Here is a 113633-nt window from a genome sequence, read left to right on the forward strand (position 1 = left end):
GCGCACCGGCGTGAACGGTATCGCCGACAGCCACTTGGGGTAGTACTCGATGTTGTGCCGGGCATAGGCATCGGCCCAGGCCCAGTCGAACACATACTCGCCGTATGAATGCGCCTTGGCATAGAGAGGCATCGCCGCAGCCAGGCGGTCGCCTGCCCACAACGTCAGGAAGCGCGGATGCCAGCCGGTCTCGGCGCATGCGCTGCCACTTGCATGCAAGGCTTGCAGGAAGGCATGGCGCAGGAAAGGCGTCGGTTCGGGCTGCCGCGCCAGCAGCGCATCCCAGGCGGCCGGGTCGATCTCGGCCAGGTCGGAGACGATGCGCGTCTGGTAGTCCGGATTGTCCGCTTGGCTGGCTTTCTGGTCGTCTGTGCGGCTGCCTGCGGCGGCCGTGTCGCCGGAATCCGACTGCATGGGCTGTAGCTGAAGGGGGTGGGGAAAGAAGGAGCGCCGCGCGCGGCGGCGCATGGCGCTTGAGTCTACCGGAAACGGCCTGCCGGCGGTGCGGCACGGCATCTGGCGGCAGGGCCCGGAGTGGCGACGTAGAATGGCGGATAAGCGTCACCCCCCCAGGTTCAGGCGCGGATGACCCGCCCCATGCCTGCCATACCCCAGGGCCCGATATGAAGACTCCGTTTTTCAACCTCTATTCCCACGGCTTCGCCCGCGTGGCGGTCGGCGTGCCGGTCTGCCGCGTGGCCGACCCCGCCTTCAATGCGCGCGAGACGCTGGCGCTGGCCACACAGGCCGCGCAGCGCGGCGCGGTGCTGGCCGCGTTCCCCGAGCTGGGCCTGTCGGCCTATACCTGCGACGACCTGTTCCACCAGCGCACATTGCTCGATGCGTGCGAGGCCGCGCTCGGCACCATCGTCGAAGCTTCGCGCAAGTTGCCGCTGGCGATGGTGGTGGGCATGCCACTGCGCGTGCAGCACCAGCTGTTCAACTGCGCCGTGGTGGTGGCCGCTGGCCGTGTGCAGGGCGTGGTGCCCAAGTCGTTCCTGCCCAACTACTGGGAATTCTATGAAGGGCGCCAGTTCAGCGCGGCCGACTGCGCCACGGTGGACAGCGTGCGGCTGCTGGGCCAGGACGTGCCGTTCGGCGCCGGGCTGCTGTTCGATATCGAAGGGCTGCCCTTCTTCCGCTTCCATGCCGAGATCTGCGAAGACGTCTGGGTGCCGGTGCCGCCGTCGTCGTTTGCCGCGATGGCTGGCGCGACCGTGCTGGTGAACCTGTCGGCATCGAATATCGTGATCGGCAAATCGGGCTACCGGCACCAGCTGGTGTCGCAGCAGTCGGCGCGCTGCCTGGCGGCGTACCTGTACACCTCGGCAGGGAAGGGTGAGTCGTCGACCGACCTGGCCTGGGATGGCCAGGCGCTGATCTACGAGAACGGCGAGATGCTGGCCGAGTCCGAACGCTTCTCCGACGACTCGCACCTGCTGTTTGCCGATGTCGATGTCGAACGCCTGTCGCGCGAGCGTATGCACCAGGTCACCTTCGGCCATTCGGTGCGGCGGCACAAGGCCGAGGTGGGAGCTTTCCGCGTGGTTACCTTCGCGCTGGGCCTGCCGCGCGACAAGTCGCTGCCGCTGGCGCGCGACGTGGCGCGCTTCCCGTACGTGCCGGCCGATCCGCGCCAGCGCGACGAGCGCTGCATGGAGGTCTACAACATCCAGGTGCAGGCGCTGGTGCAGCGGCTGTCGGCCAGCAAGATCAGCAAGGTGGTGATCGGCGTCTCCGGCGGGCTCGATTCCACGCACGCGCTGCTGGTCTGCGCCAAGGCGATGGACCGCCTGGGGCTGCCGCGCGCCAATATCCTGGCGTACACCATGCCCGGCTTCGCCACCAGCGACCGCACGCTGGACCAGGCGCGCAAGCTGATGCAGGTGGTGGGCTGCAGCGCCACCGAGATCGATATCCGCCCCAGCTGCCTGGCCATGCTGAAGGACCTGGGCCATCCGTACGCCGCCGGCGAGAAGGTCTATGACGTGACCTTCGAGAACGTGCAGGCCGGCGAGCGCACCAACCACCTGTTCCGCCTGGCCAATTTCCAGGGCGCCATCGTGATCGGCACCGGCGACCTGAGCGAGCTGGCGCTGGGCTGGTGCACCTATGGCGTGGGCGACCACATGTCGCACTACAACGTCAACGCCAGCGTGCCCAAGACGCTGATCTCGCACCTGGTGCGCTGGGTCGCCGAGACCGGGCAGATCGGCGAGGGCGGTGCCGATGTGCTGCTGGCGGTGCTGGACACCGACATCAGCCCGGAGCTGGTGCCCGGCGACAGCAACCATGGCCCGGAGCAGAAGACCGAAAGCACCATCGGGCCGTACGAACTGCAGGACTTCAATCTCTACTACACGCTGCGCTTTGGCTTCACGCCGTCCAAGATCGCCTTCCTGGCCCAGCACGCCTGGGGCGACCGCGAGCGCGGCGTGTGGCCGTACGGGCCGGAAGTGGCGCGCAACCAGTACGGGCTGCCGGAGATCAAGCGCAACCTTGCGATCTTCCTCGACCGCTTTTTCCGTACCAGCCAGTTCAAGCGCTCCTGCATCCCGAACGCGCCCAAGGTGGGGTCGGGCGGTTCGCTGTCGCCGCGTGGCGACTGGCGTGCGCCGAGCGACTCGGAGTCGGCGGTGTGGCTGGCGGACCTTGAGAAGGTGCCGGACTAATACCGCTGTGTCACTGAGCCAGTGAAATGGCCCGCATTGTGCGGGCCGTTTTCTTGCCGGGGTGCTGTCAGGCAGCCGGCCCCGAGACCAGCTTCAGCCCCATCACGCCGCACAGGATCAGCGCGATGCAGCCCGCGCGTGCCAGCGAGGCCGGCTCGCCCAGCCACAGCATGCCGAGCATTGCGGTGCCGGCCGCGCCGATGCCGGTCCATACCGCGTAGGCTGTTCCCACCGGCAGCACTCGCAACGACAGCGTCAGCAGGACGATGCTGGCCAGCCCGGTTGCCACCGCATAGACGCTGGGCCAGAACCGGCTGAAACCGGCCGACCATTTCATGCCGAAGGCGAAGGCAATCTCGAGCAGGCCGGCCACGACCAACAGGGTCCACGGCATCGCTCAGCCGGCCAGCAGGCGACGCGTGAACAGGCTGTGCAGCGTACGCACGGACAGCACCGCGATCGCCACCGTCAGGACCAGCAGGATCAGCCCGGCCAGCCAGTGGAGCACGCCGGCCTGCGCGTGGCCCGCATACTTCAGCGCCGCGTTCGACAGCGCCGCCATCGGAAAGCTGATCGCCCACCACGACGGCGCGAACTGCACCGGGCGGCGGAACACGCGCCACGCCAGCAGCACCAACAGGAACAGGCCGAAGTAGAACAGCATGCCGGCAAACAGGTCGACGTGGCCGGTCACGTTGACGTAGGCGAGGAAGCCCACCTCGAACGGCGCGATCAGGATGATCAGCGACGGGACCATGCCGGCGGGCAGCGGATCATGATGGACCAGGCGCGAGAAGATCATCACGAAGAACACCAGCGCGATCACGGTGCCGACGGCGGCGGCGAACAGGTTGACCTCGTGCGCCCACGCCATCGGCATGGTGCCGCCGGCCACGGCGATGTCGAGCGTCGCCACGCCGGGAATCAGCCAGGCCGGCACGACATTGGCCGGCTCGGTGCGGCCGTTGAGCAGTCGGCCCGCGATGACGACGGTCAGCGCCACGGTGATCACCGTGCCGACCACCCAGATTGCCTGCCCCAGCGCCGCGTGGTGCACGCCGACCACCGACGACAGCAGCAGGATGGCAATGGCGATGGTGCCGAAGAAATTGCCGGCGACGGGATGCCTGAATTCCGCGCGGACTGCGTCGGGATAGCGCTTCCACTTGGCCAGATAGCCGGCCGCCAATGCCACGAAGGCGAGCACGGCGACCACGCCGACGGCGTCGCCGATGGCGGGGCTGGCACCGAAAGGAGTGACTGCGCCGCGCCATGCCAGTGACAGGCCGGACAGGCCCATGACGGCGGCGAACAGGTTGACGGGGAGGTGCTTCACGGAACTGCGGGGCGCCGGCAGGGCGGCCGCGAGATGGGCTGCAACAGTCATATTCGTGGTTCTGCTTCAGGAAATTGCCCGCATTGACGGGTGATAAGGAGCGAGGAGCTTGCCGCGGCCTGCGGGGATTGGGGCAGGGGGTGAAGGGAATTATGGTTTGCGGATGCATTGGCCGATAGGCGCCAGATGCGTCAAATCCTGCCAATCACGGGTCGCTCGCTGCCAGTGGCGACGCAGCGCCGCTTTTCCTGCCTAGACTGCGCGCCGTTTGCGATGCGAAGGAAAGGAAAACTGATGAAGCCATCCCTGATAAAGCGGGCCGCTGGTCCCGCGCTGCTGTTGTTGTGCTGCGTGGGCCTCGCCGCCTGCATCCAGGCGCCGATCCGGCGCCACGAAGGCGAACCGCTGCTTCGGTTCGGCCAGGGCGGCGCGCGCGAACACGTCGACGGCGTCGACATCTGGATGCGAGGCGAGCCGCCGCGACCCTACGAGGTGCTGGCCTACACCACCGTGGAAACCGCGGAAGGCTGGATCGGCGAGCGCTTCCTGCTGAAGCGGGTCGCCAGCCGCGTGCGCGAGGCCGGCGGCGACGGCGCGTTGATCGGCGACCAGCGCAGCCGGCTGGTGGCACTGCAGCGCGCGGGCAGCCATACCGCGCTGGCGGATTCGCGGCGCATCGTCGAGATTTCCATCGTGCGCTACCGCTGAGGCGCGGCTGGGTGAATCTGCCTAGACTCGTGGTATCGAGCCACGCCGGGCCATCGGTCCGGCTCTTGCCTTGCAGCCCATGAAAATCGCCGTCGTTGCCTTTCCTGGCTTCCAGATGCTGGACATCGCGGGTCCCATTGACGTGTTCCACGAAGGTGCGCGCCAGGCCGGACAGCCGGATGCCTACCAGTTCGAGATCATTGCGCCGCAGCCCGGGATGCTCACTGCCTCCAGCGGCATGCGCATCGAGCCGGACGCGACGCTGGAGACCGCCAGTGACGATATCGACACGCTGCTGGTCGCGGGCGGCCCCGCGCTCTGGCAGCAGACGCAGGACGAAACCGTCCGCGCATGGCTGGCCCGGCAGGCACGCACCGTGCGGAGGATCGGGTCGGTCTGCTCCGGCGCGATGGTGCTGGCGCACGCGGGCTTGCTCGACGGGCGCAGCGTTACCACGCACTGGAATACCACCGACCGGCTCGCGCGCATGTTTCCGGGCGTCCAGGTGGAGCCGGACCGGATCTATGTCAAGGACGGCAACCTGTACACCTCCGCCGGCGTGACCGCCGGGCTGGACCTGGCACTGGCGCTGGTCGAGGAGGATTTCGGGCGCGTGGTGGCGCTGCGGGTGGCGCGGGAACTGGTGATGTTCCTCAAGCGGCCGGGCGGGCAGTCGCAGTTCAGCGCTCACCTCGCGGCGCAGACGGCCGAGCGCAATGCCCTCCGCGAGGTGCAGGGCTGGGTGGTCGAGAACCTTGCCGGCGACCTGTCGGTCGAGGCGCTGGCGGCGCGTGCCGGCATGAGCACGCGCAACTTTGCGCGCGTCTTCCGGCAGGAGTGCCAGGTGACGCCAGCCGATTTCGTCGAGGCCGCGCGCATCGACGCCGCGCGCCGGCTGCTGGAGGGCTCGCGCCATCCGCTCAAGCGCGTCGCCGCGCTGGCCGGTTTTGGCGATCCCAATACCCTGCGGCGCGCCTTCCTGCGCCGGATCGGGGTGGCGCCTTCGGATTACCGGCGCCGCTTTCTCAGCACGGCCTGACCGGATGCTGTGCACAGGGTTTGCACAGGCTGTGCACAGGATTCCGCGGCGGCTATCCACAGGGTTGTCCACAGGCGCGGGCGGCATTCCGCCACCCCGCGATGCGTGACGCCGAACGTTCCGGCCGCGCCGGGGGCGGGATTGCGGGGAATGCATGGCGCCAATGGCTGGTAAAATGCCAGCCGGAGAGCGCCGCGCCCGCGGCGGTGCGCCACCAGGCGCGTGAACAAACGATAACCAGGGGCCAGTCATGAAGCAGATTACCGCCATCATCAAACCGTTCAAGCTCGACGAGGTGCGTGAAGCCCTGGCTGACGTCGGCGTGACCGGGCTGACGGTGACCGAGGTGAAGGGATTTGGCCGCCAGAAAGGGCATACCGAGCTTTATCGTGGTGCCGAGTACGTGGTCGACTTCCTCCCCAAGATCAAGATCGAGGTGGTGGTGGCTGAGAACCAGCTGGACACCGTGCTGGACGCGATCGTCAAGGCCGCGCACACCGGCAAGATCGGCGACGGCAAGATCTTCGTGACCGAAATCGAACGCGTGATCCGCATTCGTACCGGCGAACAGGACGAAGCCGCGGTCTGAACCGCCGGCTGCAAAAGCAAGAACGCCGCCCAACCGGGCGGCGTTTTTTATTTTGGGGTTTGCCCTGCGGAGGGCGAGGCTCAGCTTGGCAGCTTCCAGCCGTAGCGTACCGACACCAGCCGCATCGCGATGATCGCCAGCGCGCCGGTCAGCAGCGCCGCCTCCTGCTGTACCTCCAGCCACGTCAGGCCGACGTAGATCCAGCAGCCGACAAAGGAGCAGGTCGCGTACGGCGAGCGGTCGCGCAGGATCATCGGCACTTCATTGCACAGCACGTCGCGCACCACGCCGCCGAACACGGACGAGATGATGCCCATCATCACCGCCACGGTCGGCGTCATCTGCGCCACCAGCGCCAGCGAGGCGCCGGTGACCGAGAACAGCCCCAGGCCGATCGCATCGGCAACGATCATGGCCCGGTCCGACGCCACGCGGCTGACGACTCGCAGCACGAATGACGCGCCGAACGACATCGCGAAGATCAGCAGCACATAGCCTTCATGTTCGACCCAGTAGAACGGTCGCCGGTCCAGCAGCACGTCGCGCAGCGTGCCGCCGCCGAAGGCCGTGGCGAACGCGACCACGAAGGTGCCGACCACGTCGAGCCGCTGCTTGCGCGCGTCGACCACGCCCGACACCGCGAAGGCGAGCACGCCGATGACCTCCATGATATGGAGGATCAGGGGCAGCCGCCCCATCAGCAATTCGAGCGGGAGATGCATCCGGCGCGGGCTGGGGGCTCAGGTCCGGCGCATCAGGGCTTTGGCTGGCGCAGCAGCACCATCAGCGCGCCGGCGCCGCCTTCGGCCTCGCGTGCCTGCACGAAGGCGAGCACTTCTTCCTTCTGCACCAGCCAGCTGCGCACCTTGCCCTTGAGCACTGGCAGCTTGTCGGGCGAGCCCAGGCCCTTGCCGTGGATCACACGCACGCAGCGCACGCCGTTGCGCACCGAGCGGCGCAGGAACTCGGCCAGCGCCTCGCGCGCCTCGTCGCTGCGCAGTCCGTGCAGGTCGACCTTGTCCTGCGGCACCCATTCGCCGCGGCGCAGCTTGCGGATCACGTCCATGCCGATGCCGGGCCGGCGGAACGACAGCGTCTCGTCGGTTTCCAGCAGGCTTTCGACATCGAACTCATCGGACAGGGAGGCCTGCAGCACCGCCTGGTCGTTGCGCTGCGACTGCACCGGCACAGGCGCGGGCTTGCTGGCGGGATGGTGGGCGCGGTTGCGGTCGCGCAGCTGGCTGACCTGGCCCACGCTGGCACGGAACACGTCGGCTTCCTCGCGGGCACGCTGCGCCGCCTGTTCGGCAGCCAGGCGCTCGGCTTCGCGCCGCTCGGCATCGGCCTTGAGGTTGTCGCGCAGGCTGGACAGGTCGTTCAGGCCAAAGCGTTGGGTCGGTCGGTCGGGTTTGCGGGCGCCTTGCGTCATGAAAAAATCTCCGGGGGCACGCCGGGATTATATCGACTGGGGCTGGACAGCCGGGCAGGCTGCGGGGAGGCGGGTGAACCGGCCGCGGCGGGCCGGTTCAGGAGGGCTTGCGCTTACTTCAGGGCTTCGACAAAACGCTGCGCGTCCAGCGCGGCCATGCAGCCGGTGCCGGCGCTGGTGATTGCCTGGCGGTAGACGTGGTCCTGCACGTCGCCGGCGGCGAACACGCCCGGCACGCTGGTAGCGGTGGCGTCGCCCTGCAGGCCCGACTTGGTCACCAGGTAGCCGTTCTGCATGTCCAGCTGGCCGGTGAACAGGTCGGTGTTGGGCTTGTGGCCGATGGCGATGAACACGCCCGCCAGCTTCAGGTCTTCGGTCTGGCTGGTCTTGGCGTTGCGGATGCGGATGCCAGTCACGCCGGAATCGTCGCCCAGCACTTCATCCAGCACGTTGTCGTAGCGGATTTCAATGCGGCCTTCCTTCTCGCGCTGGAGCAGGCGGTCGACCAGGATCGGCTCGGCGCGGAAGCTGTCGCGGCGGTGGATCACGGTCACCTTGCTGGCGATGTGCGACAGGTACAGCGCTTCTTCGACGGCGGTGTTGCCGCCGCCGACCACGGCGACTTCCTGGTTTTTGTAGAAGAAACCGTCGCAGGTGGCGCAGGCCGACACGCCGCGGCCCATGAAGGACTCTTCCGACGGCAGGCCCAGGTACTGGGCCGAGGCGCCGGTGGCGATGACGAGCGCGTCGCAGGTGTATTCGCCGGCGTCGCCGATCAGGGTGAAGGGGCGGGCCGGCTTGCCGTTCTCGTCCACGAGCTTGGCGGTGTGAATGTGATCGAAGATGATTTCGGTCTTGAACTCTTCGGCATGCGCCAGCAGGCGCTGCATCAGTTCCGGACCCTGGACGCCCTTGGCATCGCCCGGCCAGTTCTCGACGTCCGTGGTGGTCATCAGCTGTCCGCCCTGGGCCAGGCCGGTGATCAGCACCGGCTGCAGGTTGGCGCGGGCCGCGTAGACCGCGGCGGTGTAGCCGGCGGGACCAGAACCGAGAATCAGCACTTTTGCGTGTTTTGCCATGATGCGTTCCTGTGGCCGGTGCGGCATGATGCCCACCGGCATTGCTCGAAACCGACATTATAAGAGGTGCCGCATTTGCCCACTGTTGCAAATTCCAATGGGTGCGATAGCCGCCGGCCACGTTAAAATGGCCGCCACGATGCCCGTCAGTCACCTGGCCAGTCAACGCTGACACAGGCCGACGGCGGTGCCAAACGTATTCGGAATCACCCTAAAAGAGTCCTATCCAGGCATGGCCCGAGCTACCACGACCACCCGCACCGATCCGTCAGCCTTGCCTTCCCGCATCGGCAAACTGCTGGGCGAGGTACGCTGGTTCCTGCTGCTGGCCGTCACGCTGGGCTTCCTGTGCGTGCTGGCCAGCTACAGCAAGACCGACCCCGGCTGGTCGCATGCCAACCAGGTCGCCGATATCCATAACCTGGGCGGCCGCGTCGGCGCCTGGGTGGCCGACGTGCTGTTCTTTATCTTCGGCTTCTCGGCCTACTGGTGGGCGGTGTTGCTGGTGCGGCGCTGCTGGCGCGGCTGGCGCACGCTGACCGCCGAGCTGCCCGAGCGCGAGGACCATCGCCAGGGCGTGGCGGTGAGCTGGATCGGCTTCGTGCTGACGCTGCTGTCCAGCATGGGGCTGGAGGCGATCCGCATGTACCCGCTGCGCGCCGCGCTGCCGCGCGCGCCGGGCGGGGTGCTGGGCGACACGCTGGGCGGCTGGATGCAGGTGGCGCTGGGCTTCACCGGTGCGACGCTGCTGCTGCTGTTGCTGTTCGCGATCGGGCTGTCGCTGTTCTTCCACTTCTCGTGGCTGTCGGTGGCCGAGCATATCGGCGGTTTTGTCGAGAAGCTGTTCCTGGGCTTCAAGGCCCGCCGCGAAAGCAAGCAGGACCGCATCATCGGCGAGGCCGCCAAGGTCGAGCGCAAGGAGACCGTTGAGGTCCAGCGCGTGCGCATTGAAGAAGCGCCGCCGGTGCAGATCGTGCGGCCGCAGGCGGTGCCCAAGCATGAACGCGTGGAACGCGAGAAGCAGCAGCCGCTGTTTGCCGATATCCAGGACTCGGACCTGCCACCGCTGTCGCTGCTGGACCCGATCCCGCCGCACCAGGAAACCGTCAGCGCCGAGACGCTGGAGTACACCTCGCGCCTGATCGAAAAGAAGCTCAAGGACTTCGGCGTCGAGGTCAAGGTGGTGGCCGCCTACCCGGGCCCGGTCATCACGCGCTATGAGATCGAGCCGGCCACCGGCGTCAAGGGCAGCCAGGTGGTCAACCTGGCGCGCGACCTGGCACGTTCGCTGTCGCTGGTGTCGATCCGCGTGGTCGAGACCATCCCGGGCAAGAACTACATGGGGCTGGAACTACCCAACCCGAAGCGCCAGACCGTGCGGCTGTCGGAAATCCTTGGCTCGCAGGTCTACAACGAGAGTGCTTCCAGCCTGACCATGGCGCTGGGCAAGGACATCGCCGGCAAGCCGATGGTGGCGGACCTGGCCAAGATGCCGCATTGCATGGTCGCGGGTACCACCGGCTCGGGCAAGTCGGTGGGCATCAACGCGATGATCCTGTCGCTGCTGTACAAGGCCAAGGCCGAAAGCGTGCGGCTGATCCTGATCGACCCCAAGATGCTTGAAATGAGCGTCTACGAGGGCATCCCGCACCTGCTGTGCCCGGTGGTGACCGATATGCGCCAGGCCGGCAACGCGCTGAACTGGGCGGTCGGCGAGATGGAGCGCCGCTACAAGCTGATGAGCAAGCTGGGCGTGCGCAACCTGGCGGGCTACAACAAGAAGATCGACGAGGCGGCGGCCAGGGAAGAAAAGATCCCGAACCCGTTCAGCCTGACGCCGGACGCGCCGGAGCCGCTGGATAGGCTGCCTACCATCGTCATCGTCATCGACGAGCTGGCCGACCTGATGATGGTGGTCGGCAAGAAGGTGGAAGAGCTGATCGCGCGCATCGCGCAGAAGGCGCGCGCCGCCGGCCTGCACCTGGTGCTGGCCACGCAGAGGCCGTCGGTGGACGTGATCACCGGCCTGATCAAGGCCAACGTGCCGACCCGCATCGCCTTCCAGGTCAGCAGCAAGATCGACTCGCGCACCATCCTCGACCAGCAGGGCGCCGAAGCGCTGCTGGGCATGGGCGACATGCTCTACCTGGCGCCGGGCACCGGCCTGCCGGTGCGCGTGCATGGCGCCTTTGTCTCGGACGATGAAGTCCACCGCGTGGTGGAAAAGCTGAAGGAAGGCGGCGAGGCCAACTACATCGAAGGCATCCTTGAAGGCGGCCTGGCCGACGATGGCGGCGGCGATGGACTTGGCGGCGGTGCCGGCATCGGCGGCGGCGGCGGCGAGGCCGATCCGCTGTATGACCAGGCCGTGGAAGTGGTGCTGAAGAACCGTCGCGCGTCGATCTCGCTGGTGCAGCGCCACCTGCGCATCGGCTACAACCGCGCCGCGCGGCTGCTGGAGGACATGGAGAAAGCCGGGTTGGTGTCGGCGATGTCGGGGAATGGCAACCGCGACATCCTGGTGCAGGGCGGTGGCGCGGCTGCGCGGGATGAGGAGTAAGCAGAGGCGGCATTCCGGCTTGGCCGGGGATTGCCCAGCCGTGTGTGCTAGCGGCGCTTCAGTACCAGGTCGAGCTTCGCGTTGATGTTCTCGACCTTCGCGCTGACGTTTTCGACCTTTGCGTTGATGTTTTCAAACTCCCTTTCGACCCGCACCTCAAGACGCTCAATGCGCGAATCAACCGCATCTAGTCGTCCCGTAAGGCGGCGGTCCATCTCGGTGATCCGCGAGGCGAGCGGACCGGTGGTCTTGTCGATCTTGTCCTGGGTGCTTTCATTCAGCCAGGACATCACGGAAAACACGAACGCTACACCGGCCAGGATGCCCGTGACTACCATGGCGGGATGAAAGGGCTTGGCTGCAGTCATTTCCCTGCGGGCTTCGAGTTCAATCCTGACCTGGCGTGTCACGATCCTCTTCATCTCGTCGCGGTCGAGACGCCTGGCGTCGTGCCGCAATGGCTGACGCCCGGCTGCAGGTTTGGCGGTGGTCATATTGCTGGCCCAGAGTGTTTGGCCGCCTGCCGGCGAAGCAGCGAGCAAGAGGCGGCGTGGCGAGTGCTCTACGTACATGCACTGCATTGTCTTCCACGCCAGGTAAGGAAGTGTTTCGTCCTGATACGAGATTCGCATTGCCGGACCCTTTGCCGCAAATTGAGAGTTTTCGTGCCGGAACCGGCGCAGTTCGCACAGCATCTGCCGTAATATCCCGTTACCCGTGAAGCGCGGATAGCGCGGAATCCTTCCCCGGCAGCCGGCTCTAACCAGACACGTTGACCGTGCAGCAGACTGCCCCGGCAGGTGCCGCACCAGTGCAACGCTTTCGATAACAACCAGGAACCAAACCATGCGCAACCGCATCCTCGTGTCGGCCTGCGCCGCGCTGGCGATGTTTGCCATCCAGGCGCCGGCCCATGCCGCAGCCACCGACCAGTTGCAGAGCTTCGTCACCGGCGTAAAAAGCGCACGCGGCGAGTTCACGCAGCGCCAGGTCAAGGGGCAGGGCGCGAACGTCAAGGTGACCGGCACCTCCAGCGGCACCTTCGTGTTCTCGAGGCCGGGCAAGTTCACCTGGCGCTATACCAAGCCCTACGAGCAACTGCTGCAGGCCGATGGCCAGACCCTGTACATCTATGACAAGGACCTGAACCAGGTCACCGAGCGCAAGCTCGATGCCGCGCTGGGTTCCAGTCCCGCGGCGATCCTGTTCGGCAGCAATGACCTGGAAAAGAACTTCGCCATCAAGAACGGCCCGAGCCGCGATGGCGTGGAATGGCTGGAGCTGACACCCAAGGCCAAGGACACCCAGTTCGAGCGCATCGGTATCGGCTTCAAGGGCGGCAACCTCGAAGCGATGGAGTTGCGCGACGCCTTCGGCAACACCACCATGCTGACCTTCACGAACATGCAGAAGAATCCGCCGCTGGCGGCCGATGCCTTCCGGTTCACGGTGCCCAAGGGCGCCGACGTGATGAAGCAATGAGGTCCGCCATGATCGACAACTCAGCAAAAGCCGGTCGCCTCGTCACTGCCCGCGGACGTTCCGGCGCAGCGATCGTCGCCGGTGCCGGCGCACTGGCGCTGGCGGCTTGCGCCAGCACCGGCGGCGGTGCCAGCAAGTTCGATGTCGATTCCTTCCTGCGCGCGTCGGACACCGCGTTGCCCGAAGTGCTCGGCAACCCGGCGTTCTTGAAAGCGACCCGCGTGCCCGCATCCGACTGCGCGGTCATGCTGCAGTCCGCCAGCACTGGTGTGCTGGAAGACCTGCCGCCCAGCAGCAACGCGCGCGGTCCCGCCTGGCTGCTGCATCCGAAGGGCAAGCCTGAGCAGGTCTGGCTGGTCGTCAGCGAGGCTGGTGGCGAGCGGACGTGTCACGGCCCGTTGCCGGCCGACGCGATGAAGACGCTGGCTGACCGCGCAAAAGGCTGATCGCGCAAAAAGCCGATCGCGCCTGCTTCAGCGTTGCTTTATTGCGATCGGAACGCCACCGGCGGTCATGTGTCCAAGCATCCTCATCCATGCACAAAACGGGAGAATGACATGACCGCGATCCGAACCACTTCCCGCGCGCGCCGGCTGCTCTGGCTGGCCGCGGGCGCAGCCTTGCTGGCAGGTTGCGCGGCGCAACCCGGCGAGCCGGCACCGATGCCCGGCCCGCAAGGTGCGCGCGGCACGCCGGCCGGCTGTGCCGCCGACAAGGTGGCCGACGATGCGCTGGTGGGCAAGGGCGAGGCCGAGGCCGTCGGCTTGCTGCAAGGCTGCGCGTGGCGGCTGGGCGAGCGCGACGGACAGCAGTTCCCGGGCACGATGGACTACAACCCGCAGCGCCGGACCCTTGGTATCAAGGCTGGCAAGGTGGCGTGGGTGCGCCGTGGCTAATGCGTCGCGCCAGCCGCGAGGCATTGGGTTGAGCGCACAATAATTGATCAATCAACGGGCGCTCAACATGACAGAAATGTAATTTGACCGCCTGAACAAGAATCAATATTGTTTTTGGCTGTCCGGAATCCAATAACCGGGCAGTCCCGGGTGCCCCGGATGCTGGCGACTGCCCACCCATGCTGGGGAGCCATCCGCGTGAAGACCACTATCCGAAACTTGCTGCCGCGTGCCGCGGCGCTGGCCCTGCTGACGCTGCCGCTGGCGGCCGCGGCACAGGAAAAGGTGCTGAACCTCTATACCGCGCGGCACTACCAGACGGACGAGGCGCTGTACGCCAATTTCACCAAGCAGACCGGCATCAAGGTCAACCGCATCGAAGGCCAGGAGGATCCGCTGCTGGAGCGCATCCGCAATGAAGGTGCCAACAGTCCGGCGGATGTGTTCATCACCGTCGATATCGGGCGGCTGTGGCGGGCCCAGCAAGCGGGCGTATTCGCACCGGTCAAGTCGAAGGTGCTGGAATCGCGCATCCCCGCCAACTACCGCGACCCGAACGGCGAGTGGTTCGGCTTCTCGGCGCGCGGCCGCGTAATCGCGTACAACAAGACCGCGGTCAAGGCAGGCGACATCGCCAACTACGAGGATCTGGCCGATCCCAGGTGGAAGGGCAAGGTGTGCACGCGTTCCAGCGGGCACGTCTACAACCTGTCGCTGGTGTCCAGCCTGATCGCCCACGATGGCGAGGCGCGTACCGAGCAGTGGGCGCGCGGCGTGGCAGGCAACCTGGCGCGCGTGCCCAAGGGCGGCGATACCGACCAGCTCAAGGCCGTGGCCGCGGGCGAGTGCGACGTGGCAATCTCCAACACCTACTACATCGCGCGCCTGCTGAAGTCGACCAAGCCGGAAGACAAGGCCGTGGCCGACAAGCTGGGCGTGGTGTGGCCCAACCAGAAGAGCCAGGGCGTGCACATGAACATCTCCGGCGGCGGCATGCTGAAGCACGCGCCGAACAAGGAGGCGGCAGTCAAGTTCCTGGAGTACCTGGCCAGCGACGAAGCGCAGCGCTACTTTGCCGATGGCAACAACGAATGGCCGGTGGTGCAGGGCGTGAAGATCAGCAATCCGGCACTCGACGCACTGGGCGAGTTCAAGGCCGATGCCATTAACGTGGCCGAACTGGGCAAATACCAGCCGCAGGCACAGAAGCTGGTGGACCGCGCGGGCTTCAAGTAAGCCGCTGGCCAGGCCGGCCGTCCCCGCACGAGGATGGCCGGCCGGTTCTGCGTTACAGCAGGAACCGCTTGTTTCCCTTCACCTCGATTGGCTCGACCTTGCGGAACGTCAGCTTGACGCTGCTGTCGAGCCGCCGCCCGGCCTGGCGCCGGATCAGCGCACGGTGCACCAGGCCCTTGTGGCCGACCGTGCCTTCCGCATAGGGCTGGCCCCCGGCCGTGCCCAGCGTCATCGCGGCCAGCGCCTGGTTGCGCTCCGCCGCACTTTTTTCCAGCAGCTTGTCCAGGGCCATGCGGGCACGCACCTGCGCGGCCAGCGCGGTGTCGCCGGGATTGGCGCGGGCACGCTCGGCGTCCCATGGCAACTTCACCTTGCCCGCCAGCCGACGCAGCGCCGCGCGCAACTCGGCGCCGTCCATGCGGGTTTCCTGCACGATCCACACCGCATCGTGGCGCACCGCCGCTTCGGCATCCGCCATGCAGCGCACCAGCGCTGGCGGCAGGTTGGGCGAGGTGAACTGGCGCGCGCGGCGGATCGCATTGAGCGCGATGCGGCGCACCCGCGGGTTGGCGTGGTTGCAAAGGTCATCGATGACGCGCGCCGCAGTATCGGCGGAGTCGATCATCTCGGCCAGTTGTCCGGCCAGCGAGATTTCTTCCACGCCGCTCAGCGTGTTGCGGCTGACCAGCCGGTTCAGCTTGAACAACAGGATGTGGTATCGCAGCATACGCCCCCGTCATGCGTTCCGGCGGCAGGCGCCGAAGGACCCGGCGTGCCGCTGTTCTTGTTCCCGGGCGAGCGCCGGGCCATAAAAGGCTATCGGCGCGGCAGGGGCGGTACTTGAGGGGGGTTAGCGCTGCGCTTCGCGCCGGATCGTGCGCGACAGCACGATCACCGGCAGCAGGCCGACAGCGACGATCACCAGCGACGCGGTCGCGGCTTCGGTCAGGCGTTCGTCGGCAGCGAGGTTGTAGGCCTGTACGGCGAGCGTATCGAAATTGAACGGCCGCATCACGAAGGTGGCCGGCAATTCCTTCATCACATCGACAAAGACGATCAGCGCCGCCGTCAGCAGGCTGCCGCGCAGCATCGGGAAATGCACGCGCCGCAGCGTGGCGCCCGGACCGTGGCCGAGGCTGCGCGCGGCGGCGTCCATGCTGGGCGTGATCTTGCCCAGCCCGGCGTTGACCGTCTGCAGCGCCACGCCCAGGAAACGCACCAGCAGCGCATACACCAGCGCCGCGATGCCCCCGGTCAGCAGCAGTCCCACCGACAGCCCGAACTGCTGCTGCAGCCAGCCCGACAGCGCGTTGTCAAAGCGCGCCACCGGCACCAGCACGCCTACGGCGATAACCGAGCCGGGTAACGCATAGCCCATGCCGCACAGGCGCGTCAGCCCGCGCACCAGCCAGCCGCGCCGGCCGTTCGCGGCGCGTCCGGCGTAGCCGATCGCCAGCGCCACCAGCACCGCCGCCAGCGCCGTCGCGCTGGCCAGCAGGAAGCTGTTGCGCACCAGCCCGACAAAGCGCGGACCGAACTGGGCATCGCCGTCGGTGAAGGCCATGCGGCACAACATCAGCGCCGGCACCAGGAAGCCGAGCAGCACCGGCACGGCGCACACCGCCAGCGCGAGCCAGCCGCGCGAGCCATCGAGCGTCCATGCCGCGGCGCGGCGCTGGTTGCCATAGACCTGCGCGCGGCCGCGGCTGGCGCGTTCCATCAGCAGGATCGCGGCGACGAACAGCAGCATGCACGCCGACAGCTGCGCCGCGGCGTTCTTGTCGCCGAGCGAGAACCACGCGCGGTAGATGCCGGTGGAAAACGTGGGGATGGCAAAGTACGCCACGGTGCCGAAGTCGGCCAGCGTCTCCATCATCGCCAGCGCGGTGCCGGCGACGATGCCGGGCCGGGCCAGCGGCAGCACCACGCGCCAGAGCCGGCTCCAGGTGCCGTGGCCGAGCAGGCGCGCGGCCTCTAGCGTGTTCTGCGTCTGCTGCAGGAAGGCGGCGCGCGCCGTCAGGTAGACATAGGGATACAGCACCAGCGAGAACAGCGCGATGGCACCGCCCAGTGAGCGGATATCGGGGAACCAGTAGTCACGCGCTTTCCAGCCCGTCAGCTCGCGCAGCCACCCCTGCACCGGCCCGGCGAACTGCAGCGCATCGGTGTAGGCGTAGGCGATCACGTAGGCCGGCATCGCCATCGGCAGCACCAGCGCCCATTCCATCACGGCATGGCCGGGAAAGCGGTAGGTCGAGACCAGCCACGCCGTGGCCACGCCGAGCAGCAGCACGCCCGCGCCCACGCCCAGCAGCAGCCCGATGGTGTTGAGAACGTACTCTGCCAGCACTGTGTCGATCAGGTGGCGCCAGGTCTCGCCGGCGGGCAGCAGCACGGCCGAGGCAACCACCAGCACCGGCACGGCGATCAGCAGCGCCATCGCAAGCGTGGCCAGGGTCAGGGGGTGGAAGCGGCGGCGGCTGGGCAGGAGCATGCGGTGGATTCGATGGGAGCGCGCCCCCGGACAATGTGGTGTCGGCGCGGCACGCCGGCTGCCGCATTCTAGCAATGCGGCGCACACACCGGCGCAGCGCGACGCCGCGTCCCTATAATGCGCACATGCGAACCGATTCCTATTCCCGATTACCCGGAGCCCAGGCACGCGCGCGGCCGATGGCGCGCAGCGGCACCGACCGGGCTGCCGCTGGCGCTGCCGTCATCGAGGTAGACCGTATCCGCCATGCCTTCGGGCGGCACACGGTGGTCAAGGGCCTGTCGTTTGCGCTGGCGCGCGGCAATATCGCCTGCCTGCTGGGCCCCAGCGGCTGCGGCAAGACCACGGTGCTGCGTGCCATCGCCGGCTTCGAGCCGTTGCTGGATGGCTGCATCATGCTGGACGGGCAGACTGTGTCGTCGTCGGACGCGCTGGTGCCGCCGGAGCAGCGCCGCATCGGCATGGTATTCCAGGATTACGCGCTGTTCCCGCATCTCGATGTGGCGGCCAACGTCGGCTTCGGGCTGACCCGCGCCGGCCGCGCCGAGCGAGCGGCGCGGGTGGAAGAGGTGCTGCAGCTGGTCGGGCTTGCCGGCTCGGGCCGCAAGTATCCGCACGAGCTGTCCGGCGGTCAGCAGCAGCGCGTGGCGCTGGCGCGCGCCCTGGCGCCACGGCCCGAGCTGCTGCTGCTCGACGAGCCGTTCTCCAACCTCGATGTCGATTTGCGCGAGCGCCTGAGCCTGGAGGTACGCGCGATCCTGAAGGCACAAGGCACCACCGCCATCCTGGTCACGCACGACCAGTACGAGGCCTTTGCCATGGCCGACGAGATCGGCGTGATGCATGACGGCGTGATCGAGCAGTGGGGCAGCGCGCATGAGTTGTACCACCGCCCCACCTCGCGCTTCGTCGCCGGCTTTGTCGGCCAGGGCGTGCTGATGCCGGGACACCTGCGCGGCGATGCGCGGATCGAAGTGGAGCTGGGCATGCTGCACCCGGCGGTGCCCTTGCAGCTGCCCTCGGGTGCCGCCGTCGACGTGCTGGTGCGTCCGGACGACATCGTCCATGACGACGCCAGCCCGATGCGGGCCGAGGTCGTCCACAAGGCCTTCCGCGGCGCCGAGATCCTGTACACGCTGCGGCTGGCCAGCGGCGGCCGGGTGCTGGCGCTGGTGCCGTCGCACCACAACCACGCCGTGGGGGAACGCATCGGCATCCGGGTCGAGATCGAGGACGTGGTCGCCTTTGCCGCTTAGGCCGGCGCCAGGCCCGGCACCCGAGCGCGGGACGCCGATGGTCTACACTGTGGCGTTCTGCAATCGCAAGGTTTGATGACGTGGCGGACTCGCTGTTCTCCGATACCCCTGACCGTTCCCGGCAACCGCTGGCCGAGCGCCTGCGCCCGCGCACCATCGACGAGGTGATCGGGCAGCAGCATCTGCTGGGCCCGGGCAAGCCGCTGCGCGTGGCGTTCGAGTCGGGCGAGCCGCATTCGATGATCCTGTGGGGCCCGCCGGGCGTGGGCAAGACCACGCTGGCGCGGCTGATGGCCGATGCCTTCGACGCCGAGTTCATCGCGCTGTCGGCGGTGCTGTCGGGGGTCAAGGACATCCGCGAGGCCGTCGAGCGCGCCGAGCAGTTCCGCGCGCACGGGCGGCGCACGCTGGTGTTCGTCGATGAGGTGCACCGCTTCAACAAGAGCCAGCAGGATGCCTTCCTGCCGCACGTCGAGAGCGGGCTGTTCACCTTCATCGGCGCTACCACCGAGAACCCGTCGTTCGAGGTCAACGGCGCGTTGCTGTCGCGCGCGGCGGTCTATGTGCTCAAGAGCCTGGACGATGCCGAGCTGACCCAGCTGGCCCTGCGCGCCACCGAGGAACTGGGCGGCAAGCTGGGCGAACTGAGCTGGCAGGACGAAGCGCTGCAGCTGATCGTGGCATCGGCCGACGGCGATGGACGCAAGCTGCTGAACAATATCGAGATCGTGGCGCGTGCCGCGCGCACCGCTGGTGCCGCGCAGATCGATACCGCGCTGCTGGGCAGCGCGCTGTCGGAAAACCTGCGCCGCTTCGACAAGGGCGGCGATGCTTTCTACGACCAGATCAGCGCGCTGCACAAGTCGGTGCGCGGCTCGGACCCCGATGCCGCGCTGTACTGGTTCTGCCGCATGATCGACGGCGGCGCCGATCCGCGCTACCTGGCGCGGCGCATCGTGCGCATGGCGTGGGAAGACATCGGGCTGGCCGACCCCCGTGCCGCGCGCATCACGCTGGATGCCGCCGAGACCTACGAGCGCCTGGGCTCGCCCGAAGGCGAGCTGGCGCTGGGGCAGGCACTGATCTACCTGGCGGTCGCGCCCAAGTCCAACGCGGGCTACAACGCGTACAACGCTGCCCGCGCGTTCGTCGGCAAGGACAAGTCGCGTGCGGTGCCGGTGCACCTGCGCAACGCGCCGACAAAGCTGATGAAGGAGCTTGGCTACGGCCACGCCTACCGCTATGCGCATGACGAGCCCGAAGCCTACGCCGCCGGCGAGCACTACTTCCCGGACGACCTGAAGGCGCAGGGCTGGTACCGGCCGGTGCCGCGCGGCCTGGAGGGCAAGATCGCCGAGAAGCTGCGTCATCTGCGTGAACTGGACAACGCCTGGCACCGCGAACAGCGTGCGGCCAAGGCGCGCGAAGGTGCCAGGGACGGCAAGGAAGGCAAGGATGGAGACAAGGGCGAGTAGTTTTCGCCAGACCCGGCGCGGTGCGCGCCATTCGCTCGTCCCGGGCCATGCGGGTGCAGTAAAATGGCGGCTTCGCCGGCATGTCGCTGGCCCTGCACTTCACCTCAAGCAACATGCTCGACATCCAGCTGTTCCGCAAAGACATCGACGCCGTGGCGCAACGCCTTGCCACGCGCGGCTACCAACTCGACGTGGCGGCGTTCCAGGCACTTGAAGCCGAACGCAAGCAACTGCAGACCCAGACCGAGGAACTGCAGGCGCGCCGCAACAGCCTGTCCAAGCAGATCGGCATGCTCAAGGGCAAGGGCGAGGATGCCTCGGCCGTGATGGCGGAAGTGGGCGGCATCGGCGACACGCTCAAGGCTTCGGCCGCGCGGCTGGACGAAATCCAGGCGCATCTGTCAGAACTGATGCTGTCGATCCCCAACCTGCCGCACGAAAGCGTGCCGGTGGGCAATGACGAGACCCAGAACGTCGAAGTGCGCCGCGTGGGCGAGCCGCGCCAGTTTGACTTTGAAGTGCGCGACCACGTCGACGTGGGCGAGAAGCTGGGCCTGGACTTCGACACCGCGGTCAAGGTCACCGGCTCGCGCTTCTCGATGCTGCGCGGCGGCGTGGCGCGCATGAACCGCGCGCTGGTGCAGCTGATGCTCGACACCCATACGCAGGAACACGGCTATACCGAGATGTATGTGCCATACATCGTCAATGCCGCGTCGATGCGCGGCACCGGCCAGCTGCCCAAGTTCGAGGAAGACCTGTTCAAGGTGCCGCGCAAGGTCGGTAGTGAGGAAGGCGAGCGCATCGAGAACTTCTACCTGATCCCCACTGCCGAGGTGCCGCTGACCAATATCGTGCGCGATGCCATCGTCGCCGGCGAGAAGCTGCCGCTGCGCTTCGTCGCGCATACGCCGTGCTTCCGCTCGGAAGCCGGCTCGTATGGCAAGGACACGCGCGGCATGATCCGCCAGCACCAGTTCGACAAGGTCGAGATGGTGCAGATCGTGCCGGCCGCGCAGTCGTTCGATGCGCTGGAAGAGCTGACCGGCCACGCCGAGGCGATCCTGAAGAAGCTGGGGCTGCCGTTCCGCACCATCGTGCTGTGCACGGGCGACATGGGCTTCGGCAGCACCAAGACCTATGACCTCGAAGTGTGGATCCCGGCGCAGAACACCTACCGCGAGATCAGCTCGTGCTCGAACATGGGCGACTTCCAGGCGCGCCGCATGCAGGCGCGCATGCGCGCGGGGCAGGGCAAGCCGGAGCTGGTGCATACGCTGAACGGCTCGGGCCTGGCCGTGGGCCGCACGCTGGTGGCAATCCTCGAGAACTACCAGAATGCCGACGGCTCGGTCACCGTGCCAGCCGCGCTGCAGCCCTACATGGGCGGCATCACTCGCCTGGAACCGGAGCTGTAAAAAATCTGTTGCCGGCCTCTTGCACAGGTCGGTACCGTTTGGCTATAATCTTGGTTTCGCCACACGGCAAAGCAGTTACCGGAGAGGTGGCAGAGTGGTCGAATGTACCTGACTCGAAATCAGGCGTACCGGCGACGGTACCGTGGGTTCGAATCCCACCCTCTCCGCCAGACAAGAAGCTGCCCGGTCTCGACCACCGGACAGGCAACAACAGTGTAGTAAAACTCAGGCCGACGCCCACGCAAGTGAGCGTCGGTTTTGTTTTTTTGGCGGTCGGTTTCATCGCGGCCAGCGCCTGGCCGTGCACTATCATGGCGATCCAGCGGACTGCCATGAACGAGGCCACCGATGACACAGCCACCCGCCACGCCTGCCGAATTCCACGGCGACCCCGCCGAACTCCCGAACGATCCCGACCTCATTGCCGGCATGCCATACCGCCACCACAAGGGCGGTGCCTATGCCGTCGTTGGCATCGGGCGGCTTGAGGCCGACCTCGCGCCGGCCGTCGTCTATCGCGCAATGCGCGATCCGGCATTGCTCTGGGTGCGCCGTGCCGACGTGTTCACCGAACCCGTGGCGACGCCGCAGGGCGCGGTGCCGCGCTTCGCCCCGGACTGGCCCGCGGCGCTGGCCTGCCTCGACTTCCTGCCGCGCAGGACGGTGCTGGATGTGCTGGCGCTGCATGACACGCCGTACCGGCACTACCACGATCGCCGCCATATCCTGGAAATGTTCGATGTTGCCCACGCGCGCGGCGTCGCGCTGGATCCGGCGCAGGCCCTTGCGGCGCTGTGCCATGACGCGGTCTATGTGCCGGGATGCGAGCACAACGAATCGGCTTCGGCGGTTCTGGTCGAGACCATTGCACCGGAGGTGGACCGCGCGGTGCTCGGCCGTGCCGCGCAGATCGTGCGCGACACGCGCACGCATGCGCCGACCATCGACGGCGCGGACACCGTGCTCGATCTCGACCTGTTCCGGCTGGCCGCGGCCCCTGACGTATTCGATGCCCACAGTGCCGATGTCTTCGCCGAGAACCGCGCCATGCTGGCTGCGCGCACCGGCCTGCATGGCGATGCGCTGCTGGCGGAGTTCAGGCGCCGCCGTGCCGCCTTCCTCGGCGAACTGGCGCAGCGGCCGCGCCTGTTCCTGACGCCGGCCTTTGCCGACTGCGAGGCGCCCGCACGCGCCAATATCGCGCGCATCGGCGGCACCGGAGTGCCGCGTGCCTGAACTGCCGGCGCGCGTAGGCGCGGTCGCCGATGGCTGGCTGACGCCAGGCACGGCGCTGGGGTTGCTGGGCTTGTTCACGCTCGCCACGGTCCTGCTGCTGTGCCTGGTGCCGCTGCTGGTGGCGCTGCTGCGCCCGCTGGTGCGCTGGCTCGATGGCATGCGCGTGTGGGGCGCCGGTGCCTTGTCGACGCGCGTGGCCGCACAGGATCGGCCGCGCCGGCTGAGCACGCTGACGCTGCGCGTGCTGGAGCGCGATATCGCCGAGCTGCTGCTGGTGCTTGTTGCCGGCGCCGCGCTGCTGGCTTGCGGGGCAGCGCTGTTCTGGCTGGCCGCCGAAGTCGCGGAGGGCGAGGAGGTGGTCCACCTCGACCAGCTGGTGTTTGCGCAGCTGCGCGCATGGCGCCGCGACTGGCTCGATATCGCCATGGTCGCGGTGACCGAGCTGGGCGGTGCGCGCATCTCGGTGGCGGTCGGTGTGGCGGTGTTCGCGTGGCTGTGGTGGCGGCGCGCCTGGATCACGGCGCTGTACTGGGCCGCGGCGCTGCTCGGCGCGCGCGCCTGCGTGATGGCGCTCAAGCTCGGCATGGCGCGGGTGCGGCCGGCCAGCATCTACAGCGGGCTGGAGTCGTACTCCTTTCCCAGCGGCCATGCCACCAGCAGCATGGTGACCTACGGTTTCCTGGCGTTCCTGCTGTGCCTGCGCCAGCCATGGCGCGTGCGCATCCCGGTGCTGGCGCTGACCGTGGTGGCGGTGGTGGCGATCGGGGTGTCGCGGCTGTACCTGGGCATGCACTGGCTGTCCGACGTGGCCGCGGGCTATGCGCTGGGGCTGGCGTGGATCGCATTGCTCGGCACCGCCTACCGCACGCTGCACGTGCCGGCGCCGCGGGATGCGGTGGCGCCGGGGCGGCTCGGCGTGGTGGCCGCCGCCGCGGTGGTGGTGTCGTTCAGCTACGTGGCGTGGTTCCGCATGCCGGATACGCTGGAGCGCTATCGCCAGGCCGGACCGCCCACGGCTACGGTTGCTGCGCAGCAGCCTCTTCTGGCGACGGCAGTCGCGATACCAGCAGCTGGTCGATCTTGTGATGGTCGATGTCCAGCACCTCGAAGCGATAGCCTGCCACGGTGATCGACTCGGACTTCTTCGGGATGCGCTTGAGCGCGTAGATCACCAGCCCGCCGGCGGTGTCGACATAGTCCTCGCCGGGCAAGGCATCGAGTTCCAGCGCCTTCTTCAGGTCCACCAGCGGCGTCACGCCGTCGACCAGCCACGAGCTGTCGTCGCGGCGCACGATCTGCTCGTCTTCGCTGGAGTAGAGGATGTCGCCCATCAGCGCGCCGACGATATCGTCGAGCGTGACGATGCCGACCACCAGCCCGTACTCGTTCATCACCACGGCAAAGCTCTGGTGCATTTCGCGGAAGCGCGTCAGCGACTCCGACAGGGTCAGCGTGTCGGGGATCACCAGCACGTTCTTGTCGTGGTGGCGGCCGATATTGCCGATCACCGTGGCGCTTTCGTCGGCCAGCAGCAGTTGCAGGATGTCCTTGGAATCGATATAGCCCTGCACGTCGTCCAGGTCGTGCCCGCACACCGGGTACTGCGCATGCGGCTGGTTGACCAGCTTGCGGCGCACGCTGTCGGCGCTCTCGTCCAGGCTCAGGAAGACCACGTCGTCGCGCGGCGTCATGATCGCGGTAATGCCCTTGAATTCGAGCTCGAACACGTTCTCGATCAGGTGCAGTTCATGCTTGTGCAGCACGCCCGCCTCGGCGCCCGCATCGACCATGGCGGCGATGTCCTCGGTGGTGATCTGGTCGACCGGCTTCGTCGGCAGGCGCAGCAGGCGCAAGGTGGCATCCGCGGCGGCGTTGAAGATCCACACCAGCGGCTTAAGCACGCGCAGCAGCGTCAGCATCGGGTCGATCACAGCCAGCGCGCACCGCTCGGGGAAGGTCATCGCGATGCGCTTGGGGATCAGGTCGGCAAACTGGATGAACAGCAGCGTCACAATCAGGAACGAGCCGATATTGGCCACGCGCTGCGCGTGGACTACCTGCATATACGGCGACAGCGTTTCCAGCAGCAGGTCGGACACATGCTTCTCGCCGAGGATACCGGCCAGGATGGCCACGCTGTTGACGCCGATCTGCACGATGGTGAAGAAATTCCCTGGCTCTTCCTTGAGCAGCAATACGCGCGTGGCGCGGCCATCGCCGCGCTCGGACAAGACTTGAAGCTTGGTGCGGCGTGCGGCGGTCAGCGCGATCTCGGAGATGGAGAAGAAGGCGCTGACCAGGACAAGAGCGGTCAGGGTCAGGACGAACATAGGCAATCTGGCGCTTGCGACCAGTGAGTGCAGGCGGCTTGATGATGGTGCACCGCCTGTGAAGCTGTCAAATCGGGACCGGCGTGGCCGTCACTCCGGTATCGGCGTGCGCACCTTGGCGCCGCCCGGGAGCGCGCCGTCCAGGCTGACCACCGGCACTTCCAGCCGCTGCGCCAGCGTGGCCGCCAGTTCCTGCGCGGCCTGCGCGAACTGCGCGCGCAGGTCGTCGGCCAGGCTGGAGCCGGCGCGGTGGCTGGCGCGCAGCATCTGGATCTCGAACGGCAGTTCCGGCGCCACATCATGCAGCGCCACATGGCCGGGATTGGCGCTGAGCGCGGTGTACTGGTCCAGCAGCGTCAGGCCGAGTCCGGCATCGACCAGCGCCAGCGCCAGCGAGTAGGTCTGCACCTCCAGTGTCGAGCGCGGCTCGAGCGCGTGCCGCGCCAGCGTCTGGCGTACCAGCAGGCCGAGCGAGCTGTTGTCGTCATAGCCGATGAAGGGGCGATCCATCAGCCGCTGCATCGGCACCTGGCGGCGGCGCCCCGCGGCGGGCAGCGGCTGGCCGCGCGGCACCGCCAGCAGCATGCGGCCGCTGGCGACCGGTTCGCTCGAAATGGCCTCGTGGCGCGGCGGCGAGAAGGCGAAACCCAGGTCGATCTGGTTGGCCAGCAGCGCGCCGACGATCTCGTCGGTATGGTGGGTCAGCACCTGCACCTGGGTGTCGGGGTGGCGCGCGCAGAAGCGCCGCACCGCCGGCACCAGCAGCGGGTTGGCCAGGCTCGGCGTGGCCGCCACGCGCAGGCGCCCGGCACCCTTGTGGCGCAGGCTTTCCGAGACGCGGCGCACGCGCTCGATCTCGCCGTATAGCCTTTCGACATCGCCGTACAAGGCGTTGGCCTCCGGCGTCGGCTGCAGCCGCCCGCGCACGCGCTCGAACAGGCGAAAGCCGAGCGAGGCCTCCGCATGCTGCAGCACGCGCGTGACCACCGGCTGCGACACGTGCAGCAGGCGCGCGGCTTCGCTGACGGTGCCGGTCAGCATGACCGCGCGGAAGACTTCGATCTGGCGCAGGCGCATGGGAGCTGGGGCGTCGGGATTGCGGGGGTGCGGGAATTCGGGAATTCGGGAATTCGGGAATTCGGGAATTCGGCGTACAGGCCATCCATAGCCTGAAGACATATTCTGGCACGTATTCGCATTGGGCAAGCCGGCGCCACTGTTCTACCCTCTGGCATCGGCCTTTTGATGTGAAGGATGGCAATGCGGGTAGTGATCGTGGGCGCTGGCGTGGTTGGCATGACGACGGCGTGGCGCCTGGCCCAGGACGGGCATGCGGTGACGGTGCTGGAGCGGCACCGGGGCCCGGGCGAGGAAACCAGCTTTGCCAATGGCGGGCAGCTCAGCTACAGCTACGTGGCGCCGCTCGCCGGGCCGGGCGTGATGGGCAAGGTGCCGGGCTGGCTGCTGCGGCGTGATTCGCCGATGCGCTTCCGCCCGGTGGCCGATCCCGCGCAATGGCGCTGGCTGGCCGCCTTCATGGGCGCCTGCAATGCCAGCACCAGCGAGGCCACCACGCGCAAGCTGCTGCGCCTGGGTTTCTATTCGCGCGACCAGTTGCAGGCGTTCGTGGCGCAGCATGAGCATAAGGACAGTGGGTTTGGCTTCGATTTTGCGCGGCGCGGCAAGCTGGTGGTGCACCGCGACCAAGCGGCGTTCGCCTCGGCCTGCCGGCTGCTGGATTACCAGGCCAGCCTGGGTTGCGAGCAGAAGGCACTCGACCGCGATGCCTGCGTCGCGCTGGAGCCGGCCCTGGCCGGCATCCGAAACGAGATTGCGGGCGCCATCTACACGCCGAGCGAGGAGGTGGGAGATTGCCACCGCTTCTGCGTGTCGCTGGCACGGTTGCTGCAACACGGCGGCGGCCGCACTGGGGTGTCCCTGCGCTTCGGCACCGTGGTGCAGGGGCTGATGCAGCAGGGCGGGCGCGTGACCGGCGTGCGCACCGACGCTGGCGAGGTGCCGGCGGACGTGGTCGTGGTCGCGGGCGGCATCGGCAGCGTGCCGCTGCTGCGCCCGCTGGGCGTGCGGCCGATGCTGTGGCCGCTCAAGGGCTATAGCATCACCGTGCCGCTGGCCAGCGGCACGCGCGCGCCGCATATCAGCGTGACGGATTTCGCCAACAAGATCGTTTACGCGCGGATCGGCAATACATTGCGGGTGGCGGGCATGGCCGACCTGGTGCGCGGCGGCACCCGCATCGACCCGGAGCGGGTCGGCACGCTGGTGGCGCAGACGCGCGCACTGTTCGACGGCATCGTGCCGGACCTGCCGCTGGCGCAATTGCAGCCGTGGGCGGGGCTGCGCCCGGCCACGCCGGACGGGCTGCCGCTGATCGGGCCGTCGCGCGTATCCGGGCTGTGGCTGAACCTGGGCCACGGCGCGCTGGGATTTACGCTGGCGATGGGCAGCGCCGGCCTGCTGGCCGACCGTCTGGCAGGGCGCCGTCCGGCCCTCGACGCCGCAGATTTCGATGCCGCGCGCGCGTAGCGCGCGAGCATGCAGCAATGGTTCCTGCAATACCCGTGAGTTCGCATTACCTCGAGGAAGCGAGCCTCAATGACCAAGCCCCTACAAGGAGCGCGACATGAAGCCACTGCACACCCGCCTTGCCATCCGTCCTGACGCCCGCCGCATGCTCGCGGCCGCCGCGCTTTTGCTGGCCTCCGGCGTGGCCCACGCCGCCGACGGCGACACGCTGAAGAAGATCAAGGACAGCGGCGTGATCTCGCTGGGCTACCGCGAATCGTCGATCCCGTTCTCGTACACCGACGGCAAGGAGGTGATGGGCTACTCGCACGAGATCCTGCTGCAGATCGTCGACAAGGTGAAGAGCGAGCTGAAGATGCCCAGCCTGCAGGTGCGGCTGACGCCGATCACCTCGCAGAACCGCATCCCGCTGGTGCAGAACGGCACCATCGACATCGAATGCGGCAGCACCACCAATAACCTGGAGCGCCAGAAACAGGTGGCATTCTCCAACAGCCTGTTCGTCTACGGCATCAAGATGCTGACGAAGAAGGATTCGGGCGTGAAGGAGTTCGCCGACCTGAAGGACCGCAACGTGGTCACCACCGCCGGCACCACCGGCGAGCGCCTGCTGGTCAAGATGAACGGCGAGAAGACCATGAACATGAACCTGATCAGCACCAAGGACCATGGCCAGTCCTTCCTGATCCTGGAAAGCGGCCGCGCCGCGGCCTTCGTCATGGACGAGCCGCTGCTGTATGGCGAGCGCACCAAGGCCAAGAGCGCCGGCGACTGGGTAGTGGTGGGCGCGCCGCTGCAGACCGAGAACTACGCCTGCATGTTCCGCAAGGACGATCCTTCGTTCAAGAAGCTTACCGACGGCGTGATCGCCGACCTGCAGACCAGCGGCCGCGCGGAGAAGCTCTACAACAAGTGGTTCATGTCGCCGATCCCGCCGCGCAACATCAACATGAACTACCCGCTGTCTGCTGACATGAAGGCGCTGTTCGCGGCGCCCAATGACAAGGCCTACCAGTAACGGGGCAGGGCGTTGCCGCCGTGGAGTATGGGTCGCCCCGGCGGTTATATAGCCATAATGAATCGTTATTTTGTCCTCGATAGTGTTTGCGGTAGTGTTGAGCCCGATATAGGCTCATAGCAGCACAAGCGGCCGGCAGCTCTCCACGAGAGGCCAGAAGGCGTTGTCTGCCCACCTACTGCTTATCCGCATTCACTGGAGAACATATGCGATCGATTCGTTCTGGCTGGTTCAAGTCGCTGCTGGCGGCCTCGCTGATGGCCGGGGCCGGCCTGGCTGCCACCGCGGCCCATGCCGCCGACCTGCTCGATACCGTCAAGCAGGCTGGCGTGCTCAAGATCGGCCTGGAGGGCACATACCCGCCGTTCGGCTTCCGCGGCGCCAAGAACGAGCTGGAAGGGTTTGATGTCGACGTGGCTCGTGCGGTGGCGGGCAAGCTGGGGGTCAAGCCCGAGTTCGTCACCACGGAATGGAGCGGCATCATCGCCGGCCTGCAGGCGGGCAAGTTCGACGTAATCGTCAACCAGGTCAACGTCACGCCGCAGCGCCAGCAGGTGCTGGACTTTTCCACGCCCTACGTCTACTCGGATGCGCAACTGATCCAGCGCAAGGACGACAAGCGCCAGTTCAAGTCGCTGGAAGACCTGAAGGGCCACAAGCTCGGCGTCAGCCTGGGCAGCAATTACAACGAACTGGCCAAGGCGGTGGCGGGCATCGACGTCAAGACTTATCCCGGCGCGCCTGAGTACCTGCGCGACCTGGCGGCACAGCGCGTCGACGCCGCGCTGAACGACCGGCTGATGGTCGCCTACCTGGTCAAGACCGCCAACCTGCCGCTGCGTCCGGGCGCGATCGTGGCGGGTGCCACCACCCAGGTGGCCATCCCGTTCCGCAAGGACAACCCCAAGTTCGCGCAGGCCATCAACCATGCGCTGGAAGACCTGGGCAAGGACGGCACGCTTGGCAAGCTGTCGGTGAAGTGGTTCGGCACCGACGTGACCAAGCCCGCCGGCAAGCCGGTCAAGTAAGCCGGTCAAGTCCGGTCAGGCAAGCCGGTCAAGCAAGCACGGCGGTATCATGTCGCGGCGCGGCGGCCTGCACGGCTGCCGCGCCGCGTTGTTTTTTACCATTAGCCCGCCGCCACGCCCATGTCCGCTCTCCAGCTCGTCATCGATTCCCTGCCCGTGCTGCTGCAGGGCACGCTGCTGACCATCAAGTTCGCACTGTGGTCGATGCTGTTCGGGCTGGTGCTCGGCACCGTGGTCGCGCTGATGGGCATCAGCCACAGCCGCGCGCTCAAGGCGGCGGCGCGCACCTACGTCAGCATCATGCGCGGCACGCCGCTGCTGGTGCAGATCTTTGTCGTCTACTACGGGCTGCCGGGCATCGGCATCGCGCTGGAACCCACGCCGGCCGGCGTGCTGACGCTGAGCCTGAATGTCGGGGCCTACCTGTCGGAAAGCATGCGCGGCGCCATCCTCGGCGTGGCGCGCGGCCAGTGGCTGGCGGCTTACAGCCTGGGGCTGACGCCAGCGCAGGCGCTGCGCTTCGTGGTGGGCCCGCAGGCGCTGCGGCTGGCGGTGCCGAGCCTGTCGAACAGCCTGATCAGCCTGATCAAGGATACGTCGCTGGTGTCGGTGATTACCGTGACCGAGTTGCTGCGCACCGCGCAGGAGGTGATCGCGGCGACGTACCAGCCGTTGCCGCTGTACCTGGCGGTGGCAGCGATCTACTGGGTGTTGAGCACGGGGTTGTCAGGGCTGCAGCATATGCTGGAGCGCAAGCTGTCGCTGCCGGGCAGGCACTGAGCCACACCGCTGCCAAAGCAAAAGAGCCAGCTCCGGAGAGCTGGCTCTTTTTTTGCCGGCGATGCGGGCCGTCGCCGGCCCGCACGCTCAGCCCTGCGCGATGCGCCCGGCGATATGCCCCAGCGCCTCTTCCACCTGGTCCACCAGGATCAGGCACAGGTCGCCCGACTTCAGGTGCGACAACGCGGTATCGATCGCCACGAATTCCCCGCGGATTTCCTCGACCTGGCTGGTGCGCTGCGCGCCTTGCAGGCCCTCGCGCAGCAGCGCCAGCACCTCGCCATCGGCACGCCCGCGCTGGCACTGGTCCTGGTACAGCACCACTTCGTCGAACACACCGCCCAGGATCTGCGTCTGGCGGCGGATGTCCTCGTCGCGGCGATCTCCCGCACCGCTGATCACGACCACGCGGCGGCCGGCCGGCATGGTTTCGACCGCGTTGCACAGCGCCTGGATCGCGTCCGGGTTGTGGCCGTAGTCGGCGATCAGCATGGCGCCCTTGTAGTCAAACACGTTGAAGCGGCCCGGAGCTGTCGCGGCGTCGTTGACAAAGGTGGCCAGGCCGCGGCGGATGACGGTCCAGTCGATGCCCAGCGCCCAGGCCGCGGCGATCGACGACATCGCGTTCTCGACCTGGAAGCCGATGGTGCCGTTGCGCGTCAGCGGGATCTCCGCCAGCGCGATGCGCACCTGGGTATCGCCCTCCGACGCCACGATCTCGGCGCCGTCGACGAAGACTACGCGCTTGCCTTGCGCGCGATGCGTGGCCATCGCCGGCTGGTTGGGATCGTGCGCGAAGAAGGTCACGCTGCCGGGACAGGCGTCGGCCATGCGCACCACCATCGGGTCGGCGGCATTGAGCACGGCCATGCCGTGCGGCGCGACGTTCTGCACGATCACGCTCTTGAGCACGGCCAGGTCTTCCACCGAGTTGATGAACGACAGGCCCAGATGGTCGCCCTCGCCGACATTGGTCACCACGGCCACGTCGCAGCGGTCGAAGGCCAGGCCCTCGCGCAGCAGGCCGCCGCGCGCGGTCTCGAACACGGCTGCGTCCACGTCGGGGTGCAGCAGCACGTTGCGCGCGCTGCGCGGGCCGCTGCAGTCGCCGGTGTCGATGCGCTCGCCCTGGATGTAGACGCCGTCGGTGCCGGTCATGCCCATGCGCAGGCCGCTGGTGGCCATGACATGGGTGATCAGGCGCACGGTCGTGGTCTTGCCGTTGGTGCCGGAGACGGCCACCACCGGGATACGGCCATCGTCGCCATCGGAGAACATGGTCGAGATGATGGCCTCGCCCACCGCGCGGCCCTTGCCGTAGGAAGGCTGCAGGTGCATGCGCAGGCCCGGCGCGGCGTTGACCTCGACGATGCCGCCGGCCTGTTCCTCGAACGGCTTGAGCATGGTCTCGCACACCGCGTCGACGCCGGCAATGTCCAGGCCCACCATCTGCGCTGCGGCCACGGCGCGCGCGGCGATGTCCGGGTGGACGTCGTCGGTCACGTCGGTGGCGCTGCCGCCGGTGGACAGGTTGGCGTTGTTGCGCAGCACCACGCGCGTGCCCTTGGCCGGCACGGAATCGGCGGTCAGGTTCTGCTTGGCCAGGACCGCCAGCGCGATATCGTCAAAGCGGATCTTGGTCAGCGAGGTGGCATGGCCTTCGCCGCGGCGCGGGTCACGGTTCACTTCCTCGACCAGCTCGCGCACGGTGTGCACGCCGTCGCCGGTGACTTGCGGCGGGTCGCGGCGCGCGGCCGCCACCAGTTGCTTGCCGACCACCAGCAGGCGGAAGTCGTGGCCCGGGATGTAGCGCTCGACGATCACGTCGGAGCTGATGTCCGAGGCGACCTCGTAGGCCGTCATGACTTCCTCGCGGGTGCGGATGCGCACGGCCACGCCCTTGCCCTGGTTGCCGTCGCGCGGCTTGACCACCACCGCGGCGTCGATTTCCTGCGCGGCGGCCCAGGCTTCCTCGGCGCTGCGCACCGAGCGGCCCAGCGGCACCGGCACGCCGGCGGCGTGCAGCAGGCTCTTGGTCAGTTCCTTGTCCTGCGCGATCGATTCGGCCACGGCGCTGGTGCGGTCGGTCTCGGCGGCCTGGATGCGGCGCTGCTTGCTGCCCCAGCCAAACTGCACCATCGAGCCCTGCGTCAGGCGCCGGTAGGGGATGCCGCGCGCCACGCCGGCGTAAACGATCGAGCCGGTGCTGGGCCCCAGCCGCACGTCTTCGTCCAGGTCGCGCAGACGGTGCAGCGCGTCGGCCAGGTCGAACGGCGTGTCGTCGCGCGCGGCCAGGCACAGGGCCTCGGCCAGCTCGAACGCCAGCCGGCCGACCTCTTCCTCGCTGTATTGCACGATCACCTGGTAGGTGCCGGGCTCCACCGTCTGCGCGGTGCGGCTGAAGGTGACCGGGCAGCCGGCGGCGGCCTGCAGGCGCAGCGCCGTCATTTCCAGCACGTGGGCCAGCGACATCTCGCCCGCTTCCTCGTCCGGGTGTAATGGCCCGACCTCTGGGAAACGGGCGCGCAGCCGGTCTTCAAAGCCGGGCAGGGCCGACAGCATGTCGGCGGTGTCCTGGCAGGCCACGATGGCTTCAATGGCGGTGTGGCGGCACCACAGGTTCGGGCCCCGCAGGGCCCGGATACGGGAGACTTCCATGGAACGGTTCCGTGTCTTCTATGCGCTGTTTCAGACGCCGCGTCAGGCGCGGCGCGCAGGCTGGCCCATCCAGTGGTGCACCAGGTCGACGGTGGCAGCGGTGGCGGCCTCGTCGCACTGCAGTACCAGCAGGTCGCCTGGCACCAACTGGCCGAGCGCTGCCTCGATAGCATTGGCGCGTGCGCCTTCGTCGATGATCTTGGTCACGCGGCGGCCTTCATAAAGGCCTTGCTTGAGCAGCGCGCGTGCCTCGGCATCGGGCAGGGCGCGCTTGACGCTGCGATCTTCGCACAGGAAGACGCGGTCGAAATGCTTGCCCAGCACCTTGCCCTGGCGCACCAGGTCCTGGTCGCGGCGCTGCACGCCGGCACCGTAGACCACCATGCGACGCTCGGACGGGAAGCGCTCCAGCGCGGCCGCCAGCGCTTCCAGCGCGGGGGCGTTGTGGGCGTCGTCGATGACCACGGTGGCACCGTTGCGCTCGAACAACGTGAAGCGGCCCGGCACGTCGACCTGGCCGACGTCGAAGGTCACCACGCCGGCGCGGATCAGGTCGTTGGAGATGCCCAGCGCCCAGCCCGCGGCCACGGCCGCCAGCACGTTCTCTACCTGGAACGCCACGCGGCCGGCGTAGGTCAGCGGCACCGCGGCCACGTCGACCAGCGGCGTTTCCTTGCTGCCGACCGCCAGCACGATCTTGCCTTCGCGCACATACACGGCGCGCTTGCCTGCGGCGCGGTGCGACATGATCGCGGGCAATTCGGGCGTCAGGCCAAAGAAGATCACGTCGCCGTCGCACAACCCGGCCATCTCGACCAGGCGTTCGTCGCGTGCGTTCAGCACGGCGGCGCCGTCCTTGAGCACCACGTCGACCTGCGTGCGCAGCACGTTGTACATGCGGTCCTCGTCCTCGACGTAGTAGTCGCCGAGGTGGTCGGGCTGGTCGAAGTTGGTGACCACGCCGACCTGGCAACGGTCATAGACCAGGCCTTCGGACAGGATGCTGCCGCTGTCGTTCTCGAACACGGCGGCCTCGACCGCGCGGTTCATCAGGATGCGGTGGCCGGCGTCCCAGTTGGCGCGGTCGCCGCTCTGCACCAGGCGCCGGTCCAGGAACAGGCCGTCGCTGCAGGCCAGGCCGGTATGCTTGCCCGACAGCTGCAGCAGGCGGGCGACCAGGCGCGCCACCACGGTCTTGCCGTTGGTGCCGGTCACGCCGACCACCGGGATGCGGCCGCAGTCGTCCTGCTCGGACTCGGGGAACAGGTGGTTGACGATGGCGCGGCCAACCGGACGCGGCGTGCCTTCGGCCGGCTTGATGTGCATCAGCAGGCCGGGGCCGGCGTTGACCTCTACGATGGCCCCGCGCTGTTCGGCCAGTGGGCGCGAGATGTCCTCGGCCACCAGGTCCACGCCAGCGATATCCAGGCCAACCACGCGCGCGGCCAGCGACGCATGCGCGGCCACGCTCGGGTGAACGCGGTCGGTCACGTCGAAGGCGACGTTGCCGTTGCGCTGGATCAGCACGGTGCGGCCTTCCGCCGGCACCGAGCTGCCGTCCATGCCCTGGCGCTTCAGCTCCAGGCGCGCGGCGGAATCCAGGCGCACGCGGTTCAGCGGATGGTCTTCGGTGCTGCCGCGGCGCGGATCGGAATTGATCTGCAGTTCGATCAGCTCGTCGATGGTGGACTTGCCGTCGCCGACCACGCAGGCGGTCTCGCCCATCGCGGCGGCGACCATGCGGCCGCCCACCACCAGCAGGCGGTGTTCGTTGCCTGGGATGAAGCGCTCGACAATGACGCCGCTGCCTTCTTCCAGGGCGACCGCGTACGCGGTCTCGACTTCCTCGCGGGTGATCAGGTTGGTAAAGACGCCGCGGCCGTGGTTGCCGTCATAGGGCTTCACCACCACCGGCACGCCGATGTCTTCGGCGGCGCCCCAGGCGTCTTCCGGCGAGTCAACCATGCGGCCTTCCGGCACCGGCACGCCGCACGACTCCAGCAGGCTCTTGGTCAGGTCCTTGTCGCGCGAGATGCTCTCGCCGATGGCGCTGGTGCGGTCGGTCTCGGCGGTCCAGATGCGGCGCTGGCGCGCACCGTAGCCCAGCTGGACCAGGTTGCCGTCCGACAGGCGGATGGCGGGGATGTCCCGGTCGTCCGCGGCATCGACGATGCACGCGGTGCTGGGGCCGAGGCAATGTTCGTCGACCAGGCGGCGCAGGTGGTCCACGGCGGCGGGGACGTCGAAGGGACGGTCCTCGATCGCGGCCATGACCAGGTCGCGAGCGGCGAACAGGGCGGCGCGGGTGACTTCCTCGTGCCACGCACGGACGATCACCTTGTACACGCCGCGCACAGGGGTCTCGCGCGCCTTGCCGAAGCCGCCGGGCATGCCCGCCAGGTTCTGCAACTCAAGCGTCACGTGTTCCAGGATATGGCCCGGCCAGGTGCCTTCCTTCAGGCGCTGCAGGAAGCCGCCGCGCTCGCCGATGCTGCAGCGATGCTCGATCAGCGATGGCAGCCAGGCCGACAGGCGCTCGTAGAACCCCGGAATCGTGTTGGAGGGAAAGTCCTCCAGTTCCCCGATATCGACCCATGCCTCCAGGACGGGCCGATATGTCCACATATTCGGGCCGCGCAGCGACATGACATCGAAAATCTCAATGTCCTTCTTTTTCATTGAATTTGCTTGAGGCAGTGGGCGGAACGCCCGAGAAATGGAAGCCTAACCTTTCAATAACGTTACAGCTTAGTACAGGTTGACTTTCTTCGATTAAAAGTGATTGTGCAGTGCATCAGGGCAACCCGCGGGTTCGCTGTTATTTGCGTCGTTATGTATACTGCGGGCGAATTCACGGGCAGCTAGTGCGCGCCCGGCCTAAATTTGTTTCAAGTTATGTCCTTTTCCCCTGGACGCTGCATGCCGCGCCATCCATGACCCAGTCCTCCCTGCCTGCCCTCAACACCCCCGCCTCCGACGAGCCGTGGCGTGCCGAATCCGGAACGTGGCTCCGTTCCGGCGAGAACGTCCTGGCCGGACTGATGCTGGACCTCGACGCGAGGCTGCATTTTACCCAAGGGTGGCTGGTTGTGACGGACCAGCGCATCGTCGCCCGGGCGCCGGGTGAAAAAAATGTGCGCGAATGGAGCATCTCGCCCGAACTGCGCCTGTCCCATACCGATCATGCGGGGGTTGGCACTCTCGAACTGGCCGGCCCCGGGGGGCGGCTGGCCAGCTGGCGATATACGCTTGGTTACAATCCTGCCGCGCTGCGGCTGGCCGACCAGTTCGAAACGCGCCGCGACGCAACCTCGGCGGCCCAGGTAAGCGAGCAGGGCGAAGTGGCTTGCCCGACCTGCAAGGCACCGCTGCCGCCAGATGAGGAAGAGTGCCCGCAATGCAACCGCGAGCTGGAAACGCCGCCGTCGACCTGGGCGCTGCTGCGCCTGTGGCGCTTTGCCCAGCCCTACCGCTGGCAACTGCTGGCCGGCTTCATGCTGACGCTGTTTTCCACCGGCGCCACGCTGGTACCGCCGTACCTGACCATGCCGCTGATGGACAAGGTGCTGATTCCATATCAGAACGGCGTGCCGATCGACTACAACTTGGTGCGCATGTACTTGGGCGGCCTGCTCGGCGCCGCGCTCGTGGCGTGGAGCCTGGGATGGGCGCGCACCTATCTGCTGGCGCGTGTATCCGAGCGCATCGGTGCCGATCTGCGCACAACGACCTATGAACATCTGCTGAAGCTGTCGCTGGAATATTTTGGCGGCAAGCGCACCGGCGACCTGATGGCCCGCATCGGCTCGGAAAGCGACCGCATCTGCGTGTTTCTTTCCCTGCACTTGCTGGACTTCGCCACCGACGTGCTGATGATCGTGATGACGGCGGTGATCCTGGTCTCGATTAACCCCTGGCTGGCGCTGGTCACGCTGGTGCCGCTCCCGTTCATCGCCTGGATGATCCATCTGGTGCGCGACCGCCTGCGCCACGGCTTCGAGAAGATCGACCGCATCTGGTCTGAGATCACCAACGTGCTCGCCGACACCATCCCCGGCATCCGCGTGGTCAAGGCTTTTGCCCAGGAGAAGCGGGAGGTGACGCGCTTTCACGAGGCCAACAAGCACAACCTGGCGATCAATGACCGCGTCAACGCGGTGTGGTCGCTGTTCACGCCGACGGTGACGCTGCTGACCGAGATCGGGCTGCTGATCGTGTGGGTGTTCGGCATCTGGCAGGTGTCGCACAGCGCCATCACGGTGGGCGTGCTGGTTGCCTTCCTGACCTATATCAGCCGCTTCTATACGCGCCTCGATTCGATGAGTCGCATCGTTTCCGTGACGCAGAAGGCCGCGGCGGGCGCCAAGCGGATCTTCGACATCCTTGACCATGTCTCGAGCGTGCCCGAGCCGGTGCGTCCGGCGAAGCTCGACAAGGTCGAAGGCGCCATCGACATGCGCGACCTCGGCTTCCGCTATGGCAACCGGGCGGTGATCCGCGGGCTGGACCTGTCGATCGCCCCGGGCGAGATGATCGGCCTGGTCGGACACAGCGGCTCGGGCAAGAGCACGCTGGTCAACCTGATCTGCCGCTTCTACGATGTTTCCGAAGGGGCGATCCGTGTCGACGGCGTCGATATCCGCTCGCTGCCGGTGTCCGAGTACCGCCGCCATATCGGCCTGGTGCTGCAGGAGCCGTTCCTGTTCTTCGGCACCATCGCCGACAACATCGCCTACGGCAAGCCGGATGCCACGCGCGAGGAGATCATCGCTGCCGCGCGCGCGGCGCATGCGCACGAGTTCATCCTGCGCCTGCCGCACGGCTACGACTCGCTGGTAGGGGAGCGCGGCCAGGCCTTGTCGGGCGGCGAGCGCCAGCGCATCTCGATCGCGCGTGCGCTGCTGATCAACCCGCGCATCCTGATCATGGACGAGGCCACGTCATCGGTCGACACGCAGACTGAGAAGGAAATCCAGAAGGCGCTCGACAACCTGGTGCAGGGCCGTACCACCATCGCCATCGCACACCGGCTGTCGACGCTGCGCAAGGCCGATCGCCTGGTGGTGATGGACCGCGGCAAGATCGTCGAAGTCGGCAGCCACGACGAACTGCTGCTGCGCGAGGGCGCGTACTACAAGCTCTACCAGGCGCAGGCGCGCAATGTCGATACCGAGGATGACGACGAGCGTGAAGCCGTGACCGAACTGCCGGAGGTGGCCAATGCCCACTGACATGACTTTGGCTGACATCAATGCCGCAGCCAGCGCGACGTTCACGCTGTCGCGCAATGCATTCGGCCGCCTGACGCTGATCCATGGCGACGGTACGGTTTATGAAGGGGTGGTGCCGGTACGGGCCTTCCCGATCTCCGCGCCGCAAGGCGGTATCGGCATGATGAGCGCCGACGGGCATGAGGTGGTATGGATTCCGCGGCTTGAAGCCCTGCCTGCCGCCGAGCGCGGCATGATCGAGGAAGAACTCGCGTCGCGCGAATTCATGCCGGAGATCGAGCGCATCGTCGAGGTATCGACGTTTGCCACGCCGAGCGTGTGGACCGTGCAGACCGATCGCGGGCAGACCTCGCTCGTGCTGCGTGGGGAAGAGGCAATCCGGCGCCTGTCCGGCAACACGCTGATGGTGTCGGACAGCCATGGGATCCACTACCTGATCCGGGACCTGATGGCGCTCGACAAGCACAGCCGCAAGCTGCTTGACAGGTTCCTCTGACGGCGGGCAGATGGTCCGGCGCAAGCCGAAGCGGCGCCTGGCGGCGCCGCGTTTCGTTTACTGGTAGTCCAGCGTAAATATCATGGCGCTCGATACGCTGCCAGGCGAAGGCGCGCCCCCCAGCGAGACATAGCGCGCACCGAAGCGGTAGGTGGAAGGCACATTGGCGGCAATGTTGCCCATGGCATTGCGTACTTGCAGCGGCACGGGTTCGCTGCCGGTGGCGTTGACGATCTGCACGCCGGCACCGCTGGCCATGCCGCTCATACCGGCGTTAGCGATGCCAAGGAGGCCATTCGGTGCCGATTGCACGGGCGTGCCACCCGCGCCGTCCAGCGTCAGGCCCACGATGGCAGCGCCGCTGCAGGTCAGCTGGATCGTGAAGGGCGTGTTACCGGCGGCTCCTTGGTTAGCCAGCGTGCTGGCACTGACATTGGGCAATGTCACCACGGCGGGGTAATTGACATTGCAGGCAATCTCGCGCGGCGAGGCACTGCCCGAGAAGCCGATGTAGTTGACGTCGCCGCCGCCAAGCGCGCCTGCCGTCGAGCCCTGGTAGACACCAAAGCCGAAGCGAGTCTGTGCCGGATCGAGATTTCCCGCGGAGATGGTCCCAGTCTTCACGAATTCCACCGAAACCGATATGGAATAGGTCATGTCCGCGTTGAGCGTGCCCAGGTTGGCCGAGCGCGTATCGCATTTGACCCCCGAGGCATTTGTCATCGGCTGTCCCGCGGCATTGCGTAGCCGGATGCCGATGCCGGCTACGCCGGTGGAGTAGACGCCGGGCATCACTTCAGTGCCCGAACCGTAATAGCAGGAAATGATCTGTGCGCCGGCAACCACGGACGGCCAGGTCACCGTGCAATTGCCACTGAAAGTGTAATTGCGGATGGTGCCGGGGATGGCGCTTCCGACCGGCAGGTTGGCCGCCACCGCCATATTGTTCATGGTCTGCAGAAAAGGCATGGCAGGCGTGGCAGTGCAGCCGGCATGGGCGAGGTGCGGGGATGCTAGGCACGCGAGCACAAGAAGCCAGCGTTTGAGGGCATCGAGCAGTCGGATACCGATGGGTGGAGCGTTGTGCATAGGTTTCAGCGGTTACGGGCTGGCGGTGGCCGTGGGTTGCCAATTCGCGTTCGCTGGAGCTGGCGCGGCCTGCCGGTTAAAGGACGAGCCAACTGTATTGGTACCGCTTGCGCCCATGGCCGGAAAATTCCGAATGCGCAGGGCAAATTTTCGGCAGTTGCCGCGCTCATGCCGAAACCGGCACCTCCGATACGCACCCGGCGGGCATGAAAAACGCGCCATGGTGGCCCGCTGATGTCGTCGTCCCAATCATATGCCCCGCACGTGGCAGCGCCGCTGAAGCACAACTAGTGCAGCATGTCCGGCGAGTCGTCGTCCTCGTCCCAGTCTTCATGCAGCATCGGCGCATCCGGCGCCATGTCGAAGACCATGGAGTGGTAGCGGATGCTGAACCACTCCCGGAACATGTCCAGCGTCAGGGTCTCCGGCCAAAGCGAGTCGTCGAACCACTCGCCCAGCATGAATTCGAAGAATTCCTGCCAGCGCTTTTCGACCCAGTGGACCGCGTTGGCATGCGTATCCGCGAGTTCTTCGGGCAGCAGGAATACGCTCTGGTCCTCGCGCACCTGCTCCAGCGTGAGACCGACAACCGGCTGCGGATCGACTGTCTGGATCCAGTCCAGGAACGGCTGTTCCGGAACCAGCGCGACCATGGCACGGTTGAGGGTATAGCGGGGATAGTCGGACATGGGGAAAGGCGCTTATGGCTTCGGCTGAACTGAGTATTGTAGTCGTCCGGATGCCCGAGGTAACGCTCTGTCGCTGCGAATGCGCGGCGGTCGCCTTTCCCGGCCCGACAAGCGCTACTGGTAGCTCATCGAAAACGTCGCAACGGCATTGACGAGTCCGCTCGATACCACGGGGCTGGTCTTGTAGTACCGCGCAGTCATCGGAATGCTGATCGCCTGGTTGTCGCTGTTCGTCCTGATGCCGGCGTCCATGACGGTGCCAAGGCTGATCGGCGCGGCGCCCTGCAAGACCTGCACGCCCACGCCTGTCGCCATTCCGCTGCCGGTCCCGTTGGCGAGCACGCCGGGACCATTGGCGGGATCGGCCGGACCGTCGATGTCGTAGTGGAGGTTGATGTTCGCGTCGCACACCAGCGAGATGGTGAACGGCGTGGCACCCTGCGTCGACCCGACCGCGGCGAGGCTCTGCGCGCTGGTCGTCGGCAGCTTGACGACAATATTGCTGTTCGTCACGCGGCAACTGGCGGTTTTCACGTTGATTTGCGTGCTCGTGAAGAACGTCGAGGCTGCAACGACTCCGCCATACACTGCTGACGCGGTCGGGTTCTGGAACGAGATGACGCCGGGGCTGGTCTCTCCCGTCTTGATGAATTGCGCCCGATAGAGTGCGGGCGGCAGGTAGACGCCGTTCAGGTACGGCATGGTCAGCTGGGCGCGCGGCCAGTTCTGGATCATGGCCTGGTTGATGTCGCCCGGCCTGTCGGCAATCACATTGGACCAGGCAATCTTGATGCCGATTCCGGGAACGCCGGTCTCATACACGCCCGCGATCCCGGTTGGCGTCATCGGCGTCGCGTAACCATAGCTCCATGCTTCATACGGGTTGCATTGGATGTAGGCGGAGTTGGTTCCGACCCAACCCGTGTCAAAGATGATGGCGCCCACCGGCAGGTCCCGCGGAATCTCGAGGTTTGCGGGCAAGTTCATGATCGAGGTGACACCCGTTCCGGTGCAGGCGCGGGCAGGGCCGGTGGCAACGATCAGAAGTAAGAGGCAGGCAATCAGGCAGTGCAATCGGCGCATGGCGGGGCAGGCGGAATGATCGGTGCGACCATTCTATGGAGCGAAGCTTTGCCGCCCGTTCGGACTTTTCCGAGAATGCCCGGGAATTAGCCATGCCGCGCCGCATGCGCCCGGAAACAAAAAACCCGTGAAGACGCTGGTCATCACGGGTTTCCCGGGCTTCGGAGATGGAGGTCTCCGAAGTGTTTAGCTGGTGGAGCCGGCGGGAATCGAACCCGCGTCCGCAAGCCCTCCACAGAGAGTTCTACATACTTAGTTCTGTCATTTGATTTAACCGGCGCATCGCGGACGAACACGCTCTACGACGGCGAGTCACTAAATTTTCGTCTCCGGACCCGTGACACTTCCGGAGCTTATCTGACGTAAATGACCTCGCGTGGTCTTGCGACCCTAGCCCGTCAGCGAGCCAGTGCGAGGACGGCGGCCCTTAGGCTGCCAGTGCGTAACGTTCGTCGTTAGCAGTTATTGCATTCCCATTGATTAACGAGGTGACGGGTCCTCGGTATGCCCTCCACTGCTTTGTAACCCACGTCGAAACCAGGTCGGCCCCAGTTAGAAGAAGATTGTACCCCGTTGGACGGAAAGTGTCGCGAGGAGTTCAATGCCGGCCAGCTGTGCGCTGGCCGCCACGCCGCTAGCAGACGGCCGCGGGTACCAGCAGGGGGATCAGTTCGGCCGGATGCCACACCAGGTGGTCGGCGCCCCATGCCTCCGGCGGCTCGCCGTCGCCGCAGTATCCATAGGCGGCCGTGACGGTCATCATGCCGGCGGCCTTGCCCGCCTGGATGTCGCGCAGGTCGTCGCCCACGTACACGCAGCGGCGTGGATCGACGCCAGCGCTGGCCGCGGCGTGCAGCAGCGGGGCAGGGTGGGGCTTGGCATGGGCAGTGGTGTCGCCGCTGACCACGGCACTGGCGCGCGGCGCCAGTCCGATGGCGGCGACCAGCGGCACCGTGAATCGCGCGATCTTGTTGGTGACGATGCCCCAGGGGATGCCGGCCGCTTCCAGAGCCGACAGCACTTGCGGCATGCCATCGAACAGTCGGGTGTGGACGGCGATGTCGGCCTCGTAATAACCCAGAAAGATATCCCGCAGCGCCGGAAATTCAGCGTCTTCCGGCACCAGCCCGAAAGCCGCGCCGAGCAGGCCGCGCGCACCATGCGAGGCGACCGGGCGAAGCTTCTCGTACGCCACCGGTGGGCGGCCGCGCTCGATCACGAGCCGGTTGGCGGCGGCGGCCAGGTCGGGGGCCGTATCCGCCAGCGTGCCGTCCAGGTCGAAGAAGACGCCTGCGATGCCGGTGTTCATGTTGCCATTCATGCCGCCACCCGGCGGAACGCCATCATGTAGTTCACATCCGTGTCGCGGCCCAGTGCGTAGACCTGCGACAGCGGGTTGTAGGTCATGCCGCGCATTTCGACCAGGTCCAGCCCGGCATTGCGGGCAAAGCGCGCCAGCTCGGATGGCGTAATGAATTTGTCATAGTCGTGCGTGCCGCGCGGCAGCATGTTCAGTACGTACTCGGCGCCCACGATGGCCAGCAGGTAGGCCTTCAGGTTGCGGTTGATGGTCGAGAAGAAGACGTGGCCCCCCGGCTTCACCAGCGTCGCGCAGGCTTGCACGATAGATGCCGGATCCGGTACGTGTTCCAGCATCTCCATGCAGGTCACGACATCCAGGCTGGCGGGCTCGCGCGCCGCCAGCGCTTCTGCCGCGATCTCCTCGTAGGTCACGGCAACTCCGGACTCCAGGCTGTGCAGGTCTGCGACCTTCAGCGCCTTGCTGGAGAGATCGATGCCGCGCACGGTCGCGCCGAGGCGCGCCATGCTCTCGGACAGGATGCCGCCACCGCAACCCACGTCGACCACGCGCTTGCCCGCCAGGCCGGCGATCCCGTCGATCCATGCAAGGCGCAGCGGATTGAGTTGGTGCAGCGGCTTGAACTCGCTCTCGGGATCCCACCAGCGGTGGGCGAGCTCGCTGAACTTGTCGATTTCCTTGGGGTCTGCGTTCCGGCGCAGCGGATCGGGATGGGCGGACAGGGTCTGGGAGGGCAACGTCATCGTGTACGGGCCGGCGGCAACTGCCCACGCCGGCGGAGGAGGTATCTGGGCAACTGTATCAAAAAAAAAGCCCAGCTTGCGCTGGGCTTTCTTGATCGGAAAGTATCCGATTAACGTGCGCTGCGGGTGCCGACCACTTCGACTTCCACGCGGCGGTTCGGCTGCTGGCAGGCGATCTGGGCCTTGCGGTTGCCCTTGCACGACTTCGGATCGACCTTCAGCTGGCGCTTGCCCTTGCCTTCGGTGTAGACACGGTTGGCTTCAACGCCCTTGCTCACCAGGTAAGCCTTGACCGATTCGGCACGGCGGATCGACAGGCGATCGTTGTACTTGTCCGAACCGAACGAGTCGGTGTGGCCAACGGCGATGATGACTTCCAGGGTGATGCCTTGCAGCTTCGAGACCAGGTCGTCCAGCTTGGCCTTGCCTTCGGGCTTCAGTACAGCCTTGTCGAAGTCGAACAGGGTGTCAGCAGCGAAAGTGACCTTCTCGCTCGACACGACCGGCGGTGCCACCGGAGCCGGTGCCGGAGCGGCCGGGGCTGCGGGGGCCAGGGCGCCGTCGCACAGGGCGTTGGCGGTGGCCGGGGTCCAGGAGCTGTCGCGCCAGCAGAGCTCGTTCGTGCCATTCTTCCACACGTACTCGCTCGTACCGTTGCCCCAGTTATCGTTCACTGCCTTCTTTTCGTAGGGGACGGACTGGGCTTGAGCGGATGCAGCCATTACTGCGGTAGCTGCAACGAGCGCGAGCTTGGCAAATTTTTTCATATTTCTCCTCTCAGGATGAGATCACCGCAGGGTTACTGCGAGCAAATGGACGAAAACAAGTCATACATTCTTCGGAGTATAACATTCTCGATGTGGTGGATGCTCCACTTCGAACAATGTCTGGCTCTTCGCTGGGGAATTGTGCCACAAGGGTCGTTTCCTAAGAAGTAAATATATTCGATTCGCCCCATGGGTTTTGGGCCTGTGGTGTTTGTGCAACATAGGTCTTGTGTCGCCCGCAAAGCCTTGTGGCATCAGGGTTTCCGGGTTTTGGGCAGAGCCGCCGGCCACCTTCGGCAGGCCTGTTTCGGCACGGTAAGGCGGGGGTGCCGGCATGTTAGAATGGCACGTTGCCCAGCCGTCAGGCGCCTGCCCGCGCCACGTGCAAAAGGGCCTGTCATTCGCTTAAACCTGCCGCATAAACCACGCCGCAATGGATCCATTCGCAAAAGAAACCCTTCCGGTCTCCCTCGAAGAGGAAATGCGCCGCTCTTACCTCGACTACGCCATGAGCGTGATCGTGGGGCGCGCGCTTCCCGATGTGCGGGACGGCCTGAAACCGGTGCACCGGCGCGTGCTGTTTGCGATGCACGAGCTCAACAACGACTGGAACCGTGCTTATAAGAAGTCAGCCCGTATCGTCGGGGATGTGATCGGTAAGTACCATCCGCACGGTGACACTGCTGTATACGACACCATTGTCCGCATGGCGCAGAACTTCTCCCTGCGTTACATGCTGGTGGACGGGCAGGGCAATTTCGGCTCGGTCGATGGCGATAACGCCGCGGCCATGCGTTATACCGAAATCCGCCTGTCGAAAATCGCCCACGAGATGCTGCACGACATCGACAAGGAAACCGTCGATTTCGACAGCAACTATGACGGCTCTGAAAAAGAGCCTTCTATACTCCCGGCCCGTATTCCCAATCTGCTAATCAACGGTTCCTCCGGTATTGCAGTGGGTATGGCCACCAATATCCCGCCGCATAACCTGAATGAAATCGTAGACGGCTGCCTGCATCTGCTGCGCAATCCGCAGGCGACGGTGGATGAGCTGATTGAATTGATTCCGGCCCCGGATTTTCCGACCGCCGGCATTATCTATGGCATCCAGGGTGTGCGCGAAGGCTACCGCACCGGTCGGGGCCGCGTCGTCATGCGCGCCAAGACGCATTTCGAGGACATCGACCGGGGTCAGCGCCAGGCGATCATCGTCGACGAGCTGCCCTACCAGGTGAACAAGCGCACCCTGCTGGAGCGCATCGCCGAGCTGGTCACGGAGAAGAAGGTCGAGGGCATTTCGGATATCCGCGACGAGTCGGACAAGTCCGGCATGCGCGTGGTGATCGAGCTCAAGCGCAACGAGGTGCCCGAGGTCGTCCTCAACAACCTGTATAAGAACACCCAGCTGCAGGACACGTTCGGCATGAACATGGTGGCGCTGGTGGACCGCCAGCCGCGCCTGCTGAACCTGAAGCAGATGCTGGAGTACTTCCTCGCGCACCGCCGCGAGGTGGTGACCCGCCGCACCGTGTTCGAATTGCGCAAGGCGCGCGAGCGCGGCCATGTGCTGGAAGGCCTGGCCGTGGCGCTGGCGAACATCGACGAGTTCATCGCCATCATCAAGGCGGCGCCGACGCCGCCGATCGCCAAGCAAGAGTTGATGTCCAAGCCCTGGGATTCGGGCCTGGTGCGCGACATGCTGGCACGAGCCGAAAGTGAGACCCCGGGCGGCCGCGCGTCGTATCGCCCGGACGGCCTGCCGGCGGTTTTCGGCATGCAGGCGGATGGCCTCTACAAGCTGTCCGACGGCCAGGCGCAGGAAATCCTGCAAATGCGCCTGCAACGCCTCACCGGGCTGGAACAGGACAAGATCGTCCAGGAATACCGCGACATCATGGCGGAAATCGCCGATCTGCTGGATATCCTGGCGCGGCCGGAGCGCATTACGGCGATCATCACCGACGAACTCACGGCGATCCGTGCCGAATTCGGTGATGACCGACGTTCGCAGATCGAACTGAACGCGACCGAGCTGGACACCGAAGACCTGATCACGCCGCAGGACATGGTGGTCACGCTGTCGCACAGCGGCTATATGAAGAGCCAGCCGATCTCCGAGTACCGCGCGCAGAAGCGCGGCGGCCGCGGCAAGCTGGCAACGGCGACCAAGGAAGACGACTGGATCGACACCCTGTTCGTCGCCAATACCCACGACTACATCCTGTGCTTCTCGAACCGCGGCCGGCTGTACTGGCTGAAGGTGTACGAGGTGCCGCAGGGTTCGCGCAACTCGCGCGGCCGCCCGATCGTCAATATGTTCCCGCTGTCGGACGGCGAAAAGATCAACGTGATCCTGCCGGTGCGCCAGTTCGACGCCGAGCACTTTATCTTCATGACCACCGCCCGCGGCACGGTCAAGAAGACGGCGCTGACGGAGTTCTCCAATCCGCGCAAGGCCGGCATCATCGCGGTCGACCTCGATGAGGGGGATTACCTGATCGGTGCCGCTGTGACCGACGGCCAGCACGACGTGATGCTGTTCTCCGATGCCGGCAAGGCGGTGCGTTTCGACGAGAACGACGTTCGCCCGATGGGCCGCCAGGCGCGTGGCGTGCGCGGCATGAACCTGGAAGACGGCCAGGCGGTGATCGCCATGCTGGTGGCGCCGGCGGAAGCCGCGGAGGGAGCCGCCGAGGAAGCCGAGGTGGGCGCGCGCGGCAGCGTGCTGACCGCAACCGAGAACGGTTACGGCAAGCGCACGCCGATCGCCGAGTACACTCGGCACGGCCGCGGCACCAAGGGCATGATCGCGATCCAGACCAGCGAGCGCAACGGCCGCGTCGTGGCGGCGGCGCTGGTTTCGCCGGACGACGAAATCATGCTGATCACTACCGGTGGTGTGCTGATCCGTACACGCGTCGCCGAAATCCGTGAAATGGGCCGCGCCACGCAGGGTGTCACGCTGATCAACGTCGACGAGGGCACCAAGTTGTCTGGCCTGCAGCGCATCGTCGAGAGCGATGCCGACAACGGCGCCACCCCGGAAGAGACGGAAGAGGCTGGCGGTAACGCCGATGCTGACGCCAATTCGTAACCAATTGGCCCCATCGCGCGTTAAAACGTAAATTGTTGCAACAACAGGACGTCAGCCGGAACTCGACTTGCGGCTGTCCGGACTAAAACGGACGTATTTACCAGGGAGTCACAATGCTCAAAACCTTTCGACGTATCGCTGTTCTGGCCGCTTTCGTTCCGACCTTCATGGTGGCGCAGCATGCCCATGCACAGGACGCGGAAAAGACGGCAGCCATCAAGGAACTGCTTTCCGTCATGCAGGCTGACCAGGCCGTGAAGGGCCAGGCAGAAAACTGGCAGCAAGGTGCCAAGCAGGAAGCCCCGCTGGTGCTGGAGCAGGTTCTGGTCGAGAACAAGACCCTGAACGACAAGCAAAAGCAGGCCGCGGTTGAAAAGCTGAAGAAGAACGGCGCGGTCCAGCGCATGGTCGACGGCGCCGGCACGGCATTCAACACTGACGGTTTCCGCAAGGATGCCATCCAGGCCCACTACGACGCCTTTGGCAAGTACTACTCCACGCAGGAGTTGAAGGACCTGACCACGTTCCTGAAGTCGCCGACCGGCCAGAAGTTCATGGCCAACCAGGGCAAGGCGACCCAGGAGATCTGGGGTTCGATGATGCAGAAGTACGGTCCGCAGGTCGGCAAGTCGATGCGTGACGCCGCCGAGAAGGAAATCACCGCCGCGTCGAAGTGATCTTCGCCGCAGGGTCCGCCTGAGGCAATGCGCCTCAATGCGCCGGTCAGGCCGCTTCGCGCGGGCCGGCGCGGCACCGGGGTCCGGCCCCGGGCGCCCAACCGGGCGCGGGTTTGAGGGATAATGGCTGCTTGGGTAACTCCGGCAGCCATTTTTCCATTCCGTCTCATGAACGATCCCCAGAATCCCGCTCTTGCCGGCATGATGCAGCGTGCATTGGCCGAACGCGTCTACAACTTCTCCCCGGGCCCGGCCGCGCTTCCGACCGAAGTGCTGCAACAGGCTGCCGAGGAAATGCTGTCATGGCGCGGGACCGGAGTCTCGGTGATGGAGATGAGCCACCGCAGCCGCGACTTCGAAGGCATCCACAACGAGGCCATCGCCGACCTGCGCGAGCTGCTGCATATCCCCGACAATTTCCGCGTGCTGTTCCTGCAGGGCGGCGCCATCGGCGAAAACGGCATCGTGCCGCTGAACCTGATGCGCCTTCGTAGTGCCGAGCAGCCGAAGGCCGACTTCGTCATCACCGGCACCTGGTCGATCAAGACCGAGCAGGAAGCGCGCCGCTACGGCACCGTCAATATTGCCGCGTCCAACGAGGCGGGGAAGTTCCACCGTATCCCGGATGTTGCCGACTGGAAGCTGTCGGATGACGCCGCCTACGTGCACCTGTGCACCAACGAGACCATTGTCGGCGTGGAGTTCCAGAACATTCCCGACATCGGCCAGGTCAAGGGCAAGCGCGTGGTGGTGGCCGATGCCTCCAGCCATATCCTGTCGCGCCCGATCGACTGGTCGCGCGTGCAGGTGGTCTACGGCGGTGCGCAGAAGAATATCGGCCCGGCCGGCGTCACCATCGTGATCGTGCGCGAGGACCTGCTGGGCCACGCGCATCCGCTATGCCCGTCGGCATTCAACTGGCGCCAGGTGGCCGAGAACAACTCGATGTACAACACGCCGCCGACGTACGCCATCTACATTGCCGGGCTGGTCTTCAAATGGCTCAAGCGCCAGGGCGGCGTGCCCGCGATCGAGCAGCGCAATATCGCCAAGGCGAAGGCGCTGTACACCTTCCTGGACCAGAGCGACTTCTACCGCAACGAGATCGATCCGAACTGCCGTTCGCGCATGAACGTGCCGTTCTTCCTCGGCGACGAATCGCGCAACGATGCCTTCCTGGCGCAGGCACGCGCCAACGGCCTGGTGCAGCTCAAGGGGCACAAGACCGTGGGCGGCATGCGCGCCAGCATCTACAACGCGATGCCGCTGGAAGGCGTGACCGCGCTGATCGATTTCATGCGCGAGTTCGAACGCACCTCGGCCTGACGTGCGTGCCCGCGACCCAGACCGCGCGCCATTGCGCGCGCTGGCTGGCGCGGACAGGTTTTTCCCCGGCCGCCGCGCCCCGGCGGCCCACCGGATTCATAAAATGACAAGTCAAGACAGCACCCCTGCGCGCGAGGAGACGCAGCCCAACGGCAACCACTTGAGCGAGGCCGAACGCAATCTGTCGGTCGAGCTGGCGCCGCTGCGCGAGCAGATCGACACGGTGGACCGCGAACTGCTGGCCATGCTGAACCATCGGGCCAAGCTCGCGCTAGAGGTCGGCGAGGTCAAGAAGAAGTACGGCGCGCCGGTGTTCCGCCCCGAGCGCGAGCTGCAGGTCATCCGCAAGGTGCAGGGCGCCAACCCCGGTCCGCTGCTGGGCGAAAGCGTGGCCGCGATCTGGCGCGAGGTGATGTCCGCCTGCCGCGGGCTGGAGAAGCCGCTCGAAGTCGCTTTCCTCGGCCCGGCCGGCACGTTCTCGGAGCAGGCGTTGTATGCGCACTTCGGCCATGAAGTGAGCGGCGTGCCGTGCCCCAGCATCGACGAAGTGTTCCGCGCGGTGGAAGCGGGGACTGTCGAATACGGCGTGGTTCCGGTGGAAAACTCGACCGAGGGCGCGGTGTCGCGCACCCTCGACCTGTTCCTGCAGACGTCACTGAAGATCAGTGGCGAGATCGCGCTGAAGGTGCACCACAACCTGATGGCGTCAACGCCCGACATGCAGGGCGTGACCGTGGTGCGCGCGCACGCGCAGGCGCTGGCGCAGTGCCAGCACTGGCTGACCGCCAACTATCCGCACCTGGAGCGCCAGGCGGTATCGAGCAATGCCGAAGCGGCGCGCATGGCCAGCGAGGATCCGACCGTCGCGGCGATCGCCGGAGAATCGGCCGCCAACCGCTACCACCTGCACCTGGTGCGCACGCATATCCAGGACGATCCGCACAACCGCACGCGCTTCGCCGTGATCGGCCGCTACGAGACCGAGCCGTCGGGCAGCGACCAGACCTCGCTGATCCTGTCGGTGCCGAACAAGGCCGGCGCGGTGTATCAGCTGCTCGCGCCGCTGGCCGAGAACGGCGTGTCGATGTGCCGCTTCGAGTCGCGCCCGGCGCGCAGCGGTGCCTGGGAGTACTACTTCTACGTCGACGTCGAAGGGCACCAGCATGAGCCGTCGGTAGCGCGTGCCATCGACGAACTGCGCCGCAACGCGGCCTACCTGAAGGTGCTGGGCTCGTATCCGTCGAGCAAGTAAGCTGAACAAATAAGGCCAGCGCAACCGGAGCAAGGAGACAAGATGGCAGAGCAGGGTAAGCAGGGCGGCACGGTGTTCGGGCCGGAGTATGTGCGGGCGATCTCGCCGTACGTTGCCGGCAAGCCGATTTCGGAAGTCGCGCGCGAGTTCGGCCTGGACGAGGCCGGCATCGTCAAGCTGGCCTCCAACGAGAACCCGCTGGGCATGCCGGCTTCGGCGCAGCGCGCCGTCGCAGCCGCGGTGGCTGACCTGGGCCGCTATCCGGATGCCAACGGTTTTGCCCTGAAAGCTGCCCTGTCGGCGCGTTTCGGCGTGCCGGATGATTGGCTCACGCTCGGCAACGGCAGCAACGATATCCTGGAGCTGGCGGCGCATGCGCTGGTCGAGCCCGGCCAGTCGATCGTCTATGCCGAGTACTCGTTCGCGGTCTATGCGCTGGCGACGCAGGAGATCGGCGCCCGGGCCATCGAAGTGCCGGCGCGCGACTACGGCCATGACCTCGAGGCCATGCGTGCGGCGATCGCGCCGGATACGCGGCTGGTCTTTATCGCCAACCCCAACAATCCCACCGGCACCTTCCTGCCGGCGGCCCAGATCGAGGCTTTCCTGCAAGCGGTGCCGGCAAACGTGGTAGTGGTGCTCGACGAGGCCTACAACGAATACCTGGATGCCGGCCAGCAATACGATTCGATCGAGTGGGTGCGCCGCTATCCCAACCTGATGGTGTCGCGCACCTTCTCCAAGGCGTATGGCCTGGCGGGGCTGCGCATCGGCTATGCGGTGGCGCAGCCGGCACTGACCGATTTGCTCAACCGCATCCGCCAGCCGTTCAACGTCAACAGCGTGGCGCAGGCCGCGGCGATCGCGGCGCTGGGCGATGACGACTTCCTGCGCCGCAGCGCGGAGCTGAACCGTACGGGCAAGGCGCAACTGGTCGAAGCCTTCGATCGCCTCGGGCTGGAGTACGTGCCGTCGTCGGGCAACTTCGTGCTGGTGCGCGTCGGCGATGACGACGCTGCCGGTGCGCGCGTCAACCTGGCCTTGCTGAAGCAGGGCGTGATCGTGCGCCCGGTGGGCAACTACAACCTGCCGCGCTGGCTGCGCGTGACCATCGGCCTGCCCGAGGAAAACGCTGCCTTCATTGCGGCGCTGGAGCGGGCGCTGGCGTAAGCCCCGCTACAATCGCGGCGTTTCGCGCCGGGCCGGTGTGCCCGGCGCCGTGCCTTTTTGCTATCGCTCGGCCGGGCCGAGCCACTGCCCGTCGGGCCTGAAATCGTGAGTGCTTTGCATTTTTCCCGTGTTGTCATTGTCGGCGTCGGTCTGATCGGCGGCTCGCTCGCGCTGGCGCTCAAGCGTGCCGGCGTGGCGGGCACGGTGGTCGGCGTGGGCCGCTCGCCCGCGTCGCTGCAGAAGGCGCTGGACCTTGGCGTGATCGACGAAGCGGCGACGCTCGCCGATGCCGCGCGCGGCGCGAGCCTGATCGTGCTGTGCGCGCCGGTGGCGCAGACCTTCGCGCTGCTGCATGCGCTGGAGCCGCACCTGCAGCCCGGCACCATCGTCACCGATGCAGGCAGCACCAAGTCCGACGTGATCATGGCGGCCAAGACCGCATTGGGCGACAAGGTCGCGCAGTTCGTGCCGGCGCACCCGATTGCCGGACGCGAGCTCAACGGCGTGGAAGCCGCGCTCGCCGACCTGTATGTCGGCAAGAAGACCGTGTTGTGCCCGCTGCAGGAAAATGCGCGCGACGATGTCGCGGCGGTCCGCGCGATGTGGGAGCAAGCCGGCGCGCAATGCCACGTGATGTCGGCGGTGCAGCACGACGCGGTGTTCGCGGCGGTCAGCCACCTGCCGCATCTGCTGTCGTACGCGCTGGTGGCGCAGGTAGCCAATGCGGAAGACGCCGCGTTGAAGCTGGACTTCGCCGGTGGCGGGTTCCGCGATTTCACGCGCATTGCCGCGTCGTCGCCGGAAATGTGGCGCGACATCTGCGTGGCCAACCGCGAAGCGCTGCTGCGCGAACTCAATACGTACCAGTCGGTGCTGGCGCACCTGAAGACGCAGATCGAAAAGGGCGACGGCGACGGGCTCGAGCGGATCTTCACGCGCGCCAGCAAGACCCGGCTGGCCTGGGGCGCCGAGCGCGCCACGGGCAACAACAACGAACCGTAAGCCAGGACGAGCGCGGCATGCTGCCGCATCGCGACTGAACTGCTGAATTTGCCTTATCGCGGCGCCCCGGCGCCCACCGAGACCATGGAACACCTGACGCTAGGCCCCCTGACCCGCGCCACCGGCACCGTGCGGCTGCCAGGCTCGAAGAGCATCTCCAACCGCGTGCTGCTGCTGGCCGCGCTGGCCAGCGGCGAGACCCGCGTGCGCGACCTGCTCGATTCCGACGACACCCGCGTGATGCTGCAGGCGCTGCGCACGCTGGGCGTGGCGTGGCGGCAGGACGGCGCTGATTACATTGTGACTGGCGCCGGCGGCAATTTCCCGAACAAGTCGGCCGAATTGTTCATGGGTAACGCCGGCACGGCGATCCGCCCGCTGACGGCTGCGCTGGCGCTGCAGGGCGGCAGCTACAAGCTGTCGGGCGTGCCGCGCATGCACGAGCGGCCGATTGGCGACCTGGTCGACGGCCTGCGCCAGGTCGGCGCAGTGATCGACTACACGGGCAACGAAGGCTTTCCGCCGCTGCATATCCAGCCGGCCGGCATCCGCATCGACGCGCCGATCCGCGTGCGCGGCGATGTGTCGAGCCAGTTCCTGACGGCGCTGCTGATGAGCCTGCCGATGGCGCAAAGCGACAGCGGCCGGATCGAGATCGAGGTGGTTGGCGAGCTGATCTCCAAGCCCTATATCGAAATCACGCTGAACCTGCTGGCGCGCTTCGGCATCCAGGTCGAGCGGCAGGGCTGGGAGCGTTTCGTGCTGCCTGCCGGCGCGGCCTACACGTCACCCGGTGAGATCTTTGTGGAGGGCGATGCCTCCTCGGCATCGTATTTCCTGGCGGCCGGCGCGATCGGCGGTGGCCCGGTGCGGGTCGAGGGCGTGGGCATGGCCAGCATCCAGGGCGACGTGCGCTTTGCCGATGCGCTCAACCGCATGGGCGCCAATATCATGGCCGGCGACAACTGGATCGAAGTGCGCGGTACGGAACGCGACGACGGCCTCCTGCACGGCATCGAGCTGGACTGCAACCACATCCCGGATGCGGCCATGACCCTGGCAGTGGCGGCGCTGTTTGCAGAAGGCACCACCACCCTGACCAACATCGCCAGCTGGCGCGTCAAGGAAACCGACCGGATCGCGGCGATGGCAACGGAACTGCGCAAGCTGGGCGCAGTCGTGGAAGAAGGGGCGGACTATCTGCGTGTGACGCCGCCGCCTGCATGGCAGACCCCGGCCGACGGCATTGGCACCTATGATGACCATCGCATGGCGATGTGTTTCTCGCTGGCAGCATTCGGGCCGCTGCCGGTGCGGATCAACGACCCGGGTTGCGTGGCGAAGACGTTCCCGGATTACTTCAGCGTCTTTGCCGGCGTTACGCGCTGACCAGATCGACGGGCGTGGCTGGGGTGCCGGTTGCTTCATGGCTGGCCGACTGGCGGCGCTCGCGCCGTTCCCAGTAGCGATCGAAGAAGTAATGGGCCACGGTATTGACGGCCGGTTCGATGAACGTGACGGCACCGCTGATGGCAATGCTGCCGGTCAGCGCATACGTCACGCTGAAGGCGATGCCGAGGTGCATGATGCCGAACGTCAGGGTTTTTGCCATGGTAGATTGCCTCGCGACTGAAAACTGAAGGATGCGCCCCGCAAATGCGGCACAGCGCCATGAATCAAATGATAATGATTCTCAGTTGGCTTAACAATAAATCGTTTCTTTGAGTTTCATAACTAATGACTATCGTCAACGTCATCACCATTGACGGGCCGACCGCCTCGGGCAAGGGCACGGTCGCACACAAGGTCGCCGATGCGGTGGGTTTCCACCTGCTCGACAGCGGGGCCCTGTACCGGCTGGTGGCGTTGGCCAGCGACCGCGCCGACGTTGACCTGGCTGACGTAGACACCCTTGCAAAGGTCGCCTCCCGCCTCGAAGTGAAATTCGGCCCCGACCGGGTCTGGCTGCGGGGAGAGGAAGTCAGCCTGGCGATCCGGGCCGAAGCCATCGGCAACCGCGCCTCGGCTATCGCCGTGCACCAGCCGGTGCGCGATGCGCTGACCCAGCTGCAGCGCGACTTCCGCAAGCTGCCTGGCCTGGTCGCCGACGGCCGTGACATGGGCACGGTGATCTTCCCGGACGCACAACTGAAAGTGTTCCTTACGGCAAGTGTGGAGGCGCGTGCTCGCAGGCGCTATAAACAATTGATTGATAAGGGAATTTCTGCTAATATCGAAGACCTTTTGCGTGACCTTGAGGCGCGCGACGCGCGGGATCGCAACCGCGCCGCCGCGCCACTGCGTCCCGCCGAGGATGCAAAGCTGCTCGATACCTCCGACATGACGGTGGATCAGGCAGTGGCGCAGGTGCTGGAGTGGTTTGCCGCTGTGCGGTCCGGTGCATGAAATGCATGCGGACGCATAAGACAAGCGGAATACCCCGAAGGCACCGGTAGTGCCGGCACGGGCTTGCCCGACGCTGGCTTTTGTCAAACCTGACCCCGCTGCACTGGCAGACTGAGCGCGATAGTCGCGCCGGCCAGCGTACTGCGGATTTCACCTTACGTTTATGTCCGACCTGCAAACTAACGAATCCTTTGCCGCACTGTTCGAGGAATCGATCGCCCGCTCCAATATGAAGGCTGGCGAAGTGATCTCCGCTGAAGTCGTGCGCATCGACCACAACTTCGTGGTCGTCAATGCCGGCCTCAAGTCCGAGGCATTTGTGCCGGTGGAGGAGTTCCTGAACGACCAGGGCGAACTCGAAGTGCAGGCCGGCGACTACGTCTCCGTGGCCATCGACGCGCTCGAGAACGGCTATGGCGACACGATCCTCTCCCGCGACAAGGCCAAGCGCCTGGCATCGTGGCTGAACCTCGAGAAGGCGCTGGAAGACGGCGAAATCATCTCGGGCACCGTGACCGGCAAGGTCAAGGGCGGCCTGACGGTGATGGTCAACGGCATCCGCGCGTTCCTGCCGGGCTCGCTGGTCGACGTGCGTCCGATCAAGGACACCACCCCGTACGAAGGCAAGACCCTGGAATTCAAGGTCATCAAGCTGGACCGCAAGCGCAACAACGTTGTGCTGTCGCGCCGCGCCGTGGTCGAAGCGACCCTGGGCGAAGAGCGCCAGAAGCTGATGGAAACCCTGAAGGAAGGCGCCATCGTCAACGGTATCGTCAAGAACATCACCGACTACGGTGCGTTCGTTGACCTGGGCGGCATCGACGGCCTGCTGCACATCACCGACCTGGCCTGGCGCCGTGTCCGCCACCCGAGCGAAGTGCTGTCGGTTGGCCAGGAAATCACCGCCAAGATCCTCAAGTTCGACCAGGAAAAGAACCGCGTCTCGCTGGGCGTGAAGCAGCTGGGCGAAGATCCGTGGGTCGGCATCTCGCGCCGCTACCCGCAAGGCACCCGCCTGTTCGGCAAGGTGACCAACCTGACCGACTACGGCGCGTTCGTCGAGATCGAAGCCGGCATCGAAGGCCTGGTGCACGTGTCGGAAATGGACTGGACCAACAAGAACGTTGCTCCGTCCAAGGTTGTCCAGCTGGGCGACGAAGTGGAAGTCATGGTCCTGGATATCGACGAAGACAAGCGTCGTATCAGCCTGGGCATGAAGCAGTGCAAGGCCAACCCGTGGGACGATTTCTCGCGTAACCACAAGAAGGGCGACAAGCTGAGCGGCCAGATCAAGTCGATCACCGACTTCGGCGTGTTCATCGGCCTGCCTGGTGGCATCGACGGCCTGGTGCACCTGTCCGACCTGTCCTGGCAAGAGTCCGGCGAAGAGGCCGTGCGCAAGTACAAGAAGGGCGACGAAGTCGAAGCCGTGGTTCTGGGCATCGACGTCGACAAGGAACGCATCTCGCTGGGCATCAAGCAACTGTCGGGCGATCCGTTCAACAACTTCATCTCGGCCAACGACAAGGGTTCGCTGGTTCAGGGCACCATCAAGGCCGTTGACGCCAAGGGCGCCGTGGTCCAGCTGGCTGACGACGTGGAAGGCTACCTGCGTGCATCGGAAATCTCCGCTGACCGCGTGGAAGACGCCCGCAACGTGCTGAAGGAAGGCGAGCAGATCACCGCCCTGGTGGTGAACGTCGACCGCAAGTCGCGCAACATCAACCTGTCGATCAAGGCCAAGGACAGCGCAGAGCAGCAAGAAGCGATGCAGAAGTTCCAGGCTGACACCGGCACGGCTGGCACGACCAACCTCGGCGCCCTGCTGAAGGCCAAGCTCGGCCAGGACAACCAGTAATCGCAGGCCCCCGCGCTTGCGCGAATGCCCATGACCAAGTCGGAGCTCGTCGAAAAGCTGGCTGCCCGCTTCCCCCAGCTGCTGCTGCGGGACGCGGACATCTCGGTCAAAACGATACTCGACGCGATGTCCGAGGCGCTGGCCGATGGCCATCGCATCGAGATCCGCGGATTCGGCAGTTTTGGTCTGAACAAGCGTCCGCCTCGCGTGGGGCGCAATCCCAAGTCCGGCGAACGGGTGCTGGTGCCTGAAAAACGGGTACCGCACTTCAAGGCGGGCAAGGAATTGCGCGAACGGGTTGACCGCAGCCAGCCGGCGCCTTCGGGCGTCAATGGCCACGGCCATTCCGCCGGCACGGCCCAAGCCGTGCCAGGCAAGGCAGGCTCCGGTGCGGCTTCGGCTGCGCCTGCCGCTGCAGCGGTGTTGCACGAGGGCGGACTGAACCTGGTTCGCCCCTGAGCAACGGTCGGCCGACCCGTTGTCTGGTAAGTCAAAAAAAAGCGCCCGTTGGGGCGCTTTTTTTGTCCTGGAATGTTGGTTCTCCTGCGGTGCGGTGGATGCGGCAATGGCAGCAATACATGTCAGCGCCGCCAGATCGCCGCGCGTTAGGCTCTCGTGATCGTCGCGCGTTAGGCGCCCATGATCGTCGCGTTACCGCCGCGTTACCGAATCGTGGAAGTGATTCCGTTACAATGCCGGGGTCATTGCCGGCCCGCGCGCAAGCGCCCACGCTGCCTAAACGTCACGCTGCCAAGCTGCCTATCTGCATGAAACTGTTCGCCTGGATCGTCCGTATCGTCGTATTCGTGCTGCTGTTCGTGCTGGCGCTGCGCAATACCGCCGACGCTTCGCTGCAGCTGTTTTTCAATGCCGTCTGGCACGCACCGCTGATCCTGATCCTGTTCGCCGCCTTCGTGCTTGGCGCGGTCGCGGCACTGGCCTCGGTCGCGCCCGGCCTGATGCGCCAGCGCATGGAACTGGCCAAGCTGCGCCGTGCGCTCACGCAGGTGCAGGCGGCCACCGCATCCGCATCGCCGCAGCCGGCGGCTGGGAGCGCGGCCGCACCGCGCGACGCCAGGCAGCCGGTCCCTTACAACGTAGTCGGCCCGAAAGTCTGATCCATGATGTTTGAAACCTGGTGGCTGCTGGCGCTGCCACTTGTCTTTGGCCTTGGCTGGATGGCGGCGCGCTTCGACGTGCGGCAGCTCATCAGCGAGCAGGGCGCGCTGCCGCGCTCGTATTTCAAGGGCCTCAACTTCCTGCTCAACGAGCAACCCGACAAGGCCATCGACGCCTTTATCGAGGTCGCCCGCCTCGATCCCGAGACCACCGAACTCCACTTTGCTTTGGGTGCGCTGTTCCGCCGCCGGGGCGAGACCGAGCGCGCGATCCGCGTGCACCAGAACCTGGCGAACCGTCCCGACCTGCCCGAGCCCGAGCGCGAACATGCGCTTTATGAGCTGGGCCAGGATTTCCTGCGCGCCGGCCTGCTCGACCGCGCCGAGGAGTCGCTGCGCCGGTTGATGTCCGGCCCGTATGCGGCCTCGGCCAAGCGCGTGCTGCTCGAACTGTATGAAGTCGAGAAAGAGTGGCAGAAGGCCATTGACGCCGCGCGCGAGCTGCAGACGCTGGAGCAGAAGAGCTACAGCCTGCAGATCGCCCAGTTCTGCTGCGAACTGGCGCAGGACGCACTTCAGCGCAAGCGTCCCGAGGACGCGGTGAAATGGCTGAACCAGGCGATCGCGGAAAATCCGGCCAATGTGCGTGCCCCCATCCTGCTGGGCGACGTGGCCGCAGCCGCTGGCGACGCGCGCGCGGCGCTCGGCCACTGGCTGGGCATCGAACAACAGGACGCCGCTTATCTGCCGCTGGTTGCCGACCGCGTGGTCAAGGCCTATGCCAGCCTGCAGCAGGAAGGCACGGCGCTTGAGTGGCTGCACGGCCTGCTCAAGGGCAAGCTTGCGCCGGAACTGCTCGACACCGCCTACAAGGCCGAGCTGGAAACGAATGGCCCGGAAGCCGCGGCGCGCCTGATGCGCGAGCAGCTGCGGCGCCAGCCCACCCTGCTGGCGCTGACGAAGTATTTCGAGGCGCAGGCCGCCGCGACTACGGTCGAAGCACCTGCGGGCGCCGATGTTCCCGCAGAGGAAGTCGCCAGCGACCGCGAGCAGGAAACCGGCGCGATCCGCGACCTGTTGCAGGCGCGCACGCGCAACCTGGCGCGCTACACCTGCCGCGAATGCGGTTTCCGCGCGCGCCTGTTCTACTGGCAATGCCCGGGCTGCAACCGCTGGGAAACCTACGCGCCGCGGCGTTCCGAGACACTGGGCTGAGCCCGGCGTGCAGCGCTACAGAATCTGATTTCAAGCCATGAAAGTCACCATTATCGGCAGCGGCTATGTCGGCCTCGTCACCGGAGCTTGCCTGGCGGAACTGGGCAACGATGTGTTCTGCCTCGACCTGGACGAACAGAAGATCGCGCTGCTCAATGCGGGCGGCGTACCGATCTACGAGCCGGGCCTGCAGGAGCTGATCCAGCGCAACCGCGCCGCTGGCCGCCTGGTTTTTTCCACCGACGTCGCCGCCAGCGTGGAGCATGCCGACGTGCAGTTCATCGCCGTCGGCACACCGCCGGACGAAGACGGCTCGGCTGACCTGAAGTACGTGCTGGCCGCCGCACGCAATATCGGCCTGCACATGACCGGCTTCAAGGTCGTAGTCGACAAATCCACCGTGCCGGTGGGCACGGGCGACCGCGTCACTGCCGCGATCCGCGAGGAACTGGCCGCGCGCGGACTGGAAGACCTGCAATTCTCCGTGGTGTCGAATCCGGAGTTCCTGAAGGAAGGCGCGGCGGTCGAGGACTTCATGCGCCCCGACCGCATCGTGCTGGGCTGCAACCCGGACGCCGCCGGCCGCCACGCGCAGGCCACCATGCGCACGCTGTACGCGCCGTTCAACCGCCACCATGAGCGCACGTTCTACATGGATGTGCGATCCGCGGAGTTCACCAAGTACGCCGCCAATTCGATGCTGGCCACGCGTATCTCTTTCATGAACGAACTGGCCAACCTGGCCGACGAGGTCGGCGCCGATATCGAACTCGTACGCATGGGCATCGGCTCCGATCCGCGCATCGGCTACAGTTTCCTGTATGCGGGCGCTGGTTACGGCGGTTCGTGCTTTCCCAAGGACGTGCAGGCGCTGATGCGCACCGCGGCCGACCATGGCAAGCCGATGCGCGTGCTCGAGGCGGTGGAGGCGGTCAACGGCGCGCAGAAGCGCGTGCTGGGCGAGAAGATCGTGCGCCGCTTCGGCGACGACCTTGCCGGCCGCACCTTTGCTATCTGGGGGCTGGCATTCAAGCCCAATACCGACGATATGCGCGAGGCGCCGTCGCGGATCCTGGCGCGGGAGCTGGCGTCGCGCGGCGCGGCACTGCGCGTGCACGACCCGGTATCGATGGCAGAAGCGCGCCGCGCGCTGGAGTCCGACCTGTCCGACCTGCCGGACGCGATGGCGCGCGTCAGCTTCCACGACAACCAGATGGATGCGCTGGACGGCGCCGACGCGCTGGTCATCGTGACGGAGTGGAAGGTATTCCGCAGCCCGGACTTCGGCCAGATCAAGCGGCGGCTGAAGACGCCGGTGATCTTCGACGGGCGCAACCTGTATGAGCCCCAGGCGATGGCCGAGACCGGTGTCGAGTACCACGCCATCGGCCGCGCGTTCCGGCACGGGCAACCGGCGGTGCACGATTTCGCGAACAAATAGGGCATGCACCGGTCAACGACTGATCAACTGACATGCTGACGAGGCCGCGCTGGCTGCCTCGCAATCGCCAAGGATCTTCATGAACAAGACCATCTCGCAGGAACAGATCCGGCAGTCCCATATCCTGGTGGTCGGCGACATGATGCTGGACCGCTACTGGTTCGGCGACGTCGAACGCATCTCGCCGGAAGCCCCGGTGCCGGTGGTGCAGGTCAAGCGCAGCGACGAGCGCCTGGGTGGCGCCGCCAACGTGGCGCGCAACGCCGCCGCGCTGGGCGCGCGCGTGGGCATGCTGGGCGTGGTCGGCGACGACGAGCCGGCACGCACGCTGGAGGCGCTGCTGGCCGAGAGCCACGTCGAGCCCTACCTGCACCGCGATCCCAAGCTCAACACCACCATCAAGCTGCGCGTGGTCGCGCACCAGCAGCAGCTGCTGCGCGTGGACTTCGAGAATGCGCCGGCGCATGAAGTGCTGGCCGCGGTACAGGACCGGTTCCAGGGCCTGGTCAACGACTTCCAGGTGCTGGTGCTGTCCGACTACGGCAAGGGCGGCCTGACGCACGTCGCGCGCATGATCGACGCCGGCCGCGCGGCCGGCCGCAAGGTGTTGATCGACCCCAAGGGCGACGACTACTCGCGCTACCGCGGCGCCACGCTGATCACCCCCAACCGCTCCGAGATGCGTGCCGTGGTCGGCGCCTGGAAGACCGAGGCCGACCTCACCATCCGCGCGCAGAACCTGCGCCGCGAGCTGCAGCTCGAAGCCCTGCTGCTGACGCGTTCGGAAGAGGGCATGACGCTCTACACGGAAGCCGAAGTGCTGCACGTCTCGGCCCAGGCGCGCGAGGTCTATGATGTATCGGGTGCAGGCGATACCGTGATTGCCACCCTGGCTACCATGCTTGGCGCCGGCGTGCCGCTCAAGGAGGCCGTGCAGCATGCCAACCGCGCCGGCGCCATCGTGGTCGGCAAGCTCGGCACCGCCGTCGTCACCTACCCTGAATTGTTTGGCGCCGCCCCGTGACGCGCGGCGCCCATTACTGAAGCGACCATGACCATCATCGTGACCGGCGCCGCCGGCTTTATCGGCAGCAACCTTGTCAAGGGCCTGAACGACCGGGGCGAGACCAACGTCATCGCCGTCGACAACCTGACCCGTGCCGACAAGTTCCACAACCTCGTCGACTGCGAGATCTCCGACTACCTGGACAAGGAGGACTTCCTTGAGCGCTTTGCCAGGGGGCAGTTCGGCAAGGTCCGCGCGGTGTTCCACGAAGGCGCCTGCTCCGACACCATGGAGAGCGACGGGCGCTACATGATGGAGAACAACTACCGCTACACGCTGTCGCTGATGGAGAGCTGCCTGGAGCAGGGCGCGCAGTTCCTCTATGCCTCGTCGGCCGCGACCTACGGCGCTTCGCAGGTGTTCCGCGAGGACCGCGAGTTCGAGCGGCCGCTGAACGTGTACGGCTATTCCAAGTTCCTGTTCGACCAGATCGTGCGGCGCAGGCTGCCGTCGGCGCTGTCGCAGATCGTCGGCTTCCGATATTTCAACGTGTATGGTCCGCGCGAGAACCACAAGGGCCGCATGGCCTCGGTGGCCTTCCACAATTTCAACCAGTTCCGCGCCGACGGGACCGTGAAGCTGTTCGGCGAGTACGGCGGCTACGGTCCCGGCATGCAGAGCCGCGACTTTATCTCGGTCGAGGACGTGGTCAAGGTCAACCTGTTCTTCCTGGACCATCCGGAGAAGTCCGGCATCTTCAACCTGGGTACCGGCCGGGCGCAGCCGTTCAACGACATCGCCGTCACCGTGGTCAACACGCTGCGCGAGGCCGAAGGCAGGCAGCGCCTGTCGCTGGAAGAGCTGGTGCAGGAAGGCCTGGTCGAGTACGTCAAGTTCCCGGACGCGCTGCGCGGCAAATACCAGTGCTTTACGCAGTCCGATGTGTCGAAGCTGCGCAGTGCCGGCTACAACGAAGCCTTCCTGACGGTCGAGGAAGGCGTGGCACGCTACTGCCGCTGGCTGATCGAGCGCAACGGCTGACGCTGGCGCACGTCCGCACTCCCGTATTACCGCAATCCCAATGACCGGCCGACACGTTTTCGTGCGGCCGGTGTCAACTTGTGTTGCCGTATGCGCCGCCGTGGCGCGCTGATCCTATCCTGAGCTGGCCTCGCCACGATGGCGGGGTGGTACTACTACCATCCACAGCAAAGGAGCTTTTATGTTCAAGCATTGGGTCTGGCAACTCGTCCGTCGATTTTCCCTGTTGGCTGCGATGTGCCTGTGCGCGGGCGGGGCGGCGTATGCCGCCATCGACGTCAATACGGCCGACGAGACCGCGCTGACTTCGGTCAAGGGTGTTGGCCCTGCCACCGCGCGCAACATAGTCGATGAGCGCAACAAGCGCGGGCCTTACAAGGATGCCGCCGACCTCGCGGAGCGCGTCAGCGGGGTGGGGCCGAAGTCCGTGGCCAGGCTGCAGGAAGGAGGGCTGGTGTTCGGCGCCGCTGGCGCTGCGCCGGCCCCCGCGGCCAAGCCCGCCAAGGCGGCTGTCGGGCCGGCTGCTGGCGCCGCCAAGGCAGCGCGCTGAACCGGCAAACGGCTCCTGTCGCCCTGTGCCGTGCCCGGATGCGTCCGGGCTGGTCCTTGCTGGTACGTCTCGTGCTCGACCTGTGCGGCTTCGCAGCCATCCGGCTGCGGAGTATCATGCGGACGCCGCGCTGGCAGGATCTGCCGCGCGCGCGTGCCAACCGGCAATATGCGGCCGGTTGGCGGCTGATCACCAATCACAATCGCGGCGGCCGCTGACGGAGCGGCCCGCCCGGACCACAGGGAGCACAACACATGGCGAATGGCGAGGACGCGGGTTTCCTGCCGAAATGGCGGCTCAAGACCGAAGGGGTGATCGGGCCCGACGAACGGCTGCCGGCGGGGCAGACGCTGCTGGCCGGCATCCAGCACGTGGTCGCGATGTTCGGCTCGACCGCCATCGCGCCGATCCTGATGGGCTTCAATCCCAATATCGCCATCCTGTTTTCCGGTATCGGCACGCTCATCTTCTTCCTGTGCGTGCGCGGCCGGGTGCCCAGCTACCTCGGTTCCAGCTTTGCCTTTATCGCCGTGGTGATCGCCGCTACCGGCTACGCCGGCAGCGGCCCCAACCTTAATATCCCGGTGGCATTGGGCGGCATCATCGCCGCGGGCGCGCTCTATACGGTGATCGGCCTGGTGGTGCAGGCGGTGGGCTACGCCTGGGTGGAAAAACTGATGCCGCCGGTGGTCACCGGCGCGATCGTCGCGGCCATCGGGCTGAACCTGGCCCCGGTCGCGGTCAAGGCCGTCAGCGGCGCGTCGCTCGACACCTGGGTGGGCCTGCTCACGGTGCTGGCCGTGGGGCTGGTCGCGGTGCGTGCGCCAGGCATGCTCGGCCGCCTGCCGGTGCTGATCGGCGGACTGGCGGGGTACGTTGCCTACTATGTGGGCACTAACGTGATGGGGCTGGGCAAGCCGATCGACTTCTCCAGCGTCGCCGCGGCCAGCTGGTTCGGCTTGCCTGCGTTCGCCGCGCCGGTGTTCGAGGCCAGCGCCATGCTGCTGATCGCCCCGGTGGCGATCGTGCTGGTGGCCGAGAACCTGGGCCATATCAAGGCCATTGGTGTGATGACGGGCCGCAACCTCGATCCGTATATCGGCCGCGCGTTTATCGGCGACGGCATCGCGACCATGCTGTCGGCCAGCGGCGGCGGCACCGGCGTGACCACCTATGCCGAAAACATGGGCGTGATGGCGGTCACCAAGATCTACTCCACGCTGATCTTCGTGGTGGCGGCAGCGGTCGCCATCCTGCTGGGCTTTTCGCCCAAGTTCGGTGCGCTGATCCTGACCATCCCGGGGCCGGTGATAGGCGGCCTGACCATCGTGGTGTTCGGCCTGATCGCCGCGACCGCGGGCCGGATCTGGGTGCAGAACAAGGTGGACTTCTCCAGCTCGCGCAACCTGATCACAGTCGGCGCCACGCTGACGGTGGCCGCGGGCGACCTGACGCTGAAGCTGGGCGGCATGACGCTGGGTGGCATCGGTACCGCGACCTTTGGCTGCATCCTGCTGTATCACCTGCTGGGTGAAGGCAACCACGAGGCCGACTGAGTCGCGCGGGAAAGCGGGAAAGCGGGGAAGGAGGCGGGGCGCATCGGCGCAAATCCCGCCTGCCGGCGAGGGAAAGGTGACTGGATTACAATGGCCGGCGAATCTGACCTACCATCGCCACCCCCTCCCTCCATGGCTTACAAGACTATTGAAGACACCATCGGCAATACGCCGCTGGTCAGACTGCAGCGCATTCCCGGTGCCGACAACGACGCGCGCGGCAATGTGATCCTCGGCAAGCTGGAAGGCAACAACCCCGCCGGTTCGGTCAAGGACCGCCCGGCGGTATCGATGATTGCCCGCGCCGAGGCGCGCGGCCGCATCAAGCCGGGCGATACGCTGATCGAGGCCACCTCGGGCAATACCGGCATCGCGCTGGCCATGGCAGCCGCCATCCGCGGCTACAAGATGGTGCTGATCATGCCCGAGGACCTGAGCCTGGAGCGCCGGCAGAGCATGGCGGCCTACGGTGCCGAGATCGTGCTGACCCCGGTGAAGGGCGGCATGGAATACGCCCGTGATCTGGCGGACGCGATGGAGCGCGAAGGCAAGGGCGTCATCCTTGACCAGTTCGCCAACCCGGACAACCCGCAAGCCCATTACGAAGGTACCGGCCCCGAGATCTGGCGCGATACCGACGGCCGTGTCACCCATTTTGTTTCGGCAATGGGCACGACCGGCACCATCACAGGTGTGTCGCGCTATTTGAAGGAGCAGAACCCGGCGATCCAGGTCATTGGTGCCCAGCCGGCCGAAGGGTCGCGCATCCCTGGCATCCGCAAGTGGCCGGAAGCCTACCTGCCCAAGATCTACGACCCCAGCCACATCGATCGTACCGAGCCGGTGAGCCAGTCCGATGCCGAGCACATGGCGCGCCGCATGGCGGCAGAAGAGGGCATCTTCTGCGGCATCTCGGCGGCCGGCGCATTGTGCGTGGCGCTGCGGATCGCCGAGGAAGTGGAGAACGCCACCATCGTGTTCGTGGTGTGCGACCGCGGCGACCGCTACCTGTCGACCGGCGTGTTCCCTGCCTGATCCGGACCTGATCCGGGCCTGATCCGAGTGGTCACGCCAGACAAAAAAGCCTCGCGCGTGCGAGGCTTTTTTGCGTCCGGGTGTCGGGCGGGCTCAGCCCATCGCCGCCTTGACCGCTTCGCCCAGTTGATACACCGCCAGTGCGTAGAAAAAGCTGCGGTTATAGCGCGTCAGCACATAGAAGTTGCGCAGGCCCAGCAGGTACTCGGTCGGCTGGTCCGGCGTGGGCAGATCGACCACCAGCACGCCGGTCTCGCCTTCGCGCGCCGTATCGATGGGCTCATCCACGCGCAGGCCTGCGCGGGTCAGCTGGTTAAGCGTGCGCGTTGGCCACGGCTCGCCATCCGCTGCCGCAGTGGCGACGCCCAGGCTGCCGCTGTCGCCGGCAATGCGCCATGCCACCGGCCGGCCCGGTTCCCAGCCGTGCAGCTGCAGGAAGCGCGCCACGCTGCCGATCGCATCGGTGGGACTGTTGCGCAGGTCGATGCGGCCGTTGTTGTCGTAGTCGATGGCGTATTCGCGCAGGCTGGTCGGCATGAACTGCGGGATGCCGATCGCGCCAGCGTATGAACCCAGCACCGAGTACACGTCGGTGCGCGTATCGCGGCACCACAGCAGGTAATCGGCCAGCTGGTTGCGGAACAGCGTGGAGCGCGCGGCGCGGTTCGGCGTGTCGGGGTAGTCGAAGGCCAGCGTCGACAGCGAATCGAGCACGCGGAACGTGCCCATGTCGCGGCCATAGATGGTCTCTACGCCGATGATGCCGACGATCACCGAGGCCGGCACGCCGAATTCGGCTTCGGCGCGGCGCAGCGTGTCGCGGTTGTCCTGCCAGAAGCGCACGCCGGCATTGATGCGGATCGGCTCGATAAAGCGCGAGCGGTAGGCGCGCCAGCTTTTGCGGCCGGTGGTGGTTGGCGGCATGATCAGCCGCACCACGGTCGAGGAATAGACCGCCTGGCCGAACCAGTCCTGCAGCGTGCCGCGGTCGAAGCCGTGGCGCCCCACCATTTCATCGATGAAGGCGCGGGTTTGCGGGTTGTCGCGGTAGCGGCCGGGTTCGATTTCTTCTTCACGCACATTGACGCGGCGCTTACCGGCAGCGAGAAGGCTGGGAGAGAGGCCGCAGAGTCCGAGTGCGGCAGCGGAAAGCGCGGCGCCCAGCAGGGGGCGTCGCAGTGAGCGCTGGGTGTCGGTCATGGTGTCCTTTGCAAGTCGCACCGAGTATAGCGGATGCCACTGCAGCGTCCCGGCGCCAGCTTGCGCAACCCGCCGTGCGAACCCGATTCGACCGCGGGCTCGCCGCGAGCACGCGCATTGGGTAACGGCGCCCGCCCTGTGCTAACGTAGCGAATGGAGACAACCGAGCGACGATAAGAGATGCCGACAGGCTATTACACGCACCCAGAGTTCCAGCGCCACGAGATGGGGCATTTCCATCCCGAGTGTCCGGAACGCCTGCAGGCGATCGAGGATCACCTGATTTCGCACGGGCTGGACGGGCTGCTGGAGCGCCGCGAGCCCACGCCGGCGACGCGCGAGCAGATCGAGCGCGTGCACCGGGCCGACTATGTCGATTCGCTGGAAAGCACCAGCCCGGCCAGCGGCTACTACCCGATCGACCCGGATACTTCGATGAACGCCCACACCCTGAGCGCGGCCAGGCTGGCCGCCGGCGCCGCGGTGGCAGCGACCGATGCGGTGATCTCGGGCGAGTTCGAGAACGCCTTCTGCTGCGTGCGCCCGCCTGGCCACCATGCCGAGCCTGACCGCGCCATGGGCTTCTGCTTCTTCAACAACGTGGCCATTGCCGCACGCCACGCGCTGCAGGCGCACGGGCTGGAACGCGTCGCCATCATCGATTTCGATGTCCACCATGGCAACGGCACCGAGTCGGCCTTCCGCGGCGACGAGCATGTGCTGATGTGCAGTTTCTTCCAGCATCCGTTCTACCCATACAGTGGCACCGAGCACCTTGCATCCAATATGGCGAACATCCCGCTGCCGGCCTACACCAATGGCATGGCGGTGCGCGAGGTGGTCGAGACCATCTGGCTGCCGCGCCTGCATGAGTTCCGCCCGCAGATGCTGTTCATTTCCGCCGGCTTCGACGCGCACCGCGAGGACGACCTGGGGCAGATGGGGCTGGTGGAACAGGACTATGCATGGATCACCGGCCAGCTTGTCGACGTGGCGCGCACGCACGCGCAGGGGCGCATCGTCAGCTGCCTGGAAGGCGGCTACAACCTGAGCGCGCTCGGGCGCAGCGTGCTGGCCCACCTGAAAGTCCTGCTGGAACGATAGGAGGCATCCGACGTGGCCGAAAACGATGCGCGCCTGGACGCGCCGCTGCTGACCGAAACGCGCGATGCCGCGGGCGTGGTGTGCGTGACCATGAACCGGCCACAGGCTTTCAACGCCTTGTCCGAAGGACTGCTGGACGCGCTGGCCGAGACCTTCGGCCGGCTAGCCGCCGACGACGCCGTGCGCGTGGTGGTGCTGGCCGGTGCCGGCAAGGCCTTCTGCGCTGGCCATGACCTGCGTGAGATGCGCGCGACGCCGTCGCATGACTATTACCGGCGCCTGTTTGACCGCTGCACGCGTGTGATGATGGCGATCCAGAAGATGCCGCAGCCGGTGATCGCACGCGTACAAGGCATTGCTACCGCGGCCGGCTGCCAGCTGGTGGCGATGTGCGACCTCGCCGTTGCCGCCGAGGACGCGCGCTTTGCGGTGTCCGGCGTCAACCTCGGCCTGTTCTGCTCGACGCCAGGCGTGGCGTTGTCGCGCAACCTGCACCGCAAGCAGGCGATGGAAATGCTGCTGACCGGCGACATGATCGATGCCGCCAGTGCGCGCGAGCGCGGGCTGGTCAACCGCGTGGTGCCGGCCGCAGCACTGGATGACGAGGTGGCGCGGCTGGCCGCCAGCATCTGCGCCAAGCCGGCCGCGGCCGTCGCCGCCGGCAAGGGGCTGTTCTACCGCCAGCTTGAAATGGGCATCGAAGCCGCCTACCAGCTGGCCGGCCAGACGATGGCCTGCAACATGATGGACGACTCCGCGCTGGAAGGCGTGCAGGCCTTCCTCGACAAGCGCGCACCCGCTTGGCGTGGCGAATAGCCGACTTCGCACCGTTCTTTATGCCAGGTATGCATAAAGACATCGGTAAAAATTCGTTTATGGTATGAAGCGAATCGCATAAAATACCCGCTTCACAAAAATAAGTGCGGCAACAGCGCTCGAGACAACCTCGCCTGTTGCCGTTTTCTTTTGGTCACCTGTACATGATCGAACTGCAAGGACTTTCGCAGCGCTTCCCGGGCGCGTCAGGCGACGTGCATGCATTGCGGGACGTCAGCCTGTCGATTGCAGCGGGCGAAGTCTTCGGCATTATCGGCCGCAGCGGCGCCGGCAAGAGCACGCTGGTTCGCGCCATCAACCTGCTGAACCGGCCCAGCAGCGGCCGGGTGGTCGTCGCTGGCCAGGACCTGACTGCGCTGGGTAACGGCGCGTTGCGGCTGGCGCGGCGCGAGATCGGCATGATCTTCCAGCATTTCAACCTGCTGTCGTCGCGCACTGTCTATGACAACGTGGCGCTGCCACTGGAACTGGCCGGCAAGCCCAAGGCGGAGATTGCCGCCACGGTGCTGCCGCTGCTGGACCTGGTCGGGCTGTCGGCGCTGAAGGACCGCTACCCGGCGCAGATCAGCGGCGGGCAGAAGCAGCGCGTGGGCATTGCGCGCGCGCTCGCGAGCAAGCCCAAGGTGCTGCTGTCTGACGAAGCGACCTCTGCGCTGGACCCGGAAACCACCCGTTCCATCCTGGAACTACTCAAGCAAATTAACCGGGAGCTGGGCCTGACCATCGTGATGATCACGCACCAGATGGAGGTCATCAAGCAGGTGTGCGACCGCGTCGCCGTGCTCGAAGCCGGCGAGGTGGTCGAGCAGGGCCGCGTGATTGACGTGTTCCTGCGTCCGCAGCACGACGTCACCCGCGCCATGATCGGCGATGTCATTTCGCAGGAGCTGCCGGCGAGCGTGCTCAAGCGCGTCGAAAGCCGGCTCGGCAACGGCCGCGACCACGTCTACCGCCTCGCTTTTACCGGCGAGGGCGTCGACCAGCCGGTGCTGGCGCAGGCGATCCGCCGCTACGGGCTGGACTTCAACATCCTGCACGGCCATATCGACGAGATCCAGGGCCAGGCCTTCGGCTCGCTGGCGATCATGGCCACCGGCGAGCTGGCCGACGTGAAGGCAGCAATGGAATACCTGCAGGCGCAAGGCGTCGTGGTGGAGGAGTTCGAGCATGTGGTCTGAAATGTTTGACCTGTTCCTGACTTCGTTCAACGAGACGCTGCTGATGGTGGCGATCTCCGGCGTGGTCGGCTCGCTGCTGGGCGTGCCGCTGGGCGTGCTGCTGCACCTGACCAACCGCGGCGGCGTGCTGTCGCATCCGCTGTTCAACCGCACCATCGGCGTGGTGGTCAATGCGGTGCGCTCGATCCCGTTCATCATCCTGCTGGTGGTGGTGATTCCGTTCACGCGCTTTATCGTGGGTTCGTCGATCGGTACCACCGCGGCGATCGTGCCGCTGACCATCGCGGCGATCCCCTTTATTGCCCGCCTGGTCGAAAGCGCGCTGCGCGAGGTCGACAAGGGCCTGGTCGAGGCCGCCCAGTCGATGGGCGCGACGACCGGCCAGATCGTGTGGAAGGTGCTGCTGCCCGAGGCCATGCCTGGCATCGTCGCTGGCCTGACCATCACTTTCGTCAGCCTGGTCGGCTACTCGGCCATGGCCGGTGCGATCGGCGGCGGCGGCCTGGGCGACCTGGGCATCCGCTATGGCTACCAGCGCTACATCACCGAGGTGATGGTAGCGGTGGTGGTGATCCTGATCATCTTCGTGCAGGCGGTACAGAGCTTCGGCGACTGGCTGGTCCGGCGCATCAGCCACCGCTGAGTCCAACTACTTTCTAGAGATAGGTACGTACATCATGCAACGTCGCAACCTGCTGCAATGGATTCTCGGCGCCGCGCTCGGCGCCTCGCTGGCCACCGGCGTGGTCGCCCAGGAAAAGCCGATCAAGATCGGCGTGACCGGCGGCCCGCACGCCCAGATCATGGAACAGGTGAAGAAGGTCGCCGCCAAGGACGGCCTGAACATCCAGGTGGTCGAGTTCAGCGACTACGTCCAGCCCAACGCGGCGCTGGCCGCCGGCGATCTGGATGCCAACAGCTACCAGCACCTGCCGTACCTGGAAGCCCAGATCAAGGACCGCGGCTACAAGTTCACGCACATCGCCTATACGGTGACCTTCCCGATGGGCGTGTACTCCAAGAAGATCAAGTCGCTTGACCAGCTCAAGCAGGGCGCGCGCGTGGGCGTGCCGAACGATCCGACCAATGGCGGTCGCGGCCTGCTGCTGCTGCAGAGCAAGGGCGTGATCAAGCTCAAGCCCAACGCCGGCCTGAAGGCGACCCCACTGGACATCGTCGAGAACCCGAAGAAGATCCGCATCGTCGAACTGGATGCCGCGCAGTTGCCGCGCTCGCTGGATGACCTGGACGCTGCCGCGATCAACGGCAATTACGCGGAATCGGCCGGCCTGTCGCCGACCAAGGACGCGATCGCCATCGAAGGTCCGAAAGGCCCGTACGCCAACCTGATCGCGATCCGCGAGGCCGACAAGAGCAAGCCGTGGGTGGCCAAGCTGGTGAAGGCGTACCATTCGCCGGAAATCAAGCAGTACGTGAATTCGACCTTCAAGGATTCCGTGATCACTGCATGGTAATCCTTGGTCACCGCGGTTAAGTACCGGTCACTTTGAGGCTTCCGTCCAATCAGACGATGCGCGCAAGTCTCAATTTCCGGCACAATCTCCGGACGGCTGGCGACTGCCGGGCTATGCCCGGCATCATTTTGCCGATAAAATAGTACGATCGTTCGAAAAACAGGAGAGCCGCCAACCCGGTGGTTATAATGACGAGCGAACAAAATTTCTGACTATCAGCTATCAGTGGAGTGAGCGCATGAAAGTACTCGTCGCAGTCAAGCGGGTGGTGGATTACAACGTCAAGGTCCGCGTCAAGGCGGACGGCACGGGCGTCGATCTGGCCAACGTCAAGATGAGCATGAACCCGTTCGACGAAATCGCCGTCGAAGAGGCCGTCCGCCTTAAGGAAGCCGGCGTTGTCACCGAGGTCGTGGCCGTTTCCTGCGGCGTCACGCAGTGCCAGGAAACCCTGCGCACCGCGATGGCCATCGGTGCCGACCGCGGCATCCTGGTGGAGTCGAACGAAGACCTGCAACCGCTGGCCGTGGCCAAGCTGCTGAAGGCGCTGATCGACAAGGAACAGCCGCAGTTGGTGATCCTGGGCAAGCAGGCCATCGACGACGACTCGAACCAGACCGGCCAGATGGTGGCCGCGCTGGCCGGCCTGCCGCAAGCCACGTTCGCCTCGAAGGTGGTGGTGGCCGATGGCAAGGCATCGGTGACCCGTGAAGTCGACGGCGGCCTGGAAACGCTGTCGCTGAAGCTGCCGGCCGTGGTGACGACCGACCTGCGCCTGAACGAGCCGCGCTACGTCACGCTGCCGAACATCATGAAGGCGAAGAAGAAGCCGCTGGATACCGTCAAGCCGGAAGACCTCGGCGTGGACGTGAAGCCGCGCCTGTCGACCCTGAAGGTGGTCGAGCCTGCCAAGCGCAGCGCCGGTGTGATGGTGCCGGACGTCGCGACGCTGGTGCAGAAGCTGAAGAACGAAGCCAAGGTTATCTGAGAGCGCGGGGGAGAAATAACATGACTGCACTCGTCATTGCTGAACACGACAATCAATCGATCAAGGGCGCCACGCTGAACACCGTGACCGCCGCAGCCCAATGCGGCGGCGACGTGCACGTGCTGGTGGCCGGTTCCAACGCCAAGGCCGCCGCTGACGCCGCCGCCAAGATCGCCGGCGTGACCAAGGTCCTGCTGGCAGACGCCGCCTACTTTGGCGACGGCCTGGCCGAAAACGTGGCCGAGCAGGCACTGGCCATCGCCAACGACTACTCGCACATCCTGGCTCCGGCCACCCCGTACGGCAAGAACATCCTGCCGCGCGTGGCCGCCAAGCTGGACGTGGCCCAGATCTCGGAAATCTCCAAGGTCGACGCCCCGGACACCTTCGAGCGCCCGATCTACGCCGGTAACGCCATTGCCACGGTCAAGTCGGAAGACAAGATCAAGGTGATCACCGTGCGCGGCACCGCGTTTGACGCCGCCGCTGCCGAAGGTGGCTCGGCCGCCGTGGAAACCCTGCCGGCCGTGGCCGACGCGGGCGTTTCGCAGTTCGTTTCGCGCGAAGTGGCCAAGAGCGACCGTCCGGAACTGACCGCCGCCAAGATCATCGTCTCGGGTGGCCGTGGCGTGGGTTCGGGCGAGAACTACACCAAGGTGCTGACGCCGCTGGCCGACAAGCTGGGCGCCGCGCTGGGTGCCTCGCGCGCCGCTGTGGACGCCGGCTTCGTGCCGAACGACTACCAGGTCGGCCAGACCGGCAAGATCGTCGCGCCGCAGCTGTACATCGCCGTCGGTATCTCGGGCGCGATCCAGCATCTGGCCGGCATGAAGGACTCCAAGGTGATCGTCGCGATCAACAAGGATGCCGAAGCCCCGATCTTCTCCGTGGCCGATTACGGTCTGGTGGGCGATCTGAACACCGTGGTGCCGGAGCTGGTGGCCGCGCTGGGCTGATGCCGTCAGCTTGCCGGCCGTGAGGTGGATGACGCGGCCGGCAATGTTCGCAAAAGGAGCCGTTCCCGGGATTTCCCGCGAACGGCTTTTTTGCGTCTGATCATTGCTCCATTTCTGCGGAGGTCCGCGATGCCAGCCAAACAAAAAGGGCGGCCTCCGGGGCCGCCCTTGCGTTGCCTGTGTGCCGCCGCTGTCAGGCGTGCGCCGGCCGCGGTGCCACATGATGGCGTGTGGGTTTGAGGTAGCGTCCCACTGACAGGTCATCGGCACGGATCGCCGGTGAAGTGCCGGAAACCAGGTCCGACAGCAGCTTGCCCGAGCCGCAGGCCATGGTCCAGCCCAGCGTGCCGTGCCCGGTGTTCAGCCACAGGCCACGTACCTGCGTCGGGCCGACGATCGGCGTGCCGTCCGGCGTCATCGGACGCAGGCCGGTCCAGAACGTGGCCTGGCTGACATCGCCGGCGCCGGGGAACAAATCGGTGACCACGTGTTCGAGCGTGCGGCGCTTGGCCGGGTCGAGGCTGCGGTCATAGCCGACGATCTGCGCCATGCCGCCGACGCGGATGCGATCCTCAAAGCGGGTGATGGCGACCTTGTAGGTTTCATCGAGCACCGTCGACACCGGGCTGCGCGAGACATCGCTCATCGGCACAGTGATCGAGAAGCCTTTGAGCGGGTACACCGGCAGGTTGGACATGCCCGACAAGAACGGCTTCACCAACTGCGTCGACCAGCTGCCCAGCGCCACGACCACCAGGTCGGCGATCATCGGCTCGCCGTTCACGACGGCGCCAGTGACGGCATCGCCCTGTGTCATCAGGCTGTCGATCGAGCGGTTGTACAGGAACCTGACGCCCAGCGTCTCGGCCATCTGCGAAAGTCGCGTGGTGAACAACTGGCAGTCGCCGGTCTCGTCGTTGGGAAGGCGCAGGCCGCCGCTCAGCTTGTGGCTGACTGTGGCCAGCGCCGGTTCGCTCGCGGCGAGTTCTTCGCGCGAAAGCAACTGGTAGGGCACGCCGGCATCTTCCAGCACGGCGATGTCCTTGGCCGCGCCTTGCAGCTGCTCGTCGGTGCGAAACACCTGCAGCGTGCCTTGCTGGCGGCCTTCATATGCGATTCCGGTTTCCGCGCGCAATGTGCGGATGCAGTCGCGGCTGTATTCGGCCAGCCGCACCATGCGCTCCTTGTTCACGGCGTAGCGCTCGGCGCTGCAGTTCAGCAGCATCTGCCACATCCACTGCAGCTGGAACAGCGTGCCGTCCGGCCGGATGGACAGCGGGGCATGTTCCTGGAACATCCACTTGATCGCTTTCAGCGGCACGCCGGGTGCTGCCCACGGCGACGCATAACCCGGAGAAATCTGCCCCGCGTTGGCAAAGCTGGTGCCGAGCGCGGGCCCGGCCTCGCGATCGACGACGGTCACTTCGTGACCGGCCTTGGCCAGGTACCACGCACTGGTGACGCCAATGACGCCACTACCAAGTACGAGAACGCGCATTTCGGGGACTCCCAACTACGATGTCAGGTTGATGAAGGATTTGTCTCTATACTATTGAATACAATCCAGTCATAGTTACCGAATTTATCGGTTAAACAGGAAAAATTCATGAGAACCAGTCGCCAGCCGGTACGCACCCTAGACCGGCTCGACCGCAGGATCCTGACGCTGCTGCAGGCCGACGGCAGGATCTCGATGAAAGACCTGGCGGAGGCCGTCGGCCTGACCATCACGCCGTGCATCGAGCGGGTCAAGCGCCTGGAGCGCGATGGTGTCATCATGGGCTACTACGCGCGGCTGAACCCGTCCTTGCTGGGCAGCGCGCTGCTGGTCTTCGTGGAGATTTCGCTCGGCAACAAATCGGGCAATATGTTCGAGCAGTTCCGCCGCGAGGTGCTGCGCATCCCGGAAGTGCTGGAATGTCACCTCGTGTCGGGCGATTTCGACTACCTGATCAAGGCACGCATCCGCGAGATCGGCGAATACCGCCGGCTGCTGGGCGACATCCTGTTGCAGCTGCCGGGCGCCGCGCAGTCGAAAAGCTATGTCGTGATGGAAGAAATCAAGGAAACGCTGGCAATCTCGGTCGAGGACAAAAGCCAGCCGACCTGACCACCCGCGCCAGGCGAGCGATGCCGGCAACCATGAAGCGCCCCACGAATCCACCGAAAGACACCCTGCGTACCGGCCAGCGGCCGAGCGCCGATGCAGATACGTCATGGCCGGAGCCAGGCCAGCGGCCGCCCGTCGCCCGCAAGGGGCGCGGCGCGGTCAGCAACCTGCAGGGACGATTCGAGCGCGACCAGCGCGAAGCCTTCGACGACGGCTGGCATAGCCCGGCCGCGGACGAGCCGGCCGCCGGGGTCGGCCAGGGGCATCCGGAGGATGCCGCCAACCCTGCGCCGGCGCCGGAAATGCCGTTGTTGCCGCTGCGCACCCAGGTACGCATCGAACGCGCGCGTTCGATCCTGACGCGCAACGCTTCGCCGGATATCCCGTTCGACGTCTCGCTGAACCCGTACCGCGGCTGCGAGCACGGCTGCATTTACTGCTTCGCGCGGCCTACGCACGCCTATCTGGACCTGTCGCCGGGGCTCGACTTCGAAACCCGGCTGTTCGCCAAGGCCAACGCCGCTGAAAAGCTGCGCGAGGCACTGGCGCGCCCCTCGTACCGCTGCGAGACCATTGCGCTGGGCGTCAACACCGACGCCTACCAGCCGATCGAGCGCGAGCAGCGCATTACCCGCGGCATCCTCGAGGTGCTGAGCGAGCATGACCATCCGGTCGCTCTGATCACCAAGTCTTCACTGATCGAGCGGGATATCGACCTGCTGGCGCCGATGGCCGCCAGGCGGCTCGCGGTGGCTGCCGTGACCATTACCACGCTGGATGCGGACATCGCGCGCACGCTCGAGCCGCGTGCGGCCACGCCGTCACGGCGCCTGCGTACGATCCGTACGCTGACCGACGCCGGCATCCCGGTAGGCGTGAGCATTGCCCCGGTGATCCCGTTCATCACCGAGCCTGACCTGGAACGTGTGCTGGAAGCGGCGCGCGAGGCGGGCGCCGTCTATGCGAACTACATCGTGCTGCGGCTGCCATGGGAGGTGCGGCCGCTGTTCGAGGAATGGCTGCTGGCGCATTTCCCTGACCGTGCCGAGCGGGTCATGAACCGCGTTCGCGACATGCGCGAAGGCAAAGCCTACGATGCCAGCTTTGCCACGCGCATGCGGGGCACGGGCGTGTGGGCGGACTTGCTGCGTCAGCGCTTCTACAAGGCCGCCGACCGGCTCGGCTTCCGCTATAACCGGTTCGAACTGGATACTTCGCGGTTCCGGCCACCCGCGGGACCACGCGGCAAGGACGATCCGCAGGGTTCCTTGTTCTGAGCGGCTTCGGTGGCTTGCTGGTCGCCGATCATACGGCTGGCCAGGTCCAGCGCGGCCTTGGCGCTCGATGGCGGCAGTCCGGAGGACAGCGCCAGCCTGACGGCGATTGCTGCCAGGCGTCCTTCGTCATACGTCGGCATGTCGATTGGTGCTCCTTTGCGCCGCATGAGCCACGCTCCGCCGCGCATGTCGCCGCCAGGATCGGACGGTCTTTCCAGTATGGGCGATTTGGGCGAAAGGGGAATTGCCGATTGCGCCCGCCTTGATCGCGCGCAAATGCAGGCATAACTCAGCACCTTCCGCGATGGTCGGCGTCAGGCAGATCCCAATAGGGAGGATCGCCAAAGCGCTTCGCATAGAAATCGACAAACGCGCGCGTCTTGGCCGGCACCAGGTGGCGGCTGGGAAAGACTGCCCAGATCGACACGGCCGGCAGCACCGGGTATTCGTCCAGCACCGTCACCAGCGCGCCACTGCGCAGCAGCGGCCCGACATCCCAGGTCGACTTTAGGGCGATGCCGACGCCCGCGACCAGCGCATCGCGGATCACTTCGCCATTGTCTGCCCGCAGGTTGCCGCGTACGTGGACCACCGTTTCGCCCAGTGGCGTGTCGAAGCGCCAGGCCGACTGGTCGGCCAGCAGCAGGCAGTTGTGCGCGCGCAGGTCGTCGGGATGGCGGGGCACGCCCCGTTCACGCAAATACGCTGGCGCGGCACAGATCACGCGGCGGCTCGGGGCGAGCGGGCGCGCCACCAGCGTGGAGTCGGGCAGCACACCCATGCGCAGCGCCACGTCGATGCTGGCGTCGACCAGCCCGATGACCTGGTCGGTCAGGCGCAGGTCCAGCGTGATGTCCGGATAGGCGGCCAGGAAATCGGGCAGGGCCGGCGAGACATGCTGGCGGCCGAATGAAGCCGGCACCGTGACGCGCAGCTGGCCGCGCGGATGCTCGGCGCTGCTGCCGACCGATTGCGCCGCAAGTTCCGCGGTTGCCAGCAGTTGTTCGGCGTGCGGCAGGAAGCGCTCGCCGTCGGCGGTCAGCGCCAGCCGGCGTGTGGTGCGATGCAGCAGGCGGCTGCCCAGCGCTTGTTCGAGCCGGCCCAGCCGGGCGCTGGCCGTGGAAGTGGACAAGCCAAGGTCGCGTGCCGCCGCGGACAGGTTGCCCAGCGCCGCGGCGCGGGCAAAGACGGCGACGTCGAGCAGGTCGAAATGCATGGCGCCGCCGCCGCGGCTATTGCGACAGCTCGCGCGCCGCCTCAACCTGCGATTCGAAGAAGGTCTGGAAGCTGATTGCCAGCCCCGCCATCAGCAGGCCGGTGCCGATCAGCAGCGACAGGATCACCAGGATCACGACCGGCCAGCCTGAGCGCGTGGGCTTGCCATGGGGATTGAAGCGCGCGTCCCACTTGTCGTCCGGGCGCAGGCCATAGACGATCGCGGCCAGGAAGGCGCTGATGACCGAGACTCCGCCGGCAACGGCGAACGTCCAGTTGAGCGCGGGGGAGCCGGCATCCGTCGTCATCGAGGTAATACCGATGACGCCCGCCAGCAACCCCAGCAGGTGAGCCCAGCCGTACACGTCGCGCAGCCCGCCCAGGTAAAAGCGGTGCGCTCCCAGGCTGCCGAACAGGAACGCCAGCGCGACCGTCAGCAGCTTGGACTTGCCGCGGGCCGGGACGGGAGCGCGGGTGGTGGTAGCGGGACTGGCTGGCGTGGCGGCAGGCATGGCGTAGGGGCGTGCGGGGCAGTTCAGGAAAAAACGGCGGCACACGAATGCCAGCCGGCAGTCATTGTACGCCGGCGGTCACGGCCAGGGAGAGGAAGTGCATCAGCAGACGCGCGGGGCGACGCTAATGCCAGCCGCCTGAGAGCAGGCTCTTGATAAAGGTGGCGGCGTGTTCGCTGATATGCGTTTCGCCGTAAAGGACCAGGGTAAGAATTCCCATGAACAGGATGGACAGCGATAACTGGCCTGCGTGTTCGGCCAGGTCGCTAAGCAGGGGTGACATGACAAACCTCACAGAATTATTGTCATTCTGGAGGCCGCGCCCGAGCTGTCATGATCGGGTCCGACAGGAGGTGTCGGGCAGAGGCAGGTCAGTTCGATTGCCGTCTGCACTAGACGGCACGCTGTGAGCCCCGGGCAGCGCCGGGCGGCAGCCTGTGTGCAGCACCCGGAAAGCGGGGCACACTCAGGTACAGACAGTCGAGGCGAGGGCGGAGTTCCGCAGGGAGGCGGCGGCGCTGCACAAGCGCCGGTACGGAAGCCGGGTCAGCGTCCGCCGTTGTCGCGGCCGCGCGCCTGCCAGCCGGGACCCACGTTGATGGGCCGCGAGTCGTTGCGGGCGTCTGGAGGGTTGCTGCGCTGATCCTGGGCCCGCGCTCGGTTATCGTCGCGAGCGCCCTGCATGGCGGCTGCACGGCGGCCGCTGAGGCGGTCGTCTGCACGCGCACGGGCTTCCATGCGGTCGATCTGCGCCTGCACGTGATCGCGGCTTTCGGCGCGCACACTGGCGACTTGCCAGCCGTCGCCGGCCTGCAGTCGCACCGGCCGGGCATCGGGGCGGCCTTGTTGCCAGAACGCGACCTGGGCATGACTGGCGGCTACCGCGCCGACCAGGCCCGAGGCCACCAGGATGCCAGCTACCAGGTCGCGCAGGAGAGAGCGGGAGAACATGCGGATTCCCAGGGTCCTGTCGCGCTGAGTTGCTGTTGGAAGATGGGTTCATGGTACGCATGGGCCATCGGGTCGCGCTATGCCAAGCGCGTTACCGGTGTAACGGATTGTTTCGGGTACACAGCCCTTGCTCCTCCTGGTGTTCAGGGTTGCGGGGCGCACGCGTGGTCCTCTGGGCCTACGGCGCATAGCGGATCCGGTAGATTGCGCCAGCCAGGTCGTCGCTGACCAGCAGCGAGCCATCCGGGGCGACCAGCACGTCGGCCGGGCGGCCCCACGGGTGCTTGCCGCGCAGCCATCCCTGGGCAAACACTTCCTGCCGGGCTGCCTTGCCGGACTCGTCCAGCAGGACGCGCACTACGCGGTAGCCGGACGGCTCGCTGCGATCCCAGCTGCCGTGTTCGGCGATAAACACGTTGTTGCGGTACGCCGAGGGGAACTGGTTGCCGGTGTAGAAGCGCATGCCGAGCGCGGCCACATGCGCGCCCAGCCGCGCGACCGGAGCGACAAATTCCGAACACGCGCGCTGGCTGCCAAACTCCGGGTCGGCGACGTTCCCGGCGTGGCAGTATGGGTAGCCGAAATGCTGGTTCGGCGCGGTGGCACGGTTCAGCTCATCGTCGGGCACGTTGTCGCCCATGCGGTCGCGGCCGTTATCGGTGAACCACAGCTCGCGCGTGGACGGATGCCAGTCGAAGCCGACGGTATTGCGCACGCCCCGGGCCACCACCTGCAGGTCGCTGCCGTCGGGCTTCATCTTCATGATGTTGGCGTAGCGATTCTCGTCCTTCGCGCAGATGTTGCAGGGCGCGCCCACCGGAACGTACAGGTATCCGTCCGGACCGAAGGCGATGAATTTCCAGCCGTGGTGTGTATCGGTGGGAAAGCGGTCGCTTACCACCACCGGCTCCGGCGGGTTGTCCAGGCGAGCTTCGATATTATCGAGGCGCACGATCCTGGACACCGACGAGGCGTACAGGCTGCCATCGCGCAGGGCCACCCCGGCCGGCATGCTCAGGCCGCTGGCGACGGTCCGCACGCGAGGCCTGGCGCCGAGCGCATCGGTCACCGCATAGACTTTGCCCTCCCGGAGTGTGCCGACGAACAGCGTTCCCGATGGCGACAGCGTCATCGCCCGTGCACCTGGCACGTCCTGGGTCAGTACTTCGATACGGAAGCCGGCCGGCAGCTTGATCTGCTCCAGCGGCAGGGCCGCCGCCGCGCTGCCTGCCAGCAGGACCACGGCGAGCAGGGCGGATTGCCGTATGGTACGAAGCAAGAAGTGCAGGTGCGGGCGCATGTCGGGCCTCCTGTCGCGGTTTTTGCCACGATGCCTGCACGGCACTGGCACGTCAATCACCTAAGTGTTTGTTTGGCCTCGGAAACTGGGCTATACTCTTGTGTTTCGTGTTCGTTTGAACACCCGGACACCCGTTTTCTGAGGAATCATCCCATGGTCGTTATCCGTCTGGCTCGCGGCGGCAGCAAGAAGCGCCCGTTCTTCAACATCGTCGCTACCGACTCGCGCAACCGTCGCGATGGCCGTTTCATCGAGCGCGTTGGCTTCTACAACCCGCTGGCTTCGGAAGGCGAAGAAGGCCTGCGCCTGGCGCAAGACCGTCTGGCCTACTGGCAAGGCGTTGGCGCCCAGCTGTCGCCGACCGTTGCCCGCCTGGTCAAGCAAGGCGCCAAGGCTGCTGCCTGATTGACGCTCGGTCCATCGGACTGAGCGAAACATAGCGTGCCCGAAAGGGCACGTTCTTCGTTGCGCACGTGACTGAACGCATACAACGGCCGCTGAACCGGCCGCAGGGCCAACAGGGTGAGAGCCCCAAAGCCCCCAAGCTGCCCGCGGCGCTGCTGTATGCCGACGCCCTGCCGGAAGACCTGGTGGAGGTCGGCTATGTCGGCGCTGCCTACGGTATCCGCGGCTGGATCAAGGTCCAGCCGCATGCCGATGACGCGTCCGCCTTGCTGCATGCGCGCCGCTGGTGGTTGCTGGCACCGCCGCAGGCGGGGCTGGTGACGGCCGATGCGCAGCATGCCCAACCGGTCTGCGTGAAGATCGCGCAGTCTCGCGAGCACAGTGGCACGGTGGTGGCGCATGCTGCCGGCGTTGCCGACCGCAATCTTGCGGAAGCGCTCAGGGGCCGTCGCGTGTGGATCCGGCGTGCGGATTTTCCGGCGCCGGATGAAGATGAGTTTTACTGGGTCGACCTGATCGGCTGCAGCGTCAGCAACGAGCAAGGCGAGTTGCTGGGCGAAGTGTCCGGCCTGATCGACAACGGTGCCCACCAGATCCTGCAGATTGCGTACGCGCTGCCTGACGGCAAGGCCGGCGAACGGCTGGTCCCGTTTGTCGAAGCGTTCGTGCGCACGGTCGATACGGCCGGCAAGCGAATCGTGGTGGACTGGGGACTCGATTTCTGACCCCCGGAGCTGAGCCCGGCATGTGCCCAGGAAAGGGGGAGAGCGGATGCAGTTCGATGTGATCACGCTGTTTCCCGAGATGTTTCGCGCGCTGACCGACTGGGGCATTACCAGCCGGGCAGCCAAGCAACAGCGGTATGCGTTGCGCACGTGGAATCCGCGCGATTTCACGGTGGATAACTACCGCACCATCGACGATCGCCCCTATGGCGGTGGCCCCGGCATGGTAATGCTGGCCAGGCCGCTGGATGACGCGATCGATGCTGCGGTGGCAGCGCAGGCGCAGGCCAGCGTGCCGCAGCCACATGTGGTGCTGATGTCGCCGCAGGGCAACACGCTGTCGCATGCCAAAGTGATGGAGCTGGCCGAACGGCCTGGCCTGGTCCTGCTGTGCGGCCGCTATGAGGCCATCGACCAGCGGCTGATCGACCGCCGCGTGGACGAGGAAATCAGCCTCGGCGACTTTGTGCTGTCAGGCGGCGAATTGCCGGCGATGGCGCTGATCGACGCGGTGGTGCGCCACCTGCCCGGCGTGCTGGGCGACGCGCAGTCCGCGGTGCAGGACAGTTTCGTCAACGGCCTGCTGGATTGTCCGCACTACACGCGGCCGGAAGAATATGAAGGCGTGCGGGTGCCCGAGATTCTGCTCGGGGGCCATCATGCCGAGATCGAGAAATGGCGGCGCCAGCAGGCGCTGACCAATACCGCGAGAAAGCGCCCCGACCTGATCGAGGCGGCTCGCGAACAAGGTTTGCTGTCCCGCGCCGACGAGAAATTCTTGTCGGAATGGGCGGCGAAGGAAGGGCGGGAGGCAACTCCCGCCAGGTAAAACCCCATCCTCTGCCGGGGCCCGGGACATGCCTGGGGCATACAACGCCGGCACGATGGTTACGGAGAAAAAACGATGAACCTCATCGAGCAGATCGAGAAGGAAGAGATCGCGCGTCTGACCGCGAACAAGACCATCCCCGCATTCGCACCCGGCGACACCGTGATCGTCAGCGTGAACGTGGTGGAAGGTACCCGCAAGCGCGTGCAGGCCTACGAAGGCGTGGTGATCGCCAAGCGTAACCGCGGCCTGAACTCGTCCTTCATCGTGCGCAAGATCTCGTCGGGTGAAGGCGTGGAACGTACGTTCCAGCTGTACTCGCCGCTGATCGCTGCCATCGAAGTCAAGCGTCGCGGCGACGTGCGTCGCGCGAAGCTGTACTACCTGCGCCAGCGTTCGGGCAAGTCCGCACGTATCAAGGAAAAGCTGGTGTCGAAGGCTGCCGCCGCTGCCAAGGCCGCGCAGTAAGCCGGACATGCCGGCCGGGGCAACCCGGCCAGCGTTTCCTCAGGAAGGGCACCCCACGGGTGCCCTTTCTGCATTGGCGCGCGGGCAACAGCCTGATTTTGCTGCGGCGCCGAATTGCGCGCTTCTGTCATACTTGCAGTTGTTATGCGTCCCGCCTTCGATCCCGAATCCCTTCCTGTCGTCGACACCGACCTGCGCAATGCGCCACTGAGCGAGCCGCGCCTGCAGGTTGACTTCATCCGGCACCGCTTCGAGGTGCCACCCGCCTGGGCACCGGAGCTGACCGACGAATCCCGCGTCTACGACCGCAGCCGCGGACTGCGCGATGCCGCCGTGCTGGTGCCGCTGGTGGAACGTCACGATGGCCTGACCGTGTTGCTGACGCAGCGCAATGCCAACCTGAGCGCGCATGCGGGCCAGATCAGCTTTCCCGGCGGCAGGCAGGAGACCTGGGACGTGAACCGCATTGACACGGCTCTGCGCGAGACGGAGGAAGAAGTCGGCCTGGCGCGCGACTACGTGGAAGTGCTGGGCGCGCTGCCTGACTACATCACCGGCACGGGGTTCCATGTCAGCCCGGTGGTGGGCCTCGTGCGCGACGGCTTTACGCTGCGCCCGGATGCCTCGGAAGTGGCCGATGTTTTTGAAGTGCCGCTCGCCTTCCTGATGAACCCGTCGCACCATGAGCGGCGCCTGTTCCGCTGGGTCGACGGCGAACGGCTGTTCTACGCGATGCCCTATCCGCGGGCGGGAGGCGGCCACCGCTTTATCTGGGGCGCCACCGCGGGCATGCTGCGCAACCTCTACCACCTGCTGGCGGCCTGAGCGGCCGCCGCGGCTTTTTCTCAGGCTGCCGCCTGTTTCGTGCCGATGCAGTGCGGGCAACTCTTGCCGATCACGTAGTGCGGGCTCTGCTGTTCTTCCGGCGTAACCACGGCGCGGCAGGCAAAGCACTGCTTGGGCCCCGCCGGCTCCAGGCTGGGGTTCAGCGCGGTGCGGTAGTCGAAGACAAAGCAGTCGCCCTGATAGTGGCTGCCGCCGACTTCCTCGAAGTACTTCAGGATGCCGCCCTCGAGCTGGTAGACGCGCTCGATGCCGACTTCCTGCATGTGGATCGCCGCCTTTTCGCAGCGGATACCGCCGGTGCAGAACGACACCACGGTCTTGCCTTCATAGTCGGCCATGTGGGCGGCAACCTGCTGCGGAAATTCGCTGAACTTGGCGATGTCGTACTCGACCGCCTGATCGAACGTGCCCACCGCCACCTCGAAATCATTGCGCGTGTCCAGCATCACCACCGGGCGTCCTTCGTCGTCGTGCCCCTGGTCCAGCCAGCGCTTCAGATCGACCGGCCGCACCGAAGGCGCACGGCCTTCCTCCGGGCGGATCAGCGGCATCTTCATGGTGATGATCTCCTTCTTGGCGCGTACCAGCATGCGCTTGAAGGGCTGGTTTTCCGACAGGCTCTCCTTGGGTGCGATGTCGGCAAAGCGCGCATCGGCATGCAGCCACGCCATGAAGCCGTCGATGGCTTCGCGCGGGCCGGCCAGGAACATGTTGATGCCTTCCGGCGCGAGCAGGATCGTGCCTTTCAGGCCGGCCGCTTCACAGCGCTCGCGCATGTCCGGGCGCAGGGTCTCGATGTCGTCCAGCGAGACGAATTTGTAAGCGGAAATGTTGACGATCTGCATGGGAGACTGGGCCCGCACGGCTGCGTCCGGGAGGGCGCCGACGGCTTGCGATAACTGCCGGATTGGAAAGGCGAAATTATAACGCGAGCGGCCGCGGCTGCTGCGCATTCCCCAGCACGCCGATCAGCTTTGAAGGCGGGCCGTACCGCGCCGGCTGCACGCAATATTGGAGGCCGGCGACCGGGCCGAGCCGGTACAATGTCGCCCATGTCTGCACCCCGCTTTGTCCATCTTCGACTCCATTCCGAATACTCCGTCGTGGACGGTATCGTCCGCCTGGAGGACGCCGTCAAGGCCGCTGCCGCCGATGGCATGGGCGCGCTCGCCCTGACAGACCTCGCCAACGCTTTCGGGTTGATCCGTTATTACAAGGAGGCGCGCGGCAAGGGCGTGAAGCCGGTGCTTGGGGCCGATGTCTGGCTGACCAATGCGGAGGACCGCGACAAGCCTTCGCGCCTGCTGCTGCTGGTGCAGGACCGCCGTGGTTACCTGAACCTGTGCATGCTGCTGTCGCGCGCGTGGCTGGGCAACCAGCATCGAGGCCGCGCCGAGATCGACCCGGCCTGGTTCCTCGAGCCGGGCGAGGACGACATGCCGCTGGCCACTGGCCTGATTGCACTGTCCGGAGCGATGGGCGGCGACGTCGGCATGGCGCTGGGCAACGGCAACCTCGATGGCGCGCGCCGCGCCGCGCAGCACTGGTCGTCGGTGTTCCCGCAGCGCTTCTATATCGAGCTGCAGCGCGCCGGCCATGCCGGCACCGATGCCTACGTGCAGCAGGCCGTGCAGCTTGCCGCCGAGCTGCAACTCCCGGTGGTTGCCACGCATCCGGTGCAGTTCATGACGCCGGACGACTACACCGCACACGAGGCGCGCGTGTGCATCGCCGAGGGCGAACTGCTGGCCAATCCGCGCCGCACGCGACGCTTCACCACCGACCAGTATTTCAAGACCCAGGACGAGATGTGCGCGCTGTTCGCGGACATCCCCTCGGCGCTGGAGAACGCGGTCGAGATCGCGCGCCGCTGCAACCTGACGCTGGAGCTGGGCAAGCCGCGCCTGCCGCTGTTCCCGACGCCGGACGGCATGTCGCTGGACGACTACCTGGTATTCATGGCCAAGGACGGCCTGGAAAAACGCCTGGCCGTGCTGTTCCCCGACGAAGCGGTGCGCGAGGCGAAGCGCCCCGAATACTACGCACGGCTGGAGTTCGAGACCGGCACCATCATCAAGATGGGCTTCCCCGGCTACTTCCTGATCGTGGCGGACTTTATCAACTGGGCCAAGAACAACGGCGTGCCGGTCGGGCCGGGCCGCGGTTCGGGCGCCGGTTCGCTGGTGGCCTATGCGCTCGGCATTACCGACCTCGATCCGCTCAAGTACGCGCTGCTGTTCGAGCGCTTCCTGAACCCGGAACGGGTGTCGATGCCTGACTTCGACATCGACTTCTGCCAGCACGGCCGCGATCGCGTGATCACGTACGTGAAGGAAAAGTACGGCAAGGATGCGGTGTCGCAGATCGCCACCTTCGGCACCATGGCGGCGAAGGCCGCGGTGCGCGACGTGGGCCGCGTGCTTGACCTGGGCTATGGCTTTGTCGACGGCATTGCCAAGCTGATCCCGTTCAAACCGGGCAAGCTGGTCACCATCGAGGAAGCGAAAAAAGAAGAGCCGCTGCTCACCGAGCGCGAGAACAACGAGGAAGAAGTGCGCCAGTTGCTGGAGCTGGCGCAGCGCGTCGAAGGCATGACCCGTAACGTCGGCATGCACGCCGGCGGCGTGCTGATCGCGCCCGGCAGGCTGACCGATTTCTGCCCGCTGTACACGCAGGGTGCGCAGAACGACGGCATGAGCGGCGTCGTCAGCCAGTATGACAAGGACGACGTCGAGGCCGCCGGCCTGGTCAAGTTCGACTTTCTGGGCCTGACCACGCTGACTATCCTGGACTGGGCCGAGCGCTATATCCGCCGCCTCGACCCGAGCAAGAACGACTGGAACTGCAGCCATATCCCGCTCGACGACAGCCCCGCCTTCGATATCCTGAAGACGGCCAACACGGTCGCCGTGTTCCAGCTGGAAAGCCGCGGCATGCAGGGCATGCTGAAAGACGCCAAGCCTGACCGCTTCGAGGACATCATCGCGCTGGTGGCACTCTACCGCCCGGGCCCGATGGACCTGATCCCCAGCTTCTGCGCGCGCAAGCATGGGCGCGAGAAGGTGGAGTACCCCGATCCGCGCGTCGAACCCGTCCTGAAAGAGACCTACGGCATCATGGTCTACCAGGAGCAGGTGATGCAGATGGCGCAGATCATCGGCGGCTACTCGCTCGGCGGCGCCGATTTGCTGCGCCGCGCGATGGGCAAGAAGAAGCCGGAAGAGATGGCGCAGCACCGCGTCATGTTCCGCGAAGGTGCCGACAAGAACGGCCTGTCCTCGCAGCAGGCCGACGACATCTTCGACCTGATGGAGAAGTTCGCGGGCTACGGCTTCAACAAGTCGCACGCGGCCGCCTATGCGCTGCTGGCGTACTACACGGCCTGGCTCAAGGCTCACCATCCGGCCGAATTCATGGCAGCCAACATGTCGCTGGCCATGGATGACACCGACAAGGTCAAGATCCTCTACGAGGATTGCAAGCTCAACAAGATCGCGGTGCTGCCGCCGGACGTCAACGCCAGCGAATACCGTTTCGCGCCGACCGATCCGAAGACCATCCGCTATGGCCTGGGCGGCATCAAGGGCAGCGGGCAGGGCGCGATCGAAGACATCCTGCGCGCGCGCGAAGAGGGTGGAGCGTTCAAGGACCTGTTCGACTTCTGCGAGCGCGTCGACCGCCGCCAGGTCAATCGCCGCACCATGGAAGCGCTGATCCGCGCCGGCGCCTTCGACAGCCTGAACGACAACCGCGCCCAGTTGCTGGCGTCGGTGCCGATCGCGATGGAGGCCGCCGAGCAGAAGGCCGAATCCGCCAACCAGGTCTCGCTGTTCGACCTGATGGGCGATGCCGGCGAAGCGCACCGCCCCGAACTGCTCGACGAACCGCGCTGGAGCCCCAAGCGGACGCTGCAGGAAGAGAAGCAGGCGCTCGGCTACTACTTCTCCGGCCACCTGTTCGACGCCTACCGCGACGAAGTGCGCCGCTTCAACAAGGGCACGCTGGCCTCGCTGGAGAAGGAAGTGCAGGGCAACGGCGGCGGCTTCGGCCGCGACGTGCGTGGCAAGACCATCGCCGGCGTGATCTCCGGCATCCGCACGCAGATGACCCAGCGCGGCAAGATGCTGATCGTGACGCTGGACGACGGCACCGGGGTGGTCGAGATGACGGTGTTCAACGAGGTCTTCGACGCCAACCGGCAGATGTTTCGCGAAGACGAACTGCTGATCGCCACCGGCAATGCGCGGCACGATACGTTCACGGGCGGCGTCCGGTTCACGGCGGAGTCGGTGATGGACCTGACCGCGGCGCGCATCCGCTTCGCTTCGGCGGTGCGCCTGGCGATGAATGGTAATTCGTCGACGGGCATGCTGCGCGAGCTGTTGATGCCGCACCTGGCGCGCGCCACTGGTGCGCAGGGATTGCCAGTGCGGATCGGCTACGAGGCCCGGACCGCGTCGTGCGAAGCCGTGCTGGGGCCGGACTGGCAGGTGGTGCCGTCCGACGAAGCGCTGGGCGCGCTGCGCCAGGCGCTGTCGGCGGAGAGCGTGAGCACCCTGTACGACTGAGCAGGGCGGACGAAGCTGCCGCCCGGCATTTCAGCCGCGCCTGAACAGGTTGCCCAGGAAGTAGAACGGCGCGTAGGCCGCTGGCGCCGCGGCGTACAGGAACATGCGCAGCCGGTGGCCGAGCGTGACGCGTCGCGCGCCAAACAGGATCCTTAGCCGCGCCATGTTGTCGGGCGCGGCAAAGACATCGGCGGTGTACTGTTCACGGGCCAGCTTGCGTGCCTTGAGCCGGCGCATGGCGTCACCGTGGCCGGCACGCTCGGCATCTTCGATGAACTGCAACGTTTCCGCCAGCGAGCTGCGATTGGTCAGCCTGATGCGGCGGACGAAATCCGCAGGCGTGTGCCACCTGCGCTTGCCCGAGGTGCCGCCGCGGCGGTAGTGCACCAGCGGTCGCCGAAGGTTGTATGCGCCGCCCAGCAGCGAAGCCCGCAGGGTCGTGATCTGGTCTTCCGAAATCATGCCGGGTGCGATCGGGCCGAATTGGTCGAACATGCGTCGCGTCCAGGTGTGCGAGGCGCCGATGACATGGGGGGGATGTCCCGCCCAGTATTCGAACGAACGATAAGAACCGAGCTCACTGTGCCGGATTTCGCCATGCAGCGTGCCGTCATACGCCATGTCGATGAGATCCGTCGCGATCAGGTCAGGCTGGGGGTGTTGTGACAGCCAGGCCTGCACTACCTCGCTGCAGCGGGTGGGCAGCGAAAAATCGTCCGCCGCGGCGACAAAGATGAGTTCCCCGCGCGCCTGCGCGACCAACTTGCTCAAATGTCCGCTGATTCCCAGGTTGACCGGGTTGCGCAGCAGCGACACGGTGTGCGGGCCGGCGTACCCTTCCAGCGCACGCTGTGCGGTGGCATAGGTGCCATCGGTCGACGCGTCATCGGAGACAAAGATCTCAAGCTGCGGGTAGTCCTGGGCCAATGCGCCGCGGATTGCCGCTTCAATGAAATCCTGCTGGTTATAGGCGATCAGAAGCATCGAAACCAGCGGGAGCGCTGCTTCGGGGGCGTGGTCGCGGTGAGGCAATTCCATCACAAATACCTAGATAGACAAGCGCGCAAGATACCACGCCAAGCGGCGCCCCTGATCGGCAGTCCGGTTACTCGAGGTTGGTATAATGCGCGGTTTTGCAGGCAAATTGTCCGGCGGCAGCTGCCGCCCTTTATTGCCTGCCGTTTGCGTCGTACATATTAGAGATGTAACGCCCTGTATCAACACACCCGTCAAAGCGAATCAATCAGATAGAAGTACCCGGATGCAAAGGAACAGTTTCGCCATTCGCATGGCGGCACTTGCTGCCGCATTGTCGCCATTCCTGATCCTTACCGTGCAGGGAGGCGCCGGATACTGCTATTTCGCGGTTTTTGCTGCCGGCCTGCTATGGCTGCGGGACGCCGCCAACCGGCAAACGGGGTGGCGCTTGCTGGTTGAGTACAAGTGGTACGTGCTGGCAATGACTGCCTATCCGCTAGCCGTGCTGCTGCAGCAGGTGATCGGCGGCTACGTGCTGCCGCGTGCGCTGGACGCGCCGGCGCGCCTATTCCTGATCCTTCCTGGCTTCCTGCTATTGTCCGCGGTGCCGGCTAGCCAGTTGCGCGCCGTCCAGATCGGTTGTGCACTGGGGGCGGTCAGCGCGGCGTGCTGGTCGGTGCTGGTGCTGGTATCACCCGCTGATTGGGTCATCTCGGGCCGCGCCGGCAATCCGTTCACCAACCCGATCCCGTTCGGGGACACGGCGATACTGCTGGCCTTCATGAGCGCCGCACCGCGCCGGGAAGGCAGCGCGCCCACCTGGGAACGTGCGCTGCGACTGTTCGGGCTGGCCTGTGGCCTGTTCGCATCGTTTGTCTCAGGCAGCCGCGGGGGCTGGATTGCCGTGCCGATCATGCTGTGGCTGCTGACCATGCACCTGCGTCGCCAGCACAATGTATCGCCAGGACTGCGTATCAGCGTGATCGTCATCATGACGCTGGGCCTGACTGGCATCGCCAGCACACCCATGTTCCACGAACGCATGAACGCGGCGATTTCGGATTTCGACAAGATGGCGCACGGCGATGCGAGTACGTCGATTGGTATGCGCGTGCAACTGTGGGAGGCATCCTGGACGCTGTTCACGGAGCATCCCGTCCTGGGCGTGGGGCGCGGGCGGCTTGAGGCCTCGCTGCAGGAAATGGCCGACCAGGGTCGTATTTCAGCGCAGATCGTCAACGCTCATGCGCATAACGAGATTTTTTCCACGATGGCGGAAATGGGCAGCATCGGCCTGATCGCCCTGTTCCTGCTCTATTTCGGCTCCAGCTATTACTTCTGGCGCCACCGTCGCTCCAGCGATCCACCGACCGCTACGGCTGCCACCATGGGGCTGGTGATGACCTTCGGCACCATCGTATTCGGCCTGACCATCGATGTATTCACATTGATCATGAATGCAGCGTTCTATGCGCTCACCACGGCAACGCTGCTGGGCATCATTGCCAACCGGCGGGCGACGCTGGCGGCGAAGGATGCCAGTTCGGGCGCTGAGTATTCCAGCCCACTTTCCATGAAAGGTAACTCTCCAACATGACGGACACCCGCGCGACCATCAGCGTGATCATCGTGGCGATGAACGAGGCGCACGATATTGGCGACTGTCTTGCCTCGGTGCGCGACTGGGCAACCGAGATGATCGTGTTCGATTCCGGCAGCACCGACGGCACCCAGGACATCTGCCGCAGCTACGGCGCGCGGGTATTCGAGACGGACTGGCCGGGCGATGGCCCGCAGAAGAACCGCGCGCTCGACCAGGCTACCGGGGAGTGGGTGCTGTGTCTCGATGCCGACGAGCGTGTGGGCGATGAGTTGCGCGCCGAGATTTTTGCCGTGCTCGAAGGCCGTGCCCCTGAATCCTCGCACGTTGCCTATTCGATGCCCCGGCGCTCCAGCTTCTGCGGCCGTTTCATGAAGCACTCCGGATGGTGGCCGGACCGCATCACGCGCCTGTTCCTCCGTGGCAAGGGTCGCTTCACCGATGTGCGCACGCATACCCACATCGAGCTGCAGGGCACCACGGGGCGCCTCAGACACCCCATCATCCATATCAGCATCCCGACCCTGCATGAAGCGCTGGACAAGAACAATGTCTATTCCAGCGAAGGCGCCAAGACCATGTATGAGCAGGGCAAGCGCTCTTCGCTCGCGAAGGCGATCGGGAAAGGCATGTGGGCTTTCCTGCGCACTTATGTCTTCCGGCTGGGTGTGCTCGACGGCCCGGAAGGCTTCATGCTGGCCGTGGCGAACGCCGAGAGCACCTACTACCGCTATCTCAAGCTGATGCTGATGTGCAAGGCCGCAGACAAGGCGGCCCGGCAGGCATACACCGCCTAGAACAGGCGCCGCAAGCCGTCCAGGTGGGCGGCCAGGCCAGGATCGTAGGCAATGTGGCGGAGCGGTTGCGCCACACGGGCGGTGCCGCTGGCGGCCCAGTCCGCCGCGGCTGCGAGCGCGGCCCGGATGCTGGCCGGCTCGGTACGCGAGAAGCGCCGCGAGACCTGGTCGTCCAGCACCTCCAGGCAGGAAATGTTGTCGGCCAGCAGTGCCGGCGTGCCGCACAGTACGGATTCGATGGCAACCAGGCCGAATGGCTCATAGCTTGACGCCAGCACGGTGAAATCCGCGGCGCGGTATAGGTCCGCCATGTTCTTGCAATAGCCCAGTTCGCGTACGCCCGGCAACGAGCCATGCACCGCGCGCCCGGCCACCGCGATGACGCCGTTGATGCCACTGCCCGCGAGTGCCTCGGCGAGCGGCCGCAAGCCCTTGCGCTCGTGGTCCGACGAGGGGAAGAGGAATATCAGCTCGTCGCCAAACCCGAATTGTTTGCGCAATGCCGCCCGCGTAACGTCGTCTACGGGGCTGAACCGCTCCGGGTCCACGGGAGGATAGAGCAGGGCAATCCTGGATTCCGGCAGGCCGTACAACGACTGCAGCTCCCCGGCCATCAGCTTCGAGTGGGCAACCACATAGCGCGCGGCCTCGTAATGCCGGCTTTCCAGGGAAATCTGCGCGCGATCCCTGGACGTCGGGTTGCGCCCCGCAGTGCGCAGGAAGCCGCGATGGGTCCCGCCGCATACGGCGATGTCGGCCCCGACGATCCGGTTGCAGCCGATCAGCACGTCGCAGTGCCGATGGGCATTGCGCATGCCCCAGGAGAATGCCGCATCCCGGAACCGGCCCGGCAGCCAACGGACGTGCACCGTATGGCGGTCTACCGCCCCGAATTCCGGCACATCGGTGTCGAATCGCCGGGCAAAGACGGCGGGGGGGTCGCCAGCAGCCAGCAGGCCGCGCACCAGGTCCAGCGCGTAGCGCTCAAAACCGCCGCCGCGGCCAAAGCGGTTGCAGGAAATTCCGATCTTCATTCAGGGTTGATTCCGTTGACAGTCGGTCTGTTGCGGCTGCATGCCCGGAGGGTGTGCCGGGAGGGCAATCCACTATAATCGCGTCTTTGCCATTTCCAGCCGGCAAAAGGTGCCGGGGGATGCCCCCGGAGCGGGCGTGCATGCGGCCGTGGCGCCGCATCAGGCGCTGCCGCGCACGGCCTCGCGTGCCGGGCGGCACGAGTGCGCCATTGTACCTGCAGCCTTTGCAATGGCCGCCGGCATGTGGCGCTGAATCCTTTAAGGAGTCTTCTTGTCCAGTCTTCCGACTCAAGGTACGCCCTCGATGGCCACGCGGCTGTGGTCATACCTGCGTCCTGAGCTCCGTATCTTTGTGGCGGCGATCGTCGCGATGGCCGTGGTCGCGGCCAGCGAAGGCGTGATCCCCAAGGTCGTGAATGACCTGCTCGACAAGGGCTTCGGCGGCAGCTACGCCGGCACCCTGTGGCATGTCCCGGCCATCCTCACGGGCGTGGCGCTCATCCGCGGCGTCGCGCAGTTCGCTTCCGGCTACCTGCTGAACCTGATCTCCAACCGCGTGCTGCTGAAGATGCGGATGCAGATGTTCGAGCGCATGCTGCACGCGCCGGCAGCGTTCTATCACCGCAATACGGCGGCATCGCTGATCAACGCCGTGATTTTCGAAGTCAACCAGGTGCTGCAGATCCTGACCAGCGTGTTCATTACGTTGGTGCGCGATTCGCTCACTGTGGTCGCGCTGCTGATCTACCTGTTCTATACGAACTGGCGGCTGACGCTGATCGTGGCCGTGATCCTGCCGGTCATCGGCTACCTGATGTCAAAGATCAACCGGCGGCTGCGCAAGCTGAACCGGGACCACCAGACCTACACCAACAACGCTGCCTATGTGGTGGAAGAAGCCGCTGGCGGCTACAAGGTGGTCAAGCTGCATGGCGGCGAGGCGTACGAGCTGTCGCGCTTCCGTACCGTGGCTGAGCGGCTGAAGAATTACTCGATGCGCATGGCGGTGGCCGGCGGCCTGAACCAGCCGGTCACGGCATTCCTGGCGGCGCTGGCCCTGTCCGTGATCATCACCATTGCCATGGTGCAGGCGCAAGGCAACCAGACCACGGTGGGTGGCTTCACCGGCTTCGTGATGGCAATGCTGCTGCTGATCTCGCCGCTGAAGCACCTGACCGATATCAACCAGCCCCTGACCCGCGGCATCACTGCCGCCGAGATGATCTTCCGGCTGATCGACGAACCGGTCGAACCGCAGGATGGCGGCAAGGCGATCGGCCGGGCCCGCGGCGAACTCGCCCTCGAGGGCGTCGGCTTCCGCTATGGCGATGCTCCGCGCGCGGCGCTGGAAAACCTCGACCTGCGCGTAATGCCAGGTGAGGTGGTGGCGCTGGTTGGCCCGTCCGGCAGCGGCAAGACCACGCTGGTCAACCTGGTGCCGCGTTTTTTTGACCCGACGCAAGGGCGCATCCTGCTAGACGGCCTGCCGCTGCCGGAGCTGGCGCTGAAGGATCTGCGCGACCAGATCGCGTTCGTCAGCCAGGACGTCGTGTTGTTCAACGACACTGTCGCCAACAATGTGGCTTACGGGGCGCAGCCGGACGAAGAGGTAGACATGGCGCGCGTCGAGCAGGCGCTGGCGGCCGCCTACCTGACGGAGACCGTCAAGGGCCTGCCGGATGGCGTGAACACCAATATCGGCGACAACGGCATGAAGCTGTCCGGCGGCCAGCGTCAGCGCCTGGCGATTGCCCGCGCGTTGTACAAGGACGCGCCGATCCTGATCCTGGACGAGGCGACTTCCGCGCTGGATTCGGAGTCCGAGCGCCAGGTGCAGGCGGCACTCGAGCAGTTGATGAAGGGGCGTACCACCCTGGTCATTGCCCACAGGCTCTCCACCATCGAGAACGCCGACCGGATCGTCGTACTGGACCATGGCCGCGTGGCGGAGCAGGGCACGCACGACGAACTGCTCGCAGCCAACGGGCTCTATGCCGGGCTGCACCGGATCCAGTTCGCGACCCAATAACAAGAAAAGCCCGGCTTCCACCGGGCTTTTCGCTAACTACTGCTTGCGCTCAGTTGAGCGAAGTGACCGGCGGTTGCACGCCCATGACTTCGTCGATCGCGGCCAGCACCGCGGCGCGCGTCGGAATATCGCCGTGGCCGCCAAGCGAAACGGCACGCCCGGGCGCACTGACGCCGTACAGGTGACGGGAAGTGGTAGTGAAGAGGATCACGGTCGGGCGGCGCAGTGCGTCGGCAATATGCACGAAGCCTGTGTCCATGCCGACCACCAGCGAGGCCTTGCCTGTCATCTGGGCCACGCCCGTGATGCTCAGGCGCGGCATGACCTCGGCGCCTGGTACGCCGGCGGCAATGGTCTCCGCTTCCTTGCGCTCGGCCTCGTTACCCCACGGCACCAGCACGCGCAGGCCCCGCGCGGCAATCGCATTGCCCACGCTGATCCAGTCCGCCACCGGCCATTTCTTTTCCTCGCTCGACGTGGCGTGGAACAGCATGGCATAGGGCCCCTTGTCAGCCGGCGCCGGCGTGTCCGGCGGCATGACAAGGCCGTAGTCCATGTCGTCGCTCAGTGCAAAGCCGAACGCGCGGCTGACGGCGCGGCGCATCCGCTGCCGGGAGGAATCCGCATCGATGTGCGGGGCGAAGATGTGGTTGTAGGCGAAGCGCGCACCACTTTCCCCCAGCTCCTCGACCGGGTAGCCGTAACGATGGCGCGTACGCGCCAGGAACGACACGATGGCGCTCTTGTAGACGCCATGGACATCCAGCACCGCATCGTATTTCTCGCGCCGCAGTTCGCGCAGCGCGTTGAAGATCTCGCGCAGGCCAGCCCAGCTGCGCTTTTTCTTGAAGCCGCGCAGTGGGGCGGCAATGACGCGTTCGATGCTAGGGTTCCAGCGCGGCACATCGGCGCAGTAGGAATCCGCGATCCAGTCGATCTTCACGCCGGGAAAGGCCCGCTGCAGGTCAGCGACCAGCGGCTGGGTGAACACCATGTCGCCCAGCGAGGTCAGCTTGACGATGAGAATACGTTTCATCGGGAAGAGATAGCGCACGCGAGTGGGGGCGCTTGCCTGGTTCAGGAAGGGACGTAGTATGCCTTATCCTGCGGACATCTGGTTCTGCGATGCATGAGCAACATGGTGCCGGGCCCCGTGCCGGGGATCCGGTAGACTTTGAAGCACCACCCAGTACAGACATTAGGGACGACAAAGTCGACGAAAACGCATCGCCAACAGGAGACACCATGCCCGACACCGCTTTGGCCATCAGCCGCTATCCCGTTCCCGCCCTGAAAGACCTCCCCGACGACATCCGCGCCCGCATCCTGGAAGTCCAGGACAAGGCTGGCTTTGTCCCCAATGTCTTTCTGGCGCTGGCACACCGCCCCGACGAATTCCGCGCCTTTTTTGCCTATCACGACGCGCTGATGCTGAAGGAGGGCGGGCTGACCAAGGGCGAGCGCGAGATGATCGTGGTGGCGACTTCCGGTGCCAACCAGTGCCTGTATTGCGTGGTCGCGCATGGCGCGATCCTGCGGATCTACGAGAAGAAGCCGCTGGTGGCGGACCAGGTCGCGGTGAACTACATGAAAGCCGACATCCCGCCGCGCCAGCGGGCCATGCTCGATTTTGCGATGAAGGTGTGCAAGGCGTCGCATGAAGTCGGCGACGCGGATTTTGCGGCGCTGCGCGAGCATGGGTTTTCCGACGAAGACGCGTGGGACATCGCCGCGATCACCGCGTTCTTCGGCTTGTCGAACCGGATGGCCAACACCATCAGCATGCGCCCGAACGATGAGTTCTACCTGATGGGCCGCGTGCCGAAGGCGAAGTAGGCAGCGCGCCGGAGAAGCTCAGCGCACCTCGGCGCAGTTCCCGCTCTTGGGATCGAACAGCACCGGCCAGGCCTGCTCGTAGATGCCCGGGGTGCAGTACTTCTCGCAGCGGTTATGCGCCAGGGTCACGCGGCGCGGATCCTGCCACACCAGCAGCTTGCACTGGCTGCCGTCGATGGCCTGGAGTTCGATGTGCGGCGTGGTGCGGACCTGGCGGAACTGGACCAGGTTGAACTCGCAACTGCCGCGCCGCGACACCCACAGTTTCCACCTCAACGCCTCCACCTTGTTGGCGGTGACGTCCATCAGCGCGTCCTCGCGGAAGCCGTCTTCCTCGGTGCGCTTGCATGCGCCGGCAATGGTAATGGTCTTGGCTGCGATCGGCGCCGCGCGTGCCTTTGGGGGCGGCGGTGCTTCGGCAACTGGCGCGGCTGGGCGCGGCGGCGGTGGCCGGTACTGGGCGATTGGCAGCGGCACGCAGGCGGTGCCCACCAGGACGGCCAGCAAACAGGCCCCATGTTTCGTGGCGTTCATGCCGGACTCCTTCTCGCACCCTCAACCTTCGCTTAGTTATAGCGGATCGACGACGAATAAGGAGTAGGACCATCCCGCAGCCTGGCGTCAGGCCAGGACTACATCAGGATGATGTCGTACTGTTCCTGGTGGAAGGTCGATTCCACCTGCAAGGAGATCGGCTTGCCGATGAAATCGCCGAGCATCGCCAGGTGCTGGCTTTCTTCTTCCAGGAACAGGTCGATGACTTCCTGCGAGGCCAGGATGCGGAATTCACGCGGGTTGAACTGGCGCGATTCGCGCATGATCTCGCGCAGGATGTCGTAGCACGCCGTGCGCGGCGTCTTGACCTGGCCCTTGCCCTGGCATACCGGGCATTGCTCGCACAGCACGTGCGCCAGCGATTCGCGCGTGCGCTTGCGCGTCATCTCGACCAGCCCGAGCTGCGAGAAGTTGTTGACGGTGATGCGGGTGCGGTCGCGCGACAGCGCGCGCTTGAGCTCGGACAGGACCGCTTCGCGGTGCTCGGCATTCTCCATATCGATGAAATCGATGATGATGATGCCGCCGAGGTTGCGCAGGCGCAGTTGCCGCGCGATGGTATGGGCCGCCTCCAGGTTGGTCTTGAAGATGGTGTCGTCGAAATTGCGCGCGCCCACGTAGCCGCCGGTGTTGACGTCGATCGTCGTCATCGCCTCGGTCTGGTCGATCATCAGGTAGCCGCCTGACTTCAGGTCGACCCGGCGCGACAGCGCCTTCTCGATCTCGGCATCGATATTGAACAGGTCGAAGATCGGCCGCTCGCCGGTGTAGTGCGACAGCCGCGACAGCACCGCCGGCGTGTATTCCTTGGCGAACTCCACCAGCATCTGGTAGTTCTCGCGCGAGTCAATCTGGATCACGCCGGTGGCGTCGTTGATGAAGTCGCGCAGCACGCGCTGGGCCAGGTTCAGGTCCTGGTAGAGCAGCGCCGGCGCCGGCAGCGTGGTGGCGTTCTGGCGGATCACGCCCCAGATCTTGCGCAGGTAGGCGATGTCGTTGCCGAGTTCCTCGTCGGTCGCTTCCTCCGCGATGGTGCGCACGATAAAGCCGCCGCGCTCGTCAGCCGGCACCAGGCCCTGCACGCGGCTGCGCAGCGCCTCGCGGTCCACTTCGCCTTCGATGCGCTGCGAGATGCCGATATGCGGATCCTGAGGCAGGTACACGAGCGTGCGCCCGGCGATGCTCACCTGCGTGGACAGCCGCGCACCCTTGGTGCCGATCGGATCCTTGATCACCTGCACCATCAGCGCCTGGCCTTCGAACAGGGTCTTCTCGATCGCCAGCTGCGGCGTGTTGCCGTTGCGGTCGTTGTCGCGCGGGTGCCAGATATCGGCTACGTGCAGGAAGGCGGCGCGCTCCAGGCCGATGTCGATAAAGGCGGACTGCATGCCGGGCAACACGCGCACCACCTTGCCCAGGTAAATATTGCCGACCAGCCCGCGCGTGAGCGTGCGTTCGACGTGCAGTTCCTGGACGGCGGCCTGCTGCACGATGGCAACGCGCGTCTCCTGGGGCGTGATGTTGACGAGGATGTCTTCAGTCATAGCGGTGAAACGCGGTCGCCGGTGGTCCGGCGGTATTGGGGTTGCCCGGCGCGGCCGGGTCTTGTCCTGGGCGGCGGCGTGGCCGGGGCTCAGAACCGCAGGCGGGCCTGGCGAAGTAACGCCGCCGTCTCAAACAAGGGCAAGCCCATGATACCTGAATAGCTGCCCGCGATCCGCTCGACGAACTCGGCCGCGCGGCCCTGGATGCCGTACGCGCCGGCCTTGCCCAGCGGCTCGCCGCTGACGACATAGCGGTCGATCTCGTCCGGCCGCATCGGGCGGAAGGTCACTTCGGAGACGGACAGCGCGTGGTGCATGCCCAGGGTGGAGACCACCGTGACCGCCGTGAGCACCCGGTGCGTACTGCCGGACAGCGCGGCCAGCATGGCCTGCGCATCGGCGGCATCGTCGGGTTTGCCGAGGATTCGTCCGCCCAGGCAGACGGTGGTGTCGGAGGTGAGCACGGGCGCGTCGGGCAGGGCGCGGCGCTCGCGGCGGCGCAGCGCGGCTTCGGCCTTCAGCGCGCAGACGCGCTGTACGTAGTCGTCGGGGGTTTCGCCGGGCAGGACGGCTTCCAGCGCTTCGGCGTCCTCGTCGTCATTGGCAAGCAGCAGCTCGTAGCGTACGCCCAGCTGGGTCAGCAATTCGCGTCGGCGCGGGCTTTGGGAGGCGAGGTAGAGATAGTCGTGCATCGCGGCAGGCGGGGTCGGGGCTGCCGGCGGCAGGCGGGCCGGCAGTGGCGTGAATTGTAACGCCCGCGGCGGCCGGCTTTCGGGCAACTTCCCGGGCAACTTCCCGGGTACCGTATCAGGCGCGGTGGTAAGGGTGGTTCTGCGTGACCGACCAGGCCCGGTACAGCTGTTCGGCCAGCAGCACGCGCACCATGCCGTGCGGCAGCGTCAGGCTGGACAGGCGGATCAGCGTACTGGCACGCGCCTTCAGCGCGGGGTCGAGTCCATCGGCGCCGCCGATCAGGAAGGCGACATCGCCGCCTTCGCGCTGCCAGTCAGTCAGCTGCGCAGCCAGTTGCACGGTGGTGAAGTCGCGGCCGCGTTCATCCAGCGCGACAATCCGGCATTGCTTCGACAGCGAGCCCAGCACGGCCTCGATGCGCGCGGCTTCGCGCTGCATCACGGTGGTGGCGTTGTTACTGGACGAGCGGGCTTCAGGCTTGACCTCGCGCAGCTCGATGCGCAGCTCGGGCGGCATGCGCTTGGCGTACTCGGTGAAGCCGGTTTCGATCCAGGCGGGCATCTTGTGGCCGACGGCCACGATCACCAGTTGCATGAGGCGGTATGCGCGGCGCGGCCATCAGATGGCCGCGCGCCGTGCGGATCAGGCCGAGCGGGTGGCGCGCTTGCGCGCGGCCGGCTTGGCTGCCGCGGTCTTGCCGGCAGTCTTGGCGGCGGTCTTGGTGGCCGTTTTAGTTGCGGTCTTGGTTGCCGTCTTAGTTGCCGTCTTGGTAGCGGTCTTGCGTGCCGTGGTGCCGGCGGCAGTCTTGCGCGGCGCTGCGGCGCGGGTGCCAGCCGTCTTGGTGGCGGCGGTCTTGGTAGCCGTCTTGGTCGCGGTCTTGCGGGCCGGCTTGCGGATCGTGGCGATGGCGTCCGGGTCGGTATCCTCGTGCCCCATCGGCGGCGACGGCTCCTTCATGCCTTCGGGCAGGCGGGCCAGCGCCGGGCGCAGGCTGCTGGCACGGCGCGTGCCGCGCGCGGCCGGGACTTCGTCCTCGTCTTCGTCCATCGGCTCGCTGGCCTTGGCCAGGCTGCGGGCGCCGGTGGTCAGCTTCATGCGCACCGGCTTGTCGCCCCAGATTTCTTCCAGGTTGTAGTACAGGCGCAACTGCGGCTGCAGGATGTGGACCACGGCGTCGCCGCAATCGACCAGCACCCATTCGCCGGTTTCCAGGCCCTCGACCGCCACGATATGGCCGCCGGCATCCTTCACCGTATCCCGCACCGAAGCCGCAAGCGCCTTGGTCTGGCGATTGGACGTCCCGCTGGCAATCACCACCCGGTCGAACAGCTCGGTCAGGTGGCTGGTGTCGTACACCTTGATGTCCTGCGCTTTGACATCCTCGAGGCCGTCGACGATGGCGCGTTGCAGTTTACGAATATCCATGGTGTCTTCTTGTTCAGCTGAGATCGGTTGGGTGGTGGTGGGCGCCGGGTTTGCTCAACCCGGTCAGGCCCTGGCCGGGGCGTCGCGGTACAGCCCGTGGCTAGCGATGTAGTGTGCCACGCCCGGTGGCAGTTGGTCATCTGCCGGCTGGCCGGCTGCCAGGCGCTGGCGCAGGTGGGTGGAAGACAGGTCGACGGCGAGCGTCTGGTCGATCCACATCCGGCCGGAGGGCGTGCATTGTATCAGGGTCGTGTCGGCCTGGCGCTGCGACAGCGCTTCCAGCACCGGGCCCTCCAGCGCGGCGAGCTCGAAGCGTGGTCGCGTGGCGGTGCACAGGTGCACGTGCGCGAACAGTTCCTGCCAGCCGTGCCAGGTATGCAGGCGCAGCAACTGGTCGGCACCCATCAGCCAGCACAGCGAGGCCTGGGGGCCGTATTCGGCGCGCAGCTGGCGCACGGTGTCGATGGTGTAGCTGGGACCGGCGCGGTCGACTTCCATGCGGCTGACGCGGACCCTGGCGCCGGTGTCGCCCAGGGCGGCGGCGGCCAGTTCGGTCATCGCCAGGCGGTCGGCGGCTGGCGTCACGTCGGTGCCCTTCTGCCAGGACTGGCCGGTGGGAATCCAGACCAGTTCGTCCAGCTCCAGGTGGTCGATGCACAGCCGCGCCAGAGCCAGGTGCCCGGCATGGGGCGGGTCAAAGGTGCCGCCGAGGATACCCAGGCGGTAGGGGCGGTTGGGGCGGTTGGACGGGAGCGGCGGGTCGCCCGCGTCAGCGGGGGGCGTGCGGTCTTGCGCGGTATTGGCCATAGGTCTGCCGTCAGGTCCAGTCGCGTGCGGGCAGGAAGTCGGTGTACAGCGCCGCTTCGGCGCTGCCCGCTTCCGGTTGCCAGTCATAGCGCCAGGTCACCAGCGGCGGCATCGACATCAGGATGGATTCGGCGCGTCCGCCCGACTGCAGGCCGAACAGCGTGCCGCGGTCGAACACCAGGTTGAATTCGACATATCGTCCGCGCCGGTAGGCCTGGAAGCCGCGCTCGCGCTCGCCGTAGGGCGTGTCCTTGCGGGCCTGCAGGATGGGCAGGTAGGCGTCCAGGAAGGCGTCGCCGACCGATTGCATCATCGCGAAGCTGGGCTCGAAGCCCAGCGCCGAGAAGTCGTCGAAGAAGATCCCGCCTACACCGCGTGCTTCGTTGCGGTGCTTCAGGAAGAAATACTCGTCGCACCACTGCTTGAAGCGCGGGTACAGCTCGTCGCCATAAGGCGCCAGCGCCTGCTTGCAGGTGCGGTGGAAATGGCTGCAGTCGTCGGCGTTGCCATAGTACGGCGTCAGGTCCATGCCGCCGCCGAACCACCAGACCGGCTCGGCATCCGGCTTTACTGCCAGGAAGCAGCGCACGTTCATGTGGACCGTGGGTACGTAGGGGTTGCGCGGATGGAACACCAGCGACACGCCCATCGCCTCGAAGCTGCGCCCGGCCAGTTCGGGCCGGTTGGCGCTGGCTGACGGCGGCAGGGTATCGCCGCTGACGTGCGAGAAGCCCACGCCGGCGCGCTCCATCACCGCGCCGCCTTCCAGGATCCGGGTGCGGCCGCTGCCGCGCAGGCGTTCGGTGGGCGGCTTCTCCCAGGCGTCGGTCAGGAACGGCTGGCCGTCAATGGCGCCGATGGCATCGGTGATGCGGTCTTGCAGACCGAGCAAATAGGCACGGACTGCCTGGGAATCGATCATGGTTGGCGGAAAACGAATGGACCGGATGGGCCGGGCTGATGGCATTCCGGCAGCCCTGAGGCTGCCGGGGGCGTCACAGCGTTGTCACGATTGTACCGGCTGGGGCGGCCAGGTGGTCGCCAGGCCCCGGAAGGCCCGCCGGCGGCCAATCAGCGCTTGATGGCGCGGTAACCGATGTCGGTCCGGTACTGCATGCCGTCGAACCGGATCTGCTCGACCGCGGCATAGGCAGCACGCTGCGCGGCCTTGACGGTGTCGGCCAGGCCGACCACGCACAGCACGCGCCCGCCCGTGGTCAGCAGCGTGCCATCCTTGAGCGTGGTGCCCGCGTGGAAGGTCACGCTGTCATCGGTTTCGGCCGGGATGCCGGTGATGGTATCGCCCTTGCGCGGGTTCTCCGGGTAGCCGTACGCGGCCATCACCACGCCCAGCGCGGTGCGGCGGTCCCAGTCCAGTTCGATGCTGTCGAGCTTGCCGTCGACGGCGTGCTCCATTACCTCGACCAGGTCGGTCTTCAGGCGCGCCAGGATCGGCTGGGTCTCGGGGTCGCCCATGCGGCAGTTGAATTCCAGCGTCTTGAGGTTGCCGTCCTTGTCGATCATCAGGCCGGCGTACAGGAAGCCGGTGTACGGGATGCCATCCTTCTCCATGCCGCGCACGGTCGGCAGGATGATCTCGCGCAGCGCGCGCGCATGCAGCGCGGGCGTGACCACCGGGGCGGGGGAGTAGGCGCCCATGCCGCCGGTGTTGGGGCCGGCGTCGGCGTCGAGCAGGCGCTTGTGGTCCTGGCTGGTGGCCAGTGCCAGCACGTTCTTGCCGTCGACCAGCACGATAAAGCTGGCTTCCTCGCCCTCCAGGAATTCCTCGATCACCACGCGTGCGCCGGCATCGCCCAGCTTGTTGTCGGCCAGCATCATGTCGACCGCGCCATGGGCTTCTTCCAGCGACATGGCCACCACCACGCCCTTGCCCGCGGCCAGGCCGTCGGCCTTGATCACGATCGGCGCGCCCTGCGCGTCGATATAGGCGTGCGCCTGGGTCGCGTCGGAGAAGGTCTGGTAGGCGGCGGTCGGGATGCCATGGCGCTGCATGAACGCCTTGGCAAAGTCCTTGGACGATTCCAGCTGCGCGGCCGCCTTGCTCGGCCCGAAGATGCGCAGGCCCTTGGCGCGGAAGATATCGACGATGCCGGCCGCCAGCGGCGCCTCCGGCCCGACCACGGTAAAGGCCACGCCTTCGCGCTCGGCAAATGCGGCGATGACCTCGGGATCGGTCAGCGGAACATTCTGCAGGCGCTTGTCGAGCGCGGTCCCGCCGTTGCCCGGCGCGACGTACACCACCTGTACCTTGGGAGACTGGGCCAATTTCCAGGCCAGCGCGTGTTCACGTCCACCCGAGCCGACAACCAATACTTTCATGATCCACTGCCAGAAAAGAAACACATACTAAAAGGCGGCGGCCTGGGTCTTGTCCGGGCCGCCGCCGTGGGGGGCTTGTTGCTGCAGCTTAGTCTTCGATCACCGCGTTGGTGAAGACTTCCTGCACGTCGTCCAGGTTTTCCAGGGCGTCGAGCAGCTTCTGCATCCTGGCCGCGTCGTCGCCGGCGAAGCTGACTTCGTTCTGCGGCTTCATCACCACGTCAGCCACTTCCGCCTTGAAGCCGGCGCCTTCCAGCGCGGTCTTGACCGCCGGGAAATCGTTGGGCGGGCAGGTCACTTCGATCGAGTCGTCGTTATTGGTGACGACGTCGTCGGCGCCCGCCTCCAGCGCGGCTTCCATCAGCTTGTCTTCCGGCGTGCCGGGCGCGAACAGGAACTGGCCGCAGTGGGTGAACATGAATGCCACCGAGCCTTCGTTGCCCATGTTGCCGCCATGCTTGGAGAACGCGTGGCGCACTTCGGCCACGGTGCGGGTGCGGTTGTCGGTCAGGCAGTCGACGATGATGGCCGCACCGGCCAGGCCGTAGCCTTCGTAGCGGATCTCTTCGTAGTTGGCGCCTTCCAGGCCGCCCACGCCGCGCTGGATGGCGCGCTGGATGTTGTCCTTGGGCATGTTCGCGTCCATGGCCTTGTCGATCGACAGGCGCAGGCGCGGATTGGAGTCGACATCGCCGCCGCCGAGCTTGGCGGCAACGGTGATTTCCTTGATCAGGCGGGTCCAGATCTTGCCGCGCTTGGCGTCAGCGGCAGCTTTCTTGTGTTTGATATTGGCCCATTTCGAGTGACCGGCCATGTTTCTCTCCGAGGCGGAAAACGGTGTTATGCGGTGATGGAATTCGGGATGCCAGGCGCGGGCGCCAGGTGACGGATATGCCTGGCGGCTGGCTATAATCAGCCCAGGATTTTATCACGCGGGCCTGCCCGCGCCGCTGCCGTGGCGAGTCCCGCGGCACTTGCTATCAGGAAGATCATGGCCGACCCCATCCTTATCGCCAAGAACGCCGAACACGAACTGGTGCTGCTGCCCCAGATGGGCAACCGGCACGGGCTGATCACGGGCGCGACCGGCACCGGCAAGACCGTCACGCTGCAGACGCTGGCGCAGGGGTTTTCGCGCCTGGGCGTGCCGGTGTTCATGGCGGACGTCAAAGGTGACCTGACCGGCATTTCGCAGTCCGGCCAGTTGTCTGACAAGCTCAGGCAGCGCCTGGCCGACCTGGGCCTGCCCGAACCGGCCTGGGGCGGATGCCCGACCACGCTGTGGGACGTGTTCGGCCAGAAGGGCCACCCGGTGCGCGCCACGGTCTCGCACATGGGGCCGCTGCTGCTGTCGCGCATGCTGGAGCTCAACGACACCCAGCAGGGCGTGCTCAACCTGGTGTTCCGCATCGCCGATGCCAACGGCCTGCTGCTGCTTGACGCCAAGGACCTGCGCGCAATGCTGCAGTACGTGGGCGACAATGCCTCGCAGTTCACGACCGAGTACGGCAATATCTCAACCGCCTCGGTCGGCGCGATCCAGCGCGGGCTGCTGGCGCTGGAGTCGCAGGGCGGCGATGTCTTCTTCGGCGAGCCGATGCTGAACCTGGAAGACTTCATCCAGACCGAGAAGGGCCAGGGCGTGGTCAATATCCTGGCGGCGGACAAGCTGATGAACTCGCCGCGGTTGTACGCGACCTTCCTGCTGTGGATGCTGTCCGAGCTGTTCGAGAAACTGCCCGAGGCCGGCGACCTCGACAAGCCCAAGCTGGTGTTCTTCTTCGACGAGGCGCATCTGCTGTTCAACGACGCGCCCAAGGCGCTGCTCGACAAGATCGAGCAGGTGGTGCGGCTGGTCCGCTCCAAGGGCGTAGGCGTGTATTTCGTCACGCAGAACCCGGTGGACATCCCCGACACGGTGCTGGGCCAGCTGGGCAACCGCGTGCAGCACGCGCTGCGCGCGTTCACGCCGCGCGACCAGAAGGCGGTCAAGGTGGCGGCCACCACCATGCGCGCCAATCCCAAGCTGAACCTGGAAACAGCGATCGGCGAGCTTGGGGTGGGCGAGGCGCTGGTGTCGTTCCTCGACGCCAAGGGCACGCCGTGCGTGACCGAGCGCGCCTGGGTACTGCCGCCGGGCAGCCGGATCGGGCCGGCTACCGATGAGGAGCGCAAGCAGCTGGTCGCAAACTCGCTGGTCGCGGGAACGTACGAGACGGCCGTGGATCGCGAATCGGCTTACGAGAAGCTGCGCGGCAGCGTGCCGACGGTGGCCAATGGCAATGGCAACGGCAAGGGCAAGCAGCCGGAAGCCCGGCCGGAAGCGGAACAGGATAGCGGCTGGCTCGGTACCGCGGGGGATATCTTCGGCACGCTGACCAAGGGCACCGGCAAGAGCGGGCGCGGCGATTCGATTTTGGAGTCGATGGCCAAGTCGGCCGCGCGCACGGTGGGGTCGCAGGTAGGCCGCGAGCTGATTCGCGGCGTGCTGGGCAGCCTGCTCGGGAAGAAAAAGTAAAAGACCCGAAGGGGAGAAACAAGGGCCGCGCAGCGGCCCTTTGTTTTCAGTGGCGCCGGGCGCCTTGCTGCGCTTTCGCCGCCGCAGCGTCCTCGCGCATCTTGCGCGCAAACATCCGCGCAAAGAACCAGCCCATGCCGATGATGAAGACGATCACGCCCAGGCTCATCAGGCCGGTGCTGGTGCTGAAGAGAATCTTGATGGCTTCCAAGGTTGGCTCCCTGTGGTTGGCGGCATGTGGTTGGCGCCATATGCCGGCGGAAGTACCGCCAGCGGCTGCCGCCAGCGGGGGCCTCCAGTGTAGGGAGCCATGGGGCGCGGGCTGTTGAGGCTGGTCAAGCCCGCGCAAGTCCGGCTCGTGTCAGTTCTTGGTGCCGAACAGCCGGTCGCCCGCATCGCCCAGGCCCGGCACGATGTACGCGTCGGCATCCAGGTGGCTGTCCAGCGAGGCCACGAACAGCTTCACGCCCGGATGCGCCTTCTGGAACACCTCCACGCCTTCCGGCGCCGCCACCAGCGCGACGAAGGTGATGGCCTCGTCCTTGACGCCGCGGCGTTTGAGCACTTCCACCGCATGCACGGCCGAATAGCCCGTCGCCACCATCGGATCGCACAGGATAAAGCTGCGGTCTTCCAGGTCCGGCAGCCGCACCAGGTATTCGACCGGGCGGTGCTGCTCGTCGCGGTACACGCCGATATGGCCGATCCGCGCCGACGGGATCAGCTCGACCAGGCCATCGCTCATGCCCACGCCGGCGCGCAGCACCGGCACGATGGTCAGCTTCTTGCCGGCGATCACCGGTGCATCCAGTTCCACCAGCGGCGTGTCGATGCGGCGCGTGGTCAGTGGCAGGTTGCGCGTGATCTCGTAGCCCATCAGCAGCGTGATCTCGCGCAGCAACTCGCGGAAGGTGCGCGTGGACGTTTCCTTGTCGCGCATGTGCGAGAGCTTGTGCTGGATCAGCGGGTGGTCGAGGATGAACAGGTTGGGAAAGCGCGGATCTTGTTTCATGGCTGGCGGCGAGGGCTCGGCGGGGATAGGAGCAAGCTGGTGAAGCGGGCGGCCGGGTCGGGTGGAGCCGGCCGCCGCGCCGTTGTAGCCGGATTGTAATGGAAGCGGGCCGCAGCGCGGCTGCGGCCCGATACCCGGCAAGCTTGCCGCTACCTGGCCTTAGTCCAGCGCGCGGTCCTTCGACTCGATATCCACCATGAAGATCGCGAAGGCCGCCACGGCAAGGAAGGACGAAAGCAGCCCAAGCGCCAGCGTGAACTGGGTAGCCATGATCGGTGCAATGATCGAAGGGGCGAACAGGCCACCAAATCGTGCCATCGCACCGGCGGTGCCCATCCCGCTGGCCCGCAGGTCCGTCGGATACACTTCCGGCGTGAAGGCGTAGAGTGCGCCCCAGGTGCCCAGCAGCGCGAAGCTCATCAGCAGGGTGGAGCCGACGATCAACCCGGTGGACGTGCCCAGGCTATACAGCATGCAACCTGCCGCGCTGAGCAGCAGGAAGCCGATCAGGGTCGGCTTCCGGCCCCAGCGCTCAACGCCGTGCGCGGCGAGCGCGAACCCGGGAAGCTGCACCAGCGCGAGCAGGATCAGGAAGACCTGGCCACGCATGAAGCCAAAGCCCTGGCCGGCCAGCTTCACCGGCAGATAGACGAAGACACCGTAATAGGCGATCGAGATCAGCATCCACGCGGCAAGCAGGCAGATGCTGCGGCGCCGGCATCCGGCCGCGAACAGCGCGAAGACCGATTTGCGCTCCATCTTCTGCGGCTCCAGCGGGGCGATTTCCACCGAAACCCGATTGGCTTTGGCAACGCGCTGAAGTACCGCGCGTGCCTCTTCCGAGCGTCCCGATTTATTCAGGTAGAGCGGTGACTCTGGCACAAAGAACCGAACCACCACGCCGACCAGCGCGGGGAGGCCTGTGACAAAGAAGATCAGGCGCCAGGCATCGTTGCCTTGCGAGACGGCGACCAGGGCCAGGATGGCGAGCAGGATCGTGCCGACGGCCCAGAAGGACTCCAGCAGGACCAGCCAGCGGCCGCGCCGGTCCGAGGGAAGGAACTCGGCCATCATGGTGTAGTCGACGGGCAACGTGCCGCCGACGCCGATGCCGGTCAGGAAGCGCAGCAGCAGCAGCCACTGGAAGTCCGGGGCAAAGGCGGAGGCGACGCCGCAGATGGCGTCAAGGATCACCGCCATCATCAGGACGGGCCGGCGGCCGATCCGGTCCGCAAGCCGGCCGAACGCGAAGGCGCCGATCAGCATGCCGACGAAGAACATCGTCCCGGTCTGCAAGGCGCTCGGCACGGGAATGCCGAATGTCGAGGCAATGGAAGGCGCGGTGAACCCGATCGACAGGACCTGCATCGCGTCAGCCAGCCAGACCAGGCCGAAAATGCCGAACAGCCGATACTGGAACCGGCCGACACCGGCTGCGCGGATGCCTTGCTCGATCGTGATGGTTTGGGACGTCGATGCCCGCGCGCTTGGGTGGGGAGCCGCGCTGATCGTCGCCTCGGGGATTGTCGATGCTGCCATTGAGGAAATTGATGACGACATATTGTCTACCTGTCTTTATAGGCTGGTTCTTGAATTCGGAAGCCACGCACCGCGATGCGGCCAAACCTGTGGCTACCCCAAGCTAGCGAGGCCAGAACTGGTCAGGTAGTCCTCTCGCAACACCTTCCTGGTACTGATACGACATAGTCACTCCTTGTTGTCTACCCTTGGTTGTCCGGGCCCGAATCCCCGGTCGGCACGGCGGTGGACTATGCAAGCCCCGGGCCAGCGCTTCCGGTGTTGTAAAGGGCCAATCTTGTGGTCTTGTTGTCTCGTTTGCGCGGTTCTTGCGCCGTACTTGTGCCGGGAGGCACCGTGGCGCGTCTTCTTATACTTATGCCGGCACTCATGTAGTGCGCACTACATGATCGTTCAGCGTAAGCTACATGAAACTGGCGGGCAAGGCCGAACTGCGGTTTCTCTCCTCGGGGTTTTCCCGCGCATGGCGCGTAGCGTGCCGAAGTGTCGGCGCAGGTCTCCCTGCCCGGTGGCAAAGCGCCTTGCCAGGCACGGCACGGATGCATGTCAGCATGGATGCGGAAGGCGCGGCAAGCCGGCCGCGCAGGCCTCCGCTGGTCTTTAGTGCGCTGGCGCCGCGCGCAGCCGCGCGACGGTGTTCTCCAGGTCCTGCCAGGCGGGTTGGTCGGGGGCAAAGCGCGCTCGCAGGTACTGCGCCAGCTGCGCGATCTGCCTGTCGTCGAAGGTGTCGGCATAGGCCGGCATCGCGCCCAGTTCACTGTTGGGCGGCGCGGGCATGCCTTGCAGCAGCACCTGGATCACGTTGTCAGGCAGCTTGCTGTGCAGGTTGGTGTTGAGTGCGAGCGATGGCTTCACGCCGAACTGCGCGATGCCCTGGTCTGATTGATGGCACACCGCGCAGGCGCTCTGGTACAGGCGTTCACCGGGACCGCCGAGCGTGCGCGCAGCCTGCGCGCTGCGTCGTTCGAGACTGGCAGCCTGCGCGTCCAGCACGGAAGGCGCGGGCGGCGGCGTGCCGAATGACGCGACGTAGTGCGCGATCGCGCGCACATCCGATTCGGGCAGCTGCGCGAGTTCTTCCACCACCGGCGCCATCGGCCCGGCGGCGGCGCCATGATGCGGCGCATAGCCGCCGCGCAGGTAGGTGAACAGCGCCGCTTCGGTCCATGGCACCGGCGCGTGCGAGAGCGCGGTCAGCGGCGGCGCTTCCCAGTTTTCGGCACTGCCGCCGGTCAGGTACTTGCGGCCGCCTTGCTCGGCGCCGAGTGCGTTGCGCGGGGAATGGCAGGCGCTGCAATGGCCCAGCCCTTCGGCGAGATACGCGCCGCGGTTCCATTGCGCGGAGCGCGCGGGGTCGGCCTTGAAGGGTTCGTTGCGATGGAACAGCAGGTTCCAGCCCGCCAGCAGCGGGCGCACGTTGAACGGGAATGCCAGCTGGGTTTGCGGCACTGCTGACTTCACTGGTTCGGCCGACATCAGGTACGCATACAGCGCCTGCATGTCGGCGTCGCTGACCTTGGCGAACGCGGTGTAGGGGAAGGCCGGATAAAGGCGTCGCCCGTCGCGGTGGATGCCTTCGCGCATCGCGCGTTCGAAGGCGGCGAACGACCAGTTGCCGATGCCGGTCTGCACATCGGGCGTGATGTTGGTGCTGTAGACCGTGCCAAAGGGCGTTTCCAGCGGCAGGCCGCCCGCATTCTTCACGCCGCCGGGGACGGTATGGCATACCGCGCAGTCACCTGCCGAAGCCACCAGGCGGCCGCGCTCCAGCGTGGCTGCGGAATAGAAGCCAGGCTCGGGCGGGGCGACCGGCGCGATCGGCGCGCGCCACGGCATCAGTGTTGCGCACAGGCCTGCCGCGGTCGCGGCAGCGGCGGCGATCCAGCCGCGCTTGCTGCGCTTGCCGGCGCGCTTGTCCTCACTCTCGGCCAGCGCAAGCCGGATGCGCTCGGCGCTGAAAGGTGGCGTGCGCAGGCGCACGCCGGTGGCGTCGAAGATGGCGTTGGCCACGGCGGCCGCGGCAGGCAGCGTATCGGCCGGACCCGCGGCCAGCTGGTCGCGCTCGGTGAGCGTGCCAGCCAGGTGGACTTCCGGCAATACTGTGCTGGTTGCGACGGCGGGGAGCGATTGGCTGGCCGGCGCCTCCGTGGCAGGCCAGGTATCGAATGCCGGGCTGGCAGCGGTCAATTGCAGGGTAGCGTCGGCAACAGCCTGTTCCAGCGAGCGCGCAGCGGGTGTGGCTTGCGCGGACGCCAGCGATTCGCTGTCATGCCCCACCGTCACGCGCGTGACCGCCAGTTCGCCGGTGGTGCCATCGACTTCGACTTCCGCCACCCATGCCGACCAGCTCTGGCCCGCATCGTGGTCGATGGTGTGCGCATAGGCAAAACCGCGCCCGCGCCGCACGTTGCCGGCCGGTGCGGTGGCATGCGGGACGGATGGGGTCCAGCCGGCGCGCTCGGTGACCTGTTTGACCAGCGCCGTGCCACGCGCATCGTCGAGGTGGGCCAGCCGCAGCGCAACCGGATCCGTGCCGGATGCGGTGGCGATTTCGTCGAGATGGGATTCGCGCGCAAAGACATGGGCCCGCGCGGCGGCCAGCGGTGCGGCATCGAAGGCGGCCACTGCCCCGGCCGTGCCGACATCGACATCGGGAATGCGGTAGGGCGGCATCACTGCGCTGGCTGTGTGGCCGGTGTCCGTCACGGGCGACGCGGTATGCGTCAGCCACAATGCCAGCGGCACGGGTGGTGCGGCCGTGCCGGCCAGCGTGGCGGCGTAGGCGTCGATGGCTGCGCCGTTTTGCGCGGTGTCGACATGAACGGCGAGCTGCGCATCGGACAGGCCGATGTCGTCGGCGCACAGCCGCCGCATTACTGGTTTGCCGGCGGCATGGGCCAGCAATGCGGCGTCGGCGGCTGCGTGATGGGCGAGCAGGGCCGGATCGCCGGCATCGGCAGTTGCCTGCCAGCAGGCCAGCGCGACCTGTTGCGGCGCGATGCCCAGCAGCGCGGCCAGTTCTTCGCGCAGCGCGCCCGGGCGCAGGCTCGGCAGCCACACGTGCAGCATGCCGTCGCGCCAGTCCGCGATTGCGGTGCAAAACGCTTCCGTCCTGGTACCGGCCAGCGGCCACTGGTAGTGCTGCGCGTGGCGCGTGGCGGCGCTGGCGAGCGCGCGGCTCGCGTCACCGCGCTGCACAACGGCGTGGCGCGATACCGGGGTTGCCTCCGCGCGCGGCGGTGCCGACCAGCGCGCCTGCAGCGCGCGGACAGCGTTGGCCGCCATGGCATCGCTTTCCGCGGCAACACCCGTGAACTGGTTGCGAACCACAACTGCGCGCACGCCTGGCAGCGCGAGGGCCGCGTCGCGGTCCGCGCCGAGCAGGCGCGGCACCAGCGGCTTGCCGTCAAGCCAGCGCAGGCCCGGCGGCGTCAGCGCGTGGCCGACGAGACACATGGACTCAGGCGGCGGCACGTTGCCGGCCAGGGCGCCGGTGTGGCTGGTTTGCACTGCGAGGCGTTCCGTCACGATGTTGCCCCTTCAGCCG

The 113633-nt window shown here is 66.1% G+C and carries 104 protein-coding genes, 1 tRNA gene and 1 other RNA gene (2 of these 106 only partly in view); 60 read left to right on the forward strand and 46 right to left on the reverse strand.

Features of this window, described 5'->3' with window-relative positions:
- On the reverse strand, nt 1-414 hold the 5' end (the start) of the coding sequence (locus LPA45_RS03655) for a GNAT family N-acetyltransferase (protein WP_367394918.1). It extends 840 nt beyond the left edge of the window; the window shows 414 of its 1254 coding nt (coding positions 1-414); it begins with the start codon at nt 412-414; the stop codon falls past the left edge of the window.
- 209 nt (nt 415-623) lie between these two features.
- Between LPA45_RS03655 and LPA45_RS03660 the strand changes: the two genes are divergently transcribed.
- The gene (locus LPA45_RS03660; RefSeq protein WP_367394919.1) at nt 624-2672 is read left to right on the forward strand and encodes an NAD(+) synthase; all 2049 of its coding nucleotides are present in this window, start codon (nt 624-626) and stop codon (nt 2670-2672) included.
- A gap of 67 nt (nt 2673-2739) precedes the next feature.
- Here the strand turns inward: LPA45_RS03660 and LPA45_RS03665 are convergent, their stop codons facing one another.
- Together LPA45_RS03665 and LPA45_RS03670 are read right to left on the reverse strand one after the other, a co-directional pair.
- Nucleotides 2740-3066 (reverse strand): multidrug efflux SMR transporter, encoded by a 327-nt coding sequence (locus LPA45_RS03665; protein WP_116317351.1) that lies wholly within the window; start codon nt 3064-3066, stop codon nt 2740-2742.
- 3 nt (nt 3067-3069) lie between these two features.
- Nucleotides 3070-4059 carry an SLAC1 anion channel family protein gene (locus LPA45_RS03670; protein ID WP_367394920.1) on the reverse strand — a complete coding sequence of 330 codons (990 nt, stop codon included), beginning with the start codon at nt 4057-4059 and terminating at the stop codon, nt 3070-3072.
- A 243-nt stretch (nt 4060-4302) separates the two neighbouring features.
- On the opposite strand from LPA45_RS03670, the gene LPA45_RS03675 reads away from it, so the two are divergent.
- From LPA45_RS03675 to glnK, 3 genes are all read left to right on the forward strand, one after another.
- Nucleotides 4303-4716, forward strand: a complete 414-nt coding sequence (locus tag LPA45_RS03675) for a hypothetical protein (protein ID WP_367394921.1) — start codon at nt 4303-4305, stop codon at nt 4714-4716.
- A gap of 79 nt (nt 4717-4795) precedes the next feature.
- A complete protein-coding gene (locus LPA45_RS03680) occupies nt 4796-5755 on the forward strand; it encodes a GlxA family transcriptional regulator (protein WP_367394922.1) in 960 nt (319 codons plus the stop codon).
- Nucleotides 5756-6005: 250 nt separating this feature from the next.
- Nucleotides 6006-6344: a P-II family nitrogen regulator gene (gene glnK, locus LPA45_RS03685; protein ID WP_006162803.1), complete on the forward strand. Its 339-nt coding sequence runs from the start codon at nt 6006-6008 to the stop codon at nt 6342-6344.
- 80 nt (nt 6345-6424) lie between these two features.
- Here glnK and LPA45_RS03690 read toward each other — a convergent pair whose 3' ends face one another.
- The 3 genes from LPA45_RS03690 to trxB form a co-directional block, all read right to left on the reverse strand.
- The gene (locus LPA45_RS03690; RefSeq protein WP_116317355.1) at nt 6425-7066 is read right to left on the reverse strand and encodes a trimeric intracellular cation channel family protein; all 642 of its coding nucleotides are present in this window, start codon (nt 7064-7066) and stop codon (nt 6425-6427) included.
- 32 nt (nt 7067-7098) lie between these two features.
- Nucleotides 7099-7773: a Smr/MutS family protein gene (locus LPA45_RS03695; RefSeq protein ID WP_116317356.1), complete on the reverse strand. Its 675-nt coding sequence runs from the start codon at nt 7771-7773 to the stop codon at nt 7099-7101.
- A 113-nt stretch (nt 7774-7886) separates the two neighbouring features.
- The gene (gene trxB / locus LPA45_RS03700) at nt 7887-8852 is read right to left on the reverse strand and encodes a thioredoxin-disulfide reductase (protein WP_116317836.1); all 966 of its coding nucleotides are present in this window, start codon (nt 8850-8852) and stop codon (nt 7887-7889) included.
- 232 nt (nt 8853-9084) lie between these two features.
- On the opposite strand from trxB, the gene LPA45_RS03705 reads away from it, so the two are divergent.
- A complete protein-coding gene (locus tag LPA45_RS03705) occupies nt 9085-11412 on the forward strand; it encodes a DNA translocase FtsK (RefSeq protein WP_317920338.1) in 2328 nt (775 codons plus the stop codon).
- 47 nt (nt 11413-11459) lie between these two features.
- Here LPA45_RS03705 and LPA45_RS03710 read toward each other — a convergent pair whose 3' ends face one another.
- Complete coding sequence (locus tag LPA45_RS03710; protein WP_367394923.1) at nt 11460-12260, reverse strand: hypothetical protein; 801 nt, start codon at nt 12258-12260, stop codon at nt 11460-11462.
- On the opposite strand from LPA45_RS03710, the gene lolA reads away from it, so the two are divergent.
- From lolA to LPA45_RS03730, 4 genes are all read left to right on the forward strand, one after another.
- On the forward strand, nt 12259-12894 hold the full coding sequence (gene lolA / locus LPA45_RS03715) for an outer membrane lipoprotein chaperone LolA (protein WP_116317359.1): 636 nt from the start codon (nt 12259-12261) through the stop codon (nt 12892-12894). The genes LPA45_RS03710 and lolA overlap by 2 nt on opposite strands.
- A gap of 8 nt (nt 12895-12902) precedes the next feature.
- Nucleotides 12903-13340, forward strand: a complete 438-nt coding sequence (locus LPA45_RS03720; protein ID WP_367394924.1) for a hypothetical protein — start codon at nt 12903-12905, stop codon at nt 13338-13340.
- A 111-nt stretch (nt 13341-13451) separates the two neighbouring features.
- Nucleotides 13452-13790: a hypothetical protein gene (locus LPA45_RS03725; protein ID WP_116317360.1), complete on the forward strand. Its 339-nt coding sequence runs from the start codon at nt 13452-13454 to the stop codon at nt 13788-13790.
- 198 nt (nt 13791-13988) lie between these two features.
- The gene (locus LPA45_RS03730; protein WP_116317838.1) at nt 13989-15026 is read left to right on the forward strand and encodes a Fe(3+) ABC transporter substrate-binding protein; all 1038 of its coding nucleotides are present in this window, start codon (nt 13989-13991) and stop codon (nt 15024-15026) included.
- 52 nt (nt 15027-15078) lie between these two features.
- Here the strand turns inward: LPA45_RS03730 and LPA45_RS03735 are convergent, their stop codons facing one another.
- Both LPA45_RS03735 and LPA45_RS03740 read right to left on the reverse strand, forming a co-directional pair.
- Nucleotides 15079-15753 carry a hypothetical protein gene (locus LPA45_RS03735; RefSeq protein WP_367394925.1) on the reverse strand — a complete coding sequence of 225 codons (675 nt, stop codon included), beginning with the start codon at nt 15751-15753 and terminating at the stop codon, nt 15079-15081.
- Between the two features lie 123 nt (nt 15754-15876).
- Entirely contained in the window at nt 15877-17520 is a 1644-nt protein-coding gene (locus LPA45_RS03740; protein ID WP_367394926.1) for an ABC transporter permease, read from the reverse strand.
- Between the two features lie 125 nt (nt 17521-17645).
- On the opposite strand from LPA45_RS03740, the gene LPA45_RS03745 reads away from it, so the two are divergent.
- The 6 genes from LPA45_RS03745 to LPA45_RS03770 all read left to right on the forward strand — a co-directional run bounded on the left by LPA45_RS03745 (nt 17646) and on the right by LPA45_RS03770 (nt 24034).
- Entirely contained in the window at nt 17646-18776 is a 1131-nt protein-coding gene (locus LPA45_RS03745) for an ABC transporter ATP-binding protein (protein ID WP_116317363.1), read from the forward strand.
- 80 nt (nt 18777-18856) lie between these two features.
- On the forward strand, nt 18857-20251 hold the full coding sequence (locus LPA45_RS03750) for a replication-associated recombination protein A (RefSeq protein WP_367394927.1): 1395 nt from the start codon (nt 18857-18859) through the stop codon (nt 20249-20251).
- Between the two features lie 113 nt (nt 20252-20364).
- Nucleotides 20365-21669, forward strand: a complete 1305-nt coding sequence (serS, locus tag LPA45_RS03755) for a serine--tRNA ligase (protein ID WP_116317839.1) — start codon at nt 20365-20367, stop codon at nt 21667-21669.
- A gap of 80 nt (nt 21670-21749) precedes the next feature.
- Nucleotides 21750-21839 (forward strand) — tRNA-Ser (locus tag LPA45_RS03760).
- A gap of 178 nt (nt 21840-22017) precedes the next feature.
- Nucleotides 22018-22905: a DUF1653 domain-containing protein gene (locus tag LPA45_RS03765; RefSeq protein ID WP_367394928.1), complete on the forward strand. Its 888-nt coding sequence runs from the start codon at nt 22018-22020 to the stop codon at nt 22903-22905.
- Nucleotides 22898-24034 (forward strand): phosphatase PAP2 family protein, encoded by a 1137-nt coding sequence (locus LPA45_RS03770; RefSeq protein ID WP_367394929.1) that lies wholly within the window; start codon nt 22898-22900, stop codon nt 24032-24034. Before LPA45_RS03765 ends, LPA45_RS03770 begins: the two co-directional genes overlap by 8 nt.
- Here LPA45_RS03770 and LPA45_RS03775 read toward each other — a convergent pair.
- Complete coding sequence (locus LPA45_RS03775; protein ID WP_116317367.1) at nt 23922-25235, reverse strand: hemolysin family protein; 1314 nt, start codon at nt 25233-25235, stop codon at nt 23922-23924. The two genes, LPA45_RS03770 and LPA45_RS03775, sit on opposite strands and share 113 nt — an antisense overlap.
- Before the next feature lie 90 nt (nt 25236-25325).
- Complete coding sequence (locus LPA45_RS03780) at nt 25326-26312, reverse strand: LysR family transcriptional regulator (protein ID WP_116317368.1); 987 nt, start codon at nt 26310-26312, stop codon at nt 25326-25328.
- Between the two features lie 183 nt (nt 26313-26495).
- On the opposite strand from LPA45_RS03780, the gene LPA45_RS03785 reads away from it, so the two are divergent.
- From LPA45_RS03785 to LPA45_RS03800, 4 genes are all read left to right on the forward strand, one after another.
- Nucleotides 26496-27782, forward strand: a complete 1287-nt coding sequence (locus LPA45_RS03785; protein ID WP_116317369.1) for a D-amino acid dehydrogenase — start codon at nt 26496-26498, stop codon at nt 27780-27782.
- Nucleotides 27783-27879: 97 nt separating this feature from the next.
- Complete coding sequence (locus LPA45_RS03790) at nt 27880-28800, forward strand: glutamate/aspartate ABC transporter substrate-binding protein (RefSeq protein WP_376790630.1); 921 nt, start codon at nt 27880-27882, stop codon at nt 28798-28800.
- 206 nt (nt 28801-29006) lie between these two features.
- Nucleotides 29007-29828 (forward strand): transporter substrate-binding domain-containing protein, encoded by an 822-nt coding sequence (locus LPA45_RS03795; protein WP_116317371.1) that lies wholly within the window; start codon nt 29007-29009, stop codon nt 29826-29828.
- A gap of 120 nt (nt 29829-29948) precedes the next feature.
- Entirely contained in the window at nt 29949-30608 is a 660-nt protein-coding gene (locus LPA45_RS03800) for an amino acid ABC transporter permease (protein ID WP_317923128.1), read from the forward strand.
- 87 nt (nt 30609-30695) lie between these two features.
- Here LPA45_RS03800 and cphA (LPA45_RS03805) read toward each other — a convergent pair whose 3' ends face one another.
- Both cphA (LPA45_RS03805) and cphA (LPA45_RS03810) read right to left on the reverse strand, forming a co-directional pair.
- Nucleotides 30696-33266, reverse strand: a complete 2571-nt coding sequence (gene cphA / locus LPA45_RS03805; protein ID WP_116317373.1) for a cyanophycin synthetase — start codon at nt 33264-33266, stop codon at nt 30696-30698.
- Nucleotides 33267-33308: 42 nt separating this feature from the next.
- Entirely contained in the window at nt 33309-35945 is a 2637-nt protein-coding gene (cphA, locus tag LPA45_RS03810) for a cyanophycin synthetase (RefSeq protein ID WP_367394930.1), read from the reverse strand.
- 254 nt (nt 35946-36199) lie between these two features.
- On the opposite strand from cphA (LPA45_RS03810), the gene LPA45_RS03815 reads away from it, so the two are divergent.
- Both LPA45_RS03815 and LPA45_RS03820 read left to right on the forward strand, forming a co-directional pair.
- On the forward strand, nt 36200-38497 hold the full coding sequence (locus tag LPA45_RS03815; protein WP_367394931.1) for an ABC transporter ATP-binding protein: 2298 nt from the start codon (nt 36200-36202) through the stop codon (nt 38495-38497).
- Complete coding sequence (locus tag LPA45_RS03820; RefSeq protein WP_233527950.1) at nt 38487-38993, forward strand: DUF1854 domain-containing protein; 507 nt, start codon at nt 38487-38489, stop codon at nt 38991-38993. The genes LPA45_RS03815 and LPA45_RS03820 overlap by 11 nt, the downstream gene beginning before the upstream one ends.
- Before the next feature lie 57 nt (nt 38994-39050).
- On the opposite strand, the gene LPA45_RS03825 is transcribed toward LPA45_RS03820, so the two are convergent.
- The 7 genes from LPA45_RS03825 to ompA all read right to left on the reverse strand — a co-directional run bounded on the left by LPA45_RS03825 (nt 39051) and on the right by ompA (nt 44685).
- A complete protein-coding gene (locus LPA45_RS03825; RefSeq protein WP_367394932.1) occupies nt 39051-39944 on the reverse strand; it encodes a fimbrial protein in 894 nt (297 codons plus the stop codon).
- A 425-nt stretch (nt 39945-40369) separates the two neighbouring features.
- Entirely contained in the window at nt 40370-40771 is a 402-nt protein-coding gene (locus LPA45_RS03830) for a hypothetical protein (protein WP_367394933.1), read from the reverse strand.
- A gap of 114 nt (nt 40772-40885) precedes the next feature.
- Nucleotides 40886-41854 carry a fimbrial protein gene (locus LPA45_RS03835; RefSeq protein ID WP_367394934.1) on the reverse strand — a complete coding sequence of 323 codons (969 nt, stop codon included), beginning with the start codon at nt 41852-41854 and terminating at the stop codon, nt 40886-40888.
- 191 nt (nt 41855-42045) lie between these two features.
- Nucleotides 42046-42404: a transfer-messenger RNA gene (gene ssrA / locus LPA45_RS03840) on the reverse strand.
- Between the two features lie 84 nt (nt 42405-42488).
- Nucleotides 42489-43163: a phosphoglycolate phosphatase gene (gene gph, locus LPA45_RS03845; RefSeq protein WP_116317380.1), complete on the reverse strand. Its 675-nt coding sequence runs from the start codon at nt 43161-43163 to the stop codon at nt 42489-42491.
- 8 nt (nt 43164-43171) lie between these two features.
- Nucleotides 43172-43918: a bifunctional 2-polyprenyl-6-hydroxyphenol methylase/3-demethylubiquinol 3-O-methyltransferase UbiG gene (gene ubiG / locus LPA45_RS03850; RefSeq protein WP_367394935.1), complete on the reverse strand. Its 747-nt coding sequence runs from the start codon at nt 43916-43918 to the stop codon at nt 43172-43174.
- Between the two features lie 110 nt (nt 43919-44028).
- A complete protein-coding gene (gene ompA, locus LPA45_RS03855) occupies nt 44029-44685 on the reverse strand; it encodes an outer membrane protein OmpA (protein ID WP_042884472.1) in 657 nt (218 codons plus the stop codon).
- Nucleotides 44686-45118: 433 nt separating this feature from the next.
- On the opposite strand from ompA, the gene gyrA reads away from it, so the two are divergent.
- The 7 genes from gyrA (at nt 45119) to aroA (ending at nt 54598) form a co-directional block, all read left to right on the forward strand.
- Nucleotides 45119-47782 carry a DNA gyrase subunit A gene (gene gyrA, locus LPA45_RS03860; protein WP_367394936.1) on the forward strand — a complete coding sequence of 888 codons (2664 nt, stop codon included), beginning with the start codon at nt 45119-45121 and terminating at the stop codon, nt 47780-47782.
- A 113-nt stretch (nt 47783-47895) separates the two neighbouring features.
- A complete protein-coding gene (locus tag LPA45_RS03865) occupies nt 47896-48459 on the forward strand; it encodes a DUF2059 domain-containing protein (RefSeq protein WP_317923146.1) in 564 nt (187 codons plus the stop codon).
- 168 nt (nt 48460-48627) lie between these two features.
- Nucleotides 48628-49785 (forward strand): 3-phosphoserine/phosphohydroxythreonine transaminase, encoded by a 1158-nt coding sequence (gene serC, locus LPA45_RS03870; RefSeq protein WP_116317384.1) that lies wholly within the window; start codon nt 48628-48630, stop codon nt 49783-49785.
- A gap of 103 nt (nt 49786-49888) precedes the next feature.
- Nucleotides 49889-51037: a prephenate dehydratase gene (gene pheA / locus LPA45_RS03875; protein WP_317923149.1), complete on the forward strand. Its 1149-nt coding sequence runs from the start codon at nt 49889-49891 to the stop codon at nt 51035-51037.
- A 42-nt stretch (nt 51038-51079) separates the two neighbouring features.
- Nucleotides 51080-52207, forward strand: coding sequence for a histidinol-phosphate transaminase (gene hisC, locus LPA45_RS03880; RefSeq protein ID WP_367394937.1), 1128 nt, complete (start codon nt 51080-51082; stop codon nt 52205-52207).
- 105 nt (nt 52208-52312) lie between these two features.
- The gene (locus LPA45_RS03885) at nt 52313-53209 is read left to right on the forward strand and encodes a prephenate dehydrogenase (RefSeq protein WP_367394938.1); all 897 of its coding nucleotides are present in this window, start codon (nt 52313-52315) and stop codon (nt 53207-53209) included.
- Nucleotides 53210-53293: 84 nt separating this feature from the next.
- Nucleotides 53294-54598, forward strand: coding sequence for a 3-phosphoshikimate 1-carboxyvinyltransferase (gene aroA, locus LPA45_RS03890; protein WP_367394939.1), 1305 nt, complete (start codon nt 53294-53296; stop codon nt 54596-54598).
- Here the strand turns inward: aroA and LPA45_RS03895 are convergent.
- The gene (locus tag LPA45_RS03895) at nt 54588-54821 is read right to left on the reverse strand and encodes a DUF2061 domain-containing protein (protein WP_116317388.1); all 234 of its coding nucleotides are present in this window, start codon (nt 54819-54821) and stop codon (nt 54588-54590) included. The genes aroA and LPA45_RS03895 overlap by 11 nt on opposite strands.
- A 125-nt stretch (nt 54822-54946) precedes the next feature.
- Between LPA45_RS03895 and cmk the strand changes: the two genes are divergently transcribed.
- The 12 genes from cmk to cysM all read left to right on the forward strand — a co-directional run bounded on the left by cmk (nt 54947) and on the right by cysM (nt 66435).
- Complete coding sequence (gene cmk / locus LPA45_RS03900) at nt 54947-55615, forward strand: (d)CMP kinase (protein WP_317923159.1); 669 nt, start codon at nt 54947-54949, stop codon at nt 55613-55615.
- Between the two features lie 163 nt (nt 55616-55778).
- Entirely contained in the window at nt 55779-57473 is a 1695-nt protein-coding gene (gene rpsA, locus LPA45_RS03905) for a 30S ribosomal protein S1 (RefSeq protein ID WP_012352088.1), read from the forward strand.
- A gap of 30 nt (nt 57474-57503) precedes the next feature.
- Entirely contained in the window at nt 57504-57932 is a 429-nt protein-coding gene (locus tag LPA45_RS03910) for an integration host factor subunit beta (RefSeq protein WP_367394940.1), read from the forward strand.
- 308 nt (nt 57933-58240) lie between these two features.
- Entirely contained in the window at nt 58241-58591 is a 351-nt protein-coding gene (locus LPA45_RS03915) for a lipopolysaccharide assembly LapA domain-containing protein (RefSeq protein ID WP_367394941.1), read from the forward strand.
- Between the two features lie 3 nt (nt 58592-58594).
- Nucleotides 58595-59806 carry a lipopolysaccharide assembly protein LapB gene (gene lapB, locus LPA45_RS03920; protein ID WP_116317391.1) on the forward strand — a complete coding sequence of 404 codons (1212 nt, stop codon included), beginning with the start codon at nt 58595-58597 and terminating at the stop codon, nt 59804-59806.
- 37 nt (nt 59807-59843) lie between these two features.
- A complete protein-coding gene (locus tag LPA45_RS03925) occupies nt 59844-61247 on the forward strand; it encodes a UDP-glucose/GDP-mannose dehydrogenase family protein (protein ID WP_367394942.1) in 1404 nt (467 codons plus the stop codon).
- 79 nt (nt 61248-61326) lie between these two features.
- Complete coding sequence (gene rfaE1, locus LPA45_RS03930; protein WP_116317393.1) at nt 61327-62271, forward strand: D-glycero-beta-D-manno-heptose-7-phosphate kinase; 945 nt, start codon at nt 61327-61329, stop codon at nt 62269-62271.
- A 27-nt stretch (nt 62272-62298) separates the two neighbouring features.
- Nucleotides 62299-63294, forward strand: coding sequence for an ADP-glyceromanno-heptose 6-epimerase (rfaD, locus tag LPA45_RS03935; protein WP_367394943.1), 996 nt, complete (start codon nt 62299-62301; stop codon nt 63292-63294).
- A gap of 181 nt (nt 63295-63475) precedes the next feature.
- On the forward strand, nt 63476-63844 hold the full coding sequence (locus LPA45_RS03940) for a ComEA family DNA-binding protein (RefSeq protein WP_367394944.1): 369 nt from the start codon (nt 63476-63478) through the stop codon (nt 63842-63844).
- A 56-nt stretch (nt 63845-63900) separates the two neighbouring features.
- The gene (locus tag LPA45_RS03945) at nt 63901-64062 is read left to right on the forward strand and encodes a hypothetical protein (protein WP_367394945.1); all 162 of its coding nucleotides are present in this window, start codon (nt 63901-63903) and stop codon (nt 64060-64062) included.
- A 36-nt stretch (nt 64063-64098) separates the two neighbouring features.
- Nucleotides 64099-65400: a solute carrier family 23 protein gene (locus tag LPA45_RS03950; RefSeq protein WP_367394946.1), complete on the forward strand. Its 1302-nt coding sequence runs from the start codon at nt 64099-64101 to the stop codon at nt 65398-65400.
- 132 nt (nt 65401-65532) lie between these two features.
- Nucleotides 65533-66435: a cysteine synthase CysM gene (gene cysM, locus LPA45_RS03955; protein WP_116317398.1), complete on the forward strand. Its 903-nt coding sequence runs from the start codon at nt 65533-65535 to the stop codon at nt 66433-66435.
- Between the two features lie 93 nt (nt 66436-66528).
- Here the strand turns inward: cysM and mltB are convergent, their stop codons facing one another.
- Nucleotides 66529-67635 (reverse strand): lytic murein transglycosylase B, encoded by a 1107-nt coding sequence (gene mltB, locus LPA45_RS03960; protein ID WP_116317399.1) that lies wholly within the window; start codon nt 67633-67635, stop codon nt 66529-66531.
- A gap of 180 nt (nt 67636-67815) precedes the next feature.
- On the opposite strand from mltB, the gene LPA45_RS03965 reads away from it, so the two are divergent.
- The 7 genes from LPA45_RS03965 (at nt 67816) to LPA45_RS03995 (ending at nt 74173) form a co-directional block, all read left to right on the forward strand.
- Nucleotides 67816-68739, forward strand: coding sequence for a histone deacetylase family protein (locus LPA45_RS03965; RefSeq protein WP_116317400.1), 924 nt, complete (start codon nt 67816-67818; stop codon nt 68737-68739).
- 12 nt (nt 68740-68751) lie between these two features.
- The gene (locus tag LPA45_RS03970) at nt 68752-69555 is read left to right on the forward strand and encodes an enoyl-CoA hydratase (protein WP_367394947.1); all 804 of its coding nucleotides are present in this window, start codon (nt 68752-68754) and stop codon (nt 69553-69555) included.
- 164 nt (nt 69556-69719) lie between these two features.
- Nucleotides 69720-70754, forward strand: coding sequence for a methionine ABC transporter ATP-binding protein (locus LPA45_RS03975; protein ID WP_116317842.1), 1035 nt, complete (start codon nt 69720-69722; stop codon nt 70752-70754).
- Nucleotides 70744-71397, forward strand: a complete 654-nt coding sequence (locus LPA45_RS03980; RefSeq protein WP_116317402.1) for a methionine ABC transporter permease — start codon at nt 70744-70746, stop codon at nt 71395-71397. The genes LPA45_RS03975 and LPA45_RS03980 overlap by 11 nt, the downstream gene beginning before the upstream one ends.
- A 34-nt stretch (nt 71398-71431) precedes the next feature.
- The gene (locus LPA45_RS03985) at nt 71432-72229 is read left to right on the forward strand and encodes a MetQ/NlpA family ABC transporter substrate-binding protein (protein ID WP_116317403.1); all 798 of its coding nucleotides are present in this window, start codon (nt 71432-71434) and stop codon (nt 72227-72229) included.
- A 238-nt stretch (nt 72230-72467) separates the two neighbouring features.
- On the forward strand, nt 72468-73217 hold the full coding sequence (locus tag LPA45_RS03990; protein ID WP_029045694.1) for an electron transfer flavoprotein subunit beta/FixA family protein: 750 nt from the start codon (nt 72468-72470) through the stop codon (nt 73215-73217).
- Between the two features lie 20 nt (nt 73218-73237).
- Entirely contained in the window at nt 73238-74173 is a 936-nt protein-coding gene (locus LPA45_RS03995; protein ID WP_029045693.1) for an electron transfer flavoprotein subunit alpha/FixB family protein, read from the forward strand.
- Between the two features lie 193 nt (nt 74174-74366).
- Here the strand turns inward: LPA45_RS03995 and LPA45_RS04000 are convergent, their stop codons facing one another.
- The gene (locus LPA45_RS04000) at nt 74367-75671 is read right to left on the reverse strand and encodes a D-amino acid dehydrogenase (protein WP_116317404.1); all 1305 of its coding nucleotides are present in this window, start codon (nt 75669-75671) and stop codon (nt 74367-74369) included.
- A gap of 108 nt (nt 75672-75779) precedes the next feature.
- Between LPA45_RS04000 and LPA45_RS04005 the strand changes: the two genes are divergently transcribed.
- The gene (locus LPA45_RS04005; RefSeq protein ID WP_116317405.1) at nt 75780-76283 is read left to right on the forward strand and encodes an Lrp/AsnC ligand binding domain-containing protein; all 504 of its coding nucleotides are present in this window, start codon (nt 75780-75782) and stop codon (nt 76281-76283) included.
- Nucleotides 76284-76315: 32 nt separating this feature from the next.
- On the forward strand, nt 76316-77560 hold the full coding sequence (locus LPA45_RS04010; RefSeq protein ID WP_116317843.1) for a PA0069 family radical SAM protein: 1245 nt from the start codon (nt 76316-76318) through the stop codon (nt 77558-77560).
- A 289-nt stretch (nt 77561-77849) separates the two neighbouring features.
- Here the strand turns inward: LPA45_RS04010 and LPA45_RS04015 are convergent, their stop codons facing one another.
- The 5 genes from LPA45_RS04015 to LPA45_RS04035 all read right to left on the reverse strand — a co-directional run bounded on the left by LPA45_RS04015 (nt 77850) and on the right by LPA45_RS04035 (nt 81538).
- A complete protein-coding gene (locus LPA45_RS04015; RefSeq protein WP_116317406.1) occupies nt 77850-78776 on the reverse strand; it encodes a LysR family transcriptional regulator in 927 nt (308 codons plus the stop codon).
- Between the two features lie 16 nt (nt 78777-78792).
- Complete coding sequence (locus LPA45_RS04020; protein WP_116317407.1) at nt 78793-79287, reverse strand: NINE protein; 495 nt, start codon at nt 79285-79287, stop codon at nt 78793-78795.
- Nucleotides 79288-79411: 124 nt separating this feature from the next.
- Complete coding sequence (locus LPA45_RS04025; RefSeq protein WP_199414497.1) at nt 79412-79570, reverse strand: hypothetical protein; 159 nt, start codon at nt 79568-79570, stop codon at nt 79412-79414.
- A gap of 263 nt (nt 79571-79833) precedes the next feature.
- Nucleotides 79834-80238 carry a hypothetical protein gene (locus LPA45_RS04030; protein WP_116317408.1) on the reverse strand — a complete coding sequence of 135 codons (405 nt, stop codon included), beginning with the start codon at nt 80236-80238 and terminating at the stop codon, nt 79834-79836.
- Nucleotides 80239-80416: 178 nt separating this feature from the next.
- Nucleotides 80417-81538 (reverse strand): sorbosone dehydrogenase family protein, encoded by a 1122-nt coding sequence (locus LPA45_RS04035; protein ID WP_116317409.1) that lies wholly within the window; start codon nt 81536-81538, stop codon nt 80417-80419.
- A 153-nt stretch (nt 81539-81691) separates the two neighbouring features.
- Between LPA45_RS04035 and rpsP the strand changes: the two genes are divergently transcribed.
- The 5 genes from rpsP to LPA45_RS04060 all read left to right on the forward strand — a co-directional run bounded on the left by rpsP (nt 81692) and on the right by LPA45_RS04060 (nt 84790).
- Nucleotides 81692-81943, forward strand: coding sequence for a 30S ribosomal protein S16 (rpsP, locus tag LPA45_RS04040; protein ID WP_029045686.1), 252 nt, complete (start codon nt 81692-81694; stop codon nt 81941-81943).
- Between the two features lie 68 nt (nt 81944-82011).
- Nucleotides 82012-82668, forward strand: a complete 657-nt coding sequence (rimM, locus tag LPA45_RS04045; protein ID WP_116317410.1) for a ribosome maturation factor RimM — start codon at nt 82012-82014, stop codon at nt 82666-82668.
- Nucleotides 82669-82714: 46 nt separating this feature from the next.
- A complete protein-coding gene (gene trmD / locus LPA45_RS04050) occupies nt 82715-83497 on the forward strand; it encodes a tRNA (guanosine(37)-N1)-methyltransferase TrmD (protein WP_116317411.1) in 783 nt (260 codons plus the stop codon).
- A 75-nt stretch (nt 83498-83572) separates the two neighbouring features.
- Nucleotides 83573-83965, forward strand: coding sequence for a 50S ribosomal protein L19 (gene rplS, locus LPA45_RS04055; protein ID WP_116317412.1), 393 nt, complete (start codon nt 83573-83575; stop codon nt 83963-83965).
- Nucleotides 83966-84109: 144 nt separating this feature from the next.
- The gene (locus tag LPA45_RS04060) at nt 84110-84790 is read left to right on the forward strand and encodes a CoA pyrophosphatase (protein ID WP_116317413.1); all 681 of its coding nucleotides are present in this window, start codon (nt 84110-84112) and stop codon (nt 84788-84790) included.
- Between the two features lie 20 nt (nt 84791-84810).
- Here the strand turns inward: LPA45_RS04060 and LPA45_RS04065 are convergent, their stop codons facing one another.
- Nucleotides 84811-85656, reverse strand: coding sequence for a sulfurtransferase (locus LPA45_RS04065; RefSeq protein ID WP_116317414.1), 846 nt, complete (start codon nt 85654-85656; stop codon nt 84811-84813).
- Nucleotides 85657-85863: 207 nt separating this feature from the next.
- Here LPA45_RS04065 and dnaE point away from each other — a divergent pair, with 207 nt between their 5' ends.
- Nucleotides 85864-89379, forward strand: a complete 3516-nt coding sequence (dnaE, locus tag LPA45_RS04070) for a DNA polymerase III subunit alpha (RefSeq protein ID WP_116317844.1) — start codon at nt 85864-85866, stop codon at nt 89377-89379.
- A 30-nt stretch (nt 89380-89409) separates the two neighbouring features.
- Here the strand turns inward: dnaE and LPA45_RS04075 are convergent, their stop codons facing one another.
- Nucleotides 89410-90417 (reverse strand): glycosyltransferase, encoded by a 1008-nt coding sequence (locus LPA45_RS04075; protein ID WP_116317415.1) that lies wholly within the window; start codon nt 90415-90417, stop codon nt 89410-89412.
- An 85-nt stretch (nt 90418-90502) separates the two neighbouring features.
- Between LPA45_RS04075 and LPA45_RS04080 the strand changes: the two genes are divergently transcribed.
- Complete coding sequence (locus tag LPA45_RS04080; RefSeq protein ID WP_116317416.1) at nt 90503-91954, forward strand: O-antigen ligase; 1452 nt, start codon at nt 90503-90505, stop codon at nt 91952-91954.
- A complete protein-coding gene (locus tag LPA45_RS04085) occupies nt 91951-92754 on the forward strand; it encodes a glycosyltransferase family 2 protein (RefSeq protein ID WP_116317417.1) in 804 nt (267 codons plus the stop codon). The genes LPA45_RS04080 and LPA45_RS04085 overlap by 4 nt, the downstream gene beginning before the upstream one ends.
- Here the strand turns inward: LPA45_RS04085 and LPA45_RS04090 are convergent.
- Nucleotides 92751-93788: a glycosyltransferase family 4 protein gene (locus LPA45_RS04090; RefSeq protein ID WP_116317418.1), complete on the reverse strand. Its 1038-nt coding sequence runs from the start codon at nt 93786-93788 to the stop codon at nt 92751-92753. The two genes, LPA45_RS04085 and LPA45_RS04090, sit on opposite strands and share 4 nt — an antisense overlap.
- Before the next feature lie 304 nt (nt 93789-94092).
- Here LPA45_RS04090 and msbA point away from each other — a divergent pair, with 304 nt between their 5' ends.
- Nucleotides 94093-95817, forward strand: a complete 1725-nt coding sequence (gene msbA / locus LPA45_RS04095; RefSeq protein ID WP_116317419.1) for a lipid A export permease/ATP-binding protein MsbA — start codon at nt 94093-94095, stop codon at nt 95815-95817.
- Between the two features lie 49 nt (nt 95818-95866).
- Here the strand turns inward: msbA and waaC are convergent, their stop codons facing one another.
- On the reverse strand, nt 95867-96853 hold the full coding sequence (gene waaC / locus LPA45_RS04100; RefSeq protein ID WP_116317420.1) for a lipopolysaccharide heptosyltransferase I: 987 nt from the start codon (nt 96851-96853) through the stop codon (nt 95867-95869).
- A gap of 209 nt (nt 96854-97062) precedes the next feature.
- Between waaC and LPA45_RS04105 the strand changes: the two genes are divergently transcribed.
- Entirely contained in the window at nt 97063-97653 is a 591-nt protein-coding gene (locus tag LPA45_RS04105) for a peroxidase-related enzyme (protein WP_367394948.1), read from the forward strand.
- 18 nt (nt 97654-97671) lie between these two features.
- Here LPA45_RS04105 and LPA45_RS04110 read toward each other — a convergent pair whose 3' ends face one another.
- The 9 genes from LPA45_RS04110 to LPA45_RS04150 form a co-directional block, all read right to left on the reverse strand.
- Entirely contained in the window at nt 97672-98187 is a 516-nt protein-coding gene (locus LPA45_RS04110; protein ID WP_116317421.1) for a hypothetical protein, read from the reverse strand.
- A gap of 98 nt (nt 98188-98285) precedes the next feature.
- The gene (gene rng / locus LPA45_RS04115) at nt 98286-99752 is read right to left on the reverse strand and encodes a ribonuclease G (RefSeq protein ID WP_116317422.1); all 1467 of its coding nucleotides are present in this window, start codon (nt 99750-99752) and stop codon (nt 98286-98288) included.
- 89 nt (nt 99753-99841) lie between these two features.
- Nucleotides 99842-100444 (reverse strand): nucleoside triphosphate pyrophosphatase, encoded by a 603-nt coding sequence (locus LPA45_RS04120; RefSeq protein ID WP_116317423.1) that lies wholly within the window; start codon nt 100442-100444, stop codon nt 99842-99844.
- Between the two features lie 115 nt (nt 100445-100559).
- Nucleotides 100560-101039: a 23S rRNA (pseudouridine(1915)-N(3))-methyltransferase RlmH gene (gene rlmH / locus LPA45_RS04125; protein WP_116317424.1), complete on the reverse strand. Its 480-nt coding sequence runs from the start codon at nt 101037-101039 to the stop codon at nt 100560-100562.
- Nucleotides 101040-101087: 48 nt separating this feature from the next.
- Entirely contained in the window at nt 101088-101870 is a 783-nt protein-coding gene (gene rsfS, locus LPA45_RS04130) for a ribosome silencing factor (protein ID WP_199414498.1), read from the reverse strand.
- Between the two features lie 63 nt (nt 101871-101933).
- Nucleotides 101934-102677 (reverse strand): nicotinate-nucleotide adenylyltransferase, encoded by a 744-nt coding sequence (locus LPA45_RS04135; RefSeq protein WP_116317426.1) that lies wholly within the window; start codon nt 102675-102677, stop codon nt 101934-101936.
- Nucleotides 102678-102687: 10 nt separating this feature from the next.
- Nucleotides 102688-103599 carry an oxygen-dependent coproporphyrinogen oxidase gene (hemF, locus tag LPA45_RS04140; RefSeq protein WP_116317427.1) on the reverse strand — a complete coding sequence of 304 codons (912 nt, stop codon included), beginning with the start codon at nt 103597-103599 and terminating at the stop codon, nt 102688-102690.
- A gap of 149 nt (nt 103600-103748) precedes the next feature.
- Complete coding sequence (purD, locus tag LPA45_RS04145) at nt 103749-105017, reverse strand: phosphoribosylamine--glycine ligase (protein ID WP_116317428.1); 1269 nt, start codon at nt 105015-105017, stop codon at nt 103749-103751.
- A gap of 88 nt (nt 105018-105105) precedes the next feature.
- The gene (locus tag LPA45_RS04150; protein WP_367394949.1) at nt 105106-105831 is read right to left on the reverse strand and encodes a YebC/PmpR family DNA-binding transcriptional regulator; all 726 of its coding nucleotides are present in this window, start codon (nt 105829-105831) and stop codon (nt 105106-105108) included.
- Between the two features lie 177 nt (nt 105832-106008).
- Between LPA45_RS04150 and LPA45_RS04155 the strand changes: the two genes are divergently transcribed.
- On the forward strand, nt 106009-107535 hold the full coding sequence (locus LPA45_RS04155) for a helicase HerA-like C-terminal domain-containing protein (RefSeq protein ID WP_116317430.1): 1527 nt from the start codon (nt 106009-106011) through the stop codon (nt 107533-107535).
- Between the two features lie 46 nt (nt 107536-107581).
- Here LPA45_RS04155 and LPA45_RS04160 read toward each other — a convergent pair whose 3' ends face one another.
- The 5 genes from LPA45_RS04160 to LPA45_RS04180 all read right to left on the reverse strand — a co-directional run.
- Nucleotides 107582-107746, reverse strand: a complete 165-nt coding sequence (locus LPA45_RS04160; RefSeq protein ID WP_116317431.1) for a DUF3149 domain-containing protein — start codon at nt 107744-107746, stop codon at nt 107582-107584.
- 150 nt (nt 107747-107896) lie between these two features.
- A complete protein-coding gene (upp, locus tag LPA45_RS04165; RefSeq protein WP_116317432.1) occupies nt 107897-108547 on the reverse strand; it encodes a uracil phosphoribosyltransferase in 651 nt (216 codons plus the stop codon).
- Nucleotides 108548-108706: 159 nt separating this feature from the next.
- The gene (locus LPA45_RS04170; protein WP_233527953.1) at nt 108707-110107 is read right to left on the reverse strand and encodes an MFS transporter; all 1401 of its coding nucleotides are present in this window, start codon (nt 110105-110107) and stop codon (nt 108707-108709) included.
- Between the two features lie 579 nt (nt 110108-110686).
- Nucleotides 110687-113542, reverse strand: coding sequence for a c-type cytochrome (locus LPA45_RS04175; protein WP_116317846.1), 2856 nt, complete (start codon nt 113540-113542; stop codon nt 110687-110689).
- Nucleotides 113543-113610: 68 nt separating this feature from the next.
- Nucleotides 113611-113633, reverse strand: the final stretch of a protein-coding gene (locus tag LPA45_RS04180; protein ID WP_116317433.1) for a (2Fe-2S)-binding protein. Its footprint extends 475 nt past the window's final position; 23 of the gene's 498 nt are visible here — the last part of the coding sequence; its start codon lies off the right edge, out of view — the gene reads right to left on this strand; its stop codon occupies nt 113611-113613.

The sequence above is a fragment of the Cupriavidus sp. Agwp_2 genome (assembly GCF_040784895.1).
Lineage (GTDB): Bacteria > Pseudomonadota > Gammaproteobacteria > Burkholderiales > Burkholderiaceae > Cupriavidus.

Excerpts from the sequence above, each read along its gene's own strand:
- LPA45_RS03660 (WP_367394919.1), top strand. The coding sequence starts at position 624 with ATGAAGACTCCGTTTTTCAACCTCTATTCCCACGGCTTCGCCCGCGTG.
- LPA45_RS03665 (WP_116317351.1), bottom strand. The coding sequence starts at position 3,066 with ATGCCGTGGACCCTGTTGGTCGTGGCCGGCCTGCTCGAGATTGCCTTC.
- LPA45_RS03670 (WP_367394920.1), bottom strand. The coding sequence starts at position 4,059 with ATGACTGTTGCAGCCCATCTCGCGGCCGCCCTGCCGGCGCCCCGCAGT.
- LPA45_RS03675 (WP_367394921.1), top strand. The coding sequence starts at position 4,303 with ATGAAGCCATCCCTGATAAAGCGGGCCGCTGGTCCCGCGCTGCTGTTG.
- LPA45_RS03680 (WP_367394922.1), top strand. The coding sequence starts at position 4,796 with ATGAAAATCGCCGTCGTTGCCTTTCCTGGCTTCCAGATGCTGGACATC.
- glnK (WP_006162803.1), top strand. The coding sequence starts at position 6,006 with ATGAAGCAGATTACCGCCATCATCAAACCGTTCAAGCTCGACGAGGTG.
- LPA45_RS03690 (WP_116317355.1), bottom strand. The coding sequence starts at position 7,066 with ATGCATCTCCCGCTCGAATTGCTGATGGGGCGGCTGCCCCTGATCCTC.
- LPA45_RS03695 (WP_116317356.1), bottom strand. The coding sequence starts at position 7,773 with ATGACGCAAGGCGCCCGCAAACCCGACCGACCGACCCAACGCTTTGGC.
- trxB (WP_116317836.1), bottom strand. The coding sequence starts at position 8,852 with ATGGCAAAACACGCAAAAGTGCTGATTCTCGGTTCTGGTCCCGCCGGC.
- LPA45_RS03705 (WP_317920338.1), top strand. The coding sequence starts at position 9,085 with ATGGCCCGAGCTACCACGACCACCCGCACCGATCCGTCAGCCTTGCCT.
- lolA (WP_116317359.1), top strand. The coding sequence starts at position 12,259 with ATGCGCAACCGCATCCTCGTGTCGGCCTGCGCCGCGCTGGCGATGTTT.
- LPA45_RS03710 (WP_367394923.1), bottom strand. The coding sequence starts at position 12,260 with ATGGTTTGGTTCCTGGTTGTTATCGAAAGCGTTGCACTGGTGCGGCAC.
- LPA45_RS03720 (WP_367394924.1), top strand. The coding sequence starts at position 12,903 with ATGATCGACAACTCAGCAAAAGCCGGTCGCCTCGTCACTGCCCGCGGA.
- LPA45_RS03725 (WP_116317360.1), top strand. The coding sequence starts at position 13,452 with ATGACCGCGATCCGAACCACTTCCCGCGCGCGCCGGCTGCTCTGGCTG.
- LPA45_RS03735 (WP_367394925.1), bottom strand. The coding sequence starts at position 15,753 with ATGCTGCGATACCACATCCTGTTGTTCAAGCTGAACCGGCTGGTCAGC.
- LPA45_RS03740 (WP_367394926.1), bottom strand. The coding sequence starts at position 17,520 with ATGCTCCTGCCCAGCCGCCGCCGCTTCCACCCCCTGACCCTGGCCACG.
- LPA45_RS03745 (WP_116317363.1), top strand. The coding sequence starts at position 17,646 with ATGCGAACCGATTCCTATTCCCGATTACCCGGAGCCCAGGCACGCGCG.
- serS (WP_116317839.1), top strand. The coding sequence starts at position 20,365 with ATGCTCGACATCCAGCTGTTCCGCAAAGACATCGACGCCGTGGCGCAA.
- LPA45_RS03765 (WP_367394928.1), top strand. The coding sequence starts at position 22,018 with ATGACACAGCCACCCGCCACGCCTGCCGAATTCCACGGCGACCCCGCC.
- LPA45_RS03775 (WP_116317367.1), bottom strand. The coding sequence starts at position 25,235 with ATGTTCGTCCTGACCCTGACCGCTCTTGTCCTGGTCAGCGCCTTCTTC.
- LPA45_RS03780 (WP_116317368.1), bottom strand. The coding sequence starts at position 26,312 with ATGCGCCTGCGCCAGATCGAAGTCTTCCGCGCGGTCATGCTGACCGGC.
- LPA45_RS03785 (WP_116317369.1), top strand. The coding sequence starts at position 26,496 with ATGCGGGTAGTGATCGTGGGCGCTGGCGTGGTTGGCATGACGACGGCG.
- LPA45_RS03790 (WP_376790630.1), top strand. The coding sequence starts at position 27,880 with ATGAAGCCACTGCACACCCGCCTTGCCATCCGTCCTGACGCCCGCCGC.
- LPA45_RS03795 (WP_116317371.1), top strand. The coding sequence starts at position 29,007 with ATGCGATCGATTCGTTCTGGCTGGTTCAAGTCGCTGCTGGCGGCCTCG.
- LPA45_RS03800 (WP_317923128.1), top strand. The coding sequence starts at position 29,949 with ATGTCCGCTCTCCAGCTCGTCATCGATTCCCTGCCCGTGCTGCTGCAG.
- cphA (WP_116317373.1), bottom strand. The coding sequence starts at position 33,266 with ATGGAAGTCTCCCGTATCCGGGCCCTGCGGGGCCCGAACCTGTGGTGC.
- cphA (WP_367394930.1), bottom strand. The coding sequence starts at position 35,945 with ATGAAAAAGAAGGACATTGAGATTTTCGATGTCATGTCGCTGCGCGGC.
- LPA45_RS03815 (WP_367394931.1), top strand. The coding sequence starts at position 36,200 with ATGACCCAGTCCTCCCTGCCTGCCCTCAACACCCCCGCCTCCGACGAG.
- LPA45_RS03820 (WP_233527950.1), top strand. The coding sequence starts at position 38,487 with ATGCCCACTGACATGACTTTGGCTGACATCAATGCCGCAGCCAGCGCG.
- LPA45_RS03825 (WP_367394932.1), bottom strand. The coding sequence starts at position 39,944 with ATGAACAATATGGCGGTGGCGGCCAACCTGCCGGTCGGAAGCGCCATC.
- LPA45_RS03830 (WP_367394933.1), bottom strand. The coding sequence starts at position 40,771 with ATGTCCGACTATCCCCGCTATACCCTCAACCGTGCCATGGTCGCGCTG.
- LPA45_RS03835 (WP_367394934.1), bottom strand. The coding sequence starts at position 41,854 with ATGCGCCGATTGCACTGCCTGATTGCCTGCCTCTTACTTCTGATCGTT.
- gph (WP_116317380.1), bottom strand. The coding sequence starts at position 43,163 with ATGAACACCGGCATCGCAGGCGTCTTCTTCGACCTGGACGGCACGCTG.
- ubiG (WP_367394935.1), bottom strand. The coding sequence starts at position 43,918 with ATGACGTTGCCCTCCCAGACCCTGTCCGCCCATCCCGATCCGCTGCGC.
- ompA (WP_042884472.1), bottom strand. The coding sequence starts at position 44,685 with ATGAAAAAATTTGCCAAGCTCGCGCTCGTTGCAGCTACCGCAGTAATG.
- gyrA (WP_367394936.1), top strand. The coding sequence starts at position 45,119 with ATGGATCCATTCGCAAAAGAAACCCTTCCGGTCTCCCTCGAAGAGGAA.
- LPA45_RS03865 (WP_317923146.1), top strand. The coding sequence starts at position 47,896 with ATGCTCAAAACCTTTCGACGTATCGCTGTTCTGGCCGCTTTCGTTCCG.
- serC (WP_116317384.1), top strand. The coding sequence starts at position 48,628 with ATGAACGATCCCCAGAATCCCGCTCTTGCCGGCATGATGCAGCGTGCA.
- pheA (WP_317923149.1), top strand. The coding sequence starts at position 49,889 with ATGACAAGTCAAGACAGCACCCCTGCGCGCGAGGAGACGCAGCCCAAC.
- hisC (WP_367394937.1), top strand. The coding sequence starts at position 51,080 with ATGGCAGAGCAGGGTAAGCAGGGCGGCACGGTGTTCGGGCCGGAGTAT.
- aroA (WP_367394939.1), top strand. The coding sequence starts at position 53,294 with ATGGAACACCTGACGCTAGGCCCCCTGACCCGCGCCACCGGCACCGTG.
- LPA45_RS03895 (WP_116317388.1), bottom strand. The coding sequence starts at position 54,821 with ATGGCAAAAACCCTGACGTTCGGCATCATGCACCTCGGCATCGCCTTC.
- cmk (WP_317923159.1), top strand. The coding sequence starts at position 54,947 with ATGACTATCGTCAACGTCATCACCATTGACGGGCCGACCGCCTCGGGC.
- rpsA (WP_012352088.1), top strand. The coding sequence starts at position 55,779 with ATGTCCGACCTGCAAACTAACGAATCCTTTGCCGCACTGTTCGAGGAA.
- LPA45_RS03910 (WP_367394940.1), top strand. The coding sequence starts at position 57,504 with ATGACCAAGTCGGAGCTCGTCGAAAAGCTGGCTGCCCGCTTCCCCCAG.
- LPA45_RS03915 (WP_367394941.1), top strand. The coding sequence starts at position 58,241 with ATGAAACTGTTCGCCTGGATCGTCCGTATCGTCGTATTCGTGCTGCTG.
- lapB (WP_116317391.1), top strand. The coding sequence starts at position 58,595 with ATGATGTTTGAAACCTGGTGGCTGCTGGCGCTGCCACTTGTCTTTGGC.
- LPA45_RS03925 (WP_367394942.1), top strand. The coding sequence starts at position 59,844 with ATGAAAGTCACCATTATCGGCAGCGGCTATGTCGGCCTCGTCACCGGA.
- rfaE1 (WP_116317393.1), top strand. The coding sequence starts at position 61,327 with ATGAACAAGACCATCTCGCAGGAACAGATCCGGCAGTCCCATATCCTG.
- rfaD (WP_367394943.1), top strand. The coding sequence starts at position 62,299 with ATGACCATCATCGTGACCGGCGCCGCCGGCTTTATCGGCAGCAACCTT.
- LPA45_RS03940 (WP_367394944.1), top strand. The coding sequence starts at position 63,476 with ATGTTCAAGCATTGGGTCTGGCAACTCGTCCGTCGATTTTCCCTGTTG.
- LPA45_RS03950 (WP_367394946.1), top strand. The coding sequence starts at position 64,099 with ATGGCGAATGGCGAGGACGCGGGTTTCCTGCCGAAATGGCGGCTCAAG.
- cysM (WP_116317398.1), top strand. The coding sequence starts at position 65,533 with ATGGCTTACAAGACTATTGAAGACACCATCGGCAATACGCCGCTGGTC.
- mltB (WP_116317399.1), bottom strand. The coding sequence starts at position 67,635 with ATGACCGACACCCAGCGCTCACTGCGACGCCCCCTGCTGGGCGCCGCG.
- LPA45_RS03965 (WP_116317400.1), top strand. The coding sequence starts at position 67,816 with ATGCCGACAGGCTATTACACGCACCCAGAGTTCCAGCGCCACGAGATG.
- LPA45_RS03975 (WP_116317842.1), top strand. The coding sequence starts at position 69,720 with ATGATCGAACTGCAAGGACTTTCGCAGCGCTTCCCGGGCGCGTCAGGC.
- LPA45_RS03980 (WP_116317402.1), top strand. The coding sequence starts at position 70,744 with ATGTGGTCTGAAATGTTTGACCTGTTCCTGACTTCGTTCAACGAGACG.
- LPA45_RS03985 (WP_116317403.1), top strand. The coding sequence starts at position 71,432 with ATGCAACGTCGCAACCTGCTGCAATGGATTCTCGGCGCCGCGCTCGGC.
- LPA45_RS03990 (WP_029045694.1), top strand. The coding sequence starts at position 72,468 with ATGAAAGTACTCGTCGCAGTCAAGCGGGTGGTGGATTACAACGTCAAG.
- LPA45_RS03995 (WP_029045693.1), top strand. The coding sequence starts at position 73,238 with ATGACTGCACTCGTCATTGCTGAACACGACAATCAATCGATCAAGGGC.
- LPA45_RS04000 (WP_116317404.1), bottom strand. The coding sequence starts at position 75,671 with ATGCGCGTTCTCGTACTTGGTAGTGGCGTCATTGGCGTCACCAGTGCG.
- LPA45_RS04005 (WP_116317405.1), top strand. The coding sequence starts at position 75,780 with ATGAGAACCAGTCGCCAGCCGGTACGCACCCTAGACCGGCTCGACCGC.
- LPA45_RS04010 (WP_116317843.1), top strand. The coding sequence starts at position 76,316 with ATGAAGCGCCCCACGAATCCACCGAAAGACACCCTGCGTACCGGCCAG.
- LPA45_RS04015 (WP_116317406.1), bottom strand. The coding sequence starts at position 78,776 with ATGCATTTCGACCTGCTCGACGTCGCCGTCTTTGCCCGCGCCGCGGCG.
- LPA45_RS04020 (WP_116317407.1), bottom strand. The coding sequence starts at position 79,287 with ATGCCTGCCGCCACGCCAGCCAGTCCCGCTACCACCACCCGCGCTCCC.
- LPA45_RS04025 (WP_199414497.1), bottom strand. The coding sequence starts at position 79,570 with ATGTCACCCCTGCTTAGCGACCTGGCCGAACACGCAGGCCAGTTATCG.
- LPA45_RS04030 (WP_116317408.1), bottom strand. The coding sequence starts at position 80,238 with ATGTTCTCCCGCTCTCTCCTGCGCGACCTGGTAGCTGGCATCCTGGTG.
- LPA45_RS04035 (WP_116317409.1), bottom strand. The coding sequence starts at position 81,538 with ATGCGCCCGCACCTGCACTTCTTGCTTCGTACCATACGGCAATCCGCC.
- rpsP (WP_029045686.1), top strand. The coding sequence starts at position 81,692 with ATGGTCGTTATCCGTCTGGCTCGCGGCGGCAGCAAGAAGCGCCCGTTC.
- trmD (WP_116317411.1), top strand. The coding sequence starts at position 82,715 with ATGCAGTTCGATGTGATCACGCTGTTTCCCGAGATGTTTCGCGCGCTG.
- rplS (WP_116317412.1), top strand. The coding sequence starts at position 83,573 with ATGAACCTCATCGAGCAGATCGAGAAGGAAGAGATCGCGCGTCTGACC.
- LPA45_RS04060 (WP_116317413.1), top strand. The coding sequence starts at position 84,110 with ATGCGTCCCGCCTTCGATCCCGAATCCCTTCCTGTCGTCGACACCGAC.
- LPA45_RS04065 (WP_116317414.1), bottom strand. The coding sequence starts at position 85,656 with ATGCAGATCGTCAACATTTCCGCTTACAAATTCGTCTCGCTGGACGAC.
- dnaE (WP_116317844.1), top strand. The coding sequence starts at position 85,864 with ATGTCTGCACCCCGCTTTGTCCATCTTCGACTCCATTCCGAATACTCC.
- LPA45_RS04075 (WP_116317415.1), bottom strand. The coding sequence starts at position 90,417 with ATGGAATTGCCTCACCGCGACCACGCCCCCGAAGCAGCGCTCCCGCTG.
- LPA45_RS04080 (WP_116317416.1), top strand. The coding sequence starts at position 90,503 with ATGCGCGGTTTTGCAGGCAAATTGTCCGGCGGCAGCTGCCGCCCTTTA.
- LPA45_RS04085 (WP_116317417.1), top strand. The coding sequence starts at position 91,951 with ATGACGGACACCCGCGCGACCATCAGCGTGATCATCGTGGCGATGAAC.
- LPA45_RS04090 (WP_116317418.1), bottom strand. The coding sequence starts at position 93,788 with ATGAAGATCGGAATTTCCTGCAACCGCTTTGGCCGCGGCGGCGGTTTT.
- msbA (WP_116317419.1), top strand. The coding sequence starts at position 94,093 with ATGGCCACGCGGCTGTGGTCATACCTGCGTCCTGAGCTCCGTATCTTT.
- waaC (WP_116317420.1), bottom strand. The coding sequence starts at position 96,853 with ATGAAACGTATTCTCATCGTCAAGCTGACCTCGCTGGGCGACATGGTG.
- LPA45_RS04105 (WP_367394948.1), top strand. The coding sequence starts at position 97,063 with ATGCCCGACACCGCTTTGGCCATCAGCCGCTATCCCGTTCCCGCCCTG.
- LPA45_RS04110 (WP_116317421.1), bottom strand. The coding sequence starts at position 98,187 with ATGAACGCCACGAAACATGGGGCCTGTTTGCTGGCCGTCCTGGTGGGC.
- rng (WP_116317422.1), bottom strand. The coding sequence starts at position 99,752 with ATGACTGAAGACATCCTCGTCAACATCACGCCCCAGGAGACGCGCGTT.
- LPA45_RS04120 (WP_116317423.1), bottom strand. The coding sequence starts at position 100,444 with ATGCACGACTATCTCTACCTCGCCTCCCAAAGCCCGCGCCGACGCGAA.
- rlmH (WP_116317424.1), bottom strand. The coding sequence starts at position 101,039 with ATGCAACTGGTGATCGTGGCCGTCGGCCACAAGATGCCCGCCTGGATC.
- rsfS (WP_199414498.1), bottom strand. The coding sequence starts at position 101,870 with ATGGATATTCGTAAACTGCAACGCGCCATCGTCGACGGCCTCGAGGAT.
- LPA45_RS04135 (WP_116317426.1), bottom strand. The coding sequence starts at position 102,677 with ATGGCCAATACCGCGCAAGACCGCACGCCCCCCGCTGACGCGGGCGAC.
- hemF (WP_116317427.1), bottom strand. The coding sequence starts at position 103,599 with ATGATCGATTCCCAGGCAGTCCGTGCCTATTTGCTCGGTCTGCAAGAC.
- purD (WP_116317428.1), bottom strand. The coding sequence starts at position 105,017 with ATGAAAGTATTGGTTGTCGGCTCGGGTGGACGTGAACACGCGCTGGCC.
- LPA45_RS04150 (WP_367394949.1), bottom strand. The coding sequence starts at position 105,831 with ATGGCCGGTCACTCGAAATGGGCCAATATCAAACACAAGAAAGCTGCC.
- LPA45_RS04155 (WP_116317430.1), top strand. The coding sequence starts at position 106,009 with ATGGCCGACCCCATCCTTATCGCCAAGAACGCCGAACACGAACTGGTG.
- upp (WP_116317432.1), bottom strand. The coding sequence starts at position 108,547 with ATGAAACAAGATCCGCGCTTTCCCAACCTGTTCATCCTCGACCACCCG.
- LPA45_RS04170 (WP_233527953.1), bottom strand. The coding sequence starts at position 110,107 with ATGTCGTCATCAATTTCCTCAATGGCAGCATCGACAATCCCCGAGGCG.
- LPA45_RS04175 (WP_116317846.1), bottom strand. The coding sequence starts at position 113,542 with ATGTGTCTCGTCGGCCACGCGCTGACGCCGCCGGGCCTGCGCTGGCTT.